Consider the following 115343-nt stretch of genomic DNA (forward strand, 5'->3'; position numbering starts at 1 on the left):
GCTGGCCGACGGGGGCTACGACGACGAGGGCGCGCTGCGCTGGCTCTACGAGCCGGACGACACCCTGCCCGGCGGCAGCCCCGCGAAGGCGCTCGCCGGCGACCAGGCGCGCGAGGTGAAGCGCCGGGCCCAGGCCCTGGGCTTCTGACCCGCCCCCACCGCCCGCCCCGGGCGGGGCGGGCGGGTCAGTCGGCGCGGCGGGTGGCGGCGATGGCCAGGTCGACCAGGGCCTGTCGGGCCTCGGTGTCCAGGTCGACGGCGGCCAGCGCGGCCAGCGCGGTCTCGGTCAGCGCGCCGATCCGCTGCTCCGTACGCGCCAGCGCCCCGCTGCCGTCGATCAGCTCGCGCAGGCGGGTGACCCCGGCCTCGTCCAGCCCGGGGTCGCCGAGCCCGCCGAGCAGCAGTTCCCGGCCCGCCCCGTCGGTCGTCTCCAGGGCCGCCGCCACCAGGTAGGTCCGCTTGCCCTCCCGCAGGTCGTCACCGGCCGGCTTGCCGGTCTGGGCGGGATCGCCGAAGACCCCCAGCACGTCGTCGCGCAGCTGGAACGCCTCGCCCAGCGGCAGCCCGTACGCCGAGTACGCCGCCCGGACCTCCGCCGACGCGTCGGCCAGCGCGGCCCCGAGCAGCAGCGGCCGTTCGACCGTGTACTTCGCCGACTTGTAGCGGGCGACCTTGCCGGCCCGCTCCACCGAGGTGTCCCCGGTCACCTGGGTCAGCACGTCCAGGTACTGGCCGACGGTGACCTCGGTGCGCATGGCGTCGAAGACGGGCCGGGCCCGGGCCACCGTGTGCGGGTCCAGCCCGGCGGAGTGCAGCAGCTCGTCCGACCAGACCAGGGACAGGTCGCCCAGCAGGATCGCCGCGGCGTCGCCGAAGCCGTCCGCGTCGCCGCCCCAGCTGGACGCCCGGTGCCGCGCGGCGAACCGCCGGTGCACCGCCGGCTCGCCGCGCCGGGTGTCGGACCGGTCCATCAGGTCGTCGTGAATCAGCGCACTGGCCTGCACGAACTCCAACGCGGCCAGGGCCGTGACCACCTGGTCGGTGTCCACCCCGCCGGCTCCCCGGAACCCCCAGTAGGCGAACGCCGGCCGCAGCCGCTTGCCGCCGCCGAGGACGAACGCCTCGATCGCCTCGGCGAGCGGGGCCAGGGCGTCGTCGACCCCGGCCATCCAGGCGCGCTGGCTGGCCAGGAACTCGGTCAGGGCCTTGTCGATCCGTTGACGCAGCCCGGCGCGGTCGACGGGGGAAACAGGAGCAGCGTGGGTCACCCCACGACGCTAGCCGGTCGGGGCGGACCCCGTCGCGCCACCGGGGGGCCGACGCGCCGCACGCCCCGTGGGAGCCCGCCGGCCGGCCGGCCCAGGTGGCGGCCCCGGACGGGGCAGGTACGGAGCCGCCGCGGCGGCGAGCGCCCGGTACCGCCGCACGGCCGGCTCGTCGCCGTGCCCGGCCAGCCGCCGGCGTACCTCCGCCAGTTGGCCGAGTGCGCGCGGCGACCCGGCGCGGACCGCGTCGAGCAGCGCCTCGCCGGCCACCGCGCAGGCCCGCTCCACCTCGCCGAGTTGCAGGTAGCCCCGGGCCAGCCAGCCGCCGTAGATCGCGGCGGTGCGGGGGCCGCGCCGCCGGACGGCGTGCAGCGGCGCCTCGGCCGGGAGCGGTCGGCCCAGTGCGACCAGCGCGCGCCCCCTCATCGCCGCCAACTCCGGCCCGTCGAGCCAGTAGAGCCACGGCGGCTCGCGACCCGGCTCCGGCGCGTCGGTCACCCGGCGTGCCGCGTCGAGCGCCTGCCGGGCCGCCCCCGCCCGCCCGCCGAGCGCCGCGGCCAGGGCCACCCGGTGCAGCAGCAGGGCGCGCAGGCCGGGGCTGGCCGAGCGCCGTGCCCCGGCGTACGCGGTGCGGGCCAGCACCAGCGCGCCCGCCGGGTCGCCGACGCCGGTGAGCAGGTGGCTGGCCGAGCCGAGCACGTGCCCGCCGAGCGCCGGGTCGCCGGCCGTCGCGGCGGCGCGCAGCGCCAGCCGGTACGCGTGCAGGGCGCCCGCGGCGTCCCCCGCGTCCGCGGCGAGCCAGCCGGCGAGCTGGGCGGACTCGGCCAGCTCGGGCAGCAGCCGAGGGCGTGCGGAGGGGGCGCACCCGGACAGCGCCCGCACCGCCCGTCCCAGCCGGTACGCCCCGAGCCCGGCCAGGTCGGCCCCGCCGACGAGGTCGTCGAGCCGGCGCAGCTCCGCCAGCCGTACCGGCCCCGCGCCGTCGCCCCGGTCGGCGTGCCGGGTGGGCACGCCGGGCAGCAGCACGGCGCGCGGGTCGGCAAGCCAGCGCTGGGCCAGGGCGAGCAGCGCCGCCCGGGGCCGGGACCCGCCGAAGGCCGGCGGCGGACCGAGGCCGCGGGTGCGGGCCGCGGCGGTGACCAGCAGCTCGACCGGCACCGCGAGGACGACGGCGAGCCAGCCGAGCCAGAAGTCGCCGGGGACGCGCAGCTGCCGCTCCCACCGGGAGACCTCGTGCCGGCTGAGGGTCGGCACCCCGGACGCGGCGCAGAGTTCGGCCGCGACCCGTAGCTGGCTCCAGCCCCGGGCCAGCCGGAGCTGGGCGAGCAGCGGCCCGAGCAGTTGCGGGCCGGGCGGCGGGGGCGGCGTCATCGGTCCTCCGGGCGGGTGTCGGCGCGGCGGCGGCGCGGGCCCCGGAACGGGACCGGTGCGCCACCGGTGGATGCTGACCCCCGCGCGTGCCCCCGGCGGGTCGGCCTCCGGCCGGGCCCACCCCGCGCAACCCCATGACTACTCCGGGGGTACGACGCTTTCCGGCCCCGGCGGCTCCGCGTTCGTGCGGTCCTGCGTCCGCCAGTGTGGGAAGGTCTCGGCCCGGCGGGCCCGGCCCGCTAGAGTCGGGACGTGGCGCTCGGTCTTCCATCGGTCCTCCCCAATCCGCAGCCGGCGATCGGGGAGCTGATCCGTGACCGCCAGCCGACCTTCTCCTTCGAGTTCTTCCCGCCCAAGACCGCGCAGGGCGAGCGGCTGCTGTGGCAGGCGATCCGCGAGCTGGAGTCGCTGCGCCCGTCGTTCGTCTCGATCACCTACGGCGCGGGCGGGTCGACCCGCGACACCACCGTCGCCGTCACCGAGCGGATCGCCACCGAGACCACCCTGCTGCCGATGGCCCACCTGACCGCGGTCAACCACTCCGTGGCCGAGCTGCGCCACGTCATCGGCCGGCTCGCCGGGGTCGGGGTGCGCAACGTGCTCGCCGTGCGGGGCGACCCGCCGGGCGACCCGGGCGGCGACTGGGTGCGCCACCCCGAGGGGGTGCTCTACGCCGAGGACCTGGTCCGCCTGGTGCGCGACGCCGGCGACTTCAGCGTCGGGGTGGCCGCCTTCCCCTACAAGCACCCGCGTTCACCCGACGTGGCCAGCGACACGGAGCACTTCGTGCGCAAGTGCCGGGCCGGCGCCGAATTCGCGATCACCCAGATGTTCTTCGACGCCGACGACTACCTGCGGCTGCGCGACCGGGTCGCCGCCACCGGCTGCGACACCCCGATCCTGGCCGGCGTGATGCCGGTGACCCAGATCGGCACCATCGAGCGCTCCACGCAGCTCTCGGGGGCGCCCTTCCCGCCGGCCCTGGCCGACCAGTTCGCGAAGGTCGCCGACGACCCGGAGGCGGTACGCCGGCTCGGCGTCGAGCAGGCCAGCGAGATGTGCCGGCGGCTGCTAGACGAGGGCGTGCCGGGGATCCACTTCATCACCCTCAACCGTTCCACCGCCACCCGCGAGGTGTGGCAGAACCTCCAGGTCGCCGCGCGGATGTGACCCCGCTGCCGCGACACCTGAGCGGCGGTGCGACGGTTGTTCCGTGGTGGGCACACAGCTGAACTGGGATGAGTACGCCACGGCCTGGGCACGGCTGCACGGGGGCTTCGACCCCCGGGCGGCGGCCCCGGTCGTCCGCGCCTGGCTGCGGTTCGCCTACCACGTCGGGTTCGTGCTGGGCCGGCTGCGGGTCGGCCCGACCCCGGTCACCGTGGTCGGCGTGCTGCTCTGCGCCTGCGTGCCGCTGTTCGCCGTACGGCCGCAGGACGGTCCCTTCCTCGCGGCGCTGTTCGTGCTCCTCGCCGCGGTGGCGGACAGCGTCGACGGCGCGGTGGCGGTGGCCACGAACCGGACCACCCGGCTCGGCTACGTCTACGACTCGCTGGCGGACCGGCTCGGCGAGGTCGCCTGGCTGGCCGCGTTCTGGCTGATCGGCGCGCCGGGGCCGCTCGTCGTGACCGCCGGTGCGCTCTCCTGGCTGCACGAGTACGTCCGCGCCCGGGCGGTCTCCGCCGGCATGCGGGAACTCGGCGCGGTGACCGTGGGGGAGCGCCCCACCCGGGTCTCGGTGGCCCTGGTCGGGCTGCTGCTGGCCGGGCTGACCGCGCTGATCGAGCCGGACCTCGCCGCCGGCACGATCACCATGGCGACCGCCGTGTGGGTGCTGCTGGCCGGCTTCGGCCTCGGCCAGTTGCTCTCCGCCGTCCGCCGCGCCCTGATCGACGCCGGCTGACCGCGCCGGCCCGGTCCGCCCGGGCTGCCGGGAAGGCCCGGCGGTCGACGCGGTCCCCCCGCCCGTCGGCAGCTACCAGGCGGGGCCGATGTCGTCGGCGACGATCTGGGCGGAGAGGGTCACCATCGGCAGGCCGCCGCCCGGGTGGCTGGAGCCGCCGACCAGCCACAGCCCGTGCGCCGGGCCCCGGTTGGCCGGGCGCAGCAGGCCGCCGGCGGTGCCGTAGATCGACCCGCCGGGCGCGCCGGTCGCGTCGTCCAGGTCGGCCGGGGTGCGGACCTCCCGGAACACCAGCCGGTCCCGCACGTCGACGCCGCGCCCGGCCAGCACGTCGAGGACCCGGTCGGCGTACGCCTCGGCGAGGCCGGGCCGGCGCCAGTCGACGGCACCGCCGGCGGTGCCGTGCCGGGGCGCGTTGACCAGCACGAACCACGCCTCGTGACCGGCGGGCCGGACCACCGGGTCGTCGGCCACGGTGACGAAGACGGTGGGATCGGCCGCCGGCCGGGCCCGCACGCCGCGCCCCGGGTGGCCGAAGACCGCGTCGAACTCGGCGTCGTAGTCGCGGGGGAAGAACACGTTGTGGTGGGCCAGCCCGGAGTCGCCGGCGACGCCGAGCAGCAGCACGAAACCGGCCAGGCTGCGGTCGGTCAGCCCGGCCAGCCGGCGCGGGCTGGGCAGCAGGTCCCGGTAGAGGGTGAGCGCGTCGACGTTGGCCACCACCACGTCGGCGGGGACCGGGGCGGTGACGCCGCGCAGGCGTACGCCGTGCACCCGCCCGCCCGCGGCGTCGATCCGGGTGACGGTGGCGCCGGTCTGCACGACCACGCCGAGATCCAGGCAGCGGGTGAGCAGCGCGTCGGCGAGCGTGCCCAGCCCGCCGCGCAGGTACCAGCCGCCGAAGGTCAGCTCGGCGTAGGGCACGGCGACCAGCGCGGCCGGCGCCCGGCGCGGGTCGGCGCCGGTGTAGGTGGCGTACCGGTCCAGCAGCATCCGCAGCCGGGGGTCCGACAGGTGCCGTCGGCCCAGCCCGCGCAGCGTCCGGCCCGGACCGATGGCGGCCAGGTCGCCCAGCCGCCAGGCCAGCGCGGCCAGGTCCAGCGGGGAGTCGATCGGGCGGCGCAGGATGTCCCGGTGCGACGCCTGCCACACCCGCGCGGCCCGGCGCCACAGCCGCTGCCAGTCCGTGGCGGCCCGGTCGCCGAAGGCCGCGCCGATCCGGGCGGCGAACTCGGCCGGGTCGGCGCAGGAGTCGAGGGCCGGGCCGCCGCCGGGGAAGACGTGCCGCACGATCGGGTCCACCGGCGCCAGGTCCAGGTACTCGTCGAGCTTCGCGCCGGTCGCCTCGAACAGGTCGTGGAAGACGTCGGGCAGGGTGAGCAGGCTCGGCCCGGTGTCGAAGTGGAACGGGCCCGCCGGGGTGTCGCGCACGTACCGGCCGAGCTTGCCACCGACGGTGCCCGCGCGTTCGAGCACGGTGACCTGGTGCCCGGTGGCGGCCAGCCGGGCGGCGGTGGCCAGCCCTCCCACCCCGGCGCCGACGACCACGATCCGCGCCATGCCGCGCCTCCCTAGGTGACGGGGCGGCCGCGCCAGGACAGGCGACGCCGCTTCCGCAGATGGTACGACCGCAGGGTCAGCCAACCGAGGACCACGACCGACACGGGGTGTGCCAGCGCGTCGGGCCACCACCGGCCACCGGTCGCCCGGGCGCTGACCGCCCGCCCGGCCACCCCGAGCAGGTAGGCGGCGAGCGCCGCGGCGGCCACCGTCGGCGCGCCGGCGGCCAGGGCGACGACCGCCAGCAGCGGGGGAGCGGTGTAGAGCAGGAGCAGCAGGGTCACGACGACGGCCGCCGCCCCCGGGTGGCCGAAGGTCGCCCAGAGCGACTTCGAGTAGCCGTCGCGCAGCTGCGGCCAGTCCTCGTACATCCGGCAGGCGGCCAGCCGCGAGCCGTCGGCGAGGGCGATCCGGCCGCCGCCCCGCTTGACCGCGCGGGCCAGCTCGACGTCCTCCAGGATCTTCCCGGCCACCACGGCGTGCCCGCCGGCGGCCTCGTAGCCGGCCCGGTCCACCACCAGGAACTGCCCGCCGGCGGCGGCCAGCGACGGCCGCCGCGAGCGCTCCATCGCCCGCAGCGGCAGGAAGGTGAGCCACAGCCACTGCAACAGCGGCTGGACCAGCCGGTCGGCCACCGTCGCCACCAGGATCCGGGGGTACGGCGACAGCAGCGTCACCCGCGCGGCACGCAGCTCGGTGACGGCCGCCGCGACCGCGTCCGGGGCGAGCACCACGTCGGCGTCGACGAAGACCAGCGCGGTCGCCGCGGGGTCGGCCCGGGTGGCCAGCTGCCAGCAGGCGTGCGGCTTGCCCAGCCAGCCCGGCGGCGGGGCGACCCCGTCGAGCAGGGTGACCCGGGGGTCGTCGCCCGCCACCGCGCGGACCACGTCCGCGGTGCCGTCGGTCGACCCGTCGTCGAGCACCACCACGCGCAGCCGCGGCACGCCCCGCTGGGCGAGCAGCGCGCGCAGGCACGGGGTGACCCGCGCGGCCTCGTCGCGCAGCGGCAGCAGCACCGCCACGGGCTCGGTGACCGGCGCCGGCCGCTCGGCCGGGCGGCGCAGCCAGCGGCCGGCGTTGACCAGGGTGTGCGCGGTCAGCGCGGCCACGCCGAGCAGCAGCGCCAGGACGGCGGTCATGCCGTCGCGTCGACGCCGGGGCGCTGCGGCTGACGGGACCGGTGCCTATCGTCGCGGCGGGAACGGAGCAGCATGACCGCCAGCGGCACGGCGGCCACCGACATGCCGACCGCGCCCCAGAGCGCCGAGGCGGGCAGGTCGAGGAAGACCGCGTGGGCCAGCACGCTGGAGAAGTACGTCCACAGCCAGAGCGCGAACATCGGGCCGTCCCGCCCGTCGGTGGTGGCCACGGCGGGCCCGGCCAGCGGGCGCAGCGCGCTCATCATCAGCACGGCGAAGAGCATCCAGCCCAGGTAGTTGCTCACCGGGATGCCGGGCAGGCCGGGCAGTGCGGGGGTGGCGTCCCGCCAGACCCAGTAGCCCTCGGCCACCATCTGCGGGTCGAGGAAGAGGTCCCAGGCGGCCAGCCCGACGGCGGCCAGCGCGATCCGCCGGACGGGGAACCGGCCTCCCGGCCGACCACCGCTGCCCGGCCCGCTGCCGGGGGCGCCGCCGGCCCCCAGTGGCCCGCCGCCGGCGTCGCCCCCGGTCAGCCGGGTGGCGGCCAGCCAGGCCGGCCAGGCCATCCAGGTCCAGGCCAGCGGGATGATCAGCGGCACCCCGGCCAGCTTCGGCCCCAACTCGCCGGAGTAGTCGTAGCTGCCGAACGGGAAGCCGGTGGCCACGCCGAGCGCCTCGATGGCGAACCCGCCGCCCGTGGCCACCGCGACCAGCGCCGCCGCCGTACGCGGGCCCCGGCTGAGCAGCGCGTGGCCGACCGAGAGCAGGTAGCCGAGCACGACGGTGGCGACGGTCAGCCGGGCCCGGGTCTCCCCGGTGGTCAGCGGGTAGCAGATCTGCGTCAGCACCAGCACGGCCAGCAGCGCCCAGGACAGCCGTCGGGTCACGCGGCGCCCCGGCCGGGCGGGGTGGGTGTCGGCGGCTCCAGCGGCAGGTCCCGGCCGAGCACGCCGAACGGGCGCTCGTCGCCGGGGAAGTGGAAGTCGCGCAGGACGTCGACGAAGCCGAACCGGCGGTACAGCCGCCAGGCCCGGGACCGCTGTTCGTCGGCCTCGGGGGTGGAGAGCAGCGTGGTCGTGCCCTCCGCCAGGCTGAGCAGGGCCCGCAGCTGCCGCGCGCCCAGGCCGTGACCCTGCGCGGGCGGGCGGACGTGCAGCTCGACCACCTCGAAGCAGTGGGTCAGCCAGTGCTGCCGGGTCGGGGCGTCCAGCGCCCGCCATACCTGGTCGTGCCACCACTGCCCGGAGCCGCCCAGGTAGCCGTAGCCGAAGCCGGCCAGGTGGCCCTCGCTGGTCAGGCTGGCTACGGCGCGGAAGCCGGGTCGGCGTACGTGGGTGGCGATGTAGCCGCGCCGGGACTCCAGCAGCTCCGGGCGGTACCCCATCGCCTCGCCGTAGACGGCCACCACGTCGTCCAGCCGTCGGACGAGATCGTCCGGCGTCCACCGCACCAACCTCATGCCCGTACACCCTCCGCCGCTCCCGGATCGCCGTCCGCGACCCACCCCAGCACCGCCCGGTCACCCACCACGTCGCGCACCTCGAACCGCGCGAAGAGCTCCTCCGCGTACCACCCCTCGGTGGGGGTCCGCATGATCGCCGCCCGGTGCTCCGGGTGACGGTACGCGAACGCCACGAGGTCCGTTGGCTCGCGCCACACGCTCACCGTGCCCTGCCAGCCCAGCGGGGCCTCGCCGACGCCGAAGCGGGCCAGCAGGCCGGGTGCGGCGTGCAGCGCGGCGGCCACCGGGGGGATCGCCCGCCAGAAGGTGGCCGCCCGCCGTGGCCGCAGCCGGGCCCGGGTCAGCGCCAGCACCGGGCCGGTGACCCGGCCGCCGGGCGGCTCCCCGAACGGCCGGCGCCCCGACCACTCGCCCCGGCTGCTCAGCGGGCGCAGGTCGACCCGGACGGACGCGCGGGCGATCCGCGCCCAGGCGCGCCCCACCGGCGAGCCGTCGAAGCCGGCCGCGGCGGCGGGGGAGTCCCACACGGTCAGCGCCGCCCACCGGGTGAGGTCGGCGTCGCCCGGCCCGAAGCCGGTGCCGGTCCCGGTGCCGAGCAGCTTGCCGAACCGCACGCCGGGCACGGCGCGCAGCCGGCGGGGGTCGACCGCCATCCGGGTCAACGCCCGGGGCAGCGCGGCGCGGGAGGTGCGCCACACGTGCAGCGTGACCAGCTCCGGGACGTCGGTCCCCATGGTTCGCTCGCTCCGCTCGCTCACGCCACCGCCTCGCTCCGCTCGACGGCGGCGCGAGGCGCCACGCTGCTGAGCCCCATGGTTCGCTCGCTCCGCTCGCTCACGCCACCCCGGTCGGGACGCCGCCGGTGACCCGCAGCAGCTCCGGGTACGTGGTGGGGAAGACCGCCCGCGGCACGCCGCCGGCCGCCCAGATCTCGTCGTACGACTCCAGGGCGGTGTCGACCAGGGTGCGCAGCGGGCGCGGGTGGCCGACCGGGGCGACCCCGCCGATCACCTGCCCGGTGTGCGCGCGGACGAACTCCGGGGTGGCCCGGCGCAGCCGGCCGACCCCGATGGACGCGGCCAGGCCGGCGGTGTCCACCCGGTGCGCGCCGGAGGTGAGCACCAGCAGCGGCGCGCCGTCCGCCTCGAAGACGAGCGAGTTGGCGATCTGGCCGACCGCGACGCCGAGCGACTCGGCGGCGGCAGCGGCGGTGTGGACCGCGTCGGGCAGCAGGCGGACGAGGCTCGGGGCGCCGGACCCGTCCCGGGCGCCCGCGGCGTCGAGCACGTCCTGCACCGCCCGCACGTTCGGGTGTGGCTGCATGTCGACCATTCTTCCCGGTACGCCGGTCGGCGGCTCAGTCGGCCGTGCCGGGCCCCGACCGGACGGGGCGGGACGCCGTCCGGCCGGCTCCGGGCGGGACGGTGACGGCGTCCGGGGCGGGCGGCGCGGCGGTCCGGGCCGGGGCGACCCGGGCCGTCTCGGCCAGCGCGACGCCGACCAGCACCAGGAGCCCGCCGGTGAGCTGGGCGGTGTTGAGCGCCTCACCGGGGCCGATCACGATCCAGGCGACCGTCGAGGCGAGCACCGGCTCGGCCATGCCGATGATCCCGACGCTGGTCGCGGGGAGGTGCCGCATCGCCCCGGCCACCAGCAGGTACGGCGCGATGGAGCCGAGCACCACCGTGTACGCGCAGAGCAGCGCCACGGGCACGCCCCCCTCGGTGTCGGCGGCCAGCGGCTCCCAGCCGCCGGTGCCGACGGTGACCGCGCGGGTGAGCAGGCCCGCCACGGCGGCGGCGCCGAACGCCCAGGTGCACAGCGACAAGGTGTCCCGACGCGCCGTGCCGTGGGCGCCGAGCACGTAGTACACGGCGAGGAAGACCGCGGCGCCGAGACCGGCGAGCACGCCGAGGCCGTCCAGCTTCAGCTCGCCCCACACCTCGGCCACACAGCCGAGGCCGACCAGGCTCAACGCCAGGCCGGCCCAGAGCCGCGGGCGTACCCGGTGGCGCTGGCCGAACCGGGCCCAGAGGGCGACCAGCAGCGGGGCGGTGTACTCGAACAGCAGCCCGATCCCGACCGGCAGCCGGGAGATGGCGACGAAGTAGAGCATCGGTACGGCGAAGAACCCGGCCAGCCCGTACCCGATCAGCAGCGGCAGCTGGCCGGGGGTGACCCGGAGCCGGCGGGCCCCCGGACGCAGCAGCACGCTCAGGACCAGCAGCCCGGTGACGGCCCCGGCGGCGCGCAGCAGGGTGAGCTGCGGGGCATCCAGGCCGGCGCGGAGCACCAGCTTGGAGACGGTGCCGTTGACGGCGAAGAGCCCGGCCGAGGCGAGCACCATGGCGACCCCGAGGACGGGGCGGGGGGTTGTCACGAGCGGAGGCTACCGCCGTGGTCCCTTGCCGGCGCCCGCCACGGTCGCGGCGGCGGGCGCCGGGGCCGGCACCTGCCGGGACGTCGACCGACGCCCGCGTGCCACACGTTGCGTTTTCGTCGGTGGGAGGGTGTACTGTCAGCAGCAGTTAGAACGAGTGTTCGATTGCCTCGAACGCCCGTTCCAACAGACCCGGGGCGGTGTTTCGCGGCGCGGCTCCGGGCGGTGCGGCTCCGCGGGCCGCACCTGGGTCCCGGGCAGTCGCGAGTCCGGGCCCGTCAGGCAGGAGCGTCGCCCGCCGCCCACGACCCCCGGGCGGCGGGCGACGAACCCGCCGGTAACGCCGGCCGGGTGTGGTGTGGGGAAGCGTCCACACCGGCCGGCCACCACCGGTGCGTCTTCCTCCGCACCACTCGACCCGGCGTCCCGCCGGCGGCCCAGGGCCGTCTCCGGGGCGGCGCCTCGGCCACGTGGAGGAGACAGTCCCATGCCGACCAACCCGGCTCAGGCACCGACGGTGCCGGCGCACGTGCTGCCGCACCGCACCCCCGCCCAGCTTCTCGCGGTGGCCCGGCGCGGGCTGGCCGAGGCCGCCCAGACCCGTCCCGACGGCCTCCGTTACGCCGCCGCCCACCTGGCCGCGCTCCGGGCGGCCGCGGCGGTGCTCGCCGCCCGGGCACGTCCCGCCCCCGCCCGACGCCACCGGGTCACCAGCGTCTGGGTCCTGCTCTCCGGTGTCGCCCCCGAGCTCGACGAGTGGGCCCGGTTCTTCGCCCTCGGCGCCGGCAAGCGGGCCGCCGCCGAGGCTGGCATCCCACGGGTCGTGACCGCCCGGGAGGCCGACGACCTGCTGCGCTCCGCCGAGCAGTTCGTCACGGTCGTGGAGGCCGCGCTCGGCGTGGCCCACCAACCGGCGCTCGACGGCCTCGCGGCCTGACCCGGGCACCCGGCCGCCGGCCGCCGGCCGCCCGGCGGCGACCGGTGCCCGGCGCGCCACGCGCACGTCTGATCCGACAGCACGACGGGGGGTAGGTCCGATGGCGGGCCGGATGGTGGTCGGTTCCGCCGCACTGGCCGGTCTGGTGCGCCCGGCGAGCGCGCCGGACCCGGCGGCCGGTCACCGGCTGTTGCCGGTGGCCCCCGAGCTGACCGGGCTGCTGCCCAACCGGGGGTTGCGACGGGGCAGCACGATCGCGGTCGCCGCCGGCCAGCCCCGGCGCAGCGGCGGCACCTCGCTGGTCCTGGCGCTGCTCGCCGAGGCGTCCCGGGCCGGCTCGTGGTGTGCCGTGGTCGGGGTCCCGACGTTCGGGGCGGGCGCCGCCGCCGAGTTGGGCATCTCCCTGGACCGGCTCGCCCTGGTGCCCCACCCGGGCCCGGAGTGGGCCACCGTCATCGCCGCGCTGATCGACGGGGTGGACGTCGTGGTCACCGCCGTGCCGACGGCGGTCTCCGCCTCGGTCGCCAACCGGCTGGCCGCCCGGGCCCGGCAGCGCGGCAGCGTCCTCGTCCCGTACGGGCGGTGGGACGGCGCGGACGTGACCCTCCAGGTGGTCCGGGGCGCCTGGGAGGGGCTCGGGCAGGGGCGGGGCCGGCTGCGTCGCCGCGAGGTCACCGTCTCCGCGCGGGGCCGCGGGGCCGCCGCCCGCCCCAAGGAGATCAAGGTCTGGCTGCCCGGGGACGGGCTCACCCGGGTCATTCCCCGCTCCGCTCCCGCCGCCGCCGTCTCCGCCACCGGCCGGTCGACCGCCGGCCGGCTCCGCCAGGTCGGCCCGGCCGTCGCCTCCGCGCCCACCGGCCCGCCCCGTCGTGCCGCGCTCACCCTGGTCGGTCCGACGTGACCGCCGCGCCCGCCCTGGACCCGACGTGACCGTCGTGCCCGTGCGGACCCTGCTGCTCTGGTGCCCGGACTGGCCGGTGCTCGCCGCGGAGATCGTCGACGGGGTGCCGGCCACCGACCCGGTCGCCGTGCTGCACGCCAACCGGGTGGTCGCCTGCTCCGAGCGGGCCCGCGCCGAGGGGGTGCGTCGGGGGCTGCGCAGACGGGAGGCCCAGGGCCGGTGCCCGCAGCTCACCGCCGTCGAGTACGACCCCGGGCGGGACGCCCGGGCGTTCGAACCGGTGGTCGCCGCCGTCGAGGAACTGGTCGCCGGCGTCGAGGTGGTACGCCCCGGCGCGTGCGCGGTGGCGGCCCGTGGGCCGAGCCGCTACCTCGGGGGCGAGGAGGCGGCCGCCGAGCGGATCGTCGAGCACGTCGCCCAGGCCTGCGCGGTGGAGAGCCAGGTCGGCATCGCCGACGGGGTGTTCGCCGCCGGGCTGGCCGCCCGCGACGGACGGGTCGTTCCGCCCGGCGGGACACCGGGGTTCCTCGCCGACCTGCCGGTCGAGGCACTCGGCCGCCCGGCCCTGGCCGACCTGCTGCGCCGGCTCGGCGTACGCACCCTGGGCGACTTCGCCGTGCTGCCCGCCGGCGACGTGCTGGCCCGGTTCGGCTTCGACGGTGCGCTGGCCCACCGGTTGGCGGCCGGGCGGGACCACCGTCAGCTCGCGGTCCGGCGTCCCCCGGTCGACCTCGCGGTCACCGCCGACCACGACGAGCCGCTCGACCGGGTCGACGCGGCGGCCTTCGCCGCCCGGGCGCTGGCCGAACGGCTGCACGACCGGCTCGCCGCACACGGGCTGGCCTGCACCCGTCTCGGCATCGAGGCGGTCACCGCGCACGGCCAGGAACTGCACCGGGTCTGGCGGCACGACGGGCTGCTCACCGCCGCGGCCATCGCCGACCGGGTGCGCTGGCAGCTCGACGGCTGGCTGTCCGGCAGCACCGGCCGGGCCGGCACCCGCCCGACCCGCCCGACGGCGGGCATCATCCGGCTGCGGCTGGTCCCGGACGGGGTGGTCGCGCAGGCCGGCCTGCAACCCGGCCTGTGGGGGGAGACCGGCGAGGAGCGGGAGCGGGCGCACCGGGCGTTGAGCCGGGTGCAGGGCATCCTCGGCCCCGAGGCGGTGGTCACCGCGGTGCTTGGCGGCGGGCGCTCGCCGGCGGACCAGGTGCGCCTGGTGCCGTGGGGCGACGAACGCCTGCCGGCCCGGCCCGTCCCGCCGCCGTGGCCGGGCCGGCTCCCGCCACCCGCGCCGGCCGTGGTGCTGCCCGACCCGCTCGCCGCGGTCGTGCACGACGCCGCCGGCGAGCCGGTCGAGGTCAGCGCGCGACTCCAGGTCAGCGCCGAGCCGGCCCGACTGACCGTGGGCGCCGCCCGGCCGGTCGAGATCGTCGGCTGGGCGGGTCCGTGGCCGGTCGACGAGCGCTGGTGGGCGCCGGCCGAGGCCCGCCGCCGGGCCCGGTTCCAGGTCTGTCTGGCCGACGGTACGGCCCTGCTGCTCGCCGTCGAGGCCGGGCGGTGGCTGGTGGAGGCGATCTATGACTGAGCGCCCGCCCACGGTCACCGACCGACACCCGCCCCGCCCCCGCCGCCCCGCTCGACCCGACGCCCTGCCGGCGCGTCGGCTCGGCCGGGGTGAAGCCCTGCCGGCGTGCCGGTCCGGTGCGCTGCCGGCGCGTCGGCTCGCGCGGGGTGAAGCCCTGCTGGCCTGCCTGCCGGCGCTGTCGAGCTGCCCCGTTGACGCGACCGCCGGACGTTGGCTTTCGGATCTTGGAGAGTTTCGGCCCCTCCAGGGGCCGAAACTTCCCAAGATCTCTCCGGCTGCCCGCACGGAGGGGCTCTGATGAGCTTCCACAACCCGAAGCTGCCCTGGTCGGAGTTGGAGCGCGTGCTCTCCGGCCGGGAATCCGGCACCGGCCGACCGCGTGCGGGTGCGGGCCGGTCGGGTGTGGGTCGGTCGGGTGGGGGCCGAGTGGGTGCGGGCGGGTCGGGGGAGGGGCGGGCCGGCGGGGAGGGCGGCCGGGTGCGCGACGAGCGGCACCTGCACGTGGTCGACCCGTTGGCCGTGGACGCCGACGGCGGCGACTCTCCTGCCTGGAGCCGCAGTCGGGAGCAGTACCAGCCGCCCGAGGTGGCCCGCCCCGACGACGCGGTGCCGTACGCCGAGCTGCACGCGCACACCAACTTCAGCTTCCTCGACGGCGCCAGCCACCCGGAGGAGCTGGCCGAGGAGGCGGCCCGGCTGGGCCTCACCGCGCTCGCCGTCACCGACCACGACGGCTTCTACGGGGTGGTGCGCTTCGCCGAGGCGGCCCGCGCGTTGCACCTGCCGACGATCTTCGGCGCGGAGCTCTCCCTGGACCTACCCGGCCCGCAGAACGGCGAGCCGGACCCGCTCGGGCGGCACCTGCTGCTGCTCGCCCACGGCCACGAGGGGTACGCCCGGCTGGCCGCGATGATCGCCCGCGCCCAGCTGCGTGGCGGGGAGAAGGGCCGCCCGGTCTACGGCGACCTGGAGGAGATCGCCGCCGAACTGCGGGACCACGTGCTGGTGCTCACCGGCTGCCGCAAGGGGCACGTGCCGTCGGCGCTGCTCACCGAGGGGGTGGACGCGGCGGCCCGGGAGCTGGACCGGCTGACCGCCCTGTTCGGCGCGGAGACGGTGGCGGTGGAGCTGACCGACCACGGGCACCCGGTGGACGCCGACCGTAACGACGCGCTCGCCGAGCTGGCGGCGACGGCCGGGCTGCCCACGGTGGCCACCAACAACGTGCACTACGCCACCCCGGGCCGGCGCCGGCTGGCCACCACCGTGGCCGCCGTACGGGCCCGGCGCAGCCTGGACGAGATCGACGGCTGGCTGCCCGCGGCCGGCACCGCCCACCTGCGCGGCGGCGTCGAGATGGCGGCCCGGTTCGCCGCGTACCCCGGCGCGGTGGCGCGGGCCGCCGAGTTCGGCGCCGAGCTCGCCTTCGACCTCCAGCTCGTCGCGCCGCGGCTGCCGGCGTACCCGGTGCCGCCCGGGCACACCGAGATGAGCTGGCTGCGCCACCTGACCCACGCCGGCGCCCGCGAGCGCTACGGCCCGCCCGAGGCGCACCCGAGGGCGTACGCGCAGCTCGAACACGAGCTGAACATGATCGAGGAGCTGGGCTTCCCCGGCTACTTCCTGGTGGTCTACGACATCGTCACGTTCTGCCGCGAGCAGGACATCTACTGCCAGGGTCGGGGCTCGGCGGCCAACTCGGCGGTCTGCTACGCGCTGCGGATCACCAACGTGGACGCCGTCCGGCACCGGCTGCTCTTCGAGCGCTTCCTCGCCCCGGAGCGCGACGGCCCGCCGGACATCGACGTCGACATCGAGTCCGACCGCCGGGAGGAGGTGATCCAGCACGTCTACGCCCGCTACGGCCGGGAGCACGCCGCGCAGGTCGCCAACGTCATCTCCTACCGGCCCCGCTCGGCGGTGCGCGACGTGGCCAAGGCGTTCGGGTTCTCGCCCGGCCAGCAGGACGCCTGGAGCAAGCAGATCGACCGCTGGGGCTCCGTGGCGTCCGTCGACGTGGCGGACATCCCCGAGCAGGTGGTCGCGTACGCCAACGAGTTGCAGACGTTCCCCCGGCACCTGGGCATCCACTCCGGCGGCATGGTGATCTGCGACCGGCCGGTGATCGAGGTGTGCCCGGTGGAGTGGGGGCGGATGCCGGGCCGCAGCGTGCTCCAGTGGGACAAGGACGACTGCGCCGCCGTCGGCCTGGTCAAGTTCGACCTGCTCGGGCTCGGCATGCTCTCCGCGCTGCACTACGGCTACGACATGATCGGGATGAGCCTGGACCTCGGCGACATGACGCTGGACGACCCCGAGGTCTACGACATGCTCTGCCGGGCCGACTCGGTCGGGGTGTTCCAGGTGGAGAGCCGCGCCCAGATGGCCACCCTGCCCCGGCTGAAGCCCCGCGAGTTCTACGACCTGGTGGTCGAGGTGGCGCTGATCCGGCCCGGCCCGATCCAGGGCGGCTCGGTGCACCCGTACATCCGGCGCAAGAACGGCCAGGAGCCGGTGACCTACCCGCACCCGCTGATGCGCAACGCGCTGGAGAAGACCCTCGGCGTGCCGCTGTTCCAGGAGCAGCTGATGCAGCTCGCCATCGACCTGGCCGGCTTCGACGCGGCGGGGGCCGACCAGCTGCGCCGGGCGATGGGCGCGAAGCGTTCCGCCGAGCGGATGGCCCGCATCGCCGACCGGCTCTACGCGGGGATGGCCGCGCGGGGCATCACCGGCGGACTGGCCGACGACGTCTACCGCAAGCTCTCCGCGTTCGCCAGCTACGGCTTCCCGGAGAGCCACGCGATGAGCTTCGCCTACCTGGTCTACGCCAGCTCCTGGCTCAAGCGCTACCACCCGGGTCCGTTCCTGGCCGCGCTGCTCAACGCCCAGCCGATGGGCTTCTACTCGCCGCAGACGCTTGTCGACGACGCCCGCCGGCACGGGGTGGAGGTGCGCCGGCCGGACGTCAACGCCAGTGGCGCACTGGCGGTGCTGGAGTCCACCCCGCAGACCCGGTGGGGCAGCGCGCCGGGCGAGCCGCCGCACGCCTGGGGGCTGAACGGGCCCGCCGTCCGGCTCGGGCTCTCCGGCGTGCGTACCCTCGGCGCCGGGGTGGCCGAGCGGATCGAGGCGGAGCGGGCGGCGCGCGGGCCGTACCGCGACATGCCGGACCTGGCCCGGCGCGTGGGTCTCACCGCCGCGCAGCTGGAGGCGCTGGCCACCGCGGACGCCTTCGCCTGTTTCGGGCTGTCCCGGCGGCAGGCCCTCTGGGCCGCCGGCGCGGCGGCCCAGGACCGGCCGGGCCGGCTGCCGGGCACGGTGACCGGCGCGACCGCGCCCACCCTGCCCGGGATGGAGGCGGTGGAGCGGCTGGTCGCCGACGTGTGGGCGACCGGGCTGTCACCGGAGAGCCACCCGGCCCGCTTCATCCGCCCCCGGCTCGACGCGCTCGGCGCGGTACCGATCGCCCGGCTCGGCCAGGTGGAGCCGGGGCGGCGCATCCGGGTCGGCGGGATCGTCACCCACCGGCAGCGGCCCGCGACCGCCGGCGGGGTCACCTTCCTCAACCTGGAGGACGAGACGGGGATGCTCAACGTCACCTGCTCCCCGGGCCTGTGGCAGCGCTACCGGCGGGTGGCCCGCACGAGCGCCGCGCTGGTGGTGCGGGGCCAGCTGCAGCGGCACGAGGGAGTGATCAACCTCACCGCCGACCGGCTGGACGCCATCGAACCGCCGGTCAGCCCGCCCTCGCGCGACTTCCGCTGACGGCAGTGATCCACATTACGGTTTTCCGCGCCCGATGGAGGGACACTCCAGCTCGCGCGGGCAGAGTGGCCCGTGCGAGCACGAGGGGGACAACGATCATGGGAAACAACGAGCGTAGCGGTGGGGTGGCGAACTCCCGGCGGACCCGGCTCGGCGCCGGTTGGACCCCGAGTCACCACACGGAGCCGCGCGAGTACGAGATCGTCGAGGGCCCGGTGGCCAACGCCCTGCGGTCGCGGGCCGAGGACGACGCCGCCGCCGGCGAGTCCTGATCTCCCACCCCGGAGCCGGCCGGGCCGCCGGCTCGGTGCGGCTGGACCGGGTGACTAGGCTCGACCGGGTGGAGCAGACCCCAGGCCGGCTCGCCGGGCCGCCGCTGACCCCCCGTACCGCCGTGATCTGGTCGGTGCTGCGCGCCGAGTTGGAGCGTCGCGCCGGCAACGCGCTGACCGTGCTCGACGTCGGCGGCGGCACGGGCGGCTTCGCCGTGCCGCTGGCCGAGGCCGGGCACCGGGTCACCGTGGTCGACGCCAGTCCCGACGCGCTCGCCGCACTGACCCGCCGGGCCTCCGAGGCCGGCGTGGCCGAGCGGGTCCGCGCCGTGCAGGGCGACGGCGACGCGCTCGCCGGCCTGGTCGAGCCGGGCAGCGCCGACCTGGTGCTCTGCCACGCCGTGCTGGAGGTCGTCGACGACCCGGCGGCGGTGGTGGCGGCGTTGGCCGCCGCGCTGCGGCCGGGCGGCGCCGCGAGCGTGCTGGTCGCCGGCCGGGCCGCCGCCGTGCTCGGCCGGGCCGTCAACGGGCACCTGGACGTCGCCGCCGCGCTGGCCGCCGATCCGGCCGGCACCGCCGGCACCCGGGACACCCTGCGCCGCCGCTACGACGCCGACGGCGCCGCCGCGCTGCTCGCCACCGCCGGGCTCGTGGTCGAGCAGATCCACGGCGTACGCGTGCTCGCCGACCTGCTCCCCGCCGCCGTCGCCGACGGCCAGCCCGCCGCCCTGGTCGAGCTGGAGCGGGCGCTCGCCGCCCGGGCGCCCTGGCGGGACCTCGCCGCCCAGCTGCACCTGTTCGCCCGCCGCCCGTGACCGACCCGCTGGAGATCGTCGGGCCGCGCTACGGCGACGCCAGTCTCGCCGACATCCTGCCCGGCGCGCTCGCCGTGCTCGGCGTGCCCGGCGCCGCCGACCCGCTCGGGCTGGTCACCGCGCTGCCCGGGGTACGCCGGATCGCGGTGCTGCTCGTCGACGGCCTCGGCTGGCACCAGATCCCGACCGCCGCGCCGTACGCGCCGACCCTGGCGGGGCTGGCCGCGACCGCCGGCCGGCCGCTGACCTGTGGCTTCCCGTCGACCACGCCGACCAGCCTGGTGACCCTGGGCACCGGTGCCGCGCCCGGCGCGCACGGCGTACTCGGCTTCACCGTGCGGGTACCGGGGACCGACCGGGTGCTCAACCACATCGAGTGGGCGGCCGACCCGGCGCCGCTGCGCTGGCAGCCGGTCCGTACCCAGCTGGAACGCGCCCGCGCCGCCGGGGTCGCGGTGACCGCGGTGAGCCGGCCGGAGTTCGGCGGCAGCGGGTTGACGCTGGCCGCCAACCGGGGCGGCGACTACCGCGGCGCGGCCGGCGTCGACGCGCTCGCGGAACGGATGCTCGCCGCCCTGGCCGCCGGGTCGGGGCCCACGCTGGTCTCCGGCTACCACCCCGACCTGGACCGGCACGGCCACCTCACGGGCGTCGACTCGGCGCCCTGGCGGATCGCCGCGGGCGAGGTGGACCGGCTGCTGGCCCGGCTCGTCGACGGGCTGCCGCCCGACGCCGCGCTGCTGGTCACCGCCGACCACGGCCAGCTCGACATCCCGGCCGGACACCGCTTCGACCTGGACACCGACCCCCGGCTGCGCGCCGGGCTGGAGGTGGTCGCCGGGGAACCCCGGGTCCGCTACCTGCACGTCACCCCCGGCGCCCTGGACGACGTCGTGGCCGCCTGGTCGGCGGTGCTCGCAGACGCGGCCCGGGTGCGTACCCGCGACGAGGTGGTGGCCGCCGGCTGGTTCGGCCCGGTGGCGGAGGAACACCTGGCGCGCATCGGCGACGTGGTGGTGATCTGCAACGGCACGTACGCGGTGACCGCCTCCCGCTCCGAGCCGCCGGCGGTCTCCCGGCTGGTGGCGTACCACGGGGCGGACACGGCGGCCGAGATGGCGATCCCGCTGCTGGTCGTACGCGGCTGACCGCGCCGACCCGGCCGTGGCGGGTCGCCGGCCCGGGGTCCCGTCCGGGCGGGATGTCGCAGGTCCGGGCTAGCCTGCGGGGATGGGCCGCAGCCAGTCGTTGCCCGGGGGCGGCGATCCCCGGTTCGGGCCGGACGCCGACGACTCCGGCTGCCCGATCCTGCACGTCGACATGGACGCCTTCTTCGCCTCGGTCGAGGTCCGCCGCCGGCCGGAGCTGCGCGGTCGGCCCGTCGTGGTCGGCGGGACCGGCCCGCGCGGGGTGGTGAGCTCCGCCAGCTACGAGGCCCGCCGCTACGGGGTGCGCAGCGCGATGCCCACCGCGCGGGCCCGGGCGCTCTGCCCGCAGGCGGTCTACCTGCCGCCCGACTTCCCGCAGTACTCGGCGGCCTCCGCCGCCGTCATGCAGATCTTCCGCGACGTGACTCCGCTGGTCGAGCCGCTCTCCCTGGACGAGGCGTTCCTCGACGTGGCCGGCGCCCGGCGGCTCTTCGGTCCGCCCGCCGCCATCGCCCGGCGCATCCGTGAGCGGGTCGCCGCCGAGCAGGGGCTGACCTGTTCGGTCGGCGTCGCCCCGAGCAAGTTCGTGGCCAAGCTCGGCTCGACCCGCGCCAAGCCCGACGGGCTGCTCGTCGTCCCGGCCACCCGGGTGCTCGACTTCCTGCACCCGCTGCCGGTGTCGGCGCTGTGGGGGGTGGGGGAGCGTTCCACCGAGACGCTGCGGCGGCTGGGCCTGGCCACGATCGGCGATCTCGCCGAGGCGCCGGTCGGCATGCTGCGCAAGGCGCTCGGCGAGGCGTCCGCCGCCCACCTGCACGAGCTGGCCTGGGGGCGCGACCCGCGCCGGGTCAGTTCCGAGCAGGTGGAGAAGTCGATCGGCGCGGAGGTGACCTTCGACGTCGACGTCACCGACCCGCTGGAGATCCGCCGGGCGCTGCTCGCCCTCGCCGAGAAGGTCGGCATCCGGCTGCGCCGGGCCGGGCAGGTCGGGCGCACCGTGTCGCTCAAGGTGCGACTGGCCGACTTCCGCACCGTCAGCCGTTCCCGCACGGTGGGCGTGCCGACCGACGTCGCCAGGGAGATCTTCGACACCGTCTGGGCGCTCTACACCGTGCTCGACCCGGGTGAGCCCGTCCGTCTGGTCGGCGTACGGGTCGAAGGGCTCGCCGCCGCGCGGGAGACTCCCCGACAGCTCACCCTCGGCGCGCCCGAGCGGGGCTGGCGGGAGGCGGAGGCCGCAGCCGACGCCGCTGCTGCCCGTTTCGGGCGGTCCGTCATAGGTCCGGCCAGTCTGCTCGGGGCCCGCGAGGGGCGACGAAATGAAAATCCACCCCGGCCGTAGGTCGTCCCGCTTTCCGACGCGCGAGGGCCCTCGTAGACTTGCGGGTAAGCAGCCGGTTGGCTGCCACGGTCTGTCGGCCCGACCGGGCCGACCAACGTGACCGGGGAGGAGTGCCGTGCCGCTCTCGGAGCACGAGCAGCGGCTGTTCGAGCAGATCGAGCGGTCGCTTGCCGAGGACCCCAAATTCGCCTCGGCCGTGCGCGCCAGCGATCCGCGCTTCCACGCGCGGCGTCGCCTGCTCGTCGCTGCCGGCGTGATGATCGCTGGGCTGGCCCTGTTGGTCTACGGCGCGGTGATCAAGACTCCGCCGCTGGCAGTGGCGGGTTTCGTCGTCATGCTGGCCTCGGCCGCGTTCGCGGTGCAGTCGCACCGTCGGGCGCAGTCACCGGACCTGCACGTCGTGGGCGGGACGACGAGTCGTCGTCGCCCCCGCGGTCGTTCGGGTCGTCGGCCCTCGATCCTGGATCGGATGGAGGACCGGTGGCGGCAGCGTCCGGAGGGGCACCGCTGAGCCCGACCCGCCCCTGAGGCGGGCCGCGCGACGACCAGTCGGTCGCCGGTACGCCCCGGCGGCAACCGACGATTCCGCACGCCCTCCGGGCGTGCGTCCTCGCATGTCCCCATGTCCGGCGTCCGGCCGGCTCCCGTCCGCCCCTGATCCCGGTCGGCCCTGACGGCTCCGTCGGATGTCAGCCCGGTCGGCCCCGGCGGTCCGGTCGGCCCTGACGGCCCCGGCGGCCCTGACGACCTCCGTCGGATGTCAGCCCGGTCGGCCCTGGCGACCCCGGCGGCCCCGTCGGCCGGCACCCGGGCATCCGGTCTCACGACGTCAGTCCCGCGAACGCGACGGGCCGGTGGGGGCGATGCCCCCAACCGGCCCGTTCGTCTGTCGGTCTTCGTCTCGGTCAGCGGGCCATGCGGCCGGCCATCAGGCGACGCGGGTTCCAGCGCAGCAACCGGTGCCGGGCCCAACCGCCCGCCACCACCAGCCGGGACGACGCCTCGGCCGTGCCCGTGCGCCAGCGCAGCAGCACCGACGGCGGCAGCACGGCCGCCACCAGGCGGGTACGTCGGTCGGTCTGTGCGGCGAGCGCGGCGCGTACGGCGCGCAGGGCCGGCAGGAGTTGCTCGCCGGTCAGCGGATCGCGGGCGTAGCGGGCGCGTTCCTCGGCGCGGCCGAGCAGGCGTACCGCCGTGGTCGCCCCCGCGTCGGCGGTGAGTGCCTCCCGGGACAGCCGGTCGGCGGTCGCCCGGGGGGTCTCGGTCCGGTCCACCCGGACCCGGTAGTCCACCAGCGTGTCCAGCAGTTCGTCCCAGGCGGCGTGCGCGTCCGCCCGCGCCCGCTCCGCGTCCGCCACCACCACCATGCGTCGCCCGTCCGCGGGCGCGTCGCCGGCGGCCCCGGGGCGCACCGCCGTCGCGGCCGGCTTCGCCGGGCCGCTGCGCTTGCGGCGCAGGGCCGTGCGGCGCAGCGCCGGCAGGGCGAGCAGAGCGAGCAGGGCCAGCACCGCCGCGGCGGCGTACCAGGGCCAGACCGGGCCCTGGTCGGTCGGGGTCGCGCCGTTGATGGCCAGGCCGGAGTCGATGTCCTCCTCGGGGCCCTCCGGCCCCGTCGGGCCGGCCGACGGGTCGACGCCATCGGGGGCGCTCGACGGGCCGGAAGTCGGCGTCTCCTCCTCCGGGGCGTCGATGTCCGGCGCCCAGGCCGACCGGGTCGAGCCCTGCACGCCGTACGCCGGAGTGGGGTCGAAGGGCACCCAACCGACCTCGTTGAAGTAGACCTCCGTCCAGGCGTGCAGGTTCCGGTTGGTCAGGGTGTACGTGCCGTCGCCGGAGTTGCTGCCGTTGGCGAAGCCGAACGCCACCCGGGCCGGGACGCCGGCGGCCCGGACCAGCCACGTCATCGCGGCGGCGTACTGCTGGCAGAAGCCGACCTTGTTGTCGAGGAAGTCGACGATCTCCCGCCCGCTGGTGCCGCCCTTGGTGCTCAGCGAGTAGGTGAAGCCGTTGTCCGCGGAGAAGTGGTCGTAGATCGCGCGGACCTTGTCGTACTCGGTGTCCTTGCCCCGCACCAGGGTGGAGACCAGCTCCTCCACCTCGGGCACGGGCGGCGGCGCGGGATGCAGGCGCCGTACGGCGTGGTCGGCCGGCAGCGGCTGGGACCGGCGCAGGGCGGCCGGCGTGTACGTCGAGCGCACGTAGTCGAACGCGTAGCGCTTCTCGCGGGAGTTGTCCCGGTGGGAGAAGACCACCTGGAGGCTGGGGTCGTACGCCCAGTTGCCGTTGAGGTCCTCGGCGCGCACCGGTTCGGTGTAGACCGGCAGCAGCGGCATGGTGAGGTTCTTCGTCACCTCGACCGTGGCCCGGTACGTCCGCTGCTCGACCCCCTTCGCGGACGGCGCCGGCAGGTCCGCGACGGGGCGGCCCGCGGGGGTGCCCTCCCGGAAGCCGGTCGACGTGAGCTTGTCGGCCACGCCGAAGCGCAGGTAGAACGGGCTGGGCTCGTTCGTGGTGACCTTGACCAGGTCGGCGACCTCCGACTGGTTGAGCTGCCCGCTGAGCGCCGCGAACAGGTCGATCCGGCCGGTGCCGCCCTGCCCGGGGCGCCCGTTGCCGTTGCCGTTGCCCGAACCGCCCAGCGTGTCCAGCAGCCCGCCCGTCATCCCCGGCACGGCCAGCGGCAGCACCACGGCCAGTGCGACACCCACCGCCGCCAGCCGCCGGCCGGCGGCGGCCAGCGGCGAGGCCTCCCAGACGTCGACGTCGCGCCCGTCGCCGGTGAACCGCCGGCCGAACCGGCGGACCCGGTCGACGTTGTCGGTCACCAGCAGCCAGAGGAACCCGGCGGCGCCGACGACGAACGGCACCGCCGGGACGCTGTCCACGTAGACCGCGACGGGCACCGAGTAGATCGCCAGCATCGGCAGGCCGGCCAGCGCCGGCCGGCGCAGCCCGACGGCGAGCACGTCGACCACCACGGCCACCCCGCCGATGCCGAGCACCGTGACGAACAGCAGCGGGTCGGTGTCGGGAACCTTGACGCCGTACGAGCGCATGTCCTCCAGCGAGCCGTCGAGCAGTTCGCCGAAGTGCGTGAAGGTCGACGGGGTGGGCACGATGCCCAGCAGTTCGGTGCCGCCGGGGAAGAGCCAGGCCAGGGCCAGGGTCAGGCCGGCCAGCATGCCCAGCGCCTGGCCCCAGAGCGGGACCCGCGCCAGCCGGGCGAGCGCGGCCACGGCGGCGACCACGGCCACCGCGATCGTCGCCTGGATCAGCCACGTCCAGCGTTCGAAGATGGCCGACAGCGGCGCGGCGGCGAGCAGCGTCGCCGCGGCGGCCACGAAGCCCAGGTTCCGGTGGGCGATCATGAGGGGACCCTTCCGTTCATCGCATGCCGCCGGCCACCGTCTCGGCCATGGCCGCCCGCAGCGCGAAGCCCTGCGAGCCGCGGGCCGCCTGCGGCCACAGCGCGGGCAACTGCGTGCCGTGGTCGACGCCGATGACCCGCCAGCCGCTCTGCAACATGGCCAGCGCGGCGGCGCCGTGGGCGTGGTCGGCCTCGGCCCGGGCCTTGGTGGGCAGGTTCAGCCAGGTGGAGCTGTCGAGCAGGAAACCGACGCAGGTGGCGCCGTTGCCCCGCAGCCCGGCCAGCAGTTCGGCCTCGGCCGTGCTCACCGAGCCGAACAGGCCGATGATCAGGCCGCCGTCCGCCCGTTGCCGGACCCGCTGCACCAGCGTGGTCAGCTCGCCGAACTTGTCGAGCCGGACCTCGGCGAGGTGGTCGAGGAGCACCCCGTCGCCGGCAGCCTCGGACGCGTCCACGTCCGCGCCGGAACCGGTGACCAGACGCAGCTTGTAGCCGGCCTGCCGCAGGTGCACCGCGATGCTGGCCGCGGCGGAGACCGCCCACTCGAAGGAGGCCGTCGGCCCGTCGCCGCGGTGGCCGTACGCGCGGGTGTCCAGCACGACGGTGGCGCGGCTCTCCCAGGGCTGCTCCTCCCGGCGCACCATCAGCTCGCCGGTGCGCGCGGTGGACTTCCAGTGCACCCGGCGCAGGTCGTCGCCCACCCGGTACTCCCGGGTGGCGGCGTCGTCCTCGCCGTGCACCGCCACCGAGCGGGCCCGGCTGTCGCCGCTGCCGGCGTATTCGCCGGGCAGGCGCACCGAGGGCAGCGGGGTGACCTGCGGGATGACGGTCAGATGATCGGTGCTCGGGAAGGCGCGGCTCAGCTCGCACAACCCGAACGGGTCGGTCATCCGGACCACCAGCGGGCCCACCTCGTAGCGGCCACGCACGTCGGCGCGCACCGTGTAGGCCACCGAGCTGGCCTGGTGGGCGCCGAGCCGCTCCAGCACCACCCGGGGCCGGCTGCCCAGCGCGTACGGCAGCCGGTCCTCCAGCAGCAGGGTGCCGGTGGGCAGGCGGGACATGTTCTGCAACCGCAGCACCACCCGGGAGCTGGCCCCGACGGGCACCCGGTGCGGGTCCAGCGACCGGTTGCAGGCCAGCTTGTAGCGGCTGCGCCCGACGTAGGCCGCGGCGAGCAGCGGCAGGACGGCCAGCAGCACGGCCACCCGGAGCAGGTCCTTCTCGCCGAGGATGCCGGCCGAGACCGCCGCCGCGACCGCGGCCGCCAGGAACGAACGGCCGCGGGTGGTCAGCCCGCGCAGCCCGTCGCGCACGTCACCGCCTCCGCGGCTCGTACGTGGCTCGGCCGTTGCCCTCGCCCGTCGGGCGGGTGTCGTACGGGGAGCGCCCGCGGTCGTGCGGCAGCGGCAGCCGGTGCACCAGCTCGGAGACGATCGCGTCGGTCGTACGCCGGGCGAGCTGGGCGTCGGCGGTCGGGATGATCCGGTGCGCGAGCACCGGCACGGCCAGCACCTGGAGGTCGTCGGGGAGGACGTAGTCGCGCCCCTCCAGGGCGGCCACCGCGCGGGCGGTGCGCAGGAGCTGGAGGGTCGCCCGGGGGGAGGCGCCCAGGCGCAGGTCGGAGGATTCGCGGGTGGCGGTGACCAGGTCGATCGCGTACTGCTTGACGGCGTCGGCGACGTGCACCTGCCGGACGTGGCCGATCAGCTGCCGCACGGTGTTGGCGTCGGAGACCGGACGCAGCTCGTCCAGCGGGTCCGTCGCGCCGTGCCCGTCGAGCATCGCCAGCTCGGCGCTCGGGTCCGGGTAGCCCATCGCGATGCGGGCGGTGAACCGGTCGCGCTGCGCCTCGGGGAGGGGATAGGTGCCCTCCATCTCGATCGGGTTCTGGGTCGCGATGACCATGAACGGCGTCTGGAGGTGGTAGGTGACGCCGTCGACGGTGACCTGGCGCTCCTCCATGCACTCCAGCAGCGCCGACTGCGTCTTCGGCGAGGCGCGGTTGATCTCGTCGCCGACGACCAGGTTGGCGAAGACCGCACCCGGGCGGAACTCGAAGTCGTGCGTCTCCTGGTTGTAGACGCTGACCCCCGTGACGTCGCTGGGCAGCAGGTCGGGGGTGAACTGGATGCGGCGCACGGAGCAGTCGATCGACCGGGCCATCGCCTTGGCGAGCTTGGTCTTGCCGACCCCGGGCACGTCCTCGATGAGCAGGTGGCCCTCGGCGAGCAGGACGGCCAGGGCGAGTCGCACGGTGGCTGTCTTGCCCTCGATGACCTGCTCGATGTTCGACACGATGGCTTCGCTGGCGGCACGGAACTCGTCGTGCGGCAACGCGCCGCCCACCTCGTCCCAGGTCTGTTGTGTCACGGGCCTCCTCCTCGTCGCCGGACGGCAGCTCTGTATAGAGCAGCTGGACCCGCCGTAGGGTTCGCGACGCCGAGCCTCGTCTGCCGCAGAAATCTCACTGGTCTCTCAGGCTAACCATGTTTGTCGCTGTCGCCGACCCCCGCAGGTAGACGGTCGGTTACGCACCGAATATTCGCTGGGTCGGGGGATCGGGCCGTCGCTCTCGGTGCCGCTGATGATCACGAAGGGCTGTTGCGGCCCGCGTACGTCCGGGGTCGGCGTCCCGACCCGTGGCGGCGGGCGACGTGCGGGACCGGGCGGCGGGGTACACTCCCGGTCATGGCCGGATTCTTCCTGCTTCTTACCGGGCCGTGCTGATGCGCTGACGCGCGACAGCACGGCGGCCCCTCCTGCGCGAGGGGCTTTTTTGTGCCCTCCGCCGGACGCCCCGGCGGTCGGCACCCGGCACCGGCGCCGGCCCTCGGGCGGCGCGGCGCCGGCGGCGGACAGACCCGAGCCAGACCGACATGACCGCGCCGAGCGAGGTCAGCACCCAGCCCGGCCGTGGCGTGGCCGGCGGCGACGAGCGAAGCGAGGAGACGCCATGAGTGAGGCAGCACCGGCCGACATTCCCCCGTTCCGGTACACCGCGGCCCTGGCCGAGGAGATCGAACAGCGCTGGCAGGACGCCTGGGCGCGGGAGGGGACGTTCCACGCCCCGAACCCGACCGGCCCGCTGGCCGACCCCGGTCACCCCCGCGCCGGGGCGGAGAAGCTGTACGTCCTGGACATGTTCCCCTACCCGTCGGGCGCCGGCCTGCACGTCGGGCACCCGCTGGGCTACATCGGCACCGACTGCTTCGCCCGCTACCAGCGGATGGCGGGGCGCAACGTGCTGCACGCGATGGGCTTCGACGCGTTCGGCCTGCCCGCCGAGCAGTACGCGGTGCAGACCGGCACCCACCCGCGGACCACGACCGTGGCCAACATCGAGCGCTACAAGGAGCAGCTGCGCCGGCTGGGCCTGGCCCACGACGAGCGCCGCTCGGTGGCCACCATCGACACCGACTTCTACCGCTGGACGCAGTGGATCTTCCTGCAGGTCTTCAACTCCTGGTACGACACGGAGGCGAAGCGGGCCCGCCCGATCGCCGAGCTGATCGCCGAGTTCGAGGGCGGCAACCGGCCCACGCCCGACGGGCGGCCGTGGGCGGAGCTGTCCGTGGCCGAGCGCCGGTCCGTCGTCGACGACCACCGGCTGGCGTACGTCTCGCAGGCGCCCGTCAACTGGTGCCCGGGGCTGGGCACCGTGCTGGCCAACGAGGAGGTCACCGCCGACGGCCGCTCCGAGCGCGGCAACTTCCCGGTCTTCAAGCGCAACCTGAAGCAGTGGATGATGCGCATCACCGCGTACGGCGACCGGCTGCTGGACGACCTGGACACGCTGGACTGGCCCGAGCCGATCAAGCTGATGCAGCGCAACTGGATCGGCCGCTCCACCGGCGCGCACGTCGACTTCCCGACCACGGTCGCGCCGATCCGGGTGTTCACGACCCGGCCGGACACCGTCTTCGGCGCCACCTACATGGTGCTGGCTCCCGAGCACGAGCTGGTCGACGCGCTGACGCCGGCCGCCTGGCCCGAGGGGACGAAGGACGCGTGGACCGGCGGACACGCCAACCCGCGCGCGGCTGTGGAGGCGTACCGCAAGGCGGCGGCGGCCAAGACCGACGTCGAGCGGCAGGCCGACACGAAGGAGAAGACCGGCGTCTTCGTCGGGGCGTACGCCACCAACCCGGTCACCGGTGGGCGGATCCCGGTCTTCGTCGCCGACTACGTGCTGGCCGGCTACGGCACCGGCGCGATCATGGCGGTGCCCGGCCAGGACGAGCGGGACTGGGCGTTCGCCGAGGTCTTCGATCTGCCGATCGTGCGTACCGTGCAGCCGGCGGAGGGCTTCGACGGCAAGGCGTACACCGGGGACGGCCCGGCGATCAACAGCGCCGCGCCCGAGCGCGGCCTGGACCTGAACGGCCTGGGGGTGGCCGACGCGAAGGCCCGGATCATCGAGTGGCTGGAGGCCAACGGGCACGGCACCGGCGCGGTGACCTACCGGCTGCGCGACTGGCTGTTCTCCCGGCAGCGTTACTGGGGCGAGCCGTTCCCGATCGTGTACGACGAGACCGGAGCGGCCATCGCCCTGCCGGAGGAGATGCTGCCGGTCGAGCTGCCCGAGGTGGACGACTTCTCGCCGCGCACGTTCGACCCGGAGGACGCCGACAGCAACCCGGAGACCCCGCTGTCGCGCCGGCGCGACTGGGTCGAGGTGGAGCTGGACCTGGGCGACGGCCCGAAGCGCTACACCCGCGAGACCAACGTGATGCCGCAGTGGGCCGGCTCGTGCTGGTACGAGCTGCGCTACCTGGACCCGACCAACTCGCAGCGCTTCGTCGACGCGGAGAACGAGGCGTACTGGATGGGGCCGCGCGGCGAGGGCGACTGCGGTGGCACCGACCTGTACGTCGGCGGCGCCGAGCACGCCGTGCTGCACCTGCTGTACGCGCGGTTCTGGCACAAGGTGCTGTACGACCTGGGGCACGTCTCGTCGTTCGAGCCGTTCCGCAAGCTGTTCAACCAGGGCTACATCCAGGCGTACGCCTACACCGACGCCCGGGGCGCCTACGTGCCGGCCGAGGAGGTGACCGAGCGCGACGGCGGTTTCTACCTGGGCGACACCCAGGTCAACCGCGAGTACGGCAAGATGGGCAAGTCCCTGAAGAACGTGGTCACGCCGGACGAGATGTGCGCCGCGTACGGGGCGGACACGTTCCGCGTCTACGAGATGTCGATGGGTCCGCTGGAGGTGTCCCGTCCGTGGGAGACCCGGGCGGTGGTCGGGTCGTACCGGTTCCTGCAGCGGGTCTGGCGGGCGGTCGTCGACGAGCAGACCGGCGCGCTGCGGGTCACCGACGCGCCCGCCGACGAGGCGACCCGGCGGCTGCTGCACAAGGTGGTCGACGGGGTCCGCGGCGACATGGAGGCGATCCGGTTCAACACCGCGATCGCCAAGCTGATCGAGCTGACCAACGGGCTGACCCGGCTGACGGAGACCCCGCGCGAGGTGGCCGAGCCGCTGGTGCTGATGCTGGCGCCGTTCGCCCCGCACGTCGCCGAGGAGCTGTGGCGCCGGCTGGGGCACGACACCTCGCTGACGTACGCGGACTTTCCGACCGCCGACCCGGCGCTGCTGGTGGCGGAGACGGTGACCTACCCGGTGCAGATCAACGGCAAGGTGCGGGGCCGCGTCGAGGTCCCCGCCGACGCGTCCGAGGAGACCGTCCGCGCGGCGGCCCTGGAGGCGGTGGCCGGTTCGCTGGCCGGCAAGGAACCCCGCAAGGTCATCGTCATCAAGGGCCGCATGGTCTCCGTAGTGGCCTGACCCGCCCCCGACCCCTCGCGTCGATCATGCAGTTGTGGTGGGGGACGAAGTCCCCGGGCCGGGATGAACCGGCCACCGGAACTGCATGATCGACGCGCCGGGGCGGGGCGGGGCGCGGACCCGGGGCGGGGTGGGTCAGGGGTCGCGGTGGTGGGTGAGGGTGATCGCCGTGAGGGTGGCCGTGAGGGACCAGGTGGCCAGGGTCAGCCAGGAGCCGGTGACGGTGGCCGGGTACGGGTCCGGGTTGAGGACGTCGGGGTGCACCTCGATCAGCCGCAGCCAGGCGGTCAGCGGCAGGGCGTTGTACAGCTCGGCGATCCACCGGTGCTCGTCGCTGTCCACCGCCATCGGCACCAGCACGAGTACCGACGTGGCCGCGGCCACGGCCCCGGCGGCGTGTCGGGTGAGCGCGCCCAGACCCATCCCGACCAGCGCGCACACGGGCACCAGCACGGCGCTCGCCGCGACGGCGCGCAGCACGCCCGGCTCGCCGATCGACCAGCCGGCGCCCCGGTCGGCGAGGATCGCCTGGGACACCCAGAACGAGGTCGCCGCGGTGACCGTGCCGAACACGAGCATGACCCCGGCCAGTACGGCGGCCTTCGCCGCGACCACCGCGCGGCGGGCCGGGACGGCGGCGAACGTGGCCCGGATCAGCCCGCTCTGGTGCTCGCCGACGATCGTCAGTGCGCCGATGGTGGCCGAGGCGAGGATCAGCAGCAGGTAGCCGGCCTCGGGGAAGGCGTCGCGCACCGGCCCGTACAGGCGGAACATCTCCCGGCGCCCCTCGGGGTACGCCGGCCAGTTCCGGTGGTCGGCGAGGCTGGCGTTGACGCTGACCCCGACCACGAACAGGTGGACCAGCGGCAGCGTCCAGCGGGTCGAGCGCAGCGACCAGAGTTTGATCCACTCGGCGGCCAGCAGGTCGCGGAAGCGGGCCGGCGCCCCGGTCACGGCCGGTCGGCGGGTCGGCCCGGTCACGGCGGTCATCGGGTCCCCTCCCCGGCGAGATACTCGACGCTGTCGGCGGTGAGTGCCATGAAGGCCTCCTCCAGCGAGGCGGTACGGGTGGTCAGCTCGTGCAGCCCGACGCCGTGGGCGAGCGCGAGGTCGCCGATCCGCGCGGCCGTCAGGCCGGTCACGACGAGCGCCCCGGCGTCGTCCGGCCGGACGTGCGCGCCCTCGGCCGTGAGCACGGCGGACAGCGTCGCCCGGTCGGGCGTACGGACGGTCACGGCGGCCCGGGTGCTCCCGGCGGCGAACTCGGCGAGGCTCTGCTCGGCGATCAGCCGGCCCCGGCCGATCACCACGAGCCGGTCGACGCAGTTCTGCATCTCGCTCATCAGGTGGCTGGAGACGAAGACCGTGCGCCCCTCGGCGGCCAGCCGCCGGAACAGGTCCCGTACCCACCGCACCCCCTCCGGGTCGAGGCCGTTGAACGGCTCGTCGAAGAGCAGTACGGGCGGGTCCCCGAGCAGCGCGGCGGCGATCCCGAGCCGCTGCCGCATGCCGAGCGAGAAGCCGCCGATGCGCCGCCGCGCGACGGCGGACAGGCCCACCTCCCGCAGCACCTCGTCGACCCGGGCGCGCCCGATGCCGTTGCTGCGGGCCAGGGCCGACAGGTGGGCGACGGCGCTGCGCCCGCCGTGCACGTCCCCGGCGTCGAGCAGCGCGCCGGCGTGCCGCAGCCCGCGCGGCCGGTCGGCGAACCGGACCCCGTCCACGGTGACGGTGCCGCTGGTCGGCGCGGTGAGCCCGATGATCATCCGTAGCGTGGTGGACTTGCCGGCCCCGTTGGGGCCCAGGAACCCGGTCACGTGGCCGGGGCGCACGGTCAGGGTGAGGTCGTCGACGGCCGTCGTGCGGCCGTACCGTCTCGTCAGGGCGTTCAGTTCGATCACGCCACCCACGCTGCCGGGCGGCGGGCGGCGGGGCGTCGCCCCGGCGGCCACACCCGGCGGCCGGTGACCCGCCCCGGGGTGTACGCCCGTGGGCCGATGCCCGGGCGGCGGCGGGCTGGCTACCGTGTGCGGCATGGATGCGACCGCACCGCCGCCGCGCCGCGCCCCGGCGCTGGTGCGGGCGGTGCTGCCCTGGATCGGCGTCGCGGCGCTGCCGGTCGCCGTGCTCATGGCCCCGGTCGTGGCGTCGAGCCGCAACGGCGTGGGGTTCGGCGACTGGTGGCTCTCCGAGCGCTACCTGGTGCCGCTGCTGGCCCTGGCCCCGCCCGCCGGCCTGCTGCGCCGCCGGCCGGTGCTGGCCCTGGCGCTGATGCTCGTCGCGGCGTGCGTGGTCACCGTGGTCGTCAACGTCCCGGAGGACGGCTACCTGGCCGACATCTGGTACGCGCAGTTCCTGGCGGTGGACACGGTGGCGGGGCTGATCGCGGCGAGGAGGTCCCGCCGCGTCTCGGTGCCGGTGGCCGTCGTGGTGCTCGCCGTGCAGATCACCGCGAGCTTCGTGAACCCCTCGACCGACCCGGTGAGCCGCGCCATGATCTCCGTGCTGGCGGTCGTCACCGCGTGGACGGTCGGCAACTCGGTGCGGGCCCGGCGCGGCTACGCCGAGGCGCTGCGGTCGCACGCCGCCGCCGAGGCGGTCACCGCCGAGCGGCTGCGCATCGCCCGCGAGCTGCACGACATGGTCGCGCACAGCATCGGGGTGATCGCCATCCAGGCCGGCGTGGGGGCCCGGGTCATCGACACCCAGCCGGCGCAGGCGCGCGCCGCGCTGGCCACCATCGAGGCGACGAGCCGCGACACCCTGGCCGGCCTGCGGCGTACGCTCGGCGCGCTGCGCCGCCCGCAGTCGGAGTCGGCGTCGCTGGATCCGACGCCCGGGCTGGACGACCTCGACCGGCTGGTCGCCGCCGCCGCCGACGCCGGGGTGCGGGTGGACCTGCGGCGCGACGGCGAACGACGGCCGGTCCCGGCCGAGGTCGACCTCGCCGCGTTCCGGATCGTGCAGGAGGCGCTCACCAACGTGGTACGACACGCGGGCAGCGACCGGTGCCGGGTCACCGTCACGCACGCCCCCGACGAGGTCGCCGTGGAGGTCGTCGACGACGGTCGCGGCGGCGCGGTCGGCGGCGAGGGGCACGGCATCGTGGGTATGCGGGAACGCGTCGCCCTGGCCGGCGGCCGGTTCCACGCCGGACCGCGCCCGGAGGGCGGCTTCCGGGTGGCGGCGTCGCTGCCGGTGCCACCGTTGGCGGCGGTGTCACCGGTGTCGCCGGCGGCGGTGGAGCCGGCCGGGGCGGGGGAGCGGTGAGCGTCCGGGTGCTGCTCGTCGACGACCAGCCACTGGTCCGCGCCGGCCTGCGGGTGCTCATCGCCGACGCCCCCGACATCGACGTCGTCGGCGAGGCGGGCACGGGGGCCGAGGCGGTGCGGCTGGCCCGCGAGGTCGTGCCGGACGTGGTGCTGATGGACCTGCGGATGCCCGGCATGGACGGCATCCAGGCCACCCGCGCGATCACCGCGCACGGCGGCGTCACCCGCGTCCTCGTGCTCACCACCTTCGACGACGACGAACACGTGCACGCCGCGCTGCGCGCCGGCGCGAGCGGGTTCCTGGTCAAGGACATGGCGCTGGACGACATCCTGGGCGCGGTCCGGGTGGTCGCCGCCGGGGACGCGCTGATCGCCCCCGGGGTCACCCGCCGGCTCATCGCCGAGTTCGCCCGCCGGCCGGCCCCCGCCGCCCCGACCCGGGCCCTCGACGGCGTCACCGAGCGGGAGCGCGAGGTGCTGACGCTCGTCGGCCGTGGCCTGTCCAACGGCGAGATCGCCGCCGAGCTGGTGATCAGCGCGGCCACCGCCAAGGCGCACGTGGCCCGGCTGTTCAGCAAGCTGGGCGCCCGCGACCGGGTGCACCTCGTCATCGCCGCCTACGAGGCGGGGCTGGTCTCCCCGGCGGGATGAGGCGCGCGACCCGGGTGGGGCGGACGCGCTCCGGGCGGTCAGCGCAGCGCGGCCGCCGTGGCGGGCACGGAGCCGGTCAGCGCAGCGCGGGCCGCCGCGCGGCGCGGAGCGGGTCAACGCAGCGCGGCCGCCGTGCGGCGCGGAGCGGGTCAGCGCAGCGTGGCCGTCACCACCCGGCGGTGCTCGGCCAGCCAGTCGTACCAGCCGCGCACCATGTCGGCGACCCCCGCCGCGCGGAGCTGGCGCATGGCCGGGGCGCCCCGCTCCGCGCCGGCCGCGATCCCGCGCCAGGTCCCGTCGATCTGGGCGAGCATCACGTCGACCAGTTCGGCGCGGGGCAGCGCGAGCGACCCCGTGCCGGCCGCCTCGTAGGCGTCGCAGAGCAGCCGGGCGCGCCGGCCCAGCTCCACCGGGTCGGCTCCCGGCCCCGGCGCCGCCCAGTGCCAGGCGGCGAAGGCGACATCCTCGACCCGCCGGCCGGGCGCGGCGAGGTCCCAGTCGATCAGCGCCACGGGCAGCGGGCCGGCGGGGGAGTCCCGGTACACCGTGTTCTTCGGGGACAGGTCGCGGTGGCAGACCGTCTCGGCGTCCCCGGCCAGCGGGCTGCCCGCGCAGGCGTCGTGCAGCCGCCGGACCAGCTCGGCCAGCCGGGTCAGCGCCGGGTCGGCGAAGTACGCCGGATCCTCCCTGTCCCGCCACGGCACCCGGCCGTCGACGTGGCTGAGCACCTGCCGACCCTGCTCGTCGGTGCCGAGGTGGCGGGGCGCGACGTCCACGCCCACCCGCTCCAGGTGCCGCAGCAGCGCGGCGACGAACTCGGCGTTCTCCGGTGGCGTACGCCGGACGGTGTCGCCGACCCGAACCACCTCGGCGATGAAGCCGCCGCGCAGCCGCTCCTCGGCGACGGTCGGGTCGACGCGGCCGGTGGCGCCGCCCGGCTGCCGCCCCTCGTGTTCCGGCCCGGCGCCCTCGCCCGCTCCGGGCGACCCGCTGCGCACGCCGGCCTCAGCTCGGCCCGAGCCGGCGCTGCCGCTCGGCGCGCCACCAGCGGCGGATCAGCACCACGCTGGCGACGAGGCCGAGCGCGGCCGGAGCGGCGCCGAACCAGTTGACGTCGCCCGGGGAGGTGACCGCCGCGCCCACCGCCGCGTAGCCGAACGCGGTCGGCGCGGAGGCGATCACGCTGCCGGCGAGGAACGGCAGCACCCGGGCGCCGGTGGTGCCGTAGCCGTAGCTGACCAGCCCGAAGCCGGCGATCGGCAGCAGCCGTACGGTGATCACGCCGAGGACGCTCTGCCGGGCGAACCAGCCGTCCAACCGGGCCAGTCGGCCGCGTGCCCGGTCGGCGACGAACTCCCGCCCGAGCAGGCGGCCGACCGTGAAGCCCAGCGCCGCGGCGAGCAGCGCGGCGCCCAGCGCGTACGCGGCGCCCTCCAGCGCACCGAAGATCGCCCCCGAGGCGAGCGTGATGAAGGTCCGGGGGACCAGCGCGACCAGCAGCAGCGCCCCGCCGAGGACCGCCGCCACGGGGGCGAGATCGCCCAGCCGGTCGGCCAGCCGGGGCAGCTGGTGCGCGTCGGGCAGGTCGACGACGAGCAGCACCGCTCCGAAGGTGACGAGCAGGAGCAGCAGCAGGGCGAACCGGACGGCCGACGGCTGCCGCAGCAGCCGCCGGACGGCGGGGATCATGCCCGGGCGGCGGCGGCCACCGCGGCGCGGCGCTCGGCGCGCAGCCGGTCCGACCAGGTGTCGTCCAGCGGCGGGAGCTGGTGCGCACCCGTGGCCCAGCGCAGCAGCAGGTCCGCGAGGGCGGGATTGCGGGCCAGGGCCGGGCCGTGCGAATACGTGCCGAGCAGCTTGCCCCGCCACGCCCCCTCGGTGGCGCCGTCGTTGCCGACCCCGGCGGTGACCCGGGCCAGCGGGGAGACCCCCGGGCCGAGGTGGGTGCGCCCGCCGTGGTTCTCGAACCCGGTCAGCGCCGGCACGCCCAGGCGCGGGTCGATCTCGCCGGCCAGTTCGCCGACGGCGCGGGTCGGCCCCCGGTCGGAGGAGAGGTCGAGCAGCTCCAGCCCGGCGCAGAGGGTGCCCTTGGCGAAGAAGGAGGTGCCGAGGAGCTGGTAGCCGGCGCAGACCCCGAACACGACCGAACCCTGGGCGACCGCCCGGTGCAGGCCGCCGTCGGCGAGCAGCCGTTGCGCGCCGAGCGCCTGCGGGCCGTCCTCACCGCCGCCGATGAGGTAGATGTCGGCGGTGGAGGGCAGGCGCTGGTCGGAGCGCACCTCCAGCACCTCCACCGGGAAGCCGCGCTGCCGCGCCCGGCGGGCGAGGATCAGGGCGTTGCCCCGGTCGCCGTAGGTGGAGAGCAGGTCGGGGTAGATCCAGACGATGCGCAGGCTCTCAGTTGACACGGTCCAACTCCGCTCGGATGTCCTGGAACGCGGTGTAGTTCGCGATGACCTCCAGGCGCCCCGGGGGCACCGACCGGACGGCGTCGGCGAATGTCCGCACATGCTGGAAGGGCACGTCGTTGACCTCCAGCCGGACCGCGAGGTCGTACGCGCGGTCGCCGGTGATCAGCACCTGCCGGCCCCGGAGCGGGGCGAAGTCGACGTCGAAGAGCCACGAGGTGTCCAGCCCGTCGGGGTCCCGGGCGTTGATGGAGAGCAGTGTCGGGGCGACGTCGGCCATGTCGAAGGCCTCCAGCCAGCTGGCCGGGTTCTTCGCCAGCAGCAGCCGGATGTTGCGCCCGTCCCGGTCGACCTGCGCGTAGCGGCCCGCCACGGAGGTGACGGTGCCGAGCTGGAGCACCGCGTCCACGGGCCGGACGCCGAACTCGGCGGCGACGGCCAGCGCGGTCGCGGCGTTGCCGACGTTGACCTTGCCGGGGAGCTGGAGCTTGACCTTGTGCCAGGCGCCCGTCGGGTCGAGCACGCCGTCGTCCTCCACCGTCCACTGCGGCTCGGGCCGGCGCAGCGGGCAGCCGCTGCACCACCACTGGTCGCCGGAGCGCTGGATGGTGGAGCCGCACTCGGGGCAGACCCAGGAGTCGTCGTGCCAGCGCTGCCCGGCGCTGAACCAGGTGACGTGCGGCGGGGCGATGCGGTGGTCGTGGTTGGGCGGCGGGGTGGCGGCCCACACCACCATCGGGTCGTCGGCGTTGGCGACGACGCGCACGTTGGTGTGCCGGACCAGCGCGGCGCGCCAGAGCTGCGCCATCATGGCGACCTCCTTGGCCCGGTCGAGCTGGTCGCGGGAGAGGTTGAGCAGCGCCACCACGTGCGGCTCGGTGGCGTCCAGCACCTGGGCGAGGTAGTGCTCGTCCACCTCCAGCACGGCGTAGGGCGTGCTGCCGGCCTTGGCGAGCGCCGAGGTGTGCCCGGTCGGCATGTTGGCGCCGAACGAGTTGGTGGCGACACGGCCGAGCACCCCGACCGCCGCCGCGGTGAGCCGCGTGGTGGTGGTCTTGCCGTTGGTGCCGGAGATCAGGGCGATGGCGCGCCCGGCCGACAGGTGGGCCAGCAGGTCCGGGTCGATCTTCAGGCCGATCCAGCCGCCGATCACGGAGCCGTCACCACGCCCCGCGGCCCGCGACAGCGCCGCGGCGGTCCGCGACACCGAGCTGGCCACCTTTGCCCGCAGGGGCATCTTCGCGTCCGTCACCCGAGCGAGGTTACCGGACCGGCGACCCCGCCAGATCGCCGCCGACGGCGAACCGTTCGGCCGGGGTGACCCGACGGGGTGGTCGGAACGCGCTCAGCCGGACGGAGTCGATCTATGTCGGAAAGCGGACCGGCCCGGCGGGCCCCGCGGCCCTCCACTCCGCTCCACCCCGGTTGACGTGCGGTTTTGCGCGCCGAAAGGCCGCGCCACGCGGGCGATTCTGGTTGCGGGTGGAGGGAAGTGGAGTAGAGTGGGGCGCAGTGGTGAGGCCGGGAGGGCCCACCGGCCCGGGGGGTCAGCGGCGCCGCGAACGCCGCTCAAGGGCGAGGGGGTTGGGCCGATGTTTCTCGGCACCCACACCCCACGCCTGGACGACAAAGGCCGGTTGATCCTCCCGGCGAAGTTCCGGGACGAGTTGGCGGGGGGTGTCGTGATCACCAAAGGGCAGGATCGTTGCCTCTACGCCTTCCCGATGCCCGAGTTCCAGCGGATCGCGGAGCAGTTGCGCGCGCAACCGATGACGAACAAGGCGGCCCGAGCCTACAGCCGGGTCTTCTTCGCCAGCGCGCACGACGAGGTGCCCGACAAGCAGGGCCGGGTGACGATCCCGGCCCACCTGCGGGCCTACGCCGCACTCGACCGGGATCTGGTCGTGATCGGCGCGAGCACCCGGGTGGAGATCTGGGACAAGGCTGCCTGGGAGACCTATCTCGCGGAGAGCGAAGACGACTTCGCCGACATCGAGGAGGGGGTGCTGCCCGGCGGTCTGTAGGGCGTGACGGCGCCCGACGTACTGCGAGATCTCCACCCGCTTTCGAGTTCCTGGCACCCCTTCCCCGGTGCCAGGCGCACGATCCGATCGGAGGGCCGCGGCCTCCGACGGGCGGGAGCGGATGGGGATCTGGCGGTACGACGGCACGGCGTCGTCCGACGACAGACGCGTGAAGGACGAAGGTTTCACACCAGTGGGGGTCGACATGGGGGAGCTACGCGGCACGCACGTGCCGGTGCTGCTCGAGCGGTGTCTCGAGTTGCTGGCCCCCGCGCTGGGCCGGGGCGGGCGGACGGTCCACGTCGACGCGACGCTGGGCCTGGCCGGGCACGCCGAGGCGGTGCTCGAGGCGCATCCGGAGACGGTGCTGATCGGGCTGGACCGGGACACCGAGGCGCTCGCCCACGCACGCGTCCGGCTGGCCCGCTTCGCCGACCGCGTCCACCTGGAGCACGCCGTCTACGACGAGCTGCCGGAGGTGCTCGGTCGGCTGGGCTACCCGGCGATCGACGGGATCCTGTTCGACCTGGGCGTCTCCTCCCTGCAACTCGACGCACCCGACCGCGGGTTCGCCTACGCGCAGGACGCTCCGCTGGACATGCGGATGGACCAGACCCGGGGGGTGACCGCCGAGGAGGTGGTCAACACGTACGCCCATCCGGACCTGGCCCGCGTGCTGCGGGTCTACGGCGAGGAGAAGTTCGCGGGCCGGATCGCCTCGGCGATCATCCGCGAGCGCGAGCGGAGCCGGATCACCTCGTCGGCGCGGCTGGCCGAACTGGTCAGGGAGTCCATTCCGGCACCCGCCCGACGAACCGGGGGACACCCGGCCAAGAGAACGTTTCAGGCTTTACGGATCGAGGTAAACAAGGAGCTGGCAGCGCTGGAGACGGCGCTGCCGGCCGCGCTCGACAAGCTCAACGTGGGCGGCCGCATGGTGGTCCTGTCCTACCACTCGCTGGAGGACCGGCTCACCAAGGCGGCGCTCAGCGACCGGGTCCGCAGCAAGGGCCCGATCGACCTCCCGGTCGAACTGCCCGGGTCCGGTCCGACGTTCCGGCTGCTCAGCCGGGGCGCCGAACTGCCCGGGGAGGCGGAGGTCGCCGCGAACCCGCGGGCCGCGTCCGTGCGGCTGCGGGCCGCGGAGCGACTCGACCCGGACGCGGCGCAGCAGGGGGGTACCGACCGCGAACGGTACCGCCGGCGGGTCAAGGCGATGCACCAACCAGGGGCGGGGTCCCCCGGATCCGACACGGATCCGACGGACCCCGGGGGACGGGACAGGGACGGACGAAGAGGGGGAGGGACATGACTATTGACAAGCGCGACCGCCGGGACATCGCCGGCGGCGGGCAGCGCGCACCGCGGTCGGGGGGCCGGACCGCGGCGGAGCGGGCCACGCGCATCGGGACCGGCACGCCGCGGGCGGACCGCGCGAACCGGCAGGGGGAGACTCGCGCCCGGGGGGCGCGCGAGTTCCCGACCCAGGGCAGCGCCGCGCTGCGGCCGGCCGAGCGGGACGGCGCCGTCACGGCGCGTCCGCCCCGGCTGCGGGTGGCGCCGCCGCCGCCGGTGAAGGTGCCGCGGGCGCCCTTCGCCGCCCTGGTCGTGGTGCTGGTGGTCGGCGGGGTGCTCGGCATCCTGCTGGTCAACACGAAGATCAACGAGAACGCCTTCCGGCTGGAGAAGCTCCAGGAGCAGCAGGCCAAGCTCGACGTGGAGCAGCAGCAGCTGAACAAGCAGATCGCCGACGCGGAGGCCCCGGGCAACCTGGAGGCCCGGGCCCGCAAGCTCGGTCTGGTGGAGGCGGGCGAGCCGGCCTACATCCGGCTGCCCGACGGCAAGGTCATCGGCGTGCCGCAGCCGGCCGGTGGCCAGCCCTCGATCACCAGCCAGCAGGGCGCGGGAGGCTGACGACCGTGCCGCCGAGATCGGAGGAACCGCGCCGGGACGCCACAGGCTCCCGGCGCGGTTCGTCGCGTAACGCCGGTGGCCGGGGCGGCGAGCCGCGCTCCGGCGAGCCGGGGGTCGGTGGCATCTCCGACGCCCGGGCGTACACCCCGCGCGGGCGCACCGTGCGCGAGCAGCGCGCCGGCGGTCGCGCCGAGCGGGACGCCGACGCCGGCCCCGCCGAGCAGCGCAGGACGCCGCGCAGCACCCGCTCGGGGGACCCGTTCCGCCCCGCCCTGCAGGTCCTCGACGGCGGGCGCGCGGGCGCCGGCCGGGCCGGCCGCCGGGAGGCGGCGGGCCGCTCCGGCGTCGTCCGCACCGTCACGCCGCGCACCCCGCGCCACGACGACGAGCCGCCGGCGCCGAGCCGCCGCACCGCGCCGCGCCCCGCGCGCCGGCCGGACCGTCCCGCCGCCCGGCGGCCGTCGCGCAAGCCGCCGAAGCCGCCCCGGCTGGCCGATCCCCGGCGTCGGCTGCGGCTGGGCACCGTGCTCACCCTGACGCTCTTCGCCGTCATCGGCATCCGGCTGGTCGTCCTCCAGGCCGTGGAGACTCCGGCGTACGCCGGCGGTGGCCTCGCCGACCGGCTGCGCACCGTCACCCTGCCGGCGGCGCGCGGCGCCATCTACGACCGGGACGGTGCCCCGCTGGCGCACAGCGTCGAGGCCCGCTACGTCTACGCCGACCCCACCCAGATCGAGGACCAGCAGGCCACCGCCAAGGCGCTGTCCCCGCTGCTCGGCATGCCGGCGTCGGAGCTGGCCGAGAAGATGAAGCCCCGCAAGCGGGTCAACGGCGTCGACTCGCAGTTCGAGTACCTCGCCCGGGGGGTGGACATCGACCGGGCCCGGCAGATCACCGCGCTGGAGCTGCCCGGCATCTACACCCACCGCGACGAGCGGCGCGAGGTGCCCGGCGGGGACCTCGCGGCCAACCTGCTCGGCTTCACCAGCCAGGACATGGTCGGGCTGGAAGGGCTGGAGGCCCGCTACGACGACGTGCTGCGCGGCAAGGACGGCAAGCGGGTCTACGAGGTCGGCCTCGGCGACCTGGCCGCCCCGATCCCCGGCGGCTACAGCGAGACGACGAAGGCCAAGCCGGGCAGCTCGCTCCAGCTCACCATCGACCGCGACCTGCAGTTCATGGTGCAGCGGATGCTCAGCCGGCACATGGCGCAGAGCAAGGGCAGCACCGGCGCCGCCGTGGTGATCGAGATCCCCTCCGGCGAGGTGCTGGCCCAGGCCAGCCACCCCACCTACAACGCGGCGAAGCCCGTGCCGAGCGACCCGACCGACCGGGAGGACGCGGCCACCAGCTTCGTGGTCGACCCCGGCTCGGTGCACAAGGCGATCACCTTCGGCGCCGCGCTCCAGGAACGGGTGATCACCCCGGACACGACGATGCCCGTCGCGAACGTGATCATGAAGGGCGACACCCCGTTCACCGACACCCACAAGGCGCACGGGAAGCGGATGAGCCTGCCCGGCATGATGGCGTACTCGTCGAACGTCGGCACCATCCAGATCGCCGACAAGCTCGGCCCGGAACGCCTCATCGACTACCAGAAGCGCTTCGGCCTCGGCGAGCCGACGCGGGTGGGCATGCCCGGCGAGGCCAGCGGGCGGCTGCTGCCGGCCGACGAGTGGAGCGGGTCGTCGGCCGGGTCGGTGCCGATCGGGCACAGCGTGGACGCCACGCCGCTGCAGATGGCCGCCGTCTACGCGACGATCGCCAACAACGGCACGTACGTGCAGCCGCGCCTGGTCAAGGAGGTGATCGGGCCGGACGGGAAGCGTACGCCGACCGACCCTCCGGTCACCCGGTCGGTGCTCAGCCCGGAGAACGCCGCCGCGCTGCGGCACATCCTGGAGGCGGTCACCACGGTCGAGGACGCGACCGGCAGGGCCGCGGCGATCCCCGAGTGGCGGGTCGCCGGCAAGACCGGCACCGGCTGGCGGCTGGTCGACGGGCGTAAGCAGCTCGGCGAGGTGGCCTCGTTCATCGGGATGGCCCCGGCCGAGAAGCCGCGCTACGTGATCGCGGTCTTCGCGCACACCCCCGCCGGCGGGGGCGGGGACATCGCGGCCCCCGCGTTCCGGGACATGATGCAGTTCACGCTGCGTCACTACGGGGTGCCGCCGAGTGGGGAGAAGGCCCCGAAGTTCACGGTCTATCCGCGTTGAGCGGCCACGCCGCGACATCATCGGTGAGTGCGGACGAACCACCGGGGCGGCAGTGCGGCCGGAACCGGACGACCGGGTAGGGTCTGACGCCGTGCCCGGCAATCCTCGTCCCCGTACTGTGATCGGTGTCCGGCTCGGCGACCTCGCCGCCCGGCTCGCCGTCGAGCCCCCGGAGGGCGCCGCCGAGCTGGTGGTGACCGGGGTGACCCACGCCAGCCAGGAGGTCCGCCCCGGCGACCTGTACGCGGCCCTGCCGGGCGCCCGCCGCCACGGGGCGGAGTTCGCCGCCGGCGCGGCGGCCGCCGGCGCGGTGGCCGTGCTGACCGATCCGGCCGGCGCCGCCGCGGCGGCCGAGGCGGGCCTGCCGGCGCTGGTGGTGTCCGACCCGCGCGCGGCGCTGGGCACCCTCGCCGCGGCCGTCTACGGCGACCCGACCGATCACCTGACGGTGATCGGGGTGACCGGCACGGCCGGCAAGACCTCGACGGCCTACCTGGTCGAGTCCGGCCTGCGCGCCGCCGGCCACACCACCGGCCTGATCGGCACCGTCGAGACCCGCCTCGGCGACCTGGCGATCGACAGCGTGCGCACCACCCCCGAGGCCACCGACCTGCACGCCATGCTGGCCGCCGCCCGCGAGCGCGGCGTCACCGCCGTGGTCATGGAGGTCTCCAGCCACGCCCTGGCGATGGGCCGGGTCGGCGGGGTCCGGTTCACGGTCGGCGGCTACACCAACTTCGGCTCCGACCACCTGGACTTCCACGCCGACACGGCGGACTACTTCGCCGCGAAGGCGCAACTGTTCGACGGGCGCTGCGCGGTCGAGGTGCTCAACCACGACGACCCGGCGCTGAAGTCGCTGTACGGCCCGGCGACGGTCACCTACTCGGCGGCCGGCGACCCGACCGCCACCTGGTGGGCCGACGGGATCGGCGGCGAGGGGTACGCGCAGCGGTTCACCGCGCACGGCCCGGACGGGCTGACCCTGCCGGCCGGCGTGGCGCTGCCGGGCCGGCACAACGTGGCCAACGCCCTGCTGGCCATCGCCGCGCTGGTCGCCGCCGGGGTGGACCCGCGGACCGCCGCCGCCGGGGTCGCCGCGTGCGGCGGGGTCCCCGGCCGGCTGGAGCTGGTGGACGCCCCCGGGCCGGTCCGGGGCGTGGTCGACTACGCGCACAAGGCGGACGCGATCGTCGCCGCGCTGGCGGCGCTGCGGGAGTACGGCGCCGGCCGGCTGATCTGCGTGATCGGTGCCGGCGGGGACCGGGACCGGGGCAAGCGGCCGGTGATGGGCGCCGCCGCGGCGGAGGGAGCCGACGTGGTGCTGGTGACCGACGACAATCCGCGCACCGAGGATCCGGCGGCGATCCGGGCCGAGGTGCTCGCCGGCGCCCGGGGGGCCGGCGCGGCGGCCCGCGTCGAGGAGGTGGCCGACCGCCGGACGGCGATCGACGCGGCGGTCCGGCTGGCCGAGCCGGGCGACGTGGTCGCGGTGCTCGGCAAGGGCCACGAACGCGGGCAGGAGATCGGTGGCGAGGTGCTCCCGTTCGACGACCGCACCGAGCTGGCCGACGCGCTGCGGGCGCGCTTCGCCGACCCGGCGGGTCAGCGGTGATCCCGCTCAGCCTGGCCGAGGTCGCCTCGGCGGTCGACGGGCGGCTGGCCGGCGCCGACCCGCAGGCCCGGGTCACCGGTCCGGTCGAGTTCGACTCGCGCAAGGTGCGCCCGGGTGCGCTCTTCGTCGCCTTCCCGGGCGAGAAGGTGGACGGGCACGACTACGCCGCCGGTGCGGTGGCGGCCGGCGCGGTGGCTGTGCTCGGCACCCGCGCGGTGCCCGGCGTGCCGATGGTGCTGGTCGACGACGCGCTGGCCGCGATGGGCCGGCTGGCCCGCGCGGTGGTCGACCGGCTGCCCGGGCTCACCGTCGTCGGGTTGACCGGCTCGTCGGGCAAGACCACCACCAAGGACCTGATCGCGCAGCTCACCGCGCGGCTCGGCCCGACCGTCGCCCCGCCCGGGTCGTTCAACAACGAGCTGGGGCACCCGTACACGGCGTTGCAGGCCGGGCCCGAGACCCGCTACCTGGTGATGGAGAAGGGCGCCCGGGGGGTGGGGCACGTGCGCTACCTCTGCGACGTGGTGCCGCCCCGGATCTCCGTGGTGCTCAACGTCGGGGTGGCGCACATCGGCGAGTTCGGCTCGGTGGAGACGATCGCGCTGGCGAAGGGCGAGCTGGTCGAGGCGTTGCCCGCCGACGGCCTGGCCGTGCTGAACGCCGACGACCCGCTGGTCGACGCGATGGCCTCGCGTACGGTCGCCCGGGTGGTCCGCTACGGCGAGGCGGCGCACGCCGACGTGCGGGCCGAGGACGTGACGCTGGACGACCGGGGACGGCCCGCGTACACCCTCGTCACCCCGGAGGGGACCGCGCCGGTGCGGCTCGGGCTGACCGGCCGGCACCAGGTGTCCAACTCGCTCGCCGCCGCCGCGGTGGCCCGCGAGCTGGGCATGCCGCTGGCCGAACTGGCCACCGCGCTGGGCGCCCTGGGGCTGGTCTCCACCCGTCGGATGGACGTCTTCGAACGCGCCGACGGGGTGACCGTGATCGACGACTCGTACAACGCCAACCCCGCCTCGATGGCGGTCGCGCTGCGCGCGCTGACCGGCATCGGGCGGGAGCGGCGCACCGTCGCGGTGCTCGGCTACATGGCCGAGCTTGGCCCCTTCGAACGCGACGGGCACGCCGAGGTCGGCCGGCTCGCGGCCGAACTGGGCGTCGACCGGCTGCTCGTGGTGGGCGAGCCGGCCGCGCCGATCCACGAAGGCGCGACATCGGTAGGTGACTGGGGAGGAGAGTCGGTGCTGCTCACCGATCAGGCGGCGGCCGTCGAGGTGCTGCGGAGCGAACTACGGCCGGGCGACGTCGTCCTGGTGAAGGGCTCCCGGTACCGCACCTGGGAGGTGGCCGACGCGCTGCGCGCGGAGGCCGCCGGTGGCGGGGCGAACGGGCAGGCGACGGGGGGCGGCGCCGCATGAGGGCGGTCATCGTCGCCATCGGGGTGGCCTTCCTGGTCTCGCTGTTCTGCACCCCGATCGCGATCAAGGTGTTCGCCCGGCTGAAGGCCGGCCAGCCGATCCGATCAAACCTCGGGCTCGCCAGCAACGAGGGCAAGAAGGGCACGCCGACGATGGGCGGCGTGGTGTTCATCCTCGCCACGGTCATCGCGTACGTGGCCGGTCACCTGGCCCTGACGACCCTGCCGGACGCGCAGATCGCCCAGGTCGAGCCGACCATCACCGCCCTGGTGCTGCTGGGGCTGATGGTCTTCTCCGGCGCGGTCGGCTTCATCGACGACTTCCTCAAGGTGCGCAAGCGGCACAGCGGCGGTCTCAACAAGCGCGGCAAGCTGCTCGGGCAGATCCTGGTCGGCGCGGTCTTCGGCGTCGTGGCGCTCTACTTCCCGAGCACCATGACCGACGCCTCGGGGGCCGAGACCAACACCGAGACCGTGGGCAGCACGACGCTCAGCTTCATCCGGGACATCCCGGCGCTGGACGTCACCAAGATCGGTGCGGTGGTCATCTTCATCTTCGTGGTGATGGCGGCCACCAACGGCGTCAACCTCACCGACGGCCTCGACGGCCTGGCCACCGGCGCCTCGGTGATGGTCCTCGCGGCGTACGCGCTGATCGCCTTCTGGCAGTACCGGCACTGGTGCGCCGACCCGAACTACACCCAGGACTACTGCTACGCCGTCCGGGACCCGCTGGAGATCGCGCTGATCGCCGGCGCGGCGGCCGGGGCCTGCGTCGGCTTCCTGTGGTGGAACACCTCACCGGCGCGGATCTTCATGGGCGACACCGGCGCGCTGGGCCTCGGCGGCCTCATCGCCGGCATGGCGATGTCCACCCGGACGATCCTGCTGCTGCCGATCATCGGTGGCCTCTTCGTGATCATCACGATGTCCGTGGTGATCCAGATCATCTCGTTCCGTACCACCGGCAAGCGGGTGTTCCGGATGTCGCCGTTGCAGCACCACTTCGAGCTCGCCGGGTGGAGCGAGGTCAACATCGTGGTCCGGTTCTGGATCATCGCCGGCATCGGCGTGGCCATCGCGCTGGGCCTGTTCTACAGCGAGTTCCTCGCCAACATGACCTGAGCCCGCCGGCCGTTCCCGCCGCGGGGCCCGGGCGCGTGTCGCCCGGGCCCCGCGGCGCGTCGGGCCGCCGGGACGCTCCGCGCGCCCGGCGCAAGCCCGACACGCCGACCGGGCGGTTGCGCCGGTGGCGACCCCGGGGAACCGCCATGATGGTCGGGTGGGGGAGGGACGAGGCAACGAGGTCACGGCGGAGGGCACGTCCGGGCGGTCGGCGGGAGGCAGGCGTACGCGCGACGCGCCCGCCGCGACGCGGGGGCCGGACGATCCCGGTCCCCAGGTGCCGCGCGGGCTGGACCCGGTGGGCGGGCTGGCCGCGCTGCGCGGGCTGCTGGACCGGCCGCTGGCCTCCTACTACCTGCTGCTGTCCAGCGCCGGCCTGCTGCTGCTGATCGGCCTGACCATGGTCTTCTCCGCGACCAGCGTCCGGGACTACGCGGAGAACGGCAACGCCTCGACGTCCCTGGTCAAGCAGGCGATCTTCGCGGTGATCGGCATCGTCGCGTTCTGGGCGTGCCAGCGGCTGCCGGCGACGACCTACCGGACGCTGGGCCGGCCGCTGCTGTTCACCGCCATCGGCCTGCTGCTGCTGCTCAACCTGCTGCTCGCGTACGCCCGGCTGACGAACCAGGAGTCCGCCCGGATCGGCCCGCTCGAGGCCCGGCTGCTCTGGCTCTTCGTCGGCGGCATCCAGGTGCAGCCCTCCGAGTTCGCGAAGTTCGCCCTGGTGCTCTGGGGGGCCCACGTGATCGCCCGCAAGGGCGCCGCGCTGGGCTGGTGGCGGGAGCTGGCGACCCCGCTCTTCCCGGTGGTGGGCCTGCTCTTCGTCCTCGTCGGCTACAACGACCTGGGCACGATGCTCTGCCTGCTGGCCCTGGTGGTGGGGCTGCTCTGGGCGGCCGGGGTGCGGATGCGGGTCTTCGCCGCGCTCTCCGCGGTGGGGCTGCTCGGCATCGGCGTGCTGGTCGCGGTGGCCTCGCTCGGCGCCGGCTCCGGCGAGACGGGCGAGAAGAACTACCGGCTGGCCCGGCTGACCGCCTTCATCAACCCGCCGCCGCCGGACCTGTGCAAGCTGGAGGACTGCTACCAGATCGCCCAGGCCCGGTACGCGATCGAGAACGGCGGGTGGTTCGGCGTCGGCCTCGGCAAGAGCATCGCCAAGTGGCAGTGGCTGCCGGCGGCGGAGAACGACTTCATCTTCGCCGTGGTCGCCGAGGAGCTGGGCGTCGTCGGGTGCGTCGTGGTGGTGGCGCTCTTCGCCGTGCTGGCGTACACCGGGCTGCGGATCGCCCGCCGGGTCGAGGACCCGTTCCGCCGGCTCGCCGCCGCGGCGGCGACCACCTGGCTGGTCGGCCAGGCGGTGATCAACATCGGCGGGGTGGTCGGCCTGCTGCCGCTGACCGGTGTGCCGCTGCCGTTCATCTCCGACGGCGGGAGCGCACTGGTCGTCACCCTCGCCGCCATCGGGATGCTCGCCTCCTTCGCCCGTGCCGAACCTGACGCCGCCAGAGCGCTGCATGCCCGTCCGCCGGCCCGATGGGTCCGACTACTCTGGGCCCCGTTGCCGCCGCTTCCCGGGCGGCGCCGCCGTCCGGCGGCGCCCCCGGCTGCCCGAGGGTCCGTACCCCGGTCGCGGGAGCGGCGGCCGGACGATGTGGCCGCACCGCGCGGCGTCCGGCTGGCCCGGACGCGCCGCGGGTCGGCGGACGAGAGGAGACGTTGATGGGTCCGCTGCGTTCGGTGGTGCTCGCGGGAGGTGGCACCGGGGGGCACATCTACCCGTTGCTCGCCTTCGCCGACTGCCTGCGCCGACACGACCCCGGCGTCCGGATCACCTGCCTGGGCACACCGAGGGGCCTGGAGAACGAACTGATCCCGCCCCAGGGCTACGACCTGCGCCAGATCCCGGCCTACCAGCTGCCCCGGTCGGTGAACATGAACCTGGTCAAGACCCCCGGCCGGATGTGGACCGCGGCCCGCGCGGCGGGCAAGGTCATCGACGAGGTGCGCGCCGACGTGGTGGTCGGCTTCGGTGGGTACGTCTCCGTGCCCGCCTACCTCGCCGCCTGGCGCCGCGAGCTGCCGATCGTGATCCACGAGGTGAACGTGCCGCCGGGGGTGGCCAACCGGCTGGGGATGCGGTTCACCAACCACGTGGCGGTCGGCTTCCCGCACCAGCCCGCCCAGGCCGAGGCCCTGCGCGACGCCCGGGTCGTCGGCGTGCCGCTGCGCCGGGGCATCGCCGGGCTGGACCGGTTCGCCATGCGCAACGCGGCCCGGGCCCACTTCGGACTCCGCCCCGACCTGCCGGTGCTCTTCGTCGCCGGTGGCTCGCAGGGCGCCCGTTCGATCAACCTCGCCGTCGCCGGCGCGGCCAAGGAACTCGCCCGCAACGGGGTGCAGGTGCTGCACGTGATCGGCGCCCGCAACGAGCCGGTGCCCGTGCCGACCGACCTGCCGGTGCCGTACGTGACGCTGCCGTACCTGTCCGAGATGGAGGCCGGCTACGCCGCGGCGGACCTGATGCTCGGCCGGGGCGGGGCGATGACCTGCGCGGAGGTGGCCGCCATCGGGCTGCCCACCATCTACGTGCCGTACCCGCACAGCAACCAGGAGCAGAAGCGCAACGCGCTGCCCGTGGTGGAGGCCGGCGGCGGGCTGCTCGTCGACGACGCCGAGCTGACCCCCGACTGGGTCGAGCGGACGGTCATCCCGCTGATCCGCGACCCGCACCGGCTGCACGCGATGGGCGCCGCCGCCGCCGCGTACGGCCGCCGCGACGGCGACGAGGCGCTGCTCAACTTCGTCTACGAGGCGGTGGCCAAGTGAGCGCGAGGAGTGAGCTTGCGAGCCCCGCAGCCGCGAACGACGGTGGCCCCGTGACTGGGCGCACCGCGACGGGAAGGTACTCGGCATGAACACCGCACAGTTCACCCCGGCCGGCACGCTCACCGCCGAGGACCTGGGCACGATCCACCTGATCGGGGTCGGCGGGGTCGGCATGAGCGGGCTGGCCCGGCTCTTCCTCACCCGGGGCATCCGCGTCTCGGGCAGCGAGCTGCGGGAGTGGCCCAGCCTGGCCGGCATGCGCGCCCTCGGCGGCACGATCCACATGAGCCACGAGGCGTCCAACCTCGACGGCGTCGACACGGTCGTCTACTCCTCGGCGATCCCGCAGGACCACCTGGAGATGGTGGAGGCACGCCGGCGCGGCCTGCGCGTGCTGCACCGCTCCGAGGCGCTGGCCGCCGCGATGACGGGCCGCCGGACGGTGGCGGTCGCGGGCACCCACGGCAAGACCACCACCACCTCGATGGTCACCATGGTGCTCCAGCAGGCCGGGCAGGACCCGTCCTTCGTCATCGGCGGGGAGATCTCCGAGGTCGGCTCGGGCGCCCACCACGGCACGGGCGAGCACTTCGTGGTCGAGGCGGACGAGAGCGACCGCTCCTTCCTGATCTACCGGCCGTACGTGTCGATCATCACCAACGTCGAGGCCGACCACCTGAACACCTACGGTGACCTCGCCACGCTGGAGGCGGCCTTCGCCGAGTTCGCCCGGCTCACCGACCCGGACGGCTTCATCATCACCTGCGCCGACGACCCGGGCGGGCGGCGGCTGGCCGAGACGCTGCGCGCGGAGGGCCGTCGGGTGCACACCTACGGCGAGGCGGCCGACGCCGACCTGCGGCTGACCGACATCGCCTCGTCGGCCCGGGGGGTGCGCTACCTGGCGAGCATCGACGGGCGGTCGCTCGGCGAGTTCCGGCTGCCGGTGCCCGGGCGGCACATGGGGCTCAACAGCGCCTCGGCCGTGCTGACCGCGTACCTGCTGGGCCTGCCGTTGGAGGCGGCGGAGGGCGCGCTCGCGGCGTTCCCCGGCGTGCGGCGGCGTTTCGAGCGCAAGGGCCTCGCGGACGACGTGCTGGTCTACGACGAGTACGCCTACCACCCGACCTCGATGACGCTGGCGTTGCGGACGCTGCGCGAGGTGGCCGGGGACGGCCGGGTGATCGTGGTCTTCCAGCCCTACCGGCTCTACCGCACCCGCGACCTCCAGGCGGAGATCGCCGAGTCGCTGGCCATCGCCGACGAGCTGGTGCTGCTGGAGGTCTTCGGCCCGGGCGAGCTGCGCGAGCCGGGGGAGGGGTCGGCGGCGCTGATCGAGGCGGTGCCGTTGCCGGCGGAGCGGAAGGTCTTCGTGGACTCGTGGGAGGCCGCGCCGGTGGAGGTGGCCCGGCGGGCCCGCCCCGGCGACGTCGTGGTGACCATGGGCGCCCCACCGATCTCGCTGATGGGGGACCAGCTGCTGGCCGCGCTCTCGGCGCGTACGGCCGATCTGGCGGCGCCGGCGGGCACGACGCCCGGCGGCGACGCGGGCGGGACGACGACCATCGGCGGCACCGTCCCCGGCGTCGGCGGTGCCGGCGGCGCGGTCCCGGACGGCGCGGCGCCCGCGGCCGGATGAGTCCCGGTCCGGCGCGGGGGCGCACCACCGGCGCGGACGGCGGCGGCCGGCGCGGGCCGGAGCGCCGGTGGCAGCTGGTCCGCGCCGGCAGCGACGCGGTCCCCGCCTCGACCCGCCGGTTCATGGCCCGGGCCCGGCAGCGTCGGATGCGCGCGGCGCTGCCGTGGGCGGTCGCCGCGGGCGTGCTCGCGGTGGCCGGGCTGGTCGCCTGGACCCTGCTCGGCACCGGCCTGTTCGGGGTGCGCGAGGTCCGCGTCGAGGGCGCCGTGCTCGTCACGACGGTGCAGGTCCGCGACGCGGCCGCGGTGCCCGACGGCGCCCCGCTGGCCCGGGTGGACCTGGCCGCCACCGCGCGGCGGGTCGGCGGGTTGCCGGCGGTCCAGCGGGCGGTGGTGACCCGGGACTGGCCGGACACGCTGGTGGTCCGGGTGACCGAGCGCACCGGCGCGGCGGCGGTGCCGCGCGGGGAACAGTTCGTGGTGATCGACGGCGCGGGCGTGGTCTTCCGGACCGTGCCACGGCCACCGGACGGCCTGCCGGTGGTCCGGCTCGCCGAGCCGGGCCCGGACGACGGGTCGACCCGGGCGGCGCTGGAGGTGCTCGGCGCGCTCACCCCGCAGCTGCGCGCCGAGCTGGTGGACGTGACCGTCGAGGGGCTGGCCCGGATCACGTTGCGGCTGCGCGGCGACCGGGTGGTGGTCTGGGGGGACGCGACCCGGGGCGCGGACAAGGCCCGGGTAGCCAGCGCCCTGCTCGACCGGAAGGCCAACACCATCGACGTCAGCGCCCCGGACGTGGTGACCCTGCGGTGACCGGTGGCTCCGCCCGCGACGTGACCCGTCCCGCTCCGGCGGCGACACGCCGAGCGGGTCCTTGGCTCATCGCGTGAGGGCGCTTACGTTGCCCCGAAGGGGATCAGTGGTTGACATAACTGTAAGCCTCTAGTAGAGGGTGAGGGTTTAATCCTGATCCTCACTGGTGACAGCTTTCGTCGGCCGCTGGTCTGGCCAGGCCTTACCCGGTCGGCCCATGCCAATCTCGAAGGGAAAGGACCGGAGATGACACCTCCGCACAACTACCTGGCGGTCATCAAGGTCGTCGGCATCGGTGGCGGCGGCGTCAACGCCGTCAACCGGATGATCGAGGTTGGGCTCAAGGGCGTCGAGTTCATCGCGATCAACACCGACGCGCAGGCGCTGCTCATGAGCGACGCCGACGTGAAGCTCGACGTCGGCCGTGAGCTGACCCGTGGGCTCGGCGCCGGGGCCAACCCCGACGTCGGCAAGAACGCCGCCGAGGACCACCGCGACGAGATCGAGGAGGTGCTCAAGGGCGCCGACATGGTCTTCGTGACCTGCGGCGAGGGCGGCGGCACCGGCACCGGCGGGGCGCCCGTCGTGGCGAACATCGCCCGCAAGCTCGGCGCGCTGACGATCGGCGTGGTCACCCGGCCGTTCTCGTTCGAGGGCAAGCGCCGCCAGGTGCAGGCGGAGTCCGGAATAGACGAGCTGCGCAACCAGTGCGACACGCTGATCGTCATCCCCAACGACCGGCTGCTGGCGCTCGGCGACCGCAACATCAGCATGATGGACGCGTTCCGCACCGCCGACCAGGTGCTGCTCTCCGGTGTCCAGGGCATCACCGACCTGATCACCACCCCGGGTCTGATCAACCTGGACTTCGCCGACGTGAAGAGCGTGATGAGCGGCGCGGGCAGCGCGCTCATGGGCATCGGCAGCGCGCGCGGCGAGAACCGCGCCGTCGAGGCGGCCGAGGCGGCCATCTCCAGCCCGCTGCTGGAGCAGAGCATGGACGGCGCGCGCGGCGTGCTGCTCTCCATCGCCGGCGGCTCGGACCTGGGCCTGTTCGAGATCAACGACGCGGCCCAGCTCGTCACCGACGCGGCCCACCCCGATGCCAACATCATCTTCGGCGCCGTCATCGACGACGCCCTCGGCGACGAGGTGCGGGTCACCGTCATCGCGGCGGGCTTCGACGGGGGCGCGCCGGCGTACAAGGCGGCCGAGCCGCCCCGCAAGAGCAACCAGAACCAGCCGACGCAGCCGAGCACCCCGGTCGCGCCGCCGGCCACCATGCCGGCCCCGCAGCAGTCGCCCCGCCGGGTGCTCTTCGACGACGTCGACGTGCCCGACTTCCTCAAGAACGGTTCCTGAGTACCGCCGATGACCGACAGCCCAGCCCCGGTGCGCCCGGACCGGCGCGCCGAGATCGCGGCCGGCCTGGGCCGCGTACGGTCCCGGATCGCGGACGCCTGCGCCGCCGCGGGACGGGACGACTCCGAGGTCACCATGATCGCGGTGACCAAGACCTACCCGGCCGGGGACGTGGTGGCCCTGGCCGGGCTCGGCGTCGTCGACATGGGGGAGAACCGCGACCAGGAGGCGTCCACCAAGTCGGCCGAGGTGGCCGCGGCGGGGGTGACCCCGCGGTGGCACTTCATCGGGCAGTTGCAGCGCAACAAGGCCCGGTCGGTGGTCCGCTACGCCGACGTCGTGCACTCGGTCGACAGTGTCCGGCTGGCGCGGGCGCTGGACGCGGCGTCGGCGGCGGCGCGGGACCGGCCGCTGGACGTGCTGGTCCAGGTGAGCATCGACGGTGACGCGGCCCGGGGCGGGGCGCTGCCGGACTCGGCCGACCCGGGCGCCGGGCTCGGCGCGGTGGCCGAGGCGGTGGCCGGCGCGGAGGCGCTGCGGCTGGCCGGCCTGATGGCGGTGGCGCCGCTGGGCTGGGAGCCGGAGCGGGCGTTCGCCCGGCTGGCCGAGGTGGCCGCCGGGTTCCGGACGGTCCACCCGGGAGCCGCCGCGCTCTCCGCCGGGATGAGCGGCGACCTGGAAATCGCGATCCGGTACGGCGCGACACATGTCCGCGTCGGCAGCGCGTTGCTCGGAATGCGTCCCACGCTGCGGTAGCCTGACCGCGGGAAGCAAATTACATCTGTGTTGTTTGAGGGAACGGCGTCCCGTTGTCGGGGGTCGTGGCACGCGACGCGAATCGCGTGCCAGGGGATTGCCGATCCGCTCCGGTGGGCAGAAGTGGTCCACTCGCGACAAGCGACACGGTACGGGGGCGCGTGCCGCACGGCGGACGGGAAGGGCGCGGGATGGGTGCACTGCGCAAGGCGGGGGTCTGGCTCGGTCTGGTCGAAGAGGACGACGAGCGGGCCTACGACGACGGTGGCTACGACAAGGGCGGCTACCGCGATTCGCGTTACCGGCAGAGCCGGTACTCGGAGGAGTTCGCCGACGAGGACGAGGACGACTCCGAGGAGCCGCCGGCGCCCCGGTCCCGGCTGAGCGACCGTGGCCGGCTCTCCGAGCGCGCCGCCGCTCGGGCGGCCGACGCCGAGCGGGGCGACAGCGACCGGGCGGAGCGGGTCGAGCGGTCCAGCGTCCGCTCCATCACCCGGCCGTCGGCCGGTGAGACCTCGGGCGCGCTGACCTACCACACCCGCGACAACCTGGCCCTGGCGCCGCAGGCGCAGGCCCGGGAGCGCGCGGTGGTCGCCGAGGAGGAGCAGCGCTACCAGATCACCACGCTGCACCCCACCACGTACCGCGAGGCGCGCACCATCGGTGAGCACTTCCGCGACAACGTTCCGGTGATCATCAACCTCACCGAGATGGACGAGGCCGACGCGCGCCGACTTGTGGACTTCGCCGCCGGCCTCGCGTTCGGGCTGCGGGGTACGATCGAGCGCGTGACCAATCGGGTGTTCCTGCTCTCACCGGCCAATGTCCAGGTCACCGCAGAGGACAAGGCCAAGATCGCCGAGGGCGGCTTCTTCAGCCTGAGCTAGCCCCGCCCGACCCGAGGGACGTCGCCTGCCGTGTTGTCGATCGTGCTGCAAGTGCTGTACTTGGTGCTCTACTTCTTCCTGCTCGTCCTGCTGGCCCGGTTCGTCCTGAGCGCCGTCCTGCAGTACGGCCGTCGCTGGCAGCCGGGGCGTGGGGCATCGGTGGGGCTGGAAATCGTGTGGAGCGTCACTGATCCCCCTCTCAACACGTTGAGGCGTGTGATCCCTCCGTTGCGAATTGGTACCGTGAGCATCGACCTGGCCTCACTTGTGCTCCTGGTTATCCTGTTCGTGCTGATGGAGTTCGTGTTGAGGCGGTCGATCATCGGCACCGTCTGATGACCGACGCGCTTTCGCGGCCGCAACTGACCCGAGGAGTTTCGATGCCGCTGACCCCGGCCGACGTCCACAACGTCGCCTTCAAAAAGCCGCCGATCGGCAAGCGGGGCTACGACGAGGAGGAGGTCGACGCTTTCCTGGACGAGGTCGAGCGCGAGCTTGCCCGTCTCATCGAGGAGAACAACGAGCTGCGCGCCCAGGTGGAGCGCGGCGGCCGTGGTGGCGCCCCCGCCGGCCCCGGTGGCGACGCCCGTCTCGCGGCGGAGCTCAACGACGTCAAGGCCCAGCTCGACCGGGTGCAGCGCGACAAGGCGGCGGCCGAGCAGGCCGCCCGCGCGATGCAGGCCGAGCTGGAGCAGGTCCGTTCCGCCGGTGGCCCGGCCGTCGGCGGCGCCGACGGCGAGCAGCAGGCGCTGCGGGTGCTGATGATGGCCCAGCGGACCGCCGACGACCACGTCTCCGACGCCCGCCGCGAGGCCGACCAGCTGCTCTCCGAGGCCCGTTCCAAGGCCGAGGAGGTCACCCGCGAGGCCCGCGCCAAGGCCGACGCCCTGGAGCGCGACGCCCGCCAGCGGCACCAGGAGGCCATGGGCGGCCTGGACGCCAAGCGCACGGCCCTGCAGAAGCACATCGAGGAGCTCAAGCAGTTCGAGCGCGAGTACCGCACCCGGCTCAAGGCCTACCTGGAGAGCCAGCTGCGTGACCTCGACGGCCGCGGCCAGGGCCTGGAGGTCGAGATGACCCGTGGTGGTGAGGGCACCCGGGCCGCCGGTGGCGGCAACGGGCTGGCCACCGCCGGGCTCGCCGGCTCCTACGGCGGCGGCGGTCGTTCCGGCGCTCTCGAGACCGGTCGCTGAACCATCGGTCGGCGACCGTCGTCACGATGACGGTCGCCGACCTCGCCTCATCAGCACGACGCGGCGGGGGTGAGCCGTGATAGTCGCCAGTCTCCTGCTCATCCTCGTCGCGGTGGTGCTGCTGGTGCTCGGCCTGGCCGGTGGCTCCAGCGTTCTCCTGATCATCTCCATCGCGGCCAGCCTGCTGGCCGCCGTCGCGCTGGTCGCGGGCGCCCGCCAGGCGGCCGCGGGCCGGGCGGCGGCGGATCCGGGCCGGCCGGTCTGGCGGCCCCGTCGGGCGACCCGCCCGGCCGGGTCGGCCTTCGCCGGCGGGCCGCCGGTGGAGCCGGACATTCCCGTCCAGCACGTTCCTTCCACGGTCGACGCCGACGGCACCGGGTGGCGGCAACCGCCCGAGCCGCCGGTGACCGACGGCGCCGTCCCGGCCGCCGCGCCCGGGGCCGGCCCCGCCGTGCCGTACGACGACGAGCCGCCCGCGCAGGACGTCACGCCGGTCGAGGCCGCCCGGGTGGCCCGCCTCGCCGCCGAGGTGCGGGTGGTCGACGGGCGGCCCCGCTACCACCTGGTCGACTGCGCGTACCTCGTGGGGCGGGAGCACGAGCCGCTTCCCGTGGCCGAGGCCGTCGACCTCGGCTTCACCCCGTGCGCCCGCTGCGCACCCGACACCGCCCTGCTCGCCGACGCCGGCCGGATCTGAGCGGCGGGACGCTTCCCGATGGACGCCACGCTGACCGTCGCGGTCCGGGTGAAGCCCGGCTCCGCCCGGGCGCGCGTCGGCGGTCGCTTCGACGGGCCGCACGGGCCGGCCCTGGTGATCGCGGTGCACGCCCCGGCCGTGGACGGGCGGGCCACCGAGGCGGCCCGGCGGGCGCTGGCCGGCGCGCTGGGCGTACGGCCGGCCGTGGTGTCGTTGCGGGCCGGCGCGGCCAGCCGCGACAAGCTCTTCCTGGTCGAGGGCCCCGCCCCGGAGCTGACGGAGGCACTGCGCCGGCTGCGTGACGGGGCCGCCGGGTGACCGACGCCGGGGCCGGGCGGCGGTGACGCCGGGGCTGGATCTCGCGCTCCTGCTCGGCGCGGGTGTCCTGCTGGTCGCGGTCGGCGCGGTCCGGCTCTCCACCCGGCTCGGCGTGCCGAGCCTCCTGGCCTACCTGGCGCTCGGGGTGGCGATCGGGGAGGCGGGGCTGGGCATCCGCTTCGACGACGTCGAGCTGACCCGGACCCTGGGCTTCTGCGCGCTCATCGTGATCATCGCCGAGGGCGGGCTGACCGCCCGGTGGAGCACCCTGCGTCCGGTGCTCGGGCTGGCCGCCCTGCTCTCCACGGTCGGCGTGATGGTCAGCATCCTGGTCGTCGGCCTCGTCGTGCACCTGCTGCTGGGACTGGACTGGCGGCTGGCCCTGCTCTACGGCGCGGTGCTCTCCTCCACCGACGCGGCGGCGGTCTTCGCCACACTGCGCCGGCTGCGGCTGCCGCCCCGCCTGGTGGCCACCCTGGAGGCGGAGTCGGGGATGAACGACGCCCCGGTCGTGCTGCTGGTGGTGCTGCTGTCCCGGGAGGGTGTCACCCACCCGTGGTGGTACGAGATCTCGCTCGTCAGCTACGAGCTGGGCGCCGGTGCGGCGGTCGGCTTCGCGACCGGCGTCGCCGGGCGGTGGGCGCTGCGCCGGGCGGCGCTGCCGTCGGCGGGGCTCTACCCGATCGCGGCGGTCGGGCTGACCGTGTTCGCCTATGCCGCCGGCGCGGTGCTGCACGCCTCGGGCTTCCTCGCCGTCTATGTGGCGGGGGTGATCCTCGGCAACGCCCGGCTGCCGCACCGGCAGGCGATCCTCGGCTTCGCCGACGGCCTCGCGTGGCTGGCCCAGATCGGGCTCTTCGTGCTGCTCGGGCTGCTCGTCTCGCCGGGCCGGCTCGGCTCGGCGGTGCTGCCGGCCGTGGTCGCCGGGCTGGCGCTCGTGCTGCTGGCCCGGCCGCTGTCGGTGGCGGCGTCCGCCCTGCCGTTCCGGTTCGACCTGCGCGAGCAGGCGTTCCTGTCCTGGGCGGGGCTGCGCGGGGCGGTGCCGATCGTGCTCGCCACCATCCCGCTGTCGGAGCGGGTGCCGGGCGCCGACCGGCTCTTCGACTCGGTCTTCGTACTGGTGGTGATCTTCACGCTGTTGCAGACCGGGACATTGGGGCCGGTGGCCCGCCGGCTGCGGGTGACCGCGCCGGCCGAGGCGACCGAGATCCGGGTGGAGACGGCGCCGCTGGAGCGGATGGGCGCGGACCTGCTCCAGCTGGAGGTGCCGCCAGGCTCCCGGCTGGCCGGGGTCCACGTCGACGAGTTGCGGCTGCCGCCGGGCGCCTCGGTGACGCTGGTGCTGCGCGACGGGGCGGGCGTGGTGCCCGGCCCGGACTTCCGGCTCAAGACCGGCGACAGCATGTTGATCGTGGCGACGGCCGGGGTGCGCGACGAGGCGGAGCGGCGGCTGCGGGCGGTCAGCCGGCGGGGTCGGCTGGCCCGCTGGTTTGGCGAGTACGGCCGAGGGCCCGACACGTGATCTGCTAGCGTTCCTTTTGCCCCAGTTAGGGATGGCTAGGGGCCGAACGGTCGGTGCGTCGGAGCGGCACGTTGTCGTGCGCCTGTACGTTCCGTATTCTTGCGAATCTCCGGAGTGCGCGGCCCCGTCGCCGCGCGCCCCTTTTGTACCTGGGGGCGCCGATGCCGGCGGCCCCTGTCCAGGTGCCGCGGAACGCCGCGGTTCCGCGGCCGAGGGAGCGACGATGGCGAAGCCAGCCGACACCAGGACCGCCGGCCGGAAGCCGGTGGCGAAGGCCACCCGCAGCGCTGCGGAGACCGAGAAGATCCGGGCGGCCCTGGCGGCGCGGCGTGACGAGTTGCGCGCCGAGTACGATCGGACGCTGAGCGAGATCACCGAGCTGCAGCGCGACCGGCTGACCGACTCGGCCGGGGACGACCAGGCCGACACCGGGACCAAGACGTTCGAGCGTGAGCAGGAGATCTCACTCGCCAACAGCATCCTGGAACGGAGCACGCAGGTCGAGCGGGCGCTGGAGCGGCTCGACGAGGGTGGCTACGGCTGGTGCGAGCGGTGCGGCAACCCCATTCCGGTGGAGCGGCTCGCCGCCTTCCCGTCGGCCACCCTCTGCGTGACGTGCAAGCAGCTGGAGGAGCGGCGCTGACGCCCGCTCCCCGGCGGCCATGGGAGGCGGCGCGCGAGCGCCGCCGCGAGCGTCGATGGGGAGCAGATGTCCGAAGCACCGCCCGCCGGTCCCGGCAGCGCTGAGCCGGGTGCCGACAGCGCCGAGCCGAGGGCCGGCACGCCCCACCGCCGGGCCGCCGCCATCCTGTTCGGCATCGCGCTCACCGTGCTCGCCGCCGACGCGGCGACCAAGCACCTCGCCCTGGGCGCCCTGGAGGACCGCGAACCGGTCCGGCTGCTCGGCGGCGCGGTCTACCTCAGCCTCACCCGCAACAGCGGCGCGGCGTGGAGCATCGGCGCCGACCACACCTGGGTCTTCCCGCTGATCACCCTCGGGGTGGTCGGTTGGATCGTCTGGATGGCGCTGCGCCTGCGCTCGCTGCCCTGGGCGATCTCGCTGGGCCTGGTGCTGGGCGGGGCGCTGGGCAACTTCACCGACCGGGTCTTCCGCGCCCCGGGCTGGTTCGTGGGGCACGTGGTGGACATGGTCAGCGTCTTCGCCCCGTACGGCCGGGTGTTCCCGGTGTTCAACCTGGCCGACAGCGCCCTGGTCTGCGGCGTGCTGCTCGCCCTGGCGCTGGAGCTGACCGGCCGGCAGCGCGACGGCAGCCGGATCGGCCACGGCGAGCCCACCGACGAGGCGGCGGCCCAGGCCGACGCCGGGCAGCGGGAGCGGGCATGACCGCCGCCTTCGCCGCCGGCGGCGACCACCGTTCCCTGCCCGTCCCCGACGGCCTCGACGGCTCGCGGCTCGACCAGGCCGTGTCGCGGCTGTTCGGGCTGTCCCGCACCGCCGCCGCGGCCCTGGTCGACGCCGGCGACGCGCTGGTCGACGGGGTCGCCCGGCCGAACTCCCACCGGGTGAAGGCCGGCTCCTGGCTGGAGGTGACCCTGCCCGCGCCGGTCGCCCCGCCCACCGTGGTGCCGCAGGCGGTGCCCGGGCTGCGGGTGGTCTACGCCGACGACGACATCGTGGTGGTGGACAAGCCGGTCGGCGTCGCGGCCCACCCGAGCCCCGGCTGGACCGGCCCGACCGTGATCGGCGCGCTGGCCGCCATCGGGCACCGCATCTCGACCAGCGGCGCCGCCGAGCGGCAGGGCGTGGTGCACCGGCTCGACGTGGGCACCACGGGCATCATGGTGGTGGCCAAGAGCGAGCAGGCGTACACCGCGTTGAAGCGGGCGTTCAAGTACCGCGAGGTGGAGAAGCGCTACCACGCGGTGGTGCAGGGGCACCTCGACCCGCTGCGCGGCACCGTCGACGCCCCGATCGACCGGCACCCCACCCACGACTACCGCTGGGCGGTGGTCTCCGGCGGCAAGCCGAGCATCACCCACTACGACACGGTGGAGGCGTTCCCGGCGGCGAGCCTGGTCGACGTCCGGCTGGAGACCGGGCGCACCCACCAGATCCGGGTGCACTTCTCCACGCTGCGGCACCCGTGCGTGGGCGACCTCACGTACGGCGCCGACCCGACCCTGTCCGCCCGGCTCGGCCTGACCAGACAGTGGCTGCACGCCCGGTCGCTGAGCTTCCTGCACCCCCGCACGGGGGACGAGGTGCGCTTCGTCAGCGACTACCCTGACGACCTGGACCGCGCGCTCGAGATCCTCCGCGACTGAGCGTCGTCCCGCCCGTGACGATCCGACGAGGGGATCCCGCCCATGCGCCCCGGTGCCCCGGAACCGACGGTGGGCGAAACGTCGGAACCCGCACCGGGCGTGACGGAACCCTCACCAGGGTCGGCCGGACCCGCCCGCGGCGGGTCGCCGCCGGTGGCCCGGTCGACCTCCCCCGACGCCGGCATCAGCGGCGTACCGGGGCCCGTGCCGTGACGGGAGGAAGAACCGAAGGTGCGTAGACGGGTGTGGTCCGAATAGGGTTTCGTTCGTAGCCTGTCAGACGGGCATCGATGGCGCTGGGAGGGCGAGCCGTGGAGGGCAGCGAGACCGGCTGGGGGCGGCCGGCCGAACCAGCACCGCGGTGGCGGGCGCTGCTCGACCGGGCCCGGCACGGCAGCCGCACGGCTGAGCAGGCCGAGGCCGACCGGCACGCCGATCCGCCGCCCCTCCCGCCGGAGCCGCTGCCCCGCCGCTCGTCGGGCAACGGCTTTGCCGCGCGGGTGCCGGCCATCGGGCGGGCCCCCGAGCCGTACGCGCCGGAGCCCGGCCCACCGCCGTACGGCGCGGAGTACGGTCGCCCGGTCGACGCGGGCTACCGGGCCGAGGCCACCTACCGGGTGGAGCCGGCCTACCGGGCGGACCCGCTCGACCCCGCCTACCGGGTGGAGCCGGAATACCCGATCGAGCCGTCCTACCGTTCGGATCCGGTCGAGCCGTCCTACCGTTCGGATCCGGTCGAGCCGTCCTACCGGTCGGACCCCATTGAGCCGTCCTACCGGTCTGATCCGGTCGAGCCGACCTACCGGTCGGACCCCATTGAGCCGACCTACCGTTCGGATCCGGTCGAGCCGTCGTACCGTTCGGATCCGGTCGGACCGTCGTACCGGTCTGATCCGGTCGGACCGTCGTACCGGTCTGATCCGGTCGAGCCGTCGTACCGGGCGGAGCCGGAGTATCCGGCCGAGCCGGCGTACCGCGTGCCGGCCCAGCCCCCGCCGCCGCGCATCGAGACCGAGCCGCGCCGGGGCCCGGGGCCGACCGAGTCGCGCTACGCGGTGCTGGACAACGGCTACCGGCACGAGCCGCCCCCGGTCGAGTCCCGGTACGCGGTGCTCGACAACGGCTATCGCTCCCAGCGCGCTCACCAGGCACCGGCCCCGCCCCCGCCGCCCCCGGCCGTGGTGCCGCCCCCCGCCGCGCCGCCGCCGGTGGTGCCGCCGCCCGCCGCGCCGGTGGCCGCCGGGGGCTACCCGGCGCGCGTCGAGTGGCGCCCACGCGGCACGGAGAACGAGCTGGAGCGGGCCGTCGGGGTGCTCCGCCGCGACCTGGGCACCCCTCGGGTGCTCGCGTTCGCCAACCCGAAGGGCGGCGTGCACAAGACCACCGCCACCGTGCTGGCGGCGGCGACCGTCGGCAGCGTACGCGGGCGGGGCGTGCTGGCCTGGGACGACAACGAGCTGCGCGGCACGCTCGGGCTGCGCGCCGGCAGCGCCCGGCACGCCCGGACCATCCGGCACCTGGTCAGCGATCTCGCGCACGTCGAGATCAAGGAGGGCCCCGAGCTGCTGGAGCACCTGGACGACTACCTGCGGCACGCCTCCGACGGCTCGTACGACGTGCTGGCCGGCGAGGAGAGCCCGCGCTTCGCCCAGCGGCTCGACCAGTTCACCGTCCGGCGGGTGCTGGAGCTGCTGCGGCGCACCCACGACGTGGTCTGCGTGGACACGGGCAACAACGTGGAGAGCGCCAACTGGCGGACCATCATGCAGGCGGCGGACCAGCTCGTGGTGACCACCGTGCCCCGGGAGGACGCCGCGTTCAGCGCCGACTGGATGCTGGACCTGCTGCACGAGGTGGGGATGGGGGAACTGGCCGACAACGCGGTCACCCTGATCTCCTGCCCCACCCCCGGCCGCTCGCCGTTGCAGGACGACCTGGAGCGGCACTTCGCCACCCGCACCCGGGCCGTCGCCGTGGTGCCGTACGACCCGGCGCTGGAGACCGGCTCCTCGATCGAGTACCACCAGCTCCAGCAGGAGACCCGGCAGGCGTGGCTCAAGGCCGCCTCGGTGATGCTGGAGCCGTTCGCCCGGTGAGCGGGTGTGCCGCCACCGACCGCCCACGCTGCCCGCGGGCCTGAGAGGATCACCGGGTGAGCGCGGACACCCCCGAACCCGACCGGCCCGGCCGCCGGCCCGACGAGCCGGGGGCACCGGCCGCCTGGGCGGCACCCGACCCGCCGGCGCGCGTCGGCCCCGCCGACCCGCACGCCGCCGGGGAGCCCGCCCCGCCGCACGACGCCACGACCGGCCTCCCGCCGCACGCCACGACCGGAGTCCCGCCGTACGTCACGACCGGAGTTCAGCCGCACGGCGGGACGGTGGAGTACGCCCCCGGCGGGACCGGCCTGGAGTACGCCGCCGGCTACCCGCTCGCGCCACCGGCGGAGCCGGACCTGCCGCGCGGGCGGGCGGTGCGGCTCGCCCTGCTGGCGGTGCTCGCGTCGAGCGTGCTCGGGGTGCCGCTCGGCCTGCTCTGGGCCGCGCTCGCGCCCGACACGCCGGTGCTCAAGGTCGCCGACGGGGCGATCTACGCCGAGCCGCAGCCGGAGCAGCCGATCGCCGCCGACGGCTGGTTCAGCCTGCTGGGGCTGGGCTTCGGGGTGCTCGCCGCGCTCGCGCTGTGGTTCCTGCTGCGCCGGGTACGGGGACCGGTCGGGCTGCTCGCCGCCGTGCTCGGCGCCTTCGGCGCGGCGCTGGTCGCCTGGCAGGTCGGCCGGCGGACGGGGCTGGCCGACTACGAGCGGCTGCTGGCGGGCGCGCCCGTCGGGCAGGCCTTCGAGAAGCCGGCCGACCTGCGGGCCGGCGGGATCGAGTGGGTGCTCGGCGTGCTGCCGGTGCCGCACGGCAACCTGCTGCTGCCCGCGTTCGGCGCGGCCGTGACGTACACCCTGCTGGCCGGCTGGTCCCGCTGGCCGTCGCTGCGCCCGGAGCGCGAGCCCGGCGTGCCCGGGCTCAGTTGGGAGTCGGCGGAGACGCCAGCTCCGTCAGCGGCACCGGAACCGCCCGCACCTGGCGCAGCAGCGCCGCCTCACGGTTGAGCAGGCGCAGCTCGGCGCGCAGCCGGGCGGCGGTGTCGTCGATGGCGAGCAGCCGCTGCCGGTCGGCCACGGTCAGCACGGCTGTCGCGGCCACCAGGTGCGACAGCACCGTCGGGTCCTCCGGCAGCTGCTCGGACAGCTCCTCGGGATCGGCGCGGATCAGGCCCAGGTACTGCCGGAAGACCGAGATCACCCGGGCGGCGAGCAGGTCGGCGACCTCGTCGGGCCCGCCCGGCTCGGGCAGCCACTCCACGTCGGCGGTGAGGTAGGGCTCGGTGTCCCGGTCGACGTCGGCGACGCGGAACCTGCGCTTGCCCACCGTGACGATGTCGAAGCCACCGTCGGGACGCTCGGTGACCTGCCGCAGCTCGGCGGTGCAGCCCACCTCGTGCAGGGTGACGTCGCCGCCACCGGGCAGCGGCCGGCCGTCCGGCCCGGTGGGGGCGACCTCCCAGCCGGCCCGGATGGCCACCACGCCGAACTCGCGCGGGGCGTCCTCGGGCAGCGCGACCAGGTGCCGGACCAGGGCGCGGTAGCGCTCCTCGAATATGTGCAGCGGCAGCACCAGACCGGGGAAGAGGACCATTCCGAGCGGAAACACCGGCAGCCGCGCAGTCACGCGTCGAGCGTAGCCCGATCCCGGCGTCGCGGCGTGGCCCGGCTCACCGTCCCGGCGTACGGGCGGCGCCGGTCGCCGTCCGGACGGGCCGCCTAGACTCGCAAGGGTGTTGAACCGGATCGACCTGCGCGGCGGCGTCCGCGACCCGCGCCGCCTGCTGCCCCGTGCCCAACTCGACGTCTCCGTGGCCGTCGAGCGGATCCGCCCCCTCGTGGAGGCGGTCCGGGAGCATGGCTACCCGGCGATCCGGGAGGCCAGCGAGCGCTTCGACGGGGTCTCGCCCGAGGTGCTGCGGGTGCCCGCCGAGGCCCTCGCCGAGGCGGAGGGCGCCCTCGACCCCGAGGTGCGCGCCGCGCTGCTGGAGTCGATCGCCCGGGCCCGCAAGGTGCACGCCGACCAGCGCCGCACCGACCACACCACCCAGGTGGTGCCGGGCGGCACGGTGACCGAGCGCTGGGTGCCGGTCGACCGGGTCGGCCTCTACGTCCCCGGCGGCCTGGCGATGTACCCGTCGACCGTGGTGATGAACGTGGTGCCGGCCCAGGCGGCCGGGGTGCGTGCGCTGGTCGTGGCGAGCCCGCCGCAGAAGGACAACGGCGGCCTGCCCGACGCCCGGGTGCTCGCCGCCTGCGCCCTGCTCGGCGTCGACGAGGTCTACGCCGTCGGCGGCGCCCAGGCCGTGGCGATGCTGGCGTACGGCGCGGCGGTCGACGCCGAGGGCGGCGCGCACTGCGACCCGGTCGACATGATCACCGGCCCGGGCAACATCTGGGTCACCGCCGCCAAGCGGCTGCTGCGCGGCGTCGTCGGCATCGACGCCGAGGCCGGACCGACCGAGATCGCCATCCTGGCCGACGACACCGCCGACCCGGCGCACGTCGCGGCCGACCTGGTCAGCCAGGCCGAGCACGACCCCCTCGCGGCCAGCGTGCTGGTGACCCCCTCGGTCGAGCTGGTCGAGGCCGTGGAGCGGGAGCTGGCCCGGCAGGTGCCGGCCACCAAGCACGCCGAGCGGGTCACCACCGCGCTCACCGGCGAGCAGAGCGGCGTCGTCCTGGTCGACGACCTCGACGCCGGGCTGCGGGTGGTCGACGCGTACGCGGCCGAGCACCTGGAGATCCAGACCCGGGACGCCCGCGAGTGGGCGCTGCGGGTGCGCAACGCCGGGGCGATCTTCGTCGGCGCCTGGTCGCCGGTGTCGCTCGGCGACTACTGCGCCGGCTCCAACCACGTGCTGCCCACCGGCGGCTGCGCCCGGCACTCCTCCGGGCTGTCGGTGCAGTCCTTCCTGCGCGGCATCCACCTGGTCGACTACTCCGAGCAGGCGCTGCGCGAGGTGGCCCCGCACGTGGTCACCCTGGCCACCGTCGAGGACCTGCCCGCGCACGGCCGGGCGGTCCAGGTGCGCTTCCCGGGGGAGCTGGGATGAGCGGGCTCGACGACCTGCCGATCCGCGACGACCTGCGCGGACTGTCGCCGTACGGGGCGCCGCAGCTCGACGTGCCCGTGCGGCTGAACACCAACGAGAACTCCTACCCGGTGCCCGAGCCGGTGGTGGACGCGATCGGCAAGGCCCTCGCGGCGGAGCTGCGTGACCTCAACCGCTACCCGGACCGCGACGCCGTGGCGCTGCGCGCCGACCTGGCCGGCTACCTGGGCCACGGGCTCACCGGCGAGCAGGTGTGGGCCGCCAACGGCTCCAACGAGATCCAGCAGCAGCTGCTCCAGGCGTTCGGCGGGCCTGGGCGCAGCGCGCTCGGCTTCACCCCCGCGTACTCGATGCACCCGCTGCTGGCGCTGGGCACCGGCACCCGGTGGGTGCCGGCCCGCCGCGGCGTCGACTTCGGGCTGACCGCCGACGAGGCGGTCGCCCAGGTCCGCGAGCACGCCCCGGACGTGGTCTTCCTCTGCTCGCCGAACAACCCCACCGGCACGGCCCTCGACCCGGCGGTGGTCGCCGCGGTGCTGGACGCCGCGCCCGGCATGGTGGTCGTCGACGAGGCGTACGCGGAGTTCGCCCGCCCCGGCACGGTCAGCGCCCTGGCGGTGCTGCCCGGGCACCCGCGGCTGGTGGTGACCCGGACGATGAGCAAGGCGTTCGGGTTCGCCGGTGGCCGGCTGGGCTACCTGGCGGCCGACGCGGCGGTGGTGGCGGCGGTGCAGCTGGTGCGGCTGCCGTACCACCTCTCGGCGCTCACCCAGGCCGCGGCCCGGGCGGCGCTGGCGCACCGCGACGCCCTCCTCGACACGGTGGCCGCGATCTGCGAGCAGCGGGACCGGATCGTGGCGCGGCTGCGCGAGCGGGGGCTGCGGGTGGCCGACAGCGACGCCAACTTCGTGCTGTTCGAGGTCGGGGGCGACCAGGCCACCGCGTGGCGCACCCTGCTCGACGCCGGCGTGCTGGTACGCGACGTCGGCCTGCCGGGCTGGCTGCGGGTCACCGCCGGCACCCCCGCCGAGACCGACGTGTTCCTGACCGCGATGGAGAAGATCTAGTGGGAGCGCGAGGAGTGAGCTTGCGAGCCCCGCAGTCGCGACCGAAAGGCAGGCAATGAGCCGGACCGCCCGCGTGGAGCGGATCACCAAGGAGACGAAGGTGCTCGTCGAGATCGACCTCGACGGCACCGGCCGGGCCGAGATCGGCACCGGGGTCGGCTTCTACGACCACATGCTGCACCAGATCGCGCGGCACGGCGGCTTCGACCTGACCGTGCGCACCGTGGGCGACCTCGAGATCGACGCCCACCACACGATGGAGGACACCGCGCTCGCCCTGGGCGCCGCGTTCGACCAGGCGCTGGGGGACAAGGCCGGCATCCGGCGGTACGGCTCGGCCACCGTCCCGATGGACGAGGTCCTCGTCCGGGCCGCGGTCGACCTCTCCGGCCGCCCGTACGTGGTGCACGACGAGCCGGTGCTGGCGCCGTACATCGGGCCGGTCTACCCGACCAGCATGACCCGGCACATCTGGGAGTCCTTCGGCCAGGCGGCCCGGATCACCCTGCACGTGGACGTGCTGCGGGCGGCCCGCCCCGGCGGTCACCCCGACGCCCACCACGTGGTGGAGGCCCAGTTCAAGGCGGTGTCCCGCGCGCTGCGCGAGGCCACGGCGATCGACCCGCGCGCGGCGGGCGCCATCCCGAGCACGAAGGGAGCCCTGTGAGCGTGAGCGCGAGGAACGCAGCGCAGCGGAGTCCCGCAGTCGCGAACGGAGGGTGGGCGCGGTGAGCGCGAGGAACGCAGCGCAGCGGAGTCCCGCAGTCGCGAACGGAGGGCGGCTCTGATGGGTGGGGTGCTGCCGTCGTTGCTGCTGATCCTGGCCGGTGTGCTGGTCGGCGGGGCGTGGTCGCTGCACCGGCAGGGCGCCCCGCGCGGCGCGGTGGTCGTCACCGCGCTGCTCGCCGGCCTGGCCACGGTCGCCGGAGTGCTCTGGCTGCTGCCGGGGGAGGGCGCGTGAGGCGTGTGGTGGTGCTCGACTACGGGTCGGGCAACCTGCGCTCGGCCGAGCGGGCCCTGGCCCGCGCCGGCGCGGACGTGACGGTGACCGACGACCTGACCGCCGCCGCCGAGGCGGACGGCCTGGTGGTGCCGGGCGTGGGCGCGTACGCCGCCTGCATGGCCGGGATCGAGGACCTCGGCGCCGGCCCGATGATCGCCGAGCGCGTCGCCGCCGGCCGTCCCGTGCTGGGCATCTGCGTGGGCATGCAGGTGCTCTTCGAGCACGGCGACGAGCACGGGGTGGTGACCAAGGGGCTCGGGCTGCTGCCCGGCGGGGTGACCAGGCTGGCCGCCCCCCGGCTGCCGCACATGGGCTGGAACACGGTCGCGGCGCCGGCGGGGTCGGTGCTCTTCGCCGGCCTGCCCGCCGACAGCCGCTTCTACTTCGTGCACTCGTACGCGGTCGGGGACCCGTCCGCGCTGGTGGACGCCGGAGCCACGGTCGTCACCGCCCACCACGGGACGGACTTCGTGGCGGCCGTGGAGCGGGGTCCGCTCTGCGCCGCGCAGTTCCACCCCGAGAAGTCCGCCGACACCGGTGCCGCGCTGCTGCGCAACTGGCTCGCCACGCTTCCCACCGGTGACTGAGCGCCTGTCCGGTGCGGCGGGCCCGCTCCGGCCCGCCGCCGGCCGTCCTTCCGCCCGGCCACGGTCGCTCGGACGGCCGCGCCGCGAGCGGGGGACGACGTGAGCAAGGAGCGGGCCCGGCGTCGGGCGGCCCGGGAGGCCGAGGCCGCCAGGGCGCGGGTCGTCCGCGAGCGGCGGGCGGCCCGGCGGTCGCGGCGGCGGGCGCTGGTCCGTCGGATGACGCCGTCGCTGCGCCGGGGGCGGACGGGCCGGCTGCCCCGGCACAGCCGCGGCGAACGCGCCGCCATCGTGCTGCTGACCCTGGCGGCGATGGCACTGATCTGGACGTTCGTCGACGACCTGGCGCTGCGGATCGCGCTGGTCGTGCTGTTGCTGCTCGTACTGCCGGCGATCGTGGTGATCGCCCTGGACCGTCGCACCTGACTTCGAGGAGAAATACCGTGAGCCTCACCCTGTTGCCCGCCGTGGACGTCGCCGACGGCCAGGCCGTCCGACTCGTGCAGGGCGCCGCCGGCAGCGAGACGACGTACGGCGACCCGTTGGAGGCCGCGCTCGCCTGGCAGCGGGACGGCGCCGAGTGGATCCACCTGGTCGACCTCGACGCCGCGTTCGGCCGCGGCTCCAACGCGCACCTGCTGGCCGAGGTGGTGCGGCAGCTCGACGTGAAGGTGGAGCTGTCCGGCGGCATCCGCGACGACGAGTCGCTGCACGCCGCGCTCGGCACCGGCGCCGCCCGGGTGAACATCGGCACCGCCGCCCTGGAGGATCCCCTCTGGTGCGACCGGGTGTGCGGGGAGTACGGCGACCGGGTGGCGATCGGGCTGGACGTGCGGGGCCGTACCCTCTCCGCCCGGGGCTGGACGCGCGACGGCGGCGACCTCTTCGAGGTGCTGGAGCGGCTGGACAAGGCGGGCGCGGCGCGCTACGTCGTCACCGACATCACCAAGGACGGCACCATGCGCGGGCCGAACCTGGAGTTGCTGCGCGAGGTCTGCGCCCGCACCGACGCCCCGGTGATCGCCTCCGGTGGCGTCTCCACCCTGGACGACCTGCGGGCGCTGGCCACCCTGGAGCCGATCGGCGTGGAGGGCGTGATCGCCGGCAAGGCCCTGTACGCGGGCGCCTTCACCGTGGCGCAGGCGCTGGAAACCCTGGCGGCGGCGTGACCGTCACGCGGCTCGGCTCGGGCGGCCCGTGGGAGCCGGTGTACGGCTACTGCCGGGTCGTCCGGGCCGGCGACCTGGCCTGGACGGCCGGGTGCACCTCGACGGTGGACGGCGTGGTCACCCACGTCGGGGACGCGGCGGCGCAGACCGCGCAGGCCCTGCGGATCGGGCTGGACGCGCTCGCCGAGGTGGGCGCGGAGCCCGGGGACGTGGTGCGGACCCGGATGTACGTCACGGACCGGACGTACGCCGACGAGGTGGGCCGGGCGCACAACGTGGTCTTCGGCGCGGTCCGCCCGGCGGCCACCATGGTGGTGGTGGCCGGCCTGCTCGACCCGGACCACCTGGTCGAGGTGGAGTTGGAGGCGTACCTCGGCGACCGCTGAGCCCCGACGGGACGGTCCGGGCCGCGCGGGCTCGCGCACGGACCTGCCCTCCCGGGGCGCGCGAGGCGGCCGGTGGGACGCGCCGGGACGGTGCCGCTACGTGCGGCCTGATCAGTTGCGCACAATCTAATTGCGCGCTAGCGTTCCCAGGGTGACCGACGATCTGGTGCTGCGCCGGCAGGTGTGCTTCGCGCTCTATGCCGCGTCGCGCGCCCTCACCGACGTCTACCGGCCCGTCCTCGACGAGTTCGGCCTGACCTATCCGCAGTACCTGGTGCTGCTGGTGCTTTGGGAGCGCGACGACGCCCCCACGGTCTCCGAGCTCGGCGCCGCCCTGCGACTGGACTCCGGCACGCTCTCCCCGCTGCTCAAGCGGCTGGAGGGGGCGGGGCTGGTGGTCCGGACCCGGTCGGCGCGCGACGAGCGGCGGGTGGAGGTGGGCCTGACCGGCGACGGGCGGGCCCTGCGGGACCGGATGGGCGAGGTGCCCCTGCGGGTCGCCCGCGCCACAGGCCTCACCGAGGCGGAGCTGGTCGCCCTGCGCGACACCCTCACCCGGGTCACCGAGACGATCCACCGACAGAAGGAGCAGTGACCACCATGCAGGTGCTCTACACCGCGTCCGCCCGGGCCACCGGGGACGGTCGGGACGGCCACGTCCGCACCTCCGACGGCACCCTCGACCTGGGCCTGGCCGTGCCGAAGGAGATGGGTGGCGCCGGCGGCGCCGCCAACCCCGAGCAGCTCTTCGCGGCCGGCTACGCCGCCTGCTTCCACTCGGCGCTGCGCCTCGTCGCCCGCAAGGCGAAGGCCGACGTCTCCGGCTCGGTCGTCGAGGCCGAGGTCGGCATCGGCGCCAACGGCAGCGGCGGCTTCGGGCTGACCGTCGCCCTCGCGGTCGACCTCCCGGCCGTCGAGCGCGCCGCCGCCGAGGAGCTGCTCGCGCAGGCGCACCAGGTCTGCCCCTACTCGAACGCCACCCGCGGCAACGTCGAGGTCGCCCTCACCGTGCGCGAGGCGCTGTGAGCACCCGCAACCGGGAGATCCACCTGGCCTCCCGGCCGCAGGGCTGGCCGACCGCGGACAACTTCCGGCTCGTCGAGACCGAGGTGCCCACCCCCGGGCCGGGACAGATCGTGGTCCGCAACCGGTACGTGTCGGTCGACCCGTACATGCGGGGGCGGATGAACGACGTCAAGTCGTACGTGCCGCCGTTCGCGCTCGACGCGCCGCTGGACGGCGGGGCGGTCGGCGAGGTCGTGGCCAGCGAGGCCGAGGGCGTCCGGCCCGGCGACACCGTCCTGCACGGCCTCGGCTGGCGCGAGTACGCGCTGCTCGACGCGCGGGCCGCCCGGAAGGTCGACCCCGACCTCGCCCCGGTCACCGCCTACCTGAGCGCGCTCGGCATGACCGGCCTGACCGCGTACGCCGGGCTGCTGGAGGTCGCCGGGATGAAGCCGGGGGAGACGGTCTTCGTCTCCGCCGCCGCCGGCGCGGTGGGCAGCCTGGTCGGCCAGATCGCCAAGCTCCGGGGCGCGGCGCACGTGGTCGGCAGCGCGGGCTCGGCGGCCAAGGTCGAGCGGCTGCGCGCGCTCGGCTTCGACGCCGCGTTCGACTACCACGACGGGCCGGTGCGCGACTCGCTGAAGGCCGCCGCCCCCGACGGCGTCGACGTCTACTTCGACAACGTCGGCGGCGACCACCTGGAGGCGGCGATCTCCGCGATGAAGGTGCACGGCCGGGCCGCGATCTGCGGAATGATCGCGCAGTACAACGACACCGAGCCCCCGGCCGCCCCGCGCAACCTGGCGCTGCTCATCGGCAAGCGGCTCACCCTGCGCGGCTTCCTGGTCGGCGACCACAACCACCTGCGCGACGAGTTCGTGCGCGAGATGGCCGGCTGGCTGCGGGACGGCAGGGTCTCGTACGACGAGACGGTCGTCGACGGCATCGAGAACGCCCCGGAGGCGTTCCTCGGCCTGCTGCGCGGCGAGAACCTGGGCAAGATGCTCGTCCGGGTGTGACCCAGGGCGCCGCTCCCGGCGCCCGGGCCCCCCGACGCGGTGGCCGGCCTCACCGGCCGGTCACCGCCGGCGCCGGGAAGGATAGGCTCGCGGCATGACGGTGGCGGTGCGGGTCATCCCGTGTCTCGACGTGGACGCCGGTCGGGTGGTCAAGGGGGTCAACTTCCTCGACCTGCGCGACGCCGGCGACCCGGTGGAGCTGGCGGCGGCGTACGACCGGGCCGGCGCGGACGAGCTGACCTTCCTCGACGTCACCGCCTCCTCCAGCGACCGGGGCACCATGCTCGACGTGGTCCGCCGCACGGCGGAGTCGGTCTTCATCCCGCTGACCGTCGGCGGCGGCGTCCGGCAGGTCGCCGACGTCGACACCCTGCTGCGCGCCGGCGCGGACAAGGTCGGGGTGAACACCGCCGCGATCGCCCGCCCCGAGCTGATCGCCGAGATCGCCGACCGGTTCGGCCGGCAGGTGCTGGTGCTCTCGCTCGACGTGCGGCGCGCACCCGACGGCGGCACGGCCAGCGGCTTCGAGGTGACCACCCACGGCGGTCGGCGCGGCACCGGGCTGGACGCGGTCGAGTGGGCCCGCCGCGGCGCCGAGCTGGGCGCGGGGGAGATCCTGCTGAACTCGATGGACGCCGACGGCACCAAGGCCGGCTTCGATCTCGAACTCATCGGCGCGGTGCGCCGGGTGGTGGACGTGCCGGTGGTGGCCAGCGGCGGCGCGGGCGAGGTGGCCCACTTCGCGCCGGCGATCGGCGCCGGCGCGGACGCGGTGCTCGCCGCCAGCGTCTTCCACTTCGGGGAGCTGACCGTCGCCGAGGTCAAGGACGCGCTGCGCGGGGCCGGGCACCCCGTCCGCTGACCGCCCGCGCGGTCCGGCTGGGCCCGCTCAGTCGCGGCGGGACCGGTTCTCGGGGGAGCGCCGGGGCGCCGGGATCGACCGCACCACGTACTCCTGCACGGCGGCGGCGTGGTCGGCCTCGTCCAGGTGCCAGTCGGCGCTCACCGGGGCGTGTCGCCGGACCAGCACGCCCTGCACGGTGTCCACCGTGGTGGCCAGCCCGGCGCTCGGCCTGGTGCGCCAGAGGCGCTCACCGTCGGCGGTGATCCGGAACCAGCCGTCGGTGACGCTGACCAGCCCGGCCCCGACGAGCCGACGGACCGCCGCCTCCACCTCGTGTCGTTCGGGGATCGACTGGTTGAGGTGGTCGGCGGTGGAGAGCACGTCGGCGAGGCGTACGCCCTCGGGGCGGCGGCTGGATGCCGCGCGGCGGTGCCGTCCCGCACCGCTGGCGATCACCACCGAGACGAAGATCCAGGCATCGCTCCAGCGCCATCCGTTCTCCCCCATGCGAGGATTCTGCCGGGCGTGGCGTCCGAAGGGAACACCGGCGTCCGGGTCGGGTCAGGCGGCGGGGAGCGGCGCGACCGGGCCCGGGGCGGGGTCCTGCGGCCCGGGGACCGTGAACAGCGGCAGGAAGACCTGGGTCAGCGGGCCGATGGCCAGCGCGTAGACGATCGTGCCGACGCCCACCGTCCCGCCGAGCAGCCAGCCCAGCGCCAGCACCGTGACCTCGATGACGGTGCGGACGAGCCGGACCGAGCGGCCGGGCCGGCGGGCGACGTAGCCGGTCATCAGGCCGTCGCGGGGGCCGGGCCCGAGGCGGGCGCCGAGGTAGAGACCCGTCGCCGCCCCGTTGGCCACGACGCCGGCGAGCAGCATCCCGGCCCGTACGCCCAGCGACCCGCCGGCCGGCAGCAGCGCGAGCGTCGCGTCGACCACCAGCCCGACGACCAGGACGTTGCTGACCGTGCCGAGGCCGGGGCGCTGGCGCAGGGGTATCCAGAGCAGCAGCACCAGCGCGCCCACCGCGATGGTGACGGTGCCGAAGGAGAGGCCGGTCAGCTCGGACAGGCCCTGGTGGAACACGTCCCACGGGTCCAGGCCCAGCCCGGAGTTGATCATCAGGGCCATGCTGACGCCGTAGAGGACGAGGCCCGCGAAGAGCTGGATGAGCCGCCGCGCGGGGCGATGCCGGAGATTGCCAATCGGTGCCACCCATGCCACGCTAAAGGCCAATTGGCGCAGCGTAAGAGCCAATCCGGGAGGAGTGGCCATGACGAGTCAGGTTCGGGGTGTCCAATTGGCCCGGCTCCTCGGTCAGTGGCATGCGCTTCCCGGCCGCCGTCGCAGCCCCGACTACGCCGCCCTGGCCGGTGCCGTACGCGGTCTGCTCGCCGACGGCCGCCTGCCGCTGGGCGTGCGGCTGCCCGCCGAGCGGGAGTTGGCCGAGGCGCTGAAGATCAGCCGGACCACGGTCACGGCCGCGTACCGGGAGCTGCGGGAGAGCGGCCATCTCGCCAGCCGGCGGGGGGCCGGCAGCTGGACGATGCTCCCGGGCACCCACCGGGTGGCGAGCACCGGGCTCTGGACCCCGCTGGACGACCGCGACATGATCGATCTCGGGGTCGCCGCGCTCGCCGCGCCGCCCGAGCTGCTGCCGGCCGCCCGCGCGGCGGCCGAGGACCTGCCCCGCTACCTGGGCGGCGCCGGCTACCACCCGACCGGCATCATCGAGCTGCGCGAGGCGGTGGCCCGCGCCTACACCGACCGGGGCCTGCCCACCTCGCCCGACCAGATCATGGTCACCAACGGCACCCAGCACGCCCTCGACCTGGTGCTCCGGCTGGCCCTCGCCCCCGGCGGCAACGTGCTGGTCGAGGCGCCCAGCTATCCGAACGCGCTCGCCGCGCTGGCCGCCCGCCGGGCCCGGATCACCACGCACGGCCTGGCCGTCGAGGAGCCCGGGTGGGACGCCGACCTGCTGCTCGGCGGCCTCCGGCAGGCCCGGCCCAAGCTGGCGTACCTGATCCCGGACTTCCAGAACCCGACCGGGCACCTGATGCCGGCCGCACTGCGCGAGCGGGTGGTGGCCACCGCGCACGCCGTCGGCACCGACCTGGTCGTCGACGAGTCGTTCGTGGACCTGCCGCTGGACGGGACGGTGCTGCCCCCGCCCACCGCCAGCTTCGACCGGCACTCCCGGGTGATCACCATCGGCGGGATGAGCAAGCCCTTCTGGGGCGGCCTGCGCATCGGCTGGGTCCGCGCCTCCGCCCCGCAGGTGCAGCGGCTCGCCGCCGCCCGGGTGGGCGTCGACATGGCCAGCCCGGTCCTGGACCAGCTGGTCGCGGTCCACCTGCTCGCCGACGCGCCGGCCATCGTCGCCGCGCGCCAGGCGCAGCTGACCACCCAGCGCGACGCCCTGCTGGCGGCGCTCGCGCAGCGCCTGCCCGAGTGGCGGGTCACCGTCCCGCACGGCGGGGTGACCCTCTGGGCCGAGCTCGACGGGCCGATCTCCAGCGCGCTGGCCCGGGCCGCCGAGGAGGTCGGCGTACGCCTGGCGCCCGGTCCCCGCTTCGGCCTGGACGGCACGCTGGAGCGCTTCCTGCGGCTGCCGTTCACCCTGCCGGCCGCCGACCTGGTCGAGGCGGTCGGCCGCATCGCCGCCGTCCGCTACGACCTGGACCGGGGCGGCCGGTCGCAGTGGCGGGAGCCGACGGTCATCGCCTGAGGGCCGGGCCGGCGTGCCGGCCGGAACGGGCCGCCGGGTCGGTCAATCGCGCCTGCGCCCCGCCTCGCGGCTGCGAGACTGCGCAGGTGGGGGACGCGCGGGGGATACGGTGGCCGCGCGGGATCCTGCCGAGCGCACCGGGCTCCCGGACCACCCGGCTCGAACTCTTCTACGACCTCGTCTTCGTCTTCGCCTTCCTCAACGTCACCACGGTGACGGCCAGCAACCCGACCCCCCGCGGACTGGTCCAGCTCCTGGTGGTGCTCGCCCTGCTCTGGTGGTGCTGGAGCGGCTTCGCCGCGCTGGGCAACGTGGTCCGCACCGACCAGGGGATCGCGCCGCTGGTCGGTTTCGTCGTCTCCGCCGCCGTCTTCGTGCTCGCGCTGAGCCTGCCGAAGGCGTTCGTCGACCGCCCCGGCGGGCTGCCCGGCCCGGTGGTCTTCGCCGTCTGCTACTTCCTGGTCCGCGCGACCCAGGTGACGGTCTTCCTCTGGGCCGTACGCTCCGACCGGGAGGTGCGCCGGCGGATGCCCGTGCTGGCCCTGCCGTTCCTGCTGGCGACGGGCCTCATCCTGACCGCCGCGCTGGTGCCGCAGCGACTCCTCGACGGCCGCGCCGAGATGATGCTGCGGCTGGTGCTGTGGCTCGCCGCGCTCGGCGTCGAATACGGTTCCGGCCTGGCCCAGCACCGCGCGGGCTGGACGGTGCTCTCGGCGGGGCACTGGGCGGAACGGCACGCGCTGATCATCATGGTGGCGCTCGGCGAGTCGATCATCGCGTTGGGGATCGGGCCCGGCACCACCGCCGCCCTGCCGCTGACCTGGCCCGTGATCATCGCGGCGCTGCTCGGCATCGCGGTGGTCGCGGCGCTGTGGTGGGCGTACTTCGACACCCTCGCCCTGGCCATGGAGCAGGTGCTGCACCGCACCCGGGAACGGCGTACCCGCGCCGGGCTGGCCCGGGACGTGTACACCTACCTGCACCTGCCGTTGATCACGGGCGTGATCCTGTTCGCCCTGGGCCTCAAGGGACTGATCCACGAGGGCGCCGACCCGGCGACCCCGCAGTGGGGGGTGCCGCTGCCCGGCTTCGACATGCTGGCCCTCTACGGCGGGGTCGCGCTCTACCTGCTCACGCTGATCCTGCTCGGCAGCCGGATGCTGGGGGCGGCGCGCTGGCCGTCGATCGGCGGGGTGGTGCTGATCGTCGCGCTGACCCCGGTGGCCGGGCGGCTGCCGGAGCTGGTCGCCCTGGCCATGCTGGCGGTGGCCGCCGTGCTGACGGTCGCGGTGCAGACGGTCGTCGACGCCCCGCGACGGCGGCGCGTGCGGCAGGTGGCGCTGGAGGAGCAGCTCGCCTCGGAGGCCGAGCAGACCCGGTGGCGGGGCCACCACCTCTGACTCCGACCCCGTGTGGTGGACGGCCCGCCTGCGGAGCCGGGGCCCCGGCCCGAGGCGGAGCACGGAGCGCAGGCCGACGTCGGCGGTCCCGCACCGCAGCGCGGGCCGCCGACGTCGCGTGCTCAGAGCTCGGCCAGCGTGCCCGCGTACATCTTCTCGATCTCGCCGGCGAAGTTGCTCTCCACGCCGCGGCGCTTGATCTTGAGCGACGGGGTGATCTCGCCGTCCTCGATGGTCAGGTCGCGCGGCAGGATGGCGACCTTCTTGATCGTCTCCCAGCGGTTGAGCTTGGCGTTGAGCTCGGCCACGTATCCCTCGACCATGGCCTTCGCCTCCGGCGAGGCGACGATGTCGGCGTAGTCGCGGCCCTCCAGCGGGGTGCCGGCGGCCCAGCCCTTGATCGCGTCCGGGTCCAGCGTGACCAGCATCGTGCAGTAGTTGCGGGCCTGGCCGATGACCACCGCCTGCGAGGTGTACGGGCAGGTGGCCTTGAACATCCCCTCGATGTGCGAGGGCGCGATGTACTTGCCGCCCGAGGTCTTGACCAGGTCCTTCTTCCGGTCGGTGATCTTGAGGTAGCCGTCGGCGTCCAGGGTGCCGATGTCGCCGGTGCGGAAGAAGCCGTCCTCGGTGAACGAGGCCGCGGTCTCCTCCGGCAGGTTGTGGTAGCCGCGCATCACCGGCCGGCCGCGCACCAGGATCTCGCCGTCGGTGTCGATCCGGCACTCCAGGTCGCCCATCGCCTTGCCGACGGTGCCGATCCGCAGCCCGTCCGGCGGGTTGACGAAGTTGCCGGCGCTGGTCTCGGTGAGGCCGTAGCCCTCGGAGATCGGCAGGTTCGCCGCGGCGAAGAAGGTGGCGATCTCCGGGCTGAGCGGGGCGGCGCCGGAGACGAGGACCCGGATCCGGCCGCCGAGGCGGGCCTGGAGCTTGCTGAACACCAGCTTCTCGGCCACCGCGTACTTCAGCTTCAGCCCGGTCGGGAGGGGCCTGCCGGCCTGCTCCAGGGCGACCTTCTCCTTGCCGACCCGGACGCCCCAGGCGAAGATCTTCGCCTTCGCGCCGCCGCTGTCCTGCGCGGTGGTCACCGCCTTGTTGTAGACCTTCTCGAACACCCGGGGCGCGCCGCACATCAGCGTCGGCCGGATCACCGAGAGCAGCTCGACCAGCTTGTCCACCCGGCCGTCGACGTACGTCGGCAGGCCCACGTGGATCGCCCCGCAGAGCAGGGTCTTGCCGAACGAGTGCGACAGCGGCAGCCAGAGGTACTGCAGGTCGTTCTCGCGGAGCAGCCCCAGCTCGGCCTGGGCCACGCCCTCCCAGCACCAGCCGCCGTGCAGCAGCTCGACGCCCTTCGGGCGCCCGGTGGTGCCCGAGGTGTAGATCAGCGTGGCCAGGTGCTCGGGGCCGATCCCGGCGACTAGCATGTCGATCAGGTCGGGCTCGGCGGCCAGCGCGCGGGCGCCCTGCTCCTCCAGCTCGGCGAGGGTGAGCTGGGGGACGGCGGCGGCCGGGTCGGCGGCGCCGTCGAAGAGCACGACGTGGGTCAGCGCCGGCAGGTCGGCGCCCGCGATCTTGGCGGCCTGGGCCGGGTTCTCGGCGAACAGCACCCGGGAGCCGGAGTCGGCGATGATGTAGGTCGCGTCGTCGGGCTCCGTCGTGGGGTAGACGGTGGTGGTGGCGCCGCCGGCGCACATGATGCCGAGGTCGGCGACCACCCAGTCGAGCCGGGTGTTCGCCAGGATCGCGACCGGATCCTCCAGGCCGACACCGAGGCCGTGCAGCCCGGCGGCGACCGCCTTGGCGCGACGGGCCATCTGCTCCCAGCTCAGCCAGACCGGCCCGGAGTCGTCGGGGGCCGGGTGGGCGAAGGCGTCGCGGTCGGGGGACGCCGCCACGCGCTTGAGGAACATGTCGGGGATGGAACGGTACGGTACATCGAGAGCCATCGCTGTAGCCGCCTTCGGGGGTGGAGACGTGACCATGGTCACGTCGGCGTTCGTTACCGAAGGGTATTGCCTGCGCCCGGGCATCGGCTAGCCCTGTGGATCACGGCTGGGCCACGTCTCGGAAGATGGAACCCCGGTTCAGGCGTACCGGGCCGCCCCCAGCGACCAGTCGTAGGTGGCGCGGATCCAGTTGCGCCGCGCGATGAGGGCCGGCCGCAGGTCGTCGTCGCCGGTGGCGAGCAGCGCCGCCTCCGTCGCCAGGTACGCCGTCAGGCCCTCGTTGAACCGGTCGGCCGCCGCCCGCAGGGCCGACGACTCGTCGCCGTCCGTCCGCCCGGCGGCGATCACCGCGACCAGGTTGTGCGCGTCCGGCTGGCCGAGGTGCTCCTTGCCGTACGAGAAGACGTCGTTGCACCAGCAGATCAGGTCGGCGGCGAGCAGGTCGAGGGCGACCAGCGACGGTTCGGTGCGGTGGGTCGCCCCCGGCAGCGCCCCGGCGGCCAGCTCGGTGAGGGTGAAACTCGGGTGGACCCCTCCGGTGTGCCGGCGCATCTGGACGTACTCGGCCAGCCCCGGCGCCCGCCCGTGCTCCCGGTTCGCCGCCTCCCAGAGCAGCGCCAGCAGGTACTCCCGCACCTCGCCGACGAAGCGCAGCAGCGCCACGGGCCCGCCGGCGGCGTGGGCCCGCCGGCACAGGTCGCCCAGCGCCTCGCCGAGCGGCCCGGCCGCGGTCGCCGGCGCGTCGGTCCGTTCCCCGTGGCCGTCCAGGACGTCCAGCAGGGCGGCGACTGTCGGCGCCAGCCGGGTGGGGGAGTCGCCGAGGCCGTCCTCGTCGCAGGCGTCGTCCATCACGAACAGCCAGGAGATCAGGTCGGTGAGCAGTCGCAGCCCGTCCACCGGGCCCTCCGGGCAGGCCCGCCCGGCCAGCCCGGCGGCGTCGGCCCGGCGCAGCCGGTGCAGCCGGTGCCCGTTAGCGATCAGCCCATGGCTGAGCGCCCACTCGGTGCTCTCCCGCGCCACCCGTGGGGTGGCGTCGTGCTGGCGCGCGGGAAAGGGGGGTTCCCGTAGCGCCGAGACCGCGAAGGTCCGCATGGTGCCCCCTGTCGCGCCGCCCCACGGCGGGACGGCGCGGGACAGCGTACGGGAGCAGAAATCGGTCGCGGTCGTTGGGTAACCGCTTTTCCGAATGGCGCTGTGACCGTTTATGCGCAGCGCGTCACATGCCCAGGTTGGCGCCCCGGAGTCGCTCGGCCGGTGCCGCCGGCCCGTCGATCTGCACCCGGGACACCCGCTGCCGGCCGCTGAGGAACAGGGCCAGTTCGCCCGGCGCGCCCACCACCCGCACGGGTTCGCCGCCCCGGCCGACGGAGAGCTCCCCGTAGCCGGGCGCCTGGACGAAGACGTCCGCCGGGAACCGGCGCAGCGCCAGCCGGGCCAGCCCGGCGCACCGCTTCCAGAGTGCCGCGTTCAGCCCCGCCGCCAGGTCGCGGGGGAGCCAGCCCGGGCGGGCGCGCCGCACGTCCTCGTGGTGGATGAAGAACTCCAGGGTGTTGGCCAGCTCGTCGGTGAGCGGGTTGCTGACCGGACTCCACACCGGCGGCCGGCGCACCTGATCGATAAGGCGTGGCCAGGGGCGCGCGGCGACGCGCAGGCGCACCCGTTCGGAGTAGCCGCGCAGCGGCGGGAGCAGGATGCCGCCGGCGGCGTCGGGCCGGCGTTCGCGCAGCACCAGGTGGGCGGCGAGGTCGCGGGTGCTCCACCCCTCGTTGACCGTCGGCGCGTCCGGTCCCAGCGTCTGCATCAGGTCGGCGAGCGCCTCGCGCTCCGATCGGGCGTACCGCGGCATGCACCGATCGTAGGCGCGTACGGCCCGCTCGGCGCGTCGAGCGGGCAGGCGGCCGTGACGGTGGACATAGCGGACCGGGGCGGCGGAGCTGGCCCGGACCGGTAAGGATGAGGAAGATAAGTACGGCTTACGGCGGGGGAGAGCGTGGCGAGCAGGACAAGTCGGGACGTGCTGGTGCGGGGGCTGGCCGTCCTCGGGCGGGCGATCCGGGAGGAGCCGCGCATCTTCGCGGTCGCGGTGAGCGGCAGCGTGCTCTTCGGCGCCATGACGGTGGCCAGCGCGTACGTGGTGGGCGCCGTGGTCGGCGACGTGGTGGTGCCGGCGATCGAGCGCGGCGCGGTCGGGGTCGGCGGGCTGGCCCTGGCGGCCGTCGCCCTGTTCGGCATCAGCGTGCTGCGGGTGGCCGGCATCTTCGGCCGCCGGCTCGGCGCGGGCTACATGCAGTACCGCCTCCAGGCCGCCTACCGGCGCTGGGTCACCCGCCGCTACCTGGAGCTGCCGCTGTCCTGGCACCACCGCAACGCCACCGGCACGCTGCTGTCCAACGCCAACTCCGACGTCGAGGCCGCCTGGTATCCCATCGCCCCGCTGCCGTTCGCGGTCGGCACCCTGGTGATGCTGGTCGGCGCGGTGGGGTCGCTCTTCGCCACCGACTGGGCGCTGGCCCTGGTCGGCGTCGCGGTCTTCCCGGCGCTCTTCGCGCTCAACGTCGCCTACTCCCGCCGGATGGCTCCCCGCCAGGCCCGGGCCCAGCGGCTGCGCGCCGAGGTCAGCGGCATCGCGCACGAGAGCTTCGACGGCGCCCTGGTCGTCAAGACGATGGGCCGGGAGGCGCAGGAGACCGACCGGTTCGCCGCCCGCGCGGGCGAGCTACGCGACTCGCTGGTGGCGGTCGGGCGGCTGCGCGGCGTCTTCGACCCGATGCTGGAGACCCTGCCCAGCCTCGGCACCCTCGCCGTGCTGGTGGTCGGCGCGATCCGGCTGCGGCAGGGCGCGATCAGCGTCGCCGAGCTGATCAGCGTGGCCTTCCTCTTCACGGTGCTGGCGTTTCCGGTACGGGCCATCGGTTGGGTGCTGGCCGAGCTGCCGCGCAGCGTCGCCGGCTGGGACCGGGTCCGCCGGGTGCTCGACGCGACCGGCGAGATGGCGTACGGCGACACGACGCTCGACGTGACGGACCCCCGCCCCGCCACCCTCGCGTTCGACGGCGTGCGGTTCGGCTACGAGCCGGCCGAGGCGCACCTGCCCGGCACGGAGGTGCTCGGCGACGTCTCCTTCACCGTGCCCGCCGGGAAGACCGTGGCCCTGGTCGGGCCGACCGGCTCCGGCAAGTCGACGATCGCCTCGCTGGCCGTGCGGCTGGTCGACCCGCTGGCCGGCACGGTGTGCGTGGACGGGGTGGACGTCCGCCGGCTCACCGCCGCCTCGCTGGCGGGCACCGCCGCGCTGGTCGCCCAGGTGCCGTTCGTCTTCGACGACACGGTGCGCGCCAACATCACGCTGGACCGGCCGGGCATCGGCGACGACGACGTCTGGGCCGCGCTGCGGCTGGCCGAGGCGGACGGCTTCGTCGCGGCCCTGCCCGACGGTCTCGACACGAGGGTCGGCGAGCGGGGCACCTCGCTCTCCGGCGGCCAGCGGCAGCGGCTCACCCTGGCCCGCGCGCTCGCCGGCCGGCCACGCCTGCTGGTGCTCGACGACGCGACCAGCGCCGTCGACCCGCGGGTGGAGGCGGCCATCCTGGCCGGGCTGCGCTCCTCGGCGGGGCAGGCCGGGGCGCCGGCCGCGTCGATCCTGGTGGTCGCCTACCGGCGGGCCACCATCGCGTTGGCCGACGAGGTGGTCTACCTGGAACAGGGCCGGGTGCTCGCCCGCGGCCCGCACGCCGAGCTGCTGGCCACGGTGCCGGGCTACGCCGACCTGGTCACCGCCTACGAGCAGGCCGAGGTCGACCACACCAAGGACGAGACGTACGACGAGGTCGCCCCGCTGCCGTCGGGCCTGGAAATCGAGGTGGACCGGTGAGCGCGAGGAGTGCAGCGCAGCGGAGCCCCGCAGTCGCGAACGGAAGGCGGGCCCGGTGAGCGCGAGGAGTGCAGCGCAGCGGAGCCCCGCAGTCGCGAACGAAAGAGGGATCCGGTGACCACCACCACGGACACGGCGCGGAAGACCGGGAGCGCCGAGGCGCCTGAGACGCCCGAGGCGCCCGAGACGACGTGGCAGACGCTGCGCCGGGGTCTGGCGCTCTCCCCGGAGCTGCGGGTCGGCCTGGCCGGCACGCTCGGCCTGGCCCTGGTCTACATGGTCGGCCGGGCGGCCGTTCCGGTGGCCGTGCAGCAGGGCATCGACAACGGCATCGTGGGCGGCCTGGACCTGGGCGTGATCTGGAAGGTGGTGGCCGCCACCGCCGCGGTGCTGATGGTGACCACGCTCTGCGGCTACCTGATGATGCGCCGGCTCTTCACGGTCAGCGAGACCGCGCTGGCCAACGTGCGGATCCGGGCGTTCCGGCACGTGCACGACCTGTCGATGCTGCACCAGCAGTCGGAGCGGCGCGGTTCGTTGGTCTCCCGGGTGACCAGCGACGTCGACCAGATCACCCAGTTCCTCCAGTGGGGCGGCGTGATCCTGGTGATCAACCTTGGCCAGCTGGCGGTCACCACGCTTGTCATGTTCGCGTACTCCTGGCAGCTGACCCTGGTGGTGTTCGCCGCCTTCCTGCCCGCCGTGTTCGTGATCCGGCGGCTGCAGCGCCGCCTCGCCGGGGCGTACGGGGTGGTCCGGCAGCGCACGGGGACGCTGCTCGGCGCGATCGGGGAGAGCGTGGTCGGCGCGCCGGTGATCCGGGCCTACGGGATCGCCGGCCGGACGGCCCGCCGGCTCGACGAGGCGATCGACGGGCAGCGCCGGGCCCAGCAGCGGGCGATCAGGATCAGCATCATGGGCAGCTCGGTCGGGGAGCTGGCGGCCGGCCTGGCGCTGGCCGGTGTGGTGGTGCTCGGGGTGACCCTCGGCGCCGACCGCACCCTGAGCATCGGCGAGGTGACCGCCTTCCTCTTCCTGGTCACGCTCTTCATCCAGCCGGTGCAGATCGCCACCGAGGTGCTCAACGAGGCGCAGAACGCCATCGCGGGCTGGCGCCGGGTGCTGGACGTGCTGGACGTCGAGCCGGACGTCGCCGACCCGGGCGAGCAGGGGCGCGAGCTGCCGTCCGGCCCGCTGGACATCCGCTTCGCGGGGGTGCGCTTCGCGTACCCGGGGGGGCCGCCCGTGCTGCACGACGTCAGCCTGGAGATTCCGGCGAAGAGCCGGGTGGCGGTGGTCGGGGAGACCGGCAGCGGCAAGACCACCTTCGCCAAGCTGCTCACCCGCCTGATGGACCCGACGGCCGGCCAGGTGCTGCTCTCCGGCGTGCCGCTGGACCGGGTCCGATTCGCCTCGCTGCGCTCGCGGGTGGTGATGGTCCCGCAGGACGGCTTCCTCTTCGACGCCACGGTGGCGGAGAACGTCCGCTTCGCCCGCCCGGAGCTGACCGACGAGCAGCTCGGGGCGGCCTTCACCGAGCTGGGGCTGGCGGACTGGCTGGACGGGCTGCCGTCGGGGCTGCACACGCCGGTGGGGGAGCGCGGCGAGGCGCTGAGCGTGGGGGAGCGGCAGCTGGTCGCGCTGGCCCGCGCGTACGTGGCCGACCCGGACCTGCTGGTGCTGGACGAGGCGACGAGCGCGGTCGACCCGGCCACGGAGGTGCGGCTGCAACGCACCCTGGACGCGGTCACCCGGGGGCGCACCACCCTCGCGATCGCGCACCGGCTCTCCACGGCACAGGCCGCCGACGAGGTGATCGTGGTGGACAAGGGCCGGATCGTGCAGCGCGGTCCGCACGACGAGCTGGTCCGCGACCCGGAGTCGGTCTACGGCCTGCTCTACGCCTCCTGGCTGGAGCAGACCCGCTGACCCGGCCCGCCGTGCGGACGCGCCGACCCGTTTCGGCCGGCCCGGCCCGGCGCGCGGCCCGGCTGCGCGCCGGGCCGCGCGGTGGTGGTCAGCGGGAGTAGAACTCCACCACCAGTTGCTCGTCGCAGATCACCGGCACCTCGTGCCGGGCGGGCTCGCGCAGCAACGTGGTCCGCAGCTCGCCCAGCTCCACCGACAGGTACGGCTGGCCGGGTCCCTCGGTGGCGTTGGCGCCCGCGGCGGCGAGCTGGAACGGCACGGATGTGCGGCTGCGTTCGCGGACGGCCACCACCTGGCCCGGACGCAGCCGGTACGACGGCCGGTCGACCTTGCGTCCGTCGACGGTGAAGTGGCCGTGCGCGACGAGCTGCCGGGCCTGGTAGATGCTGCGGGCCAGGCCGGCCCGGTGCACCACCGCGTCGAGCCGTCGCTCCAGCAGCGCGACCAGGCTCTCGCCCGTCTTGCCGGCGCTGCGGGCGGCCTCGTCGAAGACGCGCCGGAGCTGGGTCTCGCTGACGTTGTACTGGTGACGCAGGCGCTGCTTCTCGAGCAGCCGCACCTGGTAGTCGGAGGTCTTGCGGCGCTGCCGGCCGTGCACTCCGGGCGGGAAGGGGCGCCGCTCGAAGTACCGCACGCACTTGCGAGTCAGGGGGATGCCGAGGGCGCGGGAGAGGCGGGCCTTGGGCCTGGGTTGGTTCACGCTGGACGTCTCCGATCCGGTGCTCTAGTCTCCGAGTTAGGTAAGGCTAACCTACGAAGGAGTCGTTCATGCGGCCCAGCCCGGCGGAGATCGTCCGCACCCTCGTCGCGGGCCGGCTGCCCGGCATCGCCCACGTCGCGCACCGGCCCGGCCCGCACCAGGTCCGGCACGTGACCGACCCGGACGGCCGGGTGCTGCTGCTGGTGCCGGTCGTCAGCGACCTCGCCGCCGCGCTGCGCCCCGCCGACGGCGACTGCGAGGTCGCGCTGGTGCTGGACGTGCTGGACCTGCCGCCCGCCGCCGGGGCGCCGAGCCTCGGCCGGGCCTGGGTCTCCGGCTGGGCGGCCCGGCTGGACGGGGAGGAGGAGCGCCGCGCCGCGCTGGACTTCGCGGCCGTGGAGCCGGCCGGCGACCTGCTCGACGTCGGCACCCGGTTCCGGCTGCACCGCTTCGAGGTGGTCGAGGCCCGCTGGGAACGCGGCGACACCGTCTGCCGCATCGACCCCGAGGCGTACGCCGAGGCGGAGCCCGACCCGCTGCACGCCGTCGAGGCCGAACTCCTGGCCGACCTCGCCGACCACCACGCCGCCGAGGTGGCCGCGTACCTGCGCCGCCAGCTCGGCCTCGCCGACGGCGCCCCCGACACCGCCCCCCGGGTGGTCCGGATCGACCGGTACGGCCTGCTGGTCGCCCACGGCCGACCCGGTGCCCGCCGGCGCGTGCGGCTGGCGTTCCCGCGTCCGCTGGACTGCCAGGCGGAGCTGACCCGGCTCCTGCATCCGCTGGTCTGCCGCCACGCCTCGTCGTCCCGGCACGCCGACCACGCCTGACCGGTGCCGCCGCCCCGGCCGTCCGGTCAGCCGGCGAAGACCTCGGCGAGGTCGCCGGTCAGGTAGCGCTGCACGGTGGGGCCGACCGCCGCGACGAGCGTCTCCGGGGCGGCCGAGGCGACCGGTTCCAGCCGGACCACGTGCCGCATCATGGCCAGCCCGATCAGCTGGCTGGCCACCAGCGAGCCGCGCAGCGGCAGCTCGGCCGGGTCGGCGTCGAGCTGGTCGAGGACCCTGCGCAGCACCTGGGTGACCAGGAACTCCCGCAGCAGCCGGGCGGTCCACTCGTTGCTCACCGCCGAGCGCAGCAGGGCCACGCCGGCGGTGCCGGCCGGGGAGTCCCAGACGCCGAGGAAGGTGCGCACCAGCCGCTCCCCGAGCCCCGCGCGGTCGCCCGCGAGCACGCTCGGCAGCAGCTCGGCCGGGTCGACCGGCGCGTGCATCGCGGCCAGGAAGAGCCGGTCCTTGCTGCCGAAGTAGTGGTGCACCAGCGCCGGGTCCACCCGCGCGGCGGCGGCGACGGCCCGGATCGAGGCCCCGTCGAAGCCCCGCTCGGCGAAGGCGGCGCGGGCCGCGTCGAGGATGGCCTGCCGGGTGTCCGGGTTGCCGGGTCGTCGTCCGGTCCGCCGCGCCATCGTCGCCCTCCGCTCAGCCGCTGCGCCGCCGGAGGGTGGCCGCGGCGAGCACCAGCGCCAGCGCCGCCGCGCCGGCGACCACCGCCACGTCCCGCCACATCGTGCCGGTCGGCTCGGCGTGGGCGCCGACCTCCTGGAGGGCCTCGACGGCGTACGACAGGGGCAGCGCGTCGCTGACCGCCTGCAACCAGCCCGCCATCTCGCCCCGGGGCACGAAGAGCCCGCAGAGCAGCAGCTGGGGCACCACCACGACCGGCATGAACTGCACGGCCTGGAACTCGGTGCGGGCGAAGGCGCTGCAGAACAGCCCGAGCGCGACGGCGAGCACCGCGTTCAGCGCGGCGACCAGGACCACCAGCCCGCTGTGGCCGGCGGTGTCCAGCCCGAAGACCCCGTACGCGACCACGGACGCGACGACCGCCTGGACCACCGCGGCCAGCCCGAACGCGATGCCGTAGCCGAAGAGCAGGTCGAGCTTGCCCAGCGGGGTGGTGAGCAGCCGCTCCAGCGTGCCCGTGGTGCGCTCGCGCAGCATCGCGATGCTGGTCACCAGGAACATGACCACGAAGGGGAAGAAGCCGAGCATCACCAGGGCGACCCGGTCGAACGTCGACGGCTGGTCGACGTACATGGAGTGGACCAGGGCGAGCAGCGCCGACGGGACCACCAGCAGCAGCGCCACGGTGCGCCGGTCGTGCCGCAGCTGGCGCAGGATGCGGCCGGTGGTGGCGGCCAGGATCCGGGGGTTCACGTCGCCTCCCGTCCGGCGGCGCCCGCCCTGATCAACCGCAGGAACGCCTCGTCCAGGTCGTCGATGCCGGCGGCGGCGCGGACCGCGTCGGGGGTGTCGTCGGCGATCAGCCGCCCCTCGCGGATCAGCAGCAGCCGGTCGCAGCGGGCCGCCTCGTCCATGACGTGGCTGGAGACCAGCAGGGTGGTGCCGGCGGCGGCCATGGCGTGGAACCGGGCCCACAGGTCGGCCCGCAGCACCGGGTCCTGACCGACGGTGGGTTCGTCGAGGACGAGCAGTTCCGGTTCCCCCACCAGGGCGCAGGCCAGCGACGCCCGGCTGCGCTGCCCGCCGGAGAGGGTGCCGACCAGCTGGCCGGCGGCGGACCCGAGCCCGACCTCGGCGACCGCCCGGTCGGCGTCGGCCCGCCCCCGGCCGTGCAGGGCGGCGAAGTAGCGCGCGTTCTCCCGCACCGTCAGGTCGGCGTAGACGCTGGGCGCCTGGGTGAGGTAGCCGACGCGGCGGCGCAGCTCCGGCGAACCGGCGGGGCGCCCCAGCACGGTCACCGTGCCGGCGCCGACCACCTGCACGCCGACCACCGCCCGCAGCAGCGTGGTCTTGCCGCTGCCGCTGGGGCCGAGCAGCCCGGTGACCGAACCGCGCGGCACGCGCGTGCTGAGGCCGTGCAGCACCCGCCGCCCGCCCCGCTCGACGACCAGGTCGCGTACGGCGATCGCCTCGTCCACCGGCGCCTCCGGGGAAACTCATCATCCGTTGAACTCCACCCTAACGGAGATGTCCGCCGGGCGGGGGTCGCCGGGGCCCGGTACCCCGAGGCGACCGTGCGATTGGTCGGGCATTAGCCTTCGGATCCGGACAGCGGGTCCGCCAACGGGCATCAGGCGCGGCATAGGGCATTGCGCCCTGATCGGACGTACGGCACGATGGCGCCGTGGGTCACGCTGCGTCACCGGACGAGAGGTTCCTCGGCGAATGGGCGGCCCGGTTGCGGGCCGGCGCCGAGCAGCCCGTGGTCGGCATCATGCTGCGCGGCAGCCACGCCCGGCGGGCCGCCACCGCGCACAGCGACGTCGACGTCGACGTGCTGCTCGCCGGCGCCCCGTACGCCGCCCGCCGGGCGTTCCTGGCCGAGCACGGGGGCCGGCTGACCCACGTCTCGGTGGCCGCCCGCGACGTCCGCTCCTGGCTGAGCCGCCTCGGCGAGCCCGCCGACTGGGCGTTCGGGCTGCCGGTGACGGCGCCGGTCCGGCTGCTGTGGGCGGACCCGCACTGGCGGCCCCGGATCGACCTGCCGGTGCTCTGCCATCCCGCCGGTGAGCCGCAGTTGGAGGAGCTGATCGCGACGCTCGGTAAGGTGGCCGGCGCGCGGGACGCCGACGACCACCTGGGCGTCCGGCTGGCCGCCGCCGACCTGGCCCGGCTCTGCCCGTCCGTGCTGCGGCTGGCCAACCCCACGGTCCGGGTGACCTCCCGGCGGGCGGCCTTCGCCGCCGCCCTCGACCTGCCCGTGGCGCCCCCGAACTACCGGGAGGACCTGCTGCTCTGCCTCGGCCTGCGGCCCGGCTCCGCCGGCCAGCTCTGCGCCGCCGCGGCCCGCCTGGTCGGCGGCGTTCTGCCGCTGATCCGCCCGTACGCCGCCGAGGTCGCGCGGGCCGCCGGCGCGGACCTGGCCGACGCCCTGACCGACGGCCGGCTGGACCGCTACGTCGACCAGCTGACCCGGCCCGCCCACCGGCCGCCGCGGCCCCGGCGGGAGCCGTCACCCGTGCCCGCCCCGCGTCCGGGACAATGGGTCACTGTGCCCGTACCTGACGCGCCCGCGACCGGCGCCCACCCCAGTCCGCAGGAGCCCGCGGCCGACGGCGCGGTCCGTCCGTCCCGGCTCGACCCGGCCATCGCCGCCCGGCTGCGCCGCACCCCAGACGGCCTGGTGGCCGCCGTGGTCCGCCAGCACGACTCCGGCGAGGTGCTGATGGTCGCCTGGATGGACGACGAGGCGCTGCACCGCACTCTGACCACCGGCCGGGCCACCTACTGGTCGCGCAGCCGCCGGGAGTACTGGGTCAAGGGCGCCACCTCCGGGCACCACCAGTACGTCCGCGCCGTGGCGCTGGACTGCGACGGCGACGCGCTGCTGGTCGACGTCGACCAGGTCGGCGCGGCCTGCCACACGGGGCACCGCACCTGCTTCTTCACCGAGCTGCCGGTCGGCGGGGACGGGGCGGGTGCCCGGTGAGCGCGCCCGGTCCCGCCGCCGCGAACGGCGGGCGGTCCCGCACCGACGGCGCGGTCAGCCCGGACCCGGCCACCTTCACCGAGCTGGCCGCCCGCTGGCGGGTCGTGCCGGTCACCCGCCGGCTGCTCGCCGACGCGGAGACCCCCGTCGGCGTCTACCGCAAGCTCGCCGGCGGCCCGGGGACGTTCCTGCTGGAGTCCGCCGAGCAGGGCGTCGGCTCGGCCGGCCTGGCCTGGTCGCGCTACTCGTTCATCGGCGTACGCAGCAGCGCCACGCTGACCGAGCGGGACGGCGCCGCGGTGTGGACGGGGCGCCCACCGGCGGGCCTGCCCACCTCCGGCGACCCGGTCCGGGTGCTGCGCGAGACCGTCGAGGCGCTCGCCGGCCCGGCGTGGGACGCGGCCAGCGGCATGCCCCCGCTCACCGGCGGCATGGTCGGCTACCTGGGTTACGAGCTGATCCGGCGGTTCGAGCGGCTGCCCGAGCTGACCGAGGACGACCTGGGCGTGCCCGAGCTGGGCATGATGCTCGCCACCGACCTGGTGGTGCTGGACCACTACGACGGCTCGGCGATCCTCGTCGCCAACGCGATCCTGCCGCCGCTGTCCGAGCCGGACCGCGACGCTGAGGTCACGGCGGCCTACCACCACGCCGTCGGGCGGCTCGACGCGATGACCACCGCGCTGTCCCGGCCGATCCCGCCGATGGTCTCGACCGTCGGGCGACCCCCGGCGGGCGAGGTGCGCAGCCGTACGCCCGAGGGCGGCTACCCGAAGGCCGTCGAGGCGGCCAAGGAGGCGATCCGGGCCGGCGAGTGCTTCCAGATCGTGCTGGCCCAGCGGTTCGAGCGGGACACGCACGCCGACCCGCTGGACGTCTACCGCGTGCTGCGCACGACCAATCCCAGCCCATACATGTACCTGCTGCGCTTCGACGGCTTCGACATCGTCGGGTCCTCGCCGGAGGCGCACCTGAAGGTGACCAGCGACGCCGAGGGGCGGCGGCGGGCGTTGCTGCACCCGATCGCCGGCACCCGGCCGCGCGGTGGCACCCCCGAGGCCGACGCCCGCCTCGCCGCGGAGCTGCTCGCCGACCCGAAGGAGCGGGCCGAGCACGTGATGCTTGTCGACCTGGGCCGCAACGACCTGGGCCGGGTCTGCCGCCCGGGCACGGTCGAGGTGCCGGAGTTCGCCACCATCGAGCGCTACAGCCACGTCATGCACATCGTCTCGACCGTGGTCGGCACGCTGCGCGAGGACCGTACGGCCTTCGACGCGCTGGCCGCGACCTTCCCCGCCGGCACTCTCTCCGGCGCGCCCAAGGTGCGGGCCATGGAGATCATCGAGGAGCTGGAGCCGGTCCGGCGCGGCATCTACGGCGGCACCGTGGGCTACTTCGGCTTCGGCGGCGACCTGGACATGGCGATCGCGATCCGCACCGCGCTGATGCGCGACGGCAGGGCGTACGTGCAGGCCGGGGCGGGGGTGGTGGCCGACTCCGACCCGGCCGCCGAGGACCAGGAGACCCGGAACAAGGCCGCCGCCGTGCTCGCCGCCATCGCCGCCGCCGAGACCCTCCGGCCCGCCCGGTGACGGCCGCCGAGCCGGGGACCGCTCCGGCGAGCGACGCGGGCCGGGGCGCGCAGCGGCGCGAGCTGACGTACGCCGTGCTGCTCTGCGTGGCCGGCGCGGGCCTGGCGCTGTGGGCGTCGACCCGCACCTGGGCGGTCGAGCTGACCGCCCGGCCCACCCCGCTGCCGCCGGTACGCGACGCCCGCACGGGCGCCGGCCTGCTGCCCTGGCTGCCGGCGCTGGCCCTGGTCGGGCTGGCCGGCGGCGGGGCGGTGCTCGCCACCCGGGGGCGGGCGCGGCGGCTGCTGGGCGGGCTGCTGTGCGTGCTCGGCGCGGCCGTGGCGGCCGGCGGCGGCTACGGCCTGGTCGCCGCGTTCGACGGCGAGGTCGCCCGGCACTGGCCGGCGCTCTGCCTGCTCGGCGGGGTGCTCGCCACGGCGGGCGGGCTGCTGACGGCGCTGCGGGGGCGCCACTGGCCGGCGATGGGCGCCCGCTACGAGCGGCGGCCGGCGGGGGACGCCGCGCCGGCCGCCCGGGGTGGGAACGGCCGGGGCGAGGGCGACCGGGTCACCGGCCGGCAGACCACCGAGGCGTGGGACGCGCTGGACCGGGGCGAGGACCCGACGGTCAGCTGACCGGCTGGCGCTCGCGGGCGGCGGCGCGGGCCGCCGCCAGCTCCGCCACCAGGCGGTCGAGCTCGGCCCGCTGCTCCGCCCGGGCCCGGTCGGCGCAGACCGCCTCCCAGGCGTTGCCCCGCGCGGTGCGCATCCGTGCCTCGCCCACCACGGCGCGCTCCAGGGTGTGGACCACGCCGACGGCGAGCGACGCGACGGTACGGGAGACGGTCGTCAGTCCGATGGGCTGGTGCGGCTCGACAGTGCTCATGATCACCCCGCGGAGGATCGTTGGTGACGGTGGGGCAGGCGCGTCATCGAGTCTGCCCGAGGACGATGCTCGCCGGTTCACGTTTCGCCGTGGTGACCGACACGTCAACACTGCTCGCAGGCCCGCCACCAGGCAAAGGGCCGTTCGACCTTGAGGTAGGTCACACCATCGACGGGCGTCGGCGGCGGGCGCCGGACCGGGCGGCCGACCGCGCCACGAGATAGGATCACGTCGATGACCTGGGGGGCGGAGGCGGGGATGGTCGGGTGGCGTTCGTCGTGGGGCATGGTCGCCCTGCGTGACATTCCGTTCACCGGAGGTCGGCCATTATGCCCCAGCCCATCTCGTGAGGCACGCCATACCCCCGGCGCCCGTCGCCAGGTGGCGCCCCCTAGCATCGGCCCATGACACCCGGAGAGGGGAGTCCGTTGGTGACTGCTGAGCATGCGCACGCGGAGGGGGACGAGGCCGGTCCGGCGGCGTCCGTAGGCGTGCTCGACGAGATCCTGGCCGGCGTGCGTGAGGACGTCGCCCGGCGACAGGAGCAGGTTCCGCTGGAGCGGATCCGCGACCTGGCCGCCGCCGCGCCGCCGCCGTTGGACGCGTACGCGGCCCTGCGCAAGCCGGGCGTCGCCGTGATCGCCGAGGTGAAGCGCTCGTCGCCGTCCAAGGGGCGGCTGGCCGAGATCGCCGACCCGGCCGACCTGGCCGGCGACTACGCCGCCGGCGGCGCGCGGGCGATCAGCGTGCTCACCGAGGGGCGCTGGTTCGGCGGTTCGCTCGACGACCTGGCCGCCGTCCGCGCCGCCGTCAGCATCCCGGTGCTGCGCAAGGACTTCGTCGTCTCCAGCTACCAGGTGCACGAGGCCCGCGCGCACGGCGCCGACCTGGTGCTGCTGATCGTCGCCGCGCTGGAGCAGAACGCCCTCGTCGGCCTGCTGGAGCGGATCGAGTCGCTGGGCATGACCGCGCTGGTCGAGGTCCACGACGAGGAGGAGGCCGACCGCGCCCTGGAGGCCGGTGCCCAGGTGATCGGGGTCAACGCCCGCAACCTGCGTACCCTGGAGGTCGACCGCTCGGTGTTCGAGCGGATCGCGCCCGGCCTGCCCAGCAGCGTCGTCAAGATCGCGGAGTCGGGGGTGCGCGGCCCGCACGACCTCATCCGGTACGCCTCGGCGGGCGCCGACGCGGTCCTGGTCGGCGAGGGCCTGGTCACCCAGAAGAGCCCCCGCGAGGCGGTGGCCGAGCTGGTCAACGCCGGCAACCACCCGGCCACGCCCCGCCCGGTGCGCTGATCACGCGCCGGTTCGTCAGCACCGAGAGGACCATCTCATGAGCGCCGACGCGTTGGCCGCACCGGCCGGTCCGCTGCCCGACCCCGCCGGCCACTTCGGCCGCTTCGGCGGTCGGTTCGTACCGGAGGCGCTGGTCGCGGCGCTCGACGAGCTGGACGCGGCGCACCGCGCGGCGATGGCCGACGAGTCGTTCCGGGCCGAGTTCGGCGCCCTGCTGCGCGACTACGCCGGCACCCCCTCGCTGCTCTACGCGGCGCAGCGGTTCTCCGCCAAGGTGGGCGCGCGGGTGCTGCTCAAGCGCGAGGACCTCAACCACACCGGGGCGCACAAGGTGCGCAACGTGCTCGGCCAGGCCCTGCTGACCAAACGGATGGGCAAGCGCCGGGTGATCGCGGAGACCGGCGCCGGCCAGCACGGCGTCGCCACCGCCACCGCCGCCGCCCTGTTCGACCTCGACTGCGTGGTCTACATGGGCCAGGTCGACACCGAGCGGCAGGCGCTCAACGTGGCCCGGATGCGGATGCTCGGCGCCACCGTCGTCCCCGTCACCAACGGCTCGCGCACCCTCAAGGACGCGATGAACGAGGCGATGCGCGACTGGGTCGCCAACGTCGACGACACCCACTACCTGATCGGCACCGCCGCCGGGCCGCACCCCTTCCCGGCGATGGTCCGCGACTTCGTCCGGGGCATCGGCGACGAGGCGCGCCAGCAGTGCCTGGACCTGACCGGCGCGCTGCCGGACGCCGTCACCGCCTGCGTCGGCGGCGGCTCCAACGCGCTGGGCATCTTCCACGCCTTCGTCGGCGACCCCGACGTGCGCCTGTACGGCTTCGAGGCCGGCGGCGACGGGGTGGAGACCGGCCGGCACGCCGCCAGCATCACCGGCGGCTCCGCCGGGGTGCTGCACGGCACCCGGACGTACGTGCTCCAGGACGCCGACGGGCAGACGTGCGAGTCGCACTCGATCTCCGCCGGGCTGGACTACCCGGGCGTCGGGCCGGAGCACGCCTGGCTGCACGACAGCGGCCGCGCGACCTACCTGCCGGTGAACGACGACGAGGCGATGGCCGCGTTCGAGCTGCTCTGCCGCACCGAGGGCATCATCCCGGCGATCGAGAGCGCCCACGCGCTCGCCGGCACCCTCAAGATCGCCCCGAAGCTCACCGCGGAGCTGGGCCGGGAGCCCACCATCGTGGTCAACCTCTCCGGCCGGGGCGACAAGGACGTGCACACCGCCGGCGACTACTTCGGCATCCTCGACAAGGAGCAGTGAGAACGTGAGCCGGATCGGGGTGGCCTTCGACAAGGCCCGCGCCGACGGGCGGGCCGTGCTGGTCGGCTGCATGCCGGCCGGCTTCCCGACCGTCGAGGGCAGCATCGCCGCGATGACCGCCATGGTCGAGGCCGGTGTCGACGTGATCGAGGTCGAGATCCCGTACTCCGACCCGGTGATGGACGGGCCGGTGATCCAGAAGGCCAGCGACATCGCCCTCGCCGGCGGCGTACGCACCAGGGACACGCTGCGCGTCATCGAGGCGGTCGCGGCCACCGGGGCGCCCGTGGTCACGATGACCTACTGGAACCCGGTCGAGCGGTACGGCGTCGACGCCTTCGCCCGGGACCTCGCCTCGGCCGGGGGCACCGGGCTGGTCACCCCCGACCTGATCCCCGAGGAGGCCGGCGAGTGGCTCGCCGCCTCGGACGCGTACGGGCTGGACCGCACCTTCCTGGTCTCGCCGTCCTCGACCGACGCGCGGCTGGCGATGACCGTCGGGCACTGCCGGGGCTTCGTCTACGCCACCGCGATCATGGGAGTGACCGGCGCCCGGGCGCAGACGTCCGACGCGGCGCCCGTCCTCGTGTCGCGGGTGCGGGAGGTCACCGACCTGCCGGTCGGCGTCGGGCTGGGCGTCGGCACGGGCGCGCAGGCCGGCACCGTCGCCGGGTACGCCGACGGCGTCATCGTCGGCAGCGCCCTGATCCGCTGCCTGCTCGACGCGTCGGACGAGGCGTCCGGGCTGGCCGCCCTGCGCGCGCTGAGCGCGGAACTCGCCGAGGGCGTCCGCAACCCTGCCCGCTGAGCCCGACCGCGCCCTCCCCGCCGCCGAGTGGGGTGACCCCGACCCGGCGGGCCAGGTCGCGTTCCGCCCCGGGGTCAGTGCTGGGGTGTCCGGTCGGCCGGCGGGGTGCTCCGCTGCCCCGGTGGGTGGCCCGCCGCCGGCGCCGGATCGCCCGGGGCGGCGTCACGCAGCACGCCGGAGCGGCCCGCCAGGGCGTCGGTGAGCGCCGCCCGGGTGGTCGGGGTGAGCGCCTCGGGCAGGGCCGAGGGGTGGTGCCAGGACAGCCGGCAGCCGCCCGCCGGGTCGCCGACCGGCCCCGACCCCCGCGTACGCGCACGGAAGACGTGCACCAGGACGTCGGGCAGCGGCCCGGCCCGCCCGGCCGCCGAAGCCGCGCGCGCCACCGGCGACGGCCCGCACCACCCGGCGAGGTGGTAGAGGCCAACCAGGTCGACGACCTCGACCTCCCACCCGGTCTCGGCCCGGATGTCGCGCGTGGCGGCGTGCACGGGGCTCTCGGCCGGGCGCAGCCGCCCACCGGGCAGCCCGTGGCGCTCGCCCCGCCCCTGCCGGCACAGCAGCACCCGGCCGGCGTCGTCGGTGACGACCGCGGCGACCGCCCAGGTGAGCGCGCTCATGGACAAAGAGCCTACGGCGGCGCAAACCAGAAGTCACCGGTACCGGCGGACGGTGGACCGGGGTGCCACCGGAGGGGCCCACGGCGGTAGCGTGTGCATCCGTGACTCTCGCCTCGCTGACCCCCCAGGCGGCTCTGCCCAGCCCCAGCACCGCCGTCTGGCAGCTCGGACCGGTGCCGATCCGGGCGTACGCGCTGTGCATCATCGTCGGCATCGTGGTGGCCTGCTGGGTCACCGAGCGGCGGCTGCGCCAGCGCGGCGTCGCCCCCGGTGCGGTCCTCGACATCGCGGTCTGGGCGGTGCCGGCCGGCATCATCGGCGCCCGCATCTACCACGTGATCACCTCGCCGGAGAAGTACTTCGGCACCGGCGGCGACCCGATGAAGGCGTTCGCCATCTGGGAGGGCGGTCTCGGCATCTGGGGCGCGGTGGCCGGCGGGGCCGTCGGCGCGTGGCTCGCGGCCCGGCAGCTCGGCATCCCGTTCGCGGTGGTCGCCGACGCGCTGGCGCCCGGCCTGCCGCTGGCGCAGGCGATCGGCCGCCTCGGCAACTGGTTCAACAACGAGCTCTACGGCGGCCGGACCAGCCTGCCCTGGGGGCTGGAGATCCACCGGATGGACCCGGACAACCCGGGGCACGCGCTGCGCGACGACGCCGGCCAGCCGATCCTCGAACCGGGCCTCTACCACCCGACGTTCGCCTACGAGCTGCTGTGGAATCTCGGCGTGGCCGCGCTCGTCCTCGTCCTCGACCGCAAGCTGCGTCTCGGCCGGGGACGGGCGTTCGCGCTCTACGTGATGGGCTACACGGCCGGGCGGTTCTGGATCGAGCTGATGCGCACCGACGAGGCGAACACCATCCTCGGCGTACGCCTGAACGTCTGGACCGCCGGCCTGGTCTTCCTCGGCGCCCTGGCCTACTTCGTGCGGGTGCGCGGCCCCCGGGAGTACCTCGTCCCGGTCGGCCCCGCCGCGACGCCGGAACCGGTCGTCGACTCCGACGTCTCGCAGGTCGACCTGTCCGCGCGGGAGGCCGGCGCCCGGCCGGCCGCCCCGGAGGGCTACCGCGTGGTCAGCGAGGAGCAGTACCGGCACTGGCGGGAGACCGGCGAGGCGCCGGCCGGGCCGGACGGGGCGGCCGCGCCCGGGTCGGTCGACGCGCCGTCGGCCGGTGCGGACGCCGCCCCCGGGTCCGGTGCCACCCCCGACGGGGAGACCCCGGAGGACCGGGCCGGGGCCACGGGCACCCGGCCCGCCGACCGCGACAGCTGAGAAGGAGCACCCCATGCGTAGCGCGGTCGTGGTCGGCGCCGGGATCGGCGGCCTCGCGGTCGCCGGCGCGCTGGCCCGCTCCGGCTGGCGGGTCACCCTGCTGGAGCGTGCCGACCGCGTCCGTCCCGAGCCGACCGCCGTGGCGCTCTGGCCCAACGGCGTACGCGCGCTGCGCGCCCTGGGCCTCGGCGCCGGCCTGGAGGCGATCGCCACCGGGCTCCCCGACGGCGGGGTGCGCCGCCCGGACGGGCACTGGCTGGTGCAGCCCCGCCCCACCCCGGCCGACCGGATGCCGGTGGTGGTGCACCGGGAGGACCTGCACGACGCGCTGATCGCCGGCCTGGGCGACGAGGTCGAGCTGCGCACCGGGGTGACCGTGCGGACGGTCCGCGCCGTGTCCGGGGAGCGCCCCTCGGTCGGCGACGGCCGGCACACCATCGAGGCCGACCTGGTCGTCGCCGCCGACGGCACCGACAGCGCGGTCCGCCGGCAGCTCGCCCCCGAGTCGGGCGTAATCAGCTCCGGCTGCGCCGCCTGGCGGGCGGTGATCCCCTGGTACCGGGCCCCGAAGCTGCCCGCCGACCGGCCCGTCGGCGGCGAGGTGCTCGGTGCCGGCTACCGCTTCGTGTCCGCCTCGCTGGGCGAGCGCGGCTCCTCGGGCGGCTCCAGCCGGGGCGGCATCTACTGGGTGGCCACCGCCGTCGGCGCGCCCCGCCCGGAACCGCCGGAGACCCAGCTCGCCCTGCTCCGCCGCTGGTACGCGGGCTGGCCCGCGCCGATCGCCGACCTGCTCGACGCCACCGACCCGACCGACCTGGTGCAGCAGGAGATCCGCGAGCTGCGGCCGCTGCCGAGGTCGTACGGCTTCCCGACCGGCCCGGGCGGGGTGGTGCTGCTCGGCGACGCCGCGCACGCCATGCCGCCGCACCTCGGCCAGGGCGCCTGCCTCGCCTTCGAGGACGCCGCCACCCTCGCCTCGCTGCTGCGCGAGTCCCGGCTGCCCGACGCGGTGACGGCGTACGACCGGGTGCGCCGGCCCCGGGCGGCGACGGTGGTCCGGCAGACCCGCCGGATGTCGGCGGTGCTGAAGGCCCGGGGCCCGCTGGCGCTGCGCGCCCGCGACGTCGCCCTGGGCGCCCTGAGCCCCCGCCTGCTCTCGACGGCCGCCACCACGGCCGCCCAGTGGCGCCCCCCGACCTGACCCCTCCCCACCCCCGAGGGCTCACCCCCCGCTGCTGCCGGGGTGGGGCGCCCGGTCAGGGGGTGACGGGGGTGGGTTCGGCGATGCAGGCGGTGCCGACGCGGCGGAAGCCGACGCGCAGGTAGACCCTGGCGATGTCCTCGCTGCCCGCCGAGAGGAAGACCAGGTCGGTGCCGGCGGCCAGCAGCTCGCGGGCCAGCGTGGCGGTGACCGCCGCACCCAGGCCACGGCGGCGGGCGGCCGGCAGGGTGGCCACGCCGGCGATCTCGGCGACGTCGCCGACCCGCATCGCGATCCCGCTGGCCAGCGCGCCCTCGGCGGGCGTCTCCGCCAGCACCGACAGCCGCCGGCCGTCCGCGACGCTGGTCCGCTCCTCGTCGAGCGCCGCCTCGTCCAGCTCGGCCATCGCGGCGTCCCGCTGGGCGGGGCCAGCCTCGCCGGGCGCGGTGCCGGCCGCGGAGAACCCGACGGCGGCGACCGCCCCCCGCGCCGCCACGTCCGCCGCGAAGTCGGGCGCCGCCCCGTCGAGCACCCGAAGCGGTACGTCGGTGAGGGTCCCCGGGTCGGGCAGGGCGGCCGGGTCGAGCACCATCAGCGGCGCCTCCAGCACCGACAGCCCCGCCGAGCGGGCCACGGCCAGCAGGTCGGGGGTGGTCTCGTGCACCCATTCGAGGGCCTCGGGCAGGCCGAGTTCGCGCTGCCGCTCGCGTACGGCCGTGATGTCCGCCAGCGACGGCGCCTCGGTGGCGTCGAGTCGGGGCCGGGCGTAGAACGGCCAACCGGCGCCTTCGCGGACGAAGAGGACGAGGGCGCCGTGCTCCTCCGTACGGGCCGCGTCCCGGGGCACCGCGTCGTAGAAGCGCTCCAGCCGACCGAACAGGTCCCTGTCAAGAAAATCCACCGCGCGAGACTACACGTCCCAGAGTCTGGAAGGTGTGATCAATCTGCACTGGCCTTGCGCTCCGGACCCTAACGTAGACTCAATAGACCCTTGAGGGCCGACGTCGTCCCGATCGAGATCCACCCTGAGCGACGACAGGAGGCCCGGTGGCCTTTCCGTACCCTCACAGCAGCCCGAAGCAGGCCCCGCACCTCGGCCCGGGAGCGCCCGCGGCCGGGCTCTACGACCCCGCGCAGGAGCACGACGCCTGCGGTGTGGCCTTCGTGGCGGACCTGCACGGGCGGCGCTCGCACGCGGTCGTGGTCAACGGCCTCGACGCGCTCTGCCGGCTGGACCACCGGGGAGCCCGAGGCGCGGAACCCAACACCGGCGACGGCGCGGGCATCATGATCCAGATCCCGGACGCGTTCCTGCGCGCGGTGGTGGACTTCCCGCTGCCGCCCGCCGGCGAGTACGCCACCGGCCTGGTCTTCCTTCCCGACGACGACGCCGCCGAGGCCCGCGCCCGCCGCGTGGTGGAGAAGTACGCGCTGGTCGAGGGGGCCGACGTGCTCGGCTGGCGGGACGTGCCGGTCGACCCGGGCGGCCTCGGCGAGACCGCCCTCGCGGCGATGCCCCGGGTGCGGCAGCTCTTCCTCGCCGCGCACCGGCTCACCGACTCGGCGGCCGGGCCGGCCGGGTCGCCCCTGGGCGGCGTCGAGCTGGAGCGGGTCGCGTTCTGCGTACGCAAGCAGGCCGAGCGGGAGAGCGCCGAGCGGGGCGTGCCGGCATACTTCCCGTCGCTGTCCGCACGGACCATGGTGTTCAAGGGCATGCTCACCCCCGACCAGCTCCCGGCGTTCTACCCGGAGCTGGCCGACGAGCGGGTGGAGAGCGCGATCGCGCTGGTGCACTCCCGGTTCTCCACCAACACGTTCCCGTCCTGGCCGCTGGCGCACCCGTACCGGCTGATCGCGCACAACGGCGAGATCAACACCATCCGCGGCAACCGCAACTGGATGCAGGCGCGCGAGGCGCTGCTGCGTACCCCGAACCTGCCGGGCAACATCCGCCGGGTCTTCCCGGTCTGCACGCCCGCCGCCTCCGACTCGGCGAACTTCGACGAGGTCCTCGAACTGCTGCACCTGGCCGGGCGGAGTCTGCCCCACGCGGTGCTGATGATGATCCCCGAGGCGTGGGAGAACGACCCCGACATGGCCGCCGACAAGCGCGCCTTCTACCGCTTCCACGCGAGCCTGATGGAGCCGTGGGACGGGCCGGCCTCGGTCGCCTTCACCGACGGCGACGTCGTCGGCGCCGTGCTCGACCGCAACGGGCTGCGCCCGGGCCGCTGGTGGCGTACGGACGACGGGCTCGTGGTGCTGGGCAGCGAGGCGGGCGTGCTCGACCTCGACCCGGCCCGGGTGGTCGCCAAGGGCCGCCTCCAGCCGGGCAAGATGTTCCTGGTCGACACCGTCGCCGGCCGCATCGTGCACGACGAGGAGATCAAGGCGGAGCTGGCGGCCGAGCAGCCGTACGCCGACTGGCTGCACGCCGGGCTGATCGAGCTGACCGACCTGCCCCCGCGCGAGCACACCGTCTACACCCACGACTCGGTACGCCGCCGCCAGCAGACCTTCGGCTATACCGAGGAGGAGCTGAAGATCCTGCTCGCGCCGATGGCGCGCACGGGCGCCGAGCCGCTCGGCTCGATGGGCACCGACACCCCGATCGCCCCGCTGTCCACCCGGCCGCGGCTGCTCTACGACTACTTCCACCAGCTCTTCGCGCAGGTCACCAACCCGCCGCTGGACGCCATCCGCGAGGAGCTGGTGACCAGCCTGGCGTCGACCATCGGGCCGGAGGGCAACCTGCTCGACCCGGGCCCGGCGAGCTGCCGGCAGATCGTGCTGCCGTACCCGGTGATCGACAACGACGAGCTGGCGAAGATCCTCTCCATCGACGAGGACGGCGACCTGCCCGGGTTCAAGGCGGTCCGGGTCTCCGGGCTCTACCGGATCCGGGAGGGCGGCGCTGGGATCAAGGCCCGGCTGACGGAGATCTGCCGGCACGTCTCCGAGGCCATCGAGGACGGCGTACGCATCCTGGTGCTGTCGGACCGCGACTCCAACGCCGACCTCGCCCCCATCCCGTCGCTGCTGCTCACCGCCGCCGTGCACCAGCACCTCGTGCGCGAGCAGACCCGCACCCAGGTGGCGTTGATCGTGGAGTCCGGCGACTGCCGCGAGGTGCACCACGCGGCGGTGCTGATCGGCTACGGCGCGGCGGCGGTGAACCCGTACCTGGCGTTCGAGTCGGTGGAGGACATGATCTCCACCGGGGCGCTCGTCGGCACGGATCCGGCGAAGGCGGTCCGCAACTACGTCAAGGGCCTCGGCAAGGGCGTCCTGAAGATCATGTCGAAGATGGGCATCTCGACGGTGTCGTCGTACTGCGGGGCGCAGGTCTTCGAGGCCGTTGGGCTGGACGCCAAGCTGGTCCAGCGCTACTTCCGGGGCACCCCGAGCAAGATCGGCGGGATCGGGTTGGACGGCATCCACGCCGAGGTCGCCGCCCGGCACGCCGTGGCCTGGCCGCCGCCTGGCGCCGAGGCCACCGGCCGGCTGGAGGTGGGCGGCGAGTACCAGTGGCGCCGCGAGGGCGAGCTGCACCTGTTCAACCCGGAGACGGTCTTCCTGCTCCAGCACGCCACCCGCAGCCGCCAGTACGATGTCTTCCGCCAGTACACGGCCAAGGTCGACGAGCTGGCCGCGAGGGCCGGCTCGCTGCGCGGGCTGTTCACCCTGCGTACCGGCGTGCGGCCCCCGGTGCCGATCGACGAGGTCGAGCCGGCCACCGAGATCGTCAAGCGGTTCGCCACCGGCGCCATGTCGTACGGGTCGATCTCGGCGGAGGCGCACGAGACCCTGGCGATCGCGATGAACCGGCTCGGCGGCAAGTCCAACACCGGCGAGGGCGGCGAGGACGTCGAGCGGCTGCACGACCCGACCCGCCGTTCCGCCGTGAAGCAGATCGCCAGCGGCCGGTTCGGGGTGACCAGCGAGTACCTGGTCAACGCCGACGACCTCCAGATCAAGATGGCGCAGGGCGCCAAGCCCGGCGAGGGTGGGCAGCTGCCCGGCAACAAGGTCTGGCCGTGGATCGCCCGTACCCGGCACGCCACGCCGGGCGTCGGCCTGATCTCCCCGCCGCCGCACCACGACATCTACTCCATCGAGGATCTCGCGCAGCTCGTCCACGACCTGAAGTGCGTCAACCCGTCCGCGCGGGTGCACGTCAAGCTCGTCAGCGAGGTCGGCGTCGGCACCGTGGCGGCGGGCGTGGCGAAGCTCAAGGCCGACGTCATCCTGATCTCCGGCCACGACGGCGGCACCGGCGCGTCGCCGCTGAACTCGCTCAAGCACGCCGGCACCCCCTGGGAGCTGGGGCTGGCCGAGGCGCAGCAGACGCTGCTGCTCAACAAGCTGCGCGACCGGGTCACCGTGCAGGTCGACGGGCAGCTCAAGACCGGCCGGGACGTGCTGGTCGCGGCGCTGCTCGGGGCCGAGGAGTTCGGCTTCGCCACCGCGCCGCTGATCGTCGAGGGCTGCGTCATGATGCGCGTCTGCCACCTCGACACCTGCCCGGTCGGCATCGCCACCCAGAACCCGGTGCTGCGGGAACGCTTCACCGGCCGGCCGGAGTTCGTGGAGAACTTCTTCCTGTTCCTCGCCGAGGAGGTCCGCGGCTACCTGGCCGAGCTGGGCCTGCGGTCGATCGAGGAGGCCATCGGGCAGGCCGAGCTGCTCGACGTCGCCCCGGCGATCGCGCACTGGAAGGCCGGCGGGCTCGACCTGACCCCCGTGCTGCACCTGCCGGAGCTGCCGGCCGGGGCCGCGCGCCGGGGCGTACGCGCCCAGGACCACGGCCTGGAGCTGGCGCTGGACAACGAGCTGATCGCCCTGGCCGGGCCGGCGCTGCACGACCGTACGCCGGTGCGGGTGGAGGTGGCGGTGCGCAACGAGCACCGCAGCGTCGGCGCGATGCTCGGCGGCGAGGTGACCCGCCGCTTCGGCGGGGCCGGCCTGCCCGCCGACACGATCGAGTTCACACTGCGCGGCACCGCCGGCCAGTCGTTCGGCGCGTTCCTTCCGGGCGGGGTCACCCTCCGGCTGCACGGCGACGCCAACGACTACGTGGGCAAGGGCCTCTCCGGCGGTCGGCTCATCGTGCGGCCGGACGCCGCCGCCCCCTTCCTCGACGGCGACGCCGCGCCGGGGCAGCGGGCCGAGGACCAGACCATCGCCGGCAACACCATCCTCTACGGGGCCACCGCGGGCGAGCTGTTCCTGCGGGGCCGGGTGGGGGAGCGGTTCGCCGTACGCAACTCGGGCGCGGTGGCCGTCGTCGAGGGCGTCGGTGACCACGGCTGCGAGTACATGACCGGCGGGACCGTGGTGGTGCTGGGCCCGACCGGCCGCAACTTCGCCGCCGGCATGTCCGGCGGCACGGCCTTCGTGCACAAGCTGGACCGGCGCCGGGTCAACACGGAGCTGGTCGACCTGGCGACGCTGTCCGAGGAGGAGCAGGCGGTGCTGCACGAGCTGGTGCAGCGGCACTTCGCCGAGACCGACTCGGCGGTCGCCGAAGGGCTGCTCAAGCGCTGGCCGGAAGCGGTGGCGGAGTTCACCGCCGTGGTGCCCCGGGACTACCGCCGGGTGTTGGAGATCATGCGGGCCGCCGAAGCCGCCGGCCGCGACGTCGACGACGCGGTGATGAGCGCGCTCTCCGCGCCCGCCGCGAAGTCCGTGCCGACCATGCCCGTCCCGCGGGTGACGGTCCAGGAGGTGGCTCGTGCCTGACCCGAACGGTTTCCTGCGCTACAACCGGCGGCTGCCCGCGCGCCGCCCGGTGCCGGTGCGGATCAGCGACTGGCGCGAGGTGTACCCGCCGGCCGGCGAGGAGCTGATCCGCGAGCAGGCGACGCGCTGCATGGACTGCGGCATCCCGTTCTGCCACGACGGCTGCCCGCTGGGCAACCGCATCCCGGACTGGAACGACCTGGTCCGCACCGGCAACTGGGACGCCGCGGTGGACTCGCTGCACGCCACCAACAACTTCCCCGAGTTCACCGGCCGGCTCTGCCCGGCGCCCTGCGAGGCGGCCTGCGTGCTCGGCATCGGCGGCGGCGAGCCGGTCACCATCAAGCAGGTCGAGGTGGAGATCGCCGACGCGGCCGTCGCGCGCGGCGGGCTGTCGCCGCGCCCGGCGTCGACGCCGACCGGCCGGTCGGTCGCCGTGGTCGGCTCGGGGCCCGCCGGTCTCGCCGCCGCGCAGCAGCTCGCGCGCGCCGGTCACGCCGTCACGGTGTACGAGCGCGACGACGCGATCGGCGGCCTCCTGCGGTACGGCATCCCCGACTTCAAGCTGGAGAAGGTCCACATCGACCGGCGCGTGGCCCAGCTCTCCGCCGAGGGCGTGCGCTTCCGCACCGGGGTGAACGTCGGCGTCGACGTCACCGCCGAGCAGTTGCGCGCCGAGCACGACGCCGTGCTGCTCGCCTGCGGCGCGCTCCAGGGCCGGGACACCCCGGAGACCCCGGGTCGCGGGCTGCGCGGCGTGCACCAGGCGATGGACCACCTGGTCGCGGCCAACCGGGTGGTCGCCGCGGCGGCGGGCGGCCGGCCCGACACGGCGGTGCTGCCCGACGGCAATCCGATCGACGCGGCCGGGAAGCACATCGTGATCATCGGTGGCGGCGACACGGCGGCGGACTGCCTGGGCGTGGCGCACCGCCAAGGCGCGGCCGGCGTACACCAGTTGGACCTCTACCCGCAGCCGCCGCAGGCCCGGGACGAGGCCCGGGACCCGTGGCCGACCTGGCCGTGGCTGCTGCGCAGCTACCCGGCGCACGAGGAGGGCGGCGAGCGGGTCTTCGCCGTCGCGGTGCAGGAGTTCGTCGACGACGGCACCGGCCAGGTGCGGGCGGTGCGGATCGCCGAGGTGACGGTGGAGAAGCGCGACGGGCGGCGCATCGTCACCCCGCTGCCCGGCTCGGAGCGGGAGCTGCCGGCCGACCTGGTGCTGCTGGCGATCGGCTTCGAGGGCACCGAGGAGCAGCCGCTGCTCGACCAGCTCGGGGTCGGCCGCAACCCGCGCGGCGCGATCGACTCCCGGCCCGACTGGCAGACCGGCACCGACGGCGTCTTCGTCGCCGGCGACATGCACCGGGGCGCCTCGCTGATCGTCTGGGCGATCGCCGAGGGCCGGGCCGCTGCCGCCGCCATCCACGCCCACCTGGGTGGGACGGGCGCCCTGCCCGCCCCGGTGGACCCGGCCCGCCAACCCCTGGCCGCGCGCTGACCGGCGATCCCGGCCTGTCCCGGGCGGGCCTGTCCCGAAGAGACCTGTTCCAGCGGCCTGTCTCGGACGGGCCTGTCTCGGGCGGGCCTGTCTCGGACGGGCCCGGCGCGTGCGCGGTCCGCCTCTGGCGCACCGGGTGCGGGTGCCCGCCCGTGAGTCGGCGGGCACCCGCACCCGCTCAGCGGGTCAGGAGCCGGTGCGACTCGCGGAGCTTGGTCCAGGACCTCGGCTCGGCCGGCGGGCCGGCCTTGCGGGCCGCCCCGGCCACCTCCGGCGACCGGGGGTGAGCAGCCAGGTGGTGAAGAAGTCGTCCAGGTCCAGCCCGGAGATCCGTTCGGCCAGGGCCTGGAACTGGGCGGTGGTGGCGTTGCCGTGCCGGTGCGCGGCCGTCCAGGCCGGCAGGAGCGCGAAGAACGCCTCGTCGCCGATGGCCAGCCGCAGCTGGTGCACCGTCATCGCGCCCCGGTCGTAGACCGCCGCGTCGAAGATCCTGCCCGGTCCGGGCGCGCCCGGCGGCACCTGCCAGAACTCGTCGTCGCCCGGGTAGCTGGCGTACGTGAAGTCGAACAGTTCCTGCGCGGTGCCCTCGCCCTGCTCCTCCGTCGGGGTGTACGCACCGGCCAATCTAATCGACGATCGTGAACCTGTCGGTCCCTTCGTCCGATCCGACCCATTCCATTGATTCGAATGTTTCGATAGCATTACCGCCTGGTAACAAGCACCGTCCCTGGCCACGCGCGCGGTCACCGGCCCCACCGTCCCCTGCCCCGTGGAGGTCCCGCATGCCCCACCGCCCGCTGGCCCGCGCCCTCGCCGCGCTGGTCGCCCTGTGCACCGCCGCCCTCGGCGCGGTGCTCGCCCCCGGCACCGCCCAGGCCGCCGCCGCCGTCAACTACGTGGCCCTCGGCGACTCCTACTCCTCCGGCGTCGGCGCCGGCCCGTACGACCTCTCCACCTGCCTGCGCAGCCAGAAGTCGTACGCCCCGCTGTGGGCCGCCGCCAACGCGGTCACCAGCTTCAAGTTCCCCGCCTGCGGCGGCGCCGTCACCGCCGACGTCATCAACGACCAGGTCGGCTCGCTGAGCACCAGCACCACCCTGGTCACCATCACCATCGGCGGCAACGACGCCGGCTTCGCCGACGTGATCACCAGCTGCCGCTTCGGCAGCACGTCGAGCTGCACCAACGCCGTCAACGAGTCCAAGGCGTTCGCCACCACGACGCTGCCGGGCCGGCTGGACGCCACGTACGCCGCCATCCGCGACCGGGCGCCCAACGCGCGGCTGATCGTGCTCGGCTACCCCCGGCTGTTCGAGACCGGCTCCTGCGGGCTGCTCGCGATGAGCACCTACAAGCGGACCATCCTCAACGAGGCCGCCGACGTGCTCGCCACCGTCATCTCCGGCCGGGCCGCCGCGGCCGGCGCCACGTTCGCCGACACCCGCCCCTACTTCGCCGGGCACGGGGTCTGCGCGGCCGACCCGTGGATCCGTGACGTCAGCGGCGTCATCGAGGCGTACCACCCCGACGCCGACGGCTACCGCCACGGCTACCTGCCGGCCCTCAACGCCGTCACCGGCTGACCGCACCGCCGGGCGGGTGACGACCCGCCGCGCCGGGCACCGGCCCGCGCCGGCGGCCTCGATCCACCCCGCACACGCTGGCGGGCCCCTTCCCGCAGGTCTGCGACCAGGGAGGGGGCCCGTCCGCGCGCCATCGTGGAGCGTCCGCCCGCCGACGCGCCCGGCTCGCCACTGTCCGGTGTCGCCGGTGTCCGTTAGGGTCCTTGGGGACCAGGCGGGGCGACGGCGACGGGAGCAGAAGGTGGGCAGGCTCGCGTCGGCGTACGGGCAGGCGGTCGCGGCGCACCGGGCGGCCCGGGCGCACCTCGACACCGCCCGCCGGGCGCTCGCCGGGCAGCCGCCCCAGGCCGCCCCGGCCGGCGCACCCGAGCTGGTCACCCGGCTCGCGGCGCTCGGCGGCGCGCTCGCCACCCCGACCCCCGGGGCCACCCCCGTGACCGCCGTCCCCGTGCCCGTCCGCGTCGGCGAGGCGTCCACACCGGACGGCGCCTTCCCCGTCCTCGTACCGCTGGGCGGCGGCCACCACCTCGCCGTCGACGCGGACGCCCGCGACCCCCGGGTGGCCGGCCTGCTGCGGGCGCTCGTGCTGCGGCTGCTCGCCACCGCGCCGACCGGCGGCGTCCGGGTCGCCGGCATCGACACCGCCGCGCTCGGCGCGACCTTCGGGCCGCTGCGCCCGCTCATCGACGCCGGCGTGCTCGACCCGCCGGCCACCGGCGAGGCCGAGGTGACCGCCCTGCTCGACGCCGCCGAACGGCATGCCCGCACCGCCCGGCACGCCGACCGCCCCGACCAGGAGCTGCTGCTGGTCGTCGCGGCGTCGGCGCCGCCGCCGCGCGAGGCGGCCCGACTCGCCGCGCTCACCCACGCCGGGCCGGCCGCCGCCGTCTGCGTGCTGGTCGCCGGCCGGCCCACCGCCGCGTCGGCGGAGCCGGCACCGCAGCTCGGCGCCACCACCACGATCCGGCTGTCCGAGCGGTACGCCCACGTCGGCGACCCGCCCGGGGCCCCGTTCAGCCACGACGGCACCGGCCTGGCCGCCCCCGTGCTGCTCGACGGCGACCCGCCGGCCGCGTCGGTGGCCGCCCTCGCCGCGCACCTCGGCGACGCCGCCCGGCGCAGCGACGCCGTGGGCTTCGCCGAGCTGCTGCCCGAGCGGCGCTGGGTCGAATCGGCGGGCAACGGGCTGCGCACCGTGGTCGGCCGAGCCGGCCGCGACCGGGTCACCGTCGCCTTCGACGACGCCACCCCGCACTGGCTCGTCGGCGGGCGCACCGGCGCCGGCAAGACCGTGTTCCTGCTCGACGTGCTCTACGGGCTGGCCGCCCGCTACTCGCCGGCCGAGCTTCAGCTCTACCTGCTCGACTTCAAGGAGGGGGTGAGCTTCACCGAGTTCGTCCCCACCGTCCGCGACCCGTCCTGGCTGCCGCACGCGCGGGCGGTCGGCATCGAGTCCGACCGGGAGTACGGCGTCGCCGTGCTGCGCGAGCTGCGCCGCGAGCTGTCGCGGCGGGCCACCACCCTCAAGCGGCACGGCGTCACGAAGCTCGCCGACCTGCCCCGCGACATCCCGGTGCCCCGCATCGTGGCGGTGATCGACGAGTTCCACGTGCTCCTCGCCGGCAACGACGCGCTGGCCCGCGAGTCGGTCGACCTGCTGGAGGAGTTGGCCCGCAAGGGCCGCTCGTACGGCGTGCACCTGGTGCTGGCCAGCCAGAGCATGACCGGCGTCGAGGCGCTCTACGGCCGGGCCGAGGCGATCTTCGGCCAGTTCGCGCTGCGGGTGGCGCTGCCCGGTGGCGGCGGGGTGCTCGACCCGTTGAACGAGGCCGCCCAGACCCTGCCGGTCGGCTCGGCCGTGCTCAACACCGCCGCCGGCGCGGTCGGCGCCGACACCGTCGTGCGCTTCCCCGACGCGCACGCCGCCGCCGGGGAGCTGGCCGGGCTGCGCCACGAGCTGTGGCAGGCCCGACCGGCGGGCGCGCGTCCCCCGTCGGTCTTCAAGGGCTACGAGGCCGCCCGGGTCGAGGACGACCCGACGTTCGCCGGGCTGCGTCCGGGCGGGCGCCGCCCGCTGGCCCTGGTCGGGCGTACGGTCGACGTCGAGGGCACCTCCGCGCTGTTCATGATGGACGCGACCCCCGGCCGGCACCTGGCTGTGGTCGGCACCTCGGCCACCGGCGCGGAGGTGCTGCGCGCGGCCACCCTGAGCCTCGCCCGGCAGCACTCCCCGGGCGACGCCCGTTTCCTGCTCGCCGCGCTGGTGACCGCCGCCGAGCCCGCCGCCGACGACACCGCCGCGATCCTGGCCGCCGCCGGCCACCCGGTCGACCGCCTCGACGCGACCGGGCTGCGCCGCCACCTCGGCACCCTCGCCGCCGCGCCGGCCGCGCCGTCCGCCCTCGCCGAGCCGGGCGGCAGCGCCGAGCTGGGCGGCCTCGCGACGGGCGGCAGCGCCCCGGTGGCCGGCCGCACCTATCTCGTCGTCTTCGGCGTCGACGCCGCCAGCGGGGTGCTCGCCGCCACCGACCCGGACACGTTCCGCTCCGGCCACGACGACCTGCGGACCGTGCTGCGCCAGGGGCCGGGGCAGGGGACGCACCTGCTGGGCTGGTGGCGCGGGCTGCGTCGCCTCGCCGACGACCTCGGCGGCGCCCACAACCGCGACGACGTCGCCTGCCTGGTCGCCCTGAACGTGCCCGGCGCCGAGCTGGGGCTGCACCTCGGCGTGCACGACCTCGCGTACGCGCCCCGGCCCGACCGGGCGCTCCTGGTCGACCGGCACGACCAGCGCACCCGGCTCATCGTGCCGTTCGCCCGCGACGGGCACGGCCCGGACGGGGAGGACTGAGGGCGTGTCCACCTTCGACGAGTACGCGGCACTGGCCCGGCAGCTCGCCGAGCAGCGGCGGGCCGGCGAGCGCGGTGCCGCCGCCGACGCCGACCGGCGCCGCAACCTGCACGCCGCCGCGGACTACCTCCAGCACCGGCTCACCGCCCAGGGGCAGCGCCTCGACCAGCTCGGCCAGGCCATCGGCATCCCGGCGTCCAGCGTGCCCACCGGCCCCGCACCCGCGCCGCCCGCCGCGTCGGCCGGCGACGGTGGTCGCGGTGGCGTCCCGTTCGCCGGCGCCGGGCCGGGGGAGGGGGAGCCCGCCGGCGCAGCCGGTGCGCCGGGGCGGCCGGGTGTCGGGGCGTACTCCCAGGTCGGGGTGGGGGAGACGAGGCTGGCGCTGCCGACGGCGGTGAGCCCGGCGGCGGGCGGGGTGCCGGCCCCGCGCCCGGCGGAGGTCGACCCGACCGTCGAGCTGGAGCTGGCCCGGCGCTACGCCGACGAGTCCGACCGGCACGGGCAGCAGACCGAGCTGCTCGCGCAGCGGCCGGCGCTGCTGCCGGACTGGTCGCCGGTGGCCCGGGCGGTCGCCGTCTACGCGGGCTGCGCGGCCGTGGGCGCGATCCTCATGATGATCATGGTGCTCGCCTCCGGCGTCGGGCTGGTCGACGGCTTCACCCTCGGCGCGTGGATCTGCGCGGGGCTGCCGGCGCTGTCCTTCTTCGCCGGCTACCTGGTGCTCGGCCGCTGGGGGCGACCGGCCATGGTCGCCGGCACCCCGCCCCGATACGTGCACCTGGGCTTCCTGATCTGCTTCGCGGCCGTGCCGGTCGCCTACGTGGCGTTCCTGCTGCTGTTCCGCGTCCTGCGCTGACGCGCCGCGCACTCACCGGCGTGCACTCACCGGCGTGCACTCACCGGCGTGCACGCACCGGTTCGGGCGCTGGCGTTCCTGACCGCTTGGGCGAAGCGCCACCGCTTCCCGCTGGGGTTCCGTCGGCTCCTCGCTGGTTGCCCGGTCGGCCCTGTCGAGCTGCCCCGGGCATGAGACCACCTTCCAGTCCGGACGCCCGACGAGCCCCGCGGCCACCGTCAGCACCGCCGACCACGGCAGCGGCGAGATGTGGCCGGTGGAACACCACGGTTGTCACCGTGGGCGAGAGACAACCATGGTGTTCCACCCGTGGCCCGGCAGGATCGAGTCAGCGGCGGAGGGTGCTGCCGCTCTTTCTGGTGATGGGCCAGATATCCACATGAGTCAGGTCAGCCGGCGTACGACTGGACGGAGGGCCGTGACCAGCAGGCTGGTGTCGGCGGTGGCGAGGTGCAGGCGGCACGCCTCGACGTTCGTCTCCGAGTCCAACTCGGACCAGTCGAGCAGGTATCCGGCTGCCGCGGCGAGTTGTCGCAGGAACGCGCGGATGGTGCGCCCGTTACCCTCGCGGAACGGGTGGCAGACGTTCAGTTCGCCGTAATAGTGGGCCAAGGCGTCGACAAAGACCTCCTGGCGTAGCCCGAGGAGATAGCCGTCCTCCACGAGACGGCTGAGGATCGCGCTCACCTGGTCGTCGATGAACCGCCAGCGGCAGAAACGGGCACCCGGCTTGCTGATGTCGACAGTCCTGCTCTGGCCGGCCCACGGGTAGAGGTCCGCGAAGAGATGCCGGTGGAAGGTCTGCAGGTGCTCCAAGCCGTAGTTGCCCGGGATGATCAGCCGGGCTGCCTGGATCTCGCGGACCGACACCAACCGGAACTCGACCTCTCGGAGCTGGTCCGGGTCGGTGATGCCCAGCTTGTTCTGAAGACAGTCGCTGTCTGGCCAGCAGTAGGGGTCAGCGCTGCTCACTGCTGATCCGGGCGATTTCCTGGGCGATCAGATCGTCGGCGCTGATGACGCCGGAGGCGACATCTCTGAGCCTGTCCTGCCAGTCCTCGTCGAACTCCGCTCCTTCGAGGGCGGCGTTGGCGGAGGCGAGGACCACGGCCGTCTCGACGCTCGCCACCTGCCGGGCGTAGTACGCCCTCATCAGGTCGACGTTGACCTGCTCGGTGGAGGGGGCGGACTCGGGCAACGCACCGCGCGCGACACGCCACGGAAGCTCGTTGTGAGTCATCGTGGACAGCTCAGCGGCGGAGAATCGGCCGTACGCCTCGGACACCCAACGGACTGTGTCGACCTGGTCGGTTGCCAGGCGGGACGCGTCGCCGAGTGGCCACTCGGTGACGGTGCGTTGCCCGCGATGATGGCGGTAGAGGTGCGGGACCACCGGGCCTTCACGCCATGCCTCGATCGGCTCCTGGAACAGCGGGTGGCCCGTCCGCGCCAGGTGCCATCCCTGGCAGTAGTAGACGAGCTTCTCCAGCTTCATCGCCGTCATGGCCCCGAGGTCATCCAGCACCGCCGCTGCGACGTCATGCGCCGTTGCCACCGATGGCACCCCCTCTCCAGGTTCTGCTTGAGAGCCTAACGAGTCAGGCCGACAGGGTGGGCCCGACGGAGTCGGATAGGCGGTACCTGCCTATTTCTGTACAGAACGACAGACAGCCATATCCTGACGTGTTCCTCGGGCCTATGAGCGTGGAGAATGCGTGATCCGCGACAGGCGCGGCGGCTGGCGGGTTAGCGGGAGCGGACCGGCACCCAGTCCGTGAAGCGCCTGTGCAGGTCCGTCGACTGCGCGCCGGGGTAATGCTGCGCGAACTGGTCGGCGGCGGCTTCCTCCCGCAGTGCCACGAGGTGGACCAGGAGCCCCGGCATGTCGCCCCGGTACTTCGCGAGGAGACGCAGCTTCGCCGGGGAACAGGGCCAGGCGATGCCGCAGGCCCGGCAGCGCCACGTCGGGCGGGACGGTACGTGGTCGCGGAGCGGCGCGCTCACCGGCTGGTCCTCGCGTTTCGCCGGGCCGGAGTGCGGCGCGCGGCCGAGGGCGTCTGCGTGGGCCGCATCCCGTCGGGTCGCACGTACAACTCGCGGCGGTCGGTCGCCTGGCCGCGCGCGTCGAGCTGATACGCCTCGATCCACGTCCACCCGTGGTAGGTGACCAGGTCGGTTCGCTCGCGGATCACCCGTACCGTGATCGGCGTGGCGAACTGCGGCGACGCCTCGCGCGTCAGCAGGTACACGCCGGGGCTGACCCGGGGCGTGCCGTCCTCGCGGGCGCTGGCCGTCGCGGCGGCGGGGCGCGTCGCCCAGCGCGACGCCGGCACGACGTTCGCGGGCCTCGGCACGGGCACGGACGCCTCCTTACGTCGGGGAGTTTGGAACGGGGGTCGCTGCGGATGCTCGCCAGCAGCGACCCCCGTGACGTGCGCGCCCACAGGGTCGGGGGGACCGAATCCACCGGGCGCGCGCCGTCCTCCTTCCACCCTGGACGAACGCCCCCTAGGCTCGGAACAGTCATCGACCGATCGCGGAACGTAGTGAGCGGTCCCGGGCTGACGGGGAACGGTGCGGAGAGTCGTGGAAGGGCGTGGAGGCCGTGGGAATCTCGCCGTCGGAGTACCTGCTTCGTGAGCTGAGGCGCCGCCGGGCGGCCGCCGGGTTGACC

At 75.2% G+C, this 115343-nt stretch carries 105 protein-coding genes and 2 pseudogenes (2 of these 107 only partly in view); 71 read left to right on the forward strand and 36 right to left on the reverse strand.

Going from position 1 to position 115343, the window contains the following annotated elements:
* Positions 1-148: the end of an Rv2175c family DNA-binding protein gene (locus tag ACLQ22_RS13745; protein ID WP_425692595.1), read on the forward strand. 245 nt of this gene lie to the left of the window's left edge; 148 of the gene's 393 nt are visible here — the last part of the coding sequence; the start codon falls outside the window, past its left edge; the stop codon is at positions 146-148.
* A 37-nt stretch (positions 149-185) separates the two neighbouring features.
* On the opposite strand, the gene ACLQ22_RS13750 is transcribed toward ACLQ22_RS13745, so the two are convergent.
* Positions 186-1268, reverse strand: coding sequence for a polyprenyl synthetase family protein (locus ACLQ22_RS13750; protein WP_425692596.1), 1083 nt, complete (start codon positions 1266-1268; stop codon positions 186-188).
* Positions 1269-1277: 9 nt separating this feature from the next.
* Positions 1278-2636 carry a helix-turn-helix domain-containing protein gene (locus tag ACLQ22_RS13755; protein WP_425692597.1) on the reverse strand — a complete coding sequence of 453 codons (1359 nt, stop codon included), beginning with the start codon at positions 2634-2636 and terminating at the stop codon, positions 1278-1280.
* A 252-nt stretch (positions 2637-2888) separates the two neighbouring features.
* Here ACLQ22_RS13755 and metF point away from each other — a divergent pair, with 252 nt between their 5' ends.
* Together metF and ACLQ22_RS13765 are read left to right on the forward strand one after the other, a co-directional pair.
* Positions 2889-3806, forward strand: a complete 918-nt coding sequence (gene metF / locus ACLQ22_RS13760) for a methylenetetrahydrofolate reductase [NAD(P)H] (RefSeq protein ID WP_425692598.1) — start codon at positions 2889-2891, stop codon at positions 3804-3806.
* Between the two features lie 43 nt (positions 3807-3849).
* The gene (locus ACLQ22_RS13765) at positions 3850-4539 is read left to right on the forward strand and encodes a CDP-alcohol phosphatidyltransferase family protein (RefSeq protein WP_425692599.1); all 690 of its coding nucleotides are present in this window, start codon (positions 3850-3852) and stop codon (positions 4537-4539) included.
* Positions 4540-4611: 72 nt separating this feature from the next.
* On the opposite strand, the gene ACLQ22_RS13770 is transcribed toward ACLQ22_RS13765, so the two are convergent.
* The 7 genes from ACLQ22_RS13770 to ACLQ22_RS13800 form a co-directional block, all read right to left on the reverse strand.
* A complete protein-coding gene (locus ACLQ22_RS13770) occupies positions 4612-6099 on the reverse strand; it encodes a phytoene desaturase family protein (protein WP_425692600.1) in 1488 nt (495 codons plus the stop codon).
* 11 nt (positions 6100-6110) lie between these two features.
* Complete coding sequence (locus ACLQ22_RS13775) at positions 6111-7238, reverse strand: glycosyltransferase (protein ID WP_425692601.1); 1128 nt, start codon at positions 7236-7238, stop codon at positions 6111-6113.
* Positions 7235-8125 carry a carotenoid biosynthesis protein gene (locus ACLQ22_RS13780; RefSeq protein WP_425692602.1) on the reverse strand — a complete coding sequence of 297 codons (891 nt, stop codon included), beginning with the start codon at positions 8123-8125 and terminating at the stop codon, positions 7235-7237. Before ACLQ22_RS13780 ends, ACLQ22_RS13775 begins: the two co-directional genes overlap by 4 nt.
* Positions 8122-8697 carry a GNAT family N-acetyltransferase gene (locus ACLQ22_RS13785; RefSeq protein WP_425692603.1) on the reverse strand — a complete coding sequence of 192 codons (576 nt, stop codon included), beginning with the start codon at positions 8695-8697 and terminating at the stop codon, positions 8122-8124. Before ACLQ22_RS13785 ends, ACLQ22_RS13780 begins: the two co-directional genes overlap by 4 nt.
* Positions 8694-9434 (reverse strand): monooxygenase, encoded by a 741-nt coding sequence (locus ACLQ22_RS13790; RefSeq protein WP_425692604.1) that lies wholly within the window; start codon positions 9432-9434, stop codon positions 8694-8696. The genes ACLQ22_RS13785 and ACLQ22_RS13790 overlap by 4 nt, the downstream gene beginning before the upstream one ends.
* 100 nt (positions 9435-9534) lie before the next feature.
* Positions 9535-10023 carry a YbaK/EbsC family protein gene (locus ACLQ22_RS13795; RefSeq protein WP_366642032.1) on the reverse strand — a complete coding sequence of 163 codons (489 nt, stop codon included), beginning with the start codon at positions 10021-10023 and terminating at the stop codon, positions 9535-9537.
* 34 nt (positions 10024-10057) lie between these two features.
* Entirely contained in the window at positions 10058-11080 is a 1023-nt protein-coding gene (locus ACLQ22_RS13800) for an EamA family transporter (RefSeq protein ID WP_425692605.1), read from the reverse strand.
* Between the two features lie 487 nt (positions 11081-11567).
* Here ACLQ22_RS13800 and ACLQ22_RS13805 point away from each other — a divergent pair, with 487 nt between their 5' ends.
* The 9 genes from ACLQ22_RS13805 to ACLQ22_RS13845 all read left to right on the forward strand — a co-directional run bounded on the left by ACLQ22_RS13805 (position 11568) and on the right by ACLQ22_RS13845 (position 22362).
* Positions 11568-12017: an SAV_6107 family HEPN domain-containing protein gene (locus ACLQ22_RS13805; protein WP_121400525.1), complete on the forward strand. Its 450-nt coding sequence runs from the start codon at positions 11568-11570 to the stop codon at positions 12015-12017.
* Between the two features lie 100 nt (positions 12018-12117).
* Entirely contained in the window at positions 12118-12918 is an 801-nt protein-coding gene (locus tag ACLQ22_RS13810) for a hypothetical protein (RefSeq protein ID WP_425692606.1), read from the forward strand.
* A 25-nt stretch (positions 12919-12943) separates the two neighbouring features.
* The gene (locus ACLQ22_RS13815) at positions 12944-14506 is read left to right on the forward strand and encodes a DNA polymerase Y family protein (protein WP_425692607.1); all 1563 of its coding nucleotides are present in this window, start codon (positions 12944-12946) and stop codon (positions 14504-14506) included.
* A gap of 297 nt (positions 14507-14803) precedes the next feature.
* Complete coding sequence (locus ACLQ22_RS13820; RefSeq protein ID WP_425692608.1) at positions 14804-18274, forward strand: error-prone DNA polymerase; 3471 nt, start codon at positions 14804-14806, stop codon at positions 18272-18274.
* 98 nt (positions 18275-18372) lie between these two features.
* On the forward strand, positions 18373-18546 hold the full coding sequence (locus tag ACLQ22_RS13825; protein ID WP_425692609.1) for a hypothetical protein: 174 nt from the start codon (positions 18373-18375) through the stop codon (positions 18544-18546).
* Positions 18547-18596: 50 nt separating this feature from the next.
* Positions 18597-19361 carry a class I SAM-dependent methyltransferase gene (locus ACLQ22_RS13830; protein WP_425692610.1) on the forward strand — a complete coding sequence of 255 codons (765 nt, stop codon included), beginning with the start codon at positions 18597-18599 and terminating at the stop codon, positions 19359-19361.
* Entirely contained in the window at positions 19313-20509 is a 1197-nt protein-coding gene (locus ACLQ22_RS13835) for an alkaline phosphatase family protein (protein ID WP_425692775.1), read from the forward strand. The genes ACLQ22_RS13830 and ACLQ22_RS13835 overlap by 49 nt, the downstream gene beginning before the upstream one ends.
* 82 nt (positions 20510-20591) lie before the next feature.
* A complete protein-coding gene (locus ACLQ22_RS13840; RefSeq protein WP_425692611.1) occupies positions 20592-21851 on the forward strand; it encodes a DNA polymerase IV in 1260 nt (419 codons plus the stop codon).
* 115 nt (positions 21852-21966) lie between these two features.
* The gene (locus tag ACLQ22_RS13845) at positions 21967-22362 is read left to right on the forward strand and encodes a DUF3040 domain-containing protein (RefSeq protein ID WP_121400531.1); all 396 of its coding nucleotides are present in this window, start codon (positions 21967-21969) and stop codon (positions 22360-22362) included.
* A gap of 394 nt (positions 22363-22756) precedes the next feature.
* Here the strand turns inward: ACLQ22_RS13845 and ACLQ22_RS13850 are convergent, their stop codons facing one another.
* The 3 genes from ACLQ22_RS13850 to ACLQ22_RS13860 are packed head-to-tail and all read right to left on the reverse strand — an operon-like array spanning position 22757 to position 27591.
* The gene (locus ACLQ22_RS13850; RefSeq protein WP_425692612.1) at positions 22757-25219 is read right to left on the reverse strand and encodes a transglutaminase TgpA family protein; all 2463 of its coding nucleotides are present in this window, start codon (positions 25217-25219) and stop codon (positions 22757-22759) included.
* 16 nt (positions 25220-25235) lie between these two features.
* Positions 25236-26534: a DUF58 domain-containing protein gene (locus ACLQ22_RS13855; RefSeq protein WP_425692613.1), complete on the reverse strand. Its 1299-nt coding sequence runs from the start codon at positions 26532-26534 to the stop codon at positions 25236-25238.
* Position 26535: 1 nt separating this feature from the next.
* Positions 26536-27591 carry an AAA family ATPase gene (locus tag ACLQ22_RS13860; RefSeq protein WP_121400534.1) on the reverse strand — a complete coding sequence of 352 codons (1056 nt, stop codon included), beginning with the start codon at positions 27589-27591 and terminating at the stop codon, positions 26536-26538.
* Positions 27592-28174: 583 nt separating this feature from the next.
* On the opposite strand from ACLQ22_RS13860, the gene leuS reads away from it, so the two are divergent.
* A complete protein-coding gene (leuS, locus tag ACLQ22_RS13865; protein ID WP_425692614.1) occupies positions 28175-31009 on the forward strand; it encodes a leucine--tRNA ligase in 2835 nt (944 codons plus the stop codon).
* A 135-nt stretch (positions 31010-31144) separates the two neighbouring features.
* Here leuS and ACLQ22_RS13870 read toward each other — a convergent pair whose 3' ends face one another.
* On the reverse strand, positions 31145-31999 hold the full coding sequence (locus ACLQ22_RS13870) for a hypothetical protein (RefSeq protein ID WP_425692615.1): 855 nt from the start codon (positions 31997-31999) through the stop codon (positions 31145-31147).
* Positions 31996-32910, reverse strand: coding sequence for an ABC transporter ATP-binding protein (locus ACLQ22_RS13875; RefSeq protein ID WP_425692616.1), 915 nt, complete (start codon positions 32908-32910; stop codon positions 31996-31998). The genes ACLQ22_RS13870 and ACLQ22_RS13875 overlap by 4 nt, the downstream gene beginning before the upstream one ends.
* Positions 32911-33043: 133 nt before the next feature.
* On the opposite strand from ACLQ22_RS13875, the gene ACLQ22_RS13880 reads away from it, so the two are divergent.
* Both ACLQ22_RS13880 and ACLQ22_RS13885 read left to right on the forward strand, forming a co-directional pair.
* Complete coding sequence (locus tag ACLQ22_RS13880) at positions 33044-34279, forward strand: sensor histidine kinase (RefSeq protein WP_425692617.1); 1236 nt, start codon at positions 33044-33046, stop codon at positions 34277-34279.
* Positions 34276-34932: a response regulator transcription factor gene (locus tag ACLQ22_RS13885; RefSeq protein WP_366642049.1), complete on the forward strand. Its 657-nt coding sequence runs from the start codon at positions 34276-34278 to the stop codon at positions 34930-34932. Before ACLQ22_RS13880 ends, ACLQ22_RS13885 begins: the two co-directional genes overlap by 4 nt.
* A 149-nt stretch (positions 34933-35081) precedes the next feature.
* On the opposite strand, the gene ACLQ22_RS13890 is transcribed toward ACLQ22_RS13885, so the two are convergent.
* Genes ACLQ22_RS13890 through ACLQ22_RS13905 form a run of 4 tightly spaced genes read right to left on the reverse strand, consistent with a single transcriptional unit; the run spans position 35082 to position 38577 of the window.
* The gene (locus ACLQ22_RS13890; RefSeq protein WP_425692618.1) at positions 35082-35930 is read right to left on the reverse strand and encodes a phosphotransferase; all 849 of its coding nucleotides are present in this window, start codon (positions 35928-35930) and stop codon (positions 35082-35084) included.
* A 7-nt stretch (positions 35931-35937) separates the two neighbouring features.
* The gene (locus ACLQ22_RS13895) at positions 35938-36621 is read right to left on the reverse strand and encodes a TVP38/TMEM64 family protein (protein WP_425692619.1); all 684 of its coding nucleotides are present in this window, start codon (positions 36619-36621) and stop codon (positions 35938-35940) included.
* Complete coding sequence (locus ACLQ22_RS13900; RefSeq protein WP_425692620.1) at positions 36618-37340, reverse strand: type 1 glutamine amidotransferase; 723 nt, start codon at positions 37338-37340, stop codon at positions 36618-36620. Before ACLQ22_RS13900 ends, ACLQ22_RS13895 begins: the two co-directional genes overlap by 4 nt.
* Positions 37330-38577 carry a MurT ligase domain-containing protein gene (locus tag ACLQ22_RS13905; protein ID WP_121400920.1) on the reverse strand — a complete coding sequence of 416 codons (1248 nt, stop codon included), beginning with the start codon at positions 38575-38577 and terminating at the stop codon, positions 37330-37332. The genes ACLQ22_RS13900 and ACLQ22_RS13905 overlap by 11 nt, the downstream gene beginning before the upstream one ends.
* Positions 38578-38932: 355 nt before the next feature.
* Between ACLQ22_RS13905 and mraZ the strand changes: the two genes are divergently transcribed.
* The 24 genes and pseudogenes from mraZ to ACLQ22_RS14025 all read left to right on the forward strand — a co-directional run bounded on the left by mraZ (position 38933) and on the right by ACLQ22_RS14025 (position 65055).
* Positions 38933-39364, forward strand: a complete 432-nt coding sequence (gene mraZ / locus ACLQ22_RS13910; protein ID WP_121400551.1) for a division/cell wall cluster transcriptional repressor MraZ — start codon at positions 38933-38935, stop codon at positions 39362-39364.
* A gap of 205 nt (positions 39365-39569) precedes the next feature.
* Positions 39570-40683 (forward strand): annotated as a pseudogene (gene rsmH, locus ACLQ22_RS13915) (16S rRNA (cytosine(1402)-N(4))-methyltransferase RsmH).
* Complete coding sequence (locus ACLQ22_RS13920; protein ID WP_425692621.1) at positions 40673-41278, forward strand: septum formation initiator family protein; 606 nt, start codon at positions 40673-40675, stop codon at positions 41276-41278. The pseudogene rsmH and the gene ACLQ22_RS13920 overlap by 11 nt, the downstream one beginning before the upstream one ends.
* 5 nt (positions 41279-41283) lie before the next feature.
* Positions 41284-43497: a peptidoglycan D,D-transpeptidase FtsI family protein gene (locus tag ACLQ22_RS13925; RefSeq protein WP_425692622.1), complete on the forward strand. Its 2214-nt coding sequence runs from the start codon at positions 41284-41286 to the stop codon at positions 43495-43497.
* A 52-nt stretch (positions 43498-43549) separates the two neighbouring features.
* Positions 43550-45112, forward strand: a complete 1563-nt coding sequence (locus tag ACLQ22_RS13930) for a UDP-N-acetylmuramoyl-L-alanyl-D-glutamate--2,6-diaminopimelate ligase (protein ID WP_425692623.1) — start codon at positions 43550-43552, stop codon at positions 45110-45112.
* Positions 45109-46533, forward strand: coding sequence for a UDP-N-acetylmuramoyl-tripeptide--D-alanyl-D-alanine ligase (locus ACLQ22_RS13935; RefSeq protein WP_425692624.1), 1425 nt, complete (start codon positions 45109-45111; stop codon positions 46531-46533). Before ACLQ22_RS13930 ends, ACLQ22_RS13935 begins: the two co-directional genes overlap by 4 nt.
* Positions 46530-47657, forward strand: coding sequence for a phospho-N-acetylmuramoyl-pentapeptide-transferase (gene mraY, locus ACLQ22_RS13940; protein WP_121400556.1), 1128 nt, complete (start codon positions 46530-46532; stop codon positions 47655-47657). Before ACLQ22_RS13935 ends, mraY begins: the two co-directional genes overlap by 4 nt.
* A gap of 307 nt (positions 47658-47964) precedes the next feature.
* Positions 47965-49377 carry an FtsW/RodA/SpoVE family cell cycle protein gene (locus ACLQ22_RS13945; protein WP_425692776.1) on the forward strand — a complete coding sequence of 471 codons (1413 nt, stop codon included), beginning with the start codon at positions 47965-47967 and terminating at the stop codon, positions 49375-49377.
* The gene (gene murG, locus ACLQ22_RS13950) at positions 49377-50483 is read left to right on the forward strand and encodes an undecaprenyldiphospho-muramoylpentapeptide beta-N-acetylglucosaminyltransferase (protein WP_425692625.1); all 1107 of its coding nucleotides are present in this window, start codon (positions 49377-49379) and stop codon (positions 50481-50483) included. The genes ACLQ22_RS13945 and murG overlap by 1 nt, the downstream gene beginning before the upstream one ends.
* An 85-nt stretch (positions 50484-50568) precedes the next feature.
* Positions 50569-52122 (forward strand): UDP-N-acetylmuramate--L-alanine ligase, encoded by a 1554-nt coding sequence (gene murC, locus ACLQ22_RS13955; protein ID WP_425692626.1) that lies wholly within the window; start codon positions 50569-50571, stop codon positions 52120-52122.
* Positions 52119-52934 carry a cell division protein FtsQ/DivIB gene (locus tag ACLQ22_RS13960; RefSeq protein ID WP_425692627.1) on the forward strand — a complete coding sequence of 272 codons (816 nt, stop codon included), beginning with the start codon at positions 52119-52121 and terminating at the stop codon, positions 52932-52934. Before murC ends, ACLQ22_RS13960 begins: the two co-directional genes overlap by 4 nt.
* 246 nt (positions 52935-53180) lie before the next feature.
* Positions 53181-54296: a cell division protein FtsZ gene (gene ftsZ / locus ACLQ22_RS13965; RefSeq protein WP_121400560.1), complete on the forward strand. Its 1116-nt coding sequence runs from the start codon at positions 53181-53183 to the stop codon at positions 54294-54296.
* 9 nt (positions 54297-54305) lie between these two features.
* On the forward strand, positions 54306-55052 hold the full coding sequence (locus ACLQ22_RS13970) for a YggS family pyridoxal phosphate-dependent enzyme (protein WP_425692628.1): 747 nt from the start codon (positions 54306-54308) through the stop codon (positions 55050-55052).
* A 191-nt stretch (positions 55053-55243) separates the two neighbouring features.
* Positions 55244-55939 (forward strand): cell division protein SepF, encoded by a 696-nt coding sequence (locus ACLQ22_RS13975; RefSeq protein WP_425692629.1) that lies wholly within the window; start codon positions 55244-55246, stop codon positions 55937-55939.
* A gap of 30 nt (positions 55940-55969) precedes the next feature.
* Entirely contained in the window at positions 55970-56275 is a 306-nt protein-coding gene (locus tag ACLQ22_RS13980) for a YggT family protein (protein ID WP_425692630.1), read from the forward strand.
* Positions 56276-56319: 44 nt separating this feature from the next.
* Positions 56320-57132, forward strand: coding sequence for a DivIVA domain-containing protein (locus ACLQ22_RS13985; RefSeq protein ID WP_311411629.1), 813 nt, complete (start codon positions 56320-56322; stop codon positions 57130-57132).
* A 76-nt stretch (positions 57133-57208) separates the two neighbouring features.
* Entirely contained in the window at positions 57209-57829 is a 621-nt protein-coding gene (locus tag ACLQ22_RS13990) for a hypothetical protein (RefSeq protein WP_425692631.1), read from the forward strand.
* An 18-nt stretch (positions 57830-57847) separates the two neighbouring features.
* Positions 57848-58147: a DUF167 domain-containing protein gene (locus tag ACLQ22_RS13995; RefSeq protein ID WP_151455895.1), complete on the forward strand. Its 300-nt coding sequence runs from the start codon at positions 57848-57850 to the stop codon at positions 58145-58147.
* Between the two features lie 22 nt (positions 58148-58169).
* Positions 58170-59669 carry a potassium/proton antiporter gene (locus ACLQ22_RS14000; protein ID WP_425692777.1) on the forward strand — a complete coding sequence of 500 codons (1500 nt, stop codon included), beginning with the start codon at positions 58170-58172 and terminating at the stop codon, positions 59667-59669.
* Between the two features lie 223 nt (positions 59670-59892).
* A complete protein-coding gene (locus ACLQ22_RS14005) occupies positions 59893-60312 on the forward strand; it encodes a TraR/DksA family transcriptional regulator (protein WP_425692632.1) in 420 nt (139 codons plus the stop codon).
* Positions 60313-60378: 66 nt separating this feature from the next.
* On the forward strand, positions 60379-61014 hold the full coding sequence (lspA, locus tag ACLQ22_RS14010) for a signal peptidase II (protein ID WP_425692633.1): 636 nt from the start codon (positions 60379-60381) through the stop codon (positions 61012-61014).
* On the forward strand, positions 61011-61955 hold the full coding sequence (locus ACLQ22_RS14015; RefSeq protein WP_121400568.1) for an RluA family pseudouridine synthase: 945 nt from the start codon (positions 61011-61013) through the stop codon (positions 61953-61955). The genes lspA and ACLQ22_RS14015 overlap by 4 nt, the downstream gene beginning before the upstream one ends.
* Before the next feature lie 311 nt (positions 61956-62266).
* The gene (locus tag ACLQ22_RS14020) at positions 62267-64051 is read left to right on the forward strand and encodes an AAA family ATPase (RefSeq protein ID WP_425692634.1); all 1785 of its coding nucleotides are present in this window, start codon (positions 62267-62269) and stop codon (positions 64049-64051) included.
* Between the two features lie 56 nt (positions 64052-64107).
* Positions 64108-65055, forward strand: a complete 948-nt coding sequence (locus ACLQ22_RS14025; protein WP_425692635.1) for a DUF2567 domain-containing protein — start codon at positions 64108-64110, stop codon at positions 65053-65055.
* Here ACLQ22_RS14025 and ACLQ22_RS14030 read toward each other — a convergent pair.
* A complete protein-coding gene (locus tag ACLQ22_RS14030) occupies positions 64970-65674 on the reverse strand; it encodes an LON peptidase substrate-binding domain-containing protein (RefSeq protein ID WP_121400570.1) in 705 nt (234 codons plus the stop codon). The two genes, ACLQ22_RS14025 and ACLQ22_RS14030, sit on opposite strands and share 86 nt — an antisense overlap.
* 106 nt (positions 65675-65780) lie before the next feature.
* On the opposite strand from ACLQ22_RS14030, the gene hisD reads away from it, so the two are divergent.
* The 12 genes from hisD (at position 65781) to hisF (ending at position 74198) form a co-directional block, all read left to right on the forward strand.
* Positions 65781-67103: a histidinol dehydrogenase gene (gene hisD / locus ACLQ22_RS14035; protein WP_425692636.1), complete on the forward strand. Its 1323-nt coding sequence runs from the start codon at positions 65781-65783 to the stop codon at positions 67101-67103.
* Positions 67100-68170 (forward strand): histidinol-phosphate transaminase, encoded by a 1071-nt coding sequence (locus ACLQ22_RS14040; RefSeq protein WP_425692637.1) that lies wholly within the window; start codon positions 67100-67102, stop codon positions 68168-68170. The genes hisD and ACLQ22_RS14040 overlap by 4 nt, the downstream gene beginning before the upstream one ends.
* 55 nt (positions 68171-68225) lie before the next feature.
* On the forward strand, positions 68226-68837 hold the full coding sequence (gene hisB / locus ACLQ22_RS14045; protein WP_091104907.1) for an imidazoleglycerol-phosphate dehydratase HisB: 612 nt from the start codon (positions 68226-68228) through the stop codon (positions 68835-68837).
* A 120-nt stretch (positions 68838-68957) separates the two neighbouring features.
* Entirely contained in the window at positions 68958-69131 is a 174-nt protein-coding gene (locus ACLQ22_RS14050; protein WP_425692638.1) for a hypothetical protein, read from the forward strand.
* Positions 69128-69760, forward strand: a complete 633-nt coding sequence (gene hisH / locus ACLQ22_RS14055) for an imidazole glycerol phosphate synthase subunit HisH (protein WP_425692639.1) — start codon at positions 69128-69130, stop codon at positions 69758-69760. Before ACLQ22_RS14050 ends, hisH begins: the two co-directional genes overlap by 4 nt.
* Before the next feature lie 99 nt (positions 69761-69859).
* Positions 69860-70183, forward strand: a complete 324-nt coding sequence (locus ACLQ22_RS14060) for a hypothetical protein (protein ID WP_425692640.1) — start codon at positions 69860-69862, stop codon at positions 70181-70183.
* 17 nt (positions 70184-70200) lie between these two features.
* Positions 70201-70926, forward strand: coding sequence for a bifunctional 1-(5-phosphoribosyl)-5-((5-phosphoribosylamino)methylideneamino)imidazole-4-carboxamide isomerase/phosphoribosylanthranilate isomerase PriA (gene priA / locus ACLQ22_RS14065; RefSeq protein WP_416604779.1), 726 nt, complete (start codon positions 70201-70203; stop codon positions 70924-70926).
* On the forward strand, positions 70923-71312 hold the full coding sequence (locus ACLQ22_RS14070) for a RidA family protein (protein ID WP_425692641.1): 390 nt from the start codon (positions 70923-70925) through the stop codon (positions 71310-71312). The genes priA and ACLQ22_RS14070 overlap by 4 nt, the downstream gene beginning before the upstream one ends.
* Positions 71313-71463: 151 nt before the next feature.
* Complete coding sequence (locus ACLQ22_RS14075; protein WP_121400577.1) at positions 71464-71907, forward strand: MarR family winged helix-turn-helix transcriptional regulator; 444 nt, start codon at positions 71464-71466, stop codon at positions 71905-71907.
* Between the two features lie 5 nt (positions 71908-71912).
* On the forward strand, positions 71913-72338 hold the full coding sequence (locus ACLQ22_RS14080; protein ID WP_121400923.1) for an organic hydroperoxide resistance protein: 426 nt from the start codon (positions 71913-71915) through the stop codon (positions 72336-72338).
* Entirely contained in the window at positions 72335-73336 is a 1002-nt protein-coding gene (locus tag ACLQ22_RS14085) for an NADP-dependent oxidoreductase (protein WP_425692642.1), read from the forward strand. The genes ACLQ22_RS14080 and ACLQ22_RS14085 overlap by 4 nt, the downstream gene beginning before the upstream one ends.
* A 94-nt stretch (positions 73337-73430) precedes the next feature.
* Positions 73431-74198, forward strand: coding sequence for an imidazole glycerol phosphate synthase subunit HisF (hisF, locus tag ACLQ22_RS14090; RefSeq protein ID WP_425692643.1), 768 nt, complete (start codon positions 73431-73433; stop codon positions 74196-74198).
* A 27-nt stretch (positions 74199-74225) separates the two neighbouring features.
* Here the strand turns inward: hisF and ACLQ22_RS14095 are convergent, their stop codons facing one another.
* Together ACLQ22_RS14095 and ACLQ22_RS14100 are read right to left on the reverse strand one after the other, a co-directional pair.
* The gene (locus ACLQ22_RS14095) at positions 74226-74687 is read right to left on the reverse strand and encodes a hypothetical protein (protein ID WP_425692644.1); all 462 of its coding nucleotides are present in this window, start codon (positions 74685-74687) and stop codon (positions 74226-74228) included.
* A 54-nt stretch (positions 74688-74741) separates the two neighbouring features.
* A complete protein-coding gene (locus ACLQ22_RS14100) occupies positions 74742-75395 on the reverse strand; it encodes a YczE/YyaS/YitT family protein (RefSeq protein ID WP_425692645.1) in 654 nt (217 codons plus the stop codon).
* 58 nt (positions 75396-75453) lie between these two features.
* Here ACLQ22_RS14100 and ACLQ22_RS14105 point away from each other — a divergent pair, with 58 nt between their 5' ends.
* The gene (locus ACLQ22_RS14105) at positions 75454-76911 is read left to right on the forward strand and encodes a PLP-dependent aminotransferase family protein (RefSeq protein ID WP_425692646.1); all 1458 of its coding nucleotides are present in this window, start codon (positions 75454-75456) and stop codon (positions 76909-76911) included.
* Positions 76912-76997: 86 nt separating this feature from the next.
* Complete coding sequence (locus ACLQ22_RS14110; protein ID WP_425692647.1) at positions 76998-78311, forward strand: low temperature requirement protein A; 1314 nt, start codon at positions 76998-77000, stop codon at positions 78309-78311.
* 122 nt (positions 78312-78433) lie between these two features.
* Here ACLQ22_RS14110 and ACLQ22_RS14115 read toward each other — a convergent pair whose 3' ends face one another.
* From ACLQ22_RS14115 to ACLQ22_RS14125, 3 genes are all read right to left on the reverse strand, one after another.
* On the reverse strand, positions 78434-80260 hold the full coding sequence (locus ACLQ22_RS14115; RefSeq protein ID WP_121400583.1) for an AMP-dependent synthetase/ligase: 1827 nt from the start codon (positions 80258-80260) through the stop codon (positions 78434-78436).
* A 138-nt stretch (positions 80261-80398) separates the two neighbouring features.
* Positions 80399-81352 carry a terpene synthase family protein gene (locus tag ACLQ22_RS14120; protein ID WP_425692648.1) on the reverse strand — a complete coding sequence of 318 codons (954 nt, stop codon included), beginning with the start codon at positions 81350-81352 and terminating at the stop codon, positions 80399-80401.
* A 124-nt stretch (positions 81353-81476) separates the two neighbouring features.
* Positions 81477-82106 carry a TIGR03085 family metal-binding protein gene (locus ACLQ22_RS14125; RefSeq protein WP_425692649.1) on the reverse strand — a complete coding sequence of 210 codons (630 nt, stop codon included), beginning with the start codon at positions 82104-82106 and terminating at the stop codon, positions 81477-81479.
* A gap of 144 nt (positions 82107-82250) precedes the next feature.
* Between ACLQ22_RS14125 and ACLQ22_RS14130 the strand changes: the two genes are divergently transcribed.
* The gene (locus ACLQ22_RS14130) at positions 82251-84131 is read left to right on the forward strand and encodes an ABC transporter ATP-binding protein (RefSeq protein ID WP_425692650.1); all 1881 of its coding nucleotides are present in this window, start codon (positions 82251-82253) and stop codon (positions 84129-84131) included.
* A 201-nt stretch (positions 84132-84332) separates the two neighbouring features.
* Entirely contained in the window at positions 84333-86060 is a 1728-nt protein-coding gene (locus ACLQ22_RS14135) for an ABC transporter ATP-binding protein (protein ID WP_425692778.1), read from the forward strand.
* A gap of 88 nt (positions 86061-86148) precedes the next feature.
* Here the strand turns inward: ACLQ22_RS14135 and rpsD are convergent, their stop codons facing one another.
* Complete coding sequence (rpsD, locus tag ACLQ22_RS14140) at positions 86149-86760, reverse strand: 30S ribosomal protein S4 (RefSeq protein WP_425692651.1); 612 nt, start codon at positions 86758-86760, stop codon at positions 86149-86151.
* Between the two features lie 68 nt (positions 86761-86828).
* Here rpsD and ACLQ22_RS14145 point away from each other — a divergent pair, with 68 nt between their 5' ends.
* Entirely contained in the window at positions 86829-87590 is a 762-nt protein-coding gene (locus ACLQ22_RS14145) for a DUF2470 domain-containing protein (protein ID WP_425692652.1), read from the forward strand.
* 26 nt (positions 87591-87616) lie between these two features.
* On the opposite strand, the gene ACLQ22_RS14150 is transcribed toward ACLQ22_RS14145, so the two are convergent.
* From ACLQ22_RS14150 to ACLQ22_RS14160, 3 genes are read right to left on the reverse strand one after another with little or no spacing between them, the layout of a single operon-like run.
* Entirely contained in the window at positions 87617-88225 is a 609-nt protein-coding gene (locus tag ACLQ22_RS14150; RefSeq protein WP_425692653.1) for a TetR family transcriptional regulator, read from the reverse strand.
* Positions 88226-88238: 13 nt separating this feature from the next.
* Positions 88239-88976 carry an ABC transporter permease gene (locus ACLQ22_RS14155; RefSeq protein ID WP_425692654.1) on the reverse strand — a complete coding sequence of 246 codons (738 nt, stop codon included), beginning with the start codon at positions 88974-88976 and terminating at the stop codon, positions 88239-88241.
* On the reverse strand, positions 88973-89701 hold the full coding sequence (locus ACLQ22_RS14160) for an ABC transporter ATP-binding protein (protein ID WP_425692655.1): 729 nt from the start codon (positions 89699-89701) through the stop codon (positions 88973-88975). The genes ACLQ22_RS14155 and ACLQ22_RS14160 overlap by 4 nt, the downstream gene beginning before the upstream one ends.
* Before the next feature lie 296 nt (positions 89702-89997).
* Here ACLQ22_RS14160 and ACLQ22_RS14165 point away from each other — a divergent pair.
* From ACLQ22_RS14165 to ACLQ22_RS14180, 4 genes and pseudogenes are all read left to right on the forward strand, one after another.
* Positions 89998-90594, forward strand: a pseudogene (locus ACLQ22_RS14165) (phosphoribosyl-AMP cyclohydrolase); the annotation flags it as partial.
* Positions 90595-90774: 180 nt separating this feature from the next.
* Complete coding sequence (hisI, locus tag ACLQ22_RS14170; RefSeq protein ID WP_121400925.1) at positions 90775-91212, forward strand: phosphoribosyl-AMP cyclohydrolase; 438 nt, start codon at positions 90775-90777, stop codon at positions 91210-91212.
* Positions 91209-92804, forward strand: coding sequence for an anthranilate synthase component I (locus ACLQ22_RS14175; RefSeq protein ID WP_425692656.1), 1596 nt, complete (start codon positions 91209-91211; stop codon positions 92802-92804). The genes hisI and ACLQ22_RS14175 overlap by 4 nt, the downstream gene beginning before the upstream one ends.
* On the forward strand, positions 92801-93418 hold the full coding sequence (locus ACLQ22_RS14180) for a Trp biosynthesis-associated membrane protein (protein WP_425692657.1): 618 nt from the start codon (positions 92801-92803) through the stop codon (positions 93416-93418). Before ACLQ22_RS14175 ends, ACLQ22_RS14180 begins: the two co-directional genes overlap by 4 nt.
* On the opposite strand, the gene ACLQ22_RS14185 is transcribed toward ACLQ22_RS14180, so the two are convergent.
* Complete coding sequence (locus ACLQ22_RS14185; protein WP_101415126.1) at positions 93411-93668, reverse strand: hypothetical protein; 258 nt, start codon at positions 93666-93668, stop codon at positions 93411-93413. The two genes, ACLQ22_RS14180 and ACLQ22_RS14185, sit on opposite strands and share 8 nt — an antisense overlap.
* A 491-nt stretch (positions 93669-94159) precedes the next feature.
* Between ACLQ22_RS14185 and trpC the strand changes: the two genes are divergently transcribed.
* Genes trpC through trpA form a run of 3 tightly spaced genes read left to right on the forward strand, consistent with a single transcriptional unit; the run spans position 94160 to position 97047 of the window.
* Entirely contained in the window at positions 94160-94963 is an 804-nt protein-coding gene (gene trpC / locus ACLQ22_RS14190) for an indole-3-glycerol phosphate synthase TrpC (protein ID WP_366642255.1), read from the forward strand.
* A 37-nt stretch (positions 94964-95000) separates the two neighbouring features.
* Positions 95001-96239: a tryptophan synthase subunit beta gene (trpB, locus tag ACLQ22_RS14195; RefSeq protein ID WP_425692658.1), complete on the forward strand. Its 1239-nt coding sequence runs from the start codon at positions 95001-95003 to the stop codon at positions 96237-96239.
* A 4-nt stretch (positions 96240-96243) separates the two neighbouring features.
* Positions 96244-97047, forward strand: coding sequence for a tryptophan synthase subunit alpha (trpA, locus tag ACLQ22_RS14200; RefSeq protein WP_425692659.1), 804 nt, complete (start codon positions 96244-96246; stop codon positions 97045-97047).
* A gap of 74 nt (positions 97048-97121) precedes the next feature.
* Here trpA and ACLQ22_RS14205 read toward each other — a convergent pair whose 3' ends face one another.
* Positions 97122-97664: an NUDIX hydrolase gene (locus tag ACLQ22_RS14205; protein ID WP_425692660.1), complete on the reverse strand. Its 543-nt coding sequence runs from the start codon at positions 97662-97664 to the stop codon at positions 97122-97124.
* Between the two features lie 101 nt (positions 97665-97765).
* On the opposite strand from ACLQ22_RS14205, the gene lgt reads away from it, so the two are divergent.
* Together lgt and ACLQ22_RS14215 are read left to right on the forward strand one after the other, a co-directional pair.
* On the forward strand, positions 97766-98935 hold the full coding sequence (lgt, locus tag ACLQ22_RS14210; protein WP_425692661.1) for a prolipoprotein diacylglyceryl transferase: 1170 nt from the start codon (positions 97766-97768) through the stop codon (positions 98933-98935).
* Between the two features lie 13 nt (positions 98936-98948).
* Positions 98949-100136, forward strand: coding sequence for an FAD-dependent oxidoreductase (locus ACLQ22_RS14215; protein ID WP_425692662.1), 1188 nt, complete (start codon positions 98949-98951; stop codon positions 100134-100136).
* 55 nt (positions 100137-100191) lie between these two features.
* Here ACLQ22_RS14215 and ACLQ22_RS14220 read toward each other — a convergent pair whose 3' ends face one another.
* Positions 100192-101037, reverse strand: a complete 846-nt coding sequence (locus ACLQ22_RS14220) for a GNAT family N-acetyltransferase (protein WP_425692663.1) — start codon at positions 101035-101037, stop codon at positions 100192-100194.
* Positions 101038-101183: 146 nt separating this feature from the next.
* Here ACLQ22_RS14220 and gltB point away from each other — a divergent pair, with 146 nt between their 5' ends.
* Positions 101184-105878: a glutamate synthase large subunit gene (gene gltB, locus ACLQ22_RS14225; RefSeq protein WP_425692664.1), complete on the forward strand. Its 4695-nt coding sequence runs from the start codon at positions 101184-101186 to the stop codon at positions 105876-105878.
* On the forward strand, positions 105871-107379 hold the full coding sequence (locus tag ACLQ22_RS14230; protein ID WP_425692665.1) for a glutamate synthase subunit beta: 1509 nt from the start codon (positions 105871-105873) through the stop codon (positions 107377-107379). Before gltB ends, ACLQ22_RS14230 begins: the two co-directional genes overlap by 8 nt.
* 186 nt (positions 107380-107565) lie before the next feature.
* Here ACLQ22_RS14230 and ACLQ22_RS14235 read toward each other — a convergent pair whose 3' ends face one another.
* Positions 107566-108003: a M1 family aminopeptidase gene (locus ACLQ22_RS14235; RefSeq protein WP_425692666.1), complete on the reverse strand. Its 438-nt coding sequence runs from the start codon at positions 108001-108003 to the stop codon at positions 107566-107568.
* Between the two features lie 158 nt (positions 108004-108161).
* Here ACLQ22_RS14235 and ACLQ22_RS14240 point away from each other — a divergent pair, with 158 nt between their 5' ends.
* The 3 genes from ACLQ22_RS14240 to ACLQ22_RS14250 all read left to right on the forward strand — a co-directional run bounded on the left by ACLQ22_RS14240 (position 108162) and on the right by ACLQ22_RS14250 (position 112669).
* Complete coding sequence (locus ACLQ22_RS14240; protein WP_425692667.1) at positions 108162-108962, forward strand: SGNH/GDSL hydrolase family protein; 801 nt, start codon at positions 108162-108164, stop codon at positions 108960-108962.
* A 241-nt stretch (positions 108963-109203) separates the two neighbouring features.
* Positions 109204-111813 carry an FtsK/SpoIIIE domain-containing protein gene (locus ACLQ22_RS14245; RefSeq protein ID WP_425692668.1) on the forward strand — a complete coding sequence of 870 codons (2610 nt, stop codon included), beginning with the start codon at positions 109204-109206 and terminating at the stop codon, positions 111811-111813.
* 4 nt (positions 111814-111817) lie between these two features.
* Positions 111818-112669, forward strand: a complete 852-nt coding sequence (locus ACLQ22_RS14250; protein ID WP_425692669.1) for a hypothetical protein — start codon at positions 111818-111820, stop codon at positions 112667-112669.
* 384 nt (positions 112670-113053) lie between these two features.
* Here ACLQ22_RS14250 and ACLQ22_RS14255 read toward each other — a convergent pair whose 3' ends face one another.
* The 4 genes from ACLQ22_RS14255 to ACLQ22_RS14270 all read right to left on the reverse strand — a co-directional run bounded on the left by ACLQ22_RS14255 (position 113054) and on the right by ACLQ22_RS14270 (position 115029).
* Positions 113054-113641 (reverse strand): Fic/DOC family protein, encoded by a 588-nt coding sequence (locus ACLQ22_RS14255; protein ID WP_425692670.1) that lies wholly within the window; start codon positions 113639-113641, stop codon positions 113054-113056.
* Complete coding sequence (locus tag ACLQ22_RS14260) at positions 113628-114224, reverse strand: Panacea domain-containing protein (protein WP_425692671.1); 597 nt, start codon at positions 114222-114224, stop codon at positions 113628-113630. Before ACLQ22_RS14260 ends, ACLQ22_RS14255 begins: the two co-directional genes overlap by 14 nt.
* Positions 114225-114415: 191 nt before the next feature.
* Positions 114416-114673 (reverse strand): flavin reductase, encoded by a 258-nt coding sequence (locus ACLQ22_RS14265; protein WP_425692672.1) that lies wholly within the window; start codon positions 114671-114673, stop codon positions 114416-114418.
* On the reverse strand, positions 114670-115029 hold the full coding sequence (locus ACLQ22_RS14270) for a hypothetical protein (RefSeq protein WP_425692673.1): 360 nt from the start codon (positions 115027-115029) through the stop codon (positions 114670-114672). Before ACLQ22_RS14270 ends, ACLQ22_RS14265 begins: the two co-directional genes overlap by 4 nt.
* A 236-nt stretch (positions 115030-115265) precedes the next feature.
* Between ACLQ22_RS14270 and ACLQ22_RS14275 the strand changes: the two genes are divergently transcribed.
* Positions 115266-115343: the 5' end (the start) of a helix-turn-helix domain-containing protein gene (locus ACLQ22_RS14275; protein ID WP_425692674.1), read on the forward strand. It continues 732 nt past the right edge of the window; 78 of the gene's 810 nt are visible here — the first part of the coding sequence; its start codon is at positions 115266-115268; its stop codon lies beyond the right edge, outside the window.

It is taken from the genome of Micromonospora sp. DT178 (genome assembly GCF_049841695.1).
Classification (GTDB): Bacteria; Actinomycetota; Actinomycetes; order Mycobacteriales; family Micromonosporaceae; genus Micromonospora.

Coding starts and splice junctions, on each gene's coding strand:
- ACLQ22_RS13755 (WP_425692597.1), bottom strand. CDS start 2,636: ATGACGCCGCCCCCGCCGCCCGGCCCGCAACTGCTCGGGCCGCTGCTC.
- ACLQ22_RS13770 (WP_425692600.1), bottom strand. CDS start 6,099: ATGGCGCGGATCGTGGTCGTCGGCGCCGGGGTGGGAGGGCTGGCCACC.
- ACLQ22_RS13775 (WP_425692601.1), bottom strand. CDS start 7,238: ATGACCGCCGTCCTGGCGCTGCTGCTCGGCGTGGCCGCGCTGACCGCG.
- ACLQ22_RS13785 (WP_425692603.1), bottom strand. CDS start 8,697: ATGAGGTTGGTGCGGTGGACGCCGGACGATCTCGTCCGACGGCTGGAC.
- ACLQ22_RS13790 (WP_425692604.1), bottom strand. CDS start 9,434: ATGGGGACCGACGTCCCGGAGCTGGTCACGCTGCACGTGTGGCGCACC.
- ACLQ22_RS13795 (WP_366642032.1), bottom strand. CDS start 10,023: ATGCAGCCACACCCGAACGTGCGGGCGGTGCAGGACGTGCTCGACGCC.
- ACLQ22_RS13805 (WP_121400525.1), top strand. CDS start 11,568: ATGCCGACCAACCCGGCTCAGGCACCGACGGTGCCGGCGCACGTGCTG.
- ACLQ22_RS13810 (WP_425692606.1), top strand. CDS start 12,118: ATGGCGGGCCGGATGGTGGTCGGTTCCGCCGCACTGGCCGGTCTGGTG.
- ACLQ22_RS13820 (WP_425692608.1), top strand. CDS start 14,804: ATGAGCTTCCACAACCCGAAGCTGCCCTGGTCGGAGTTGGAGCGCGTG.
- ACLQ22_RS13825 (WP_425692609.1), top strand. CDS start 18,373: ATGGGAAACAACGAGCGTAGCGGTGGGGTGGCGAACTCCCGGCGGACC.
- ACLQ22_RS13840 (WP_425692611.1), top strand. CDS start 20,592: ATGGGCCGCAGCCAGTCGTTGCCCGGGGGCGGCGATCCCCGGTTCGGG.
- ACLQ22_RS13850 (WP_425692612.1), bottom strand. CDS start 25,219: ATGATCGCCCACCGGAACCTGGGCTTCGTGGCCGCCGCGGCGACGCTG.
- leuS (WP_425692614.1), top strand. CDS start 28,175: ATGAGTGAGGCAGCACCGGCCGACATTCCCCCGTTCCGGTACACCGCG.
- ACLQ22_RS13870 (WP_425692615.1), bottom strand. CDS start 31,999: ATGACCGCCGTGACCGGGCCGACCCGCCGACCGGCCGTGACCGGGGCG.
- ACLQ22_RS13880 (WP_425692617.1), top strand. CDS start 33,044: ATGGATGCGACCGCACCGCCGCCGCGCCGCGCCCCGGCGCTGGTGCGG.
- ACLQ22_RS13895 (WP_425692619.1), bottom strand. CDS start 36,621: ATGATCCCCGCCGTCCGGCGGCTGCTGCGGCAGCCGTCGGCCGTCCGG.
- ACLQ22_RS13905 (WP_121400920.1), bottom strand. CDS start 38,577: ATGCCCCTGCGGGCAAAGGTGGCCAGCTCGGTGTCGCGGACCGCCGCG.
- mraZ (WP_121400551.1), top strand. CDS start 38,933: ATGTTTCTCGGCACCCACACCCCACGCCTGGACGACAAAGGCCGGTTG.
- ACLQ22_RS13920 (WP_425692621.1), top strand. CDS start 40,673: ATGACTATTGACAAGCGCGACCGCCGGGACATCGCCGGCGGCGGGCAG.
- mraY (WP_121400556.1), top strand. CDS start 46,530: ATGAGGGCGGTCATCGTCGCCATCGGGGTGGCCTTCCTGGTCTCGCTG.
- murG (WP_425692625.1), top strand. CDS start 49,377: ATGGGTCCGCTGCGTTCGGTGGTGCTCGCGGGAGGTGGCACCGGGGGG.
- murC (WP_425692626.1), top strand. CDS start 50,569: ATGAACACCGCACAGTTCACCCCGGCCGGCACGCTCACCGCCGAGGAC.
- ACLQ22_RS13960 (WP_425692627.1), top strand. CDS start 52,119: ATGAGTCCCGGTCCGGCGCGGGGGCGCACCACCGGCGCGGACGGCGGC.
- ftsZ (WP_121400560.1), top strand. CDS start 53,181: ATGACACCTCCGCACAACTACCTGGCGGTCATCAAGGTCGTCGGCATC.
- ACLQ22_RS13970 (WP_425692628.1), top strand. CDS start 54,306: ATGACCGACAGCCCAGCCCCGGTGCGCCCGGACCGGCGCGCCGAGATC.
- ACLQ22_RS13975 (WP_425692629.1), top strand. CDS start 55,244: ATGGGTGCACTGCGCAAGGCGGGGGTCTGGCTCGGTCTGGTCGAAGAG.
- ACLQ22_RS13985 (WP_311411629.1), top strand. CDS start 56,320: ATGCCGCTGACCCCGGCCGACGTCCACAACGTCGCCTTCAAAAAGCCG.
- ACLQ22_RS13995 (WP_151455895.1), top strand. CDS start 57,848: ATGGACGCCACGCTGACCGTCGCGGTCCGGGTGAAGCCCGGCTCCGCC.
- ACLQ22_RS14005 (WP_425692632.1), top strand. CDS start 59,893: ATGGCGAAGCCAGCCGACACCAGGACCGCCGGCCGGAAGCCGGTGGCG.
- lspA (WP_425692633.1), top strand. CDS start 60,379: ATGTCCGAAGCACCGCCCGCCGGTCCCGGCAGCGCTGAGCCGGGTGCC.
- ACLQ22_RS14015 (WP_121400568.1), top strand. CDS start 61,011: ATGACCGCCGCCTTCGCCGCCGGCGGCGACCACCGTTCCCTGCCCGTC.
- ACLQ22_RS14040 (WP_425692637.1), top strand. CDS start 67,100: ATGAGCGGGCTCGACGACCTGCCGATCCGCGACGACCTGCGCGGACTG.
- hisB (WP_091104907.1), top strand. CDS start 68,226: ATGAGCCGGACCGCCCGCGTGGAGCGGATCACCAAGGAGACGAAGGTG.
- ACLQ22_RS14050 (WP_425692638.1), top strand. CDS start 68,958: ATGGGTGGGGTGCTGCCGTCGTTGCTGCTGATCCTGGCCGGTGTGCTG.
- ACLQ22_RS14080 (WP_121400923.1), top strand. CDS start 71,913: ATGCAGGTGCTCTACACCGCGTCCGCCCGGGCCACCGGGGACGGTCGG.
- hisF (WP_425692643.1), top strand. CDS start 73,431: ATGACGGTGGCGGTGCGGGTCATCCCGTGTCTCGACGTGGACGCCGGT.
- ACLQ22_RS14095 (WP_425692644.1), bottom strand. CDS start 74,687: ATGGGGGAGAACGGATGGCGCTGGAGCGATGCCTGGATCTTCGTCTCG.
- ACLQ22_RS14105 (WP_425692646.1), top strand. CDS start 75,454: ATGACGAGTCAGGTTCGGGGTGTCCAATTGGCCCGGCTCCTCGGTCAG.
- ACLQ22_RS14115 (WP_121400583.1), bottom strand. CDS start 80,260: ATGGCTCTCGATGTACCGTACCGTTCCATCCCCGACATGTTCCTCAAG.
- ACLQ22_RS14120 (WP_425692648.1), bottom strand. CDS start 81,352: ATGCGGACCTTCGCGGTCTCGGCGCTACGGGAACCCCCCTTTCCCGCG.
- ACLQ22_RS14125 (WP_425692649.1), bottom strand. CDS start 82,106: ATGCCGCGGTACGCCCGATCGGAGCGCGAGGCGCTCGCCGACCTGATG.
- ACLQ22_RS14145 (WP_425692652.1), top strand. CDS start 86,829: ATGCGGCCCAGCCCGGCGGAGATCGTCCGCACCCTCGTCGCGGGCCGG.
- ACLQ22_RS14150 (WP_425692653.1), bottom strand. CDS start 88,225: ATGGCGCGGCGGACCGGACGACGACCCGGCAACCCGGACACCCGGCAG.
- ACLQ22_RS14185 (WP_101415126.1), bottom strand. CDS start 93,668: ATGAGCACTGTCGAGCCGCACCAGCCCATCGGACTGACGACCGTCTCC.
- trpB (WP_425692658.1), top strand. CDS start 95,001: ATGAGCGCCGACGCGTTGGCCGCACCGGCCGGTCCGCTGCCCGACCCC.
- ACLQ22_RS14205 (WP_425692660.1), bottom strand. CDS start 97,664: ATGAGCGCGCTCACCTGGGCGGTCGCCGCGGTCGTCACCGACGACGCC.
- ACLQ22_RS14215 (WP_425692662.1), top strand. CDS start 98,949: ATGCGTAGCGCGGTCGTGGTCGGCGCCGGGATCGGCGGCCTCGCGGTC.
- ACLQ22_RS14240 (WP_425692667.1), top strand. CDS start 108,162: ATGCCCCACCGCCCGCTGGCCCGCGCCCTCGCCGCGCTGGTCGCCCTG.